Origin of the sequence: Streptomyces sp. NBC_01216, from assembly GCF_035994945.1 — a bacterium.
Lineage (GTDB): Bacteria > Actinomycetota > Actinomycetes > Streptomycetales > Streptomycetaceae > Streptomyces.
Window position 1 is genome coordinate 4,850,934 of sequence record NZ_CP108677.1, and the last position, 115,343, is coordinate 4,966,276.

Genomic DNA, 115,343 nt, shown 5'->3' on the forward strand with positions numbered 1-115,343 from the left:
ACCAAGGTGAAGAGCCAGACGCTGATCCTGGCCGGCACCAGCACCTCCACCGTCGCGGCCAAGGCGTCCGCGACGTGGGCCACGAAGGGCCCGATCCCGGCCGTCTCGGCCGAGAAGAACTGCGCCAAGGGCGGCGTGGACATCACGGCCTCCAACGAGGGCGACGAGGACTTCGTCTTCGAGCTCAAGGGCGAGAAGTACACGATCCCCGCCGGCCAGTCGAAGACCGTGACGATCCCGGTCGCCGAGGACGAGGCGTACGACTTCACGATCACCGGCCCGAACGGCTTCGAGAAGAACTTCAAGGGCGTCCTGGACTGCGAGACGGCCACCCCGGGCCCGCTCCCGTCCGAGACCCCCGAGACGCCCGAGCCCTCGGACTCCCCCTCCCCGGCCACGGCCGGCGGCAACACCACCGGCGGCGACCTCGCCGAGACCGGTAGCTCCAGCGCCACCCCGATGATCGCCGGCATCGCCGTCGTCCTCGTGGTGCTCGGTGGCGGCGCGGTGTTCTTCCTCCGCCGGAAGAAGGCCGTGGGTCAGTAAGGCCCCGCGGAACGGCAGTCGACACGGGCTCGTCCCGTGTCACCGACGGCCCCGGTGCGCGACACGCACCGGGGCCGTCGCCGTACCCGGGCGCACGGCACCGTCCCCCTGAGGACGACGGGTCAGGTCACCCCGCTCAGCGTCGCGTAGACGACGGTGTTGGCCTGATAGCCGGTCTTCTTGGACCAGCTGCCGCCACAGGTGATCAGACGCAGCTCCGGCCGGTCGGAACCGCCGTAGACCTTCTTGTCGGGGAAGCGGTCCTTCGCGTAGACCTCCACGGCGTCCACGGTGAACCGGGCCGTGCGCCCGTCTTTGCGGACGACCGAGATCTGAGCCCCCTGGGTCAGGGCGCCGAGCTGGTAGAACACGGCCGGACCGTTCGGGGTGTCCACGTGTCCTGCGATGACGGCCGTGCCCACCGCGCCGGGTGAGGTTCCGTCGGCGTACCAGCCGGCCAGGTCGGGCTTCGTCGCGGGCGGCGGTACCAGCGTCCCCGTCGCGTCGAGCTCCAGACCCGTCAGCGGCGCGTCGATCGCGGCGGCGGGGATCACGATCCGCACCGGGTCCGACGGCGGCAGCGCGGCAGGCGGGCGACGCGTCGCGGCGGGCGGCGGAGCGAGCGGCAGAGCGGGCCGCGCGGCGGGCCCGCCGGCCAGGGCCGAGGCGGGCTGCGGGGGCGCGGGATCGCGCAGCGCGTTCGCCATCAGCAGCGCTCCGAGGAGCGCGGTCCAGGCGAGCGTCTTGAAGGTGGGGACACGGCGCACCGGGGCGCGGCCGGTGTTCGTCCCCCGGTCTCGTTCCATCGTGAGGACGCCTTTGCTCGGTGGCGGACACGGAGCCCGCCGGGCTTCGGCCCCGCCGTCCCTTGTGAGGAACACCGGGGCCGGCCGGCGGACGGACGGTCAGGCCGGGGTCCCGGAGGCCGCGGAACGGCGGCGCGCCCGGACCACCCCGCCGGCGACGGCCCCGGCGAGCAGCAGTCCGCCCACGGCGAGCTGGGTGCGCTGGGCGGCGGCACCGCCGAAACCGGCGTCGACGGCGCCACTCGGGCGATCCGAGATCCGGTACGTGGCCGTCAGCTGGACGCGCGGCGGGCACTTGACCGTCACGGTGTCGGTCCCGGACGGCGCGTCGCCCGGCAGCCGGAACTCGCCCACCAGCACGCCCTTGCGGTCGCCGGCGAAGAGGTGGAACTTCCCGCCCGCCTCCGACTCGCCCTTCCCGTAGGTCTCCTTGCCGCAGGCGGTGGTGGTGACGGTGACGGTGCTTCCCGGGGACGTCTTGCCCGGACTGACGCGGACGTCCCCGCCCCCCTCACCGGCGGCCATGGCGGCCGGTGAGGACAACGCGAGAGCGCCCACGATCAGGGCGGCCTGCAGACCTGTGTGACGTGCGTGTGCGAGACGCATGCTTCTCTCCTTCGGGGGAGCCTTCTCGGCCGGCCGGTGTGCGCGGCGCCTGTGCTGTGCTCCGTGCACGAGGCAATAACCGGCCCCCGCTCGCCGCAACGCGAGAGACGCCCGCCCGGGTCACCCGCACGGGTCCAAGATCGTCACCCCGCTGCCCGTTGCCGCAGGTAGCCGTGGCGCCGCCGCCGCGGCGACCGCCCGCCGACGGCGCGTACGAACGGGCTAGTGGCCGCGTCAGCCGATCGTGCGCCCGTCGAGGGGGTGCCGGAGCGCAGCGGTGAGGAGGAGCGCCGCCGGCACGCGGTTCGCGGGGGCACCGGGCCGCCCGGGGCCGTGCGAGAGGCCCGGGGTGACCGGTGGCGACCGAAAGCGACGGGCCGGCTACCAGGAGGCCCTGGGAAGCCCCAGGTCAGCGGGGCCCTCACCCACTGGTTCGCTCCCAGGGGTGGCGGTCAGGCAAGATGGGGTGTATCTGCCCACTCACTCTTTGCCGGACGGTTTCTCTTGGCTGAGTACATCTACACGATGCGCAAGGCGCGCAAGGCGCACGGCGACAAGGTCATCCTCGATGACGTGACGCTGAGCTTCCTGCCCGGTGCGAAGATCGGTGTGGTCGGCCCTAACGGTGCCGGTAAGTCCACCGTCCTCAAGATCATGGCCGGCCTGGAGCAGCCGTCCAACGGTGACGCGTTCCTGTCGCCCGGCTACACCGTCGGCATGCTCCTCCAGGAGCCCCCGCTCGACGAGTCCAAGACCGTGCTGGAGAACGTCCAGGACGGTGCCGCCGAGGTCATGGGGAAGCTGAAGCGCTTCAACGAGGTCGCCGAGCTCATGGCGACCGACTACTCCGACGCGCTGATGGAGGAGATGGGCAAGCTCCAGGAGGACCTGGACCACGCCAACGCCTGGGACCTCGACGCCCAGCTGGAGCAGGCCATGGACGCGCTGGGCTGCCCGCCCGGCGACTGGGCGGTCACCAACCTCTCCGGTGGTGAGAAGCGCCGCGTGGCTCTCTGCAAGCTGCTCCTGGAGGCTCCCGACCTGCTGCTCCTCGACGAGCCCACCAACCACCTGGACGCCGAGTCCGTGCAGTGGCTGGAGCAGCACCTGGCCAAGTACCCCGGCACCGTCGTCGCCGTCACCCACGACCGGTACTTCCTCGACAACGTCGCCGAGTGGATCCTGGAGCTCGACCGCGGTCGCGCCCACCCCTACGAGGGCAACTACTCCACCTACCTCGACACCAAGGCGACCCGCCTCAAGGTCGAGGGCCAGAAGGACGCCAAGCGTGCCAAGCGTCTGAAGGAGGAGCTGGAGTGGGTCCGCTCCAACGCCAAGGGCCGTCAGGCCAAGTCCAAGGCCCGTCTCGCGCGTTACGAGGAGATGGCGGCCGAGGCCGACAAGATGCGGAAGCTGGACTTCGAGGAGATCCAGATCCCGCCGGGCCCGCGTCTGGGCTCCATCGTCGTCGAGGTCGAGAACCTCTCGAAGGCATTCGGCGAGAAGGTCCTCATCGACGACCTGTCGTTCACGTTGCCGCGTAACGGCATCGTCGGAGTCATCGGCCCGAACGGCGCCGGCAAGACCACGCTGTTCAAGATGATCCAGGGCCTCGAGACCCCCGACAACGGTTCGATCAAGGTCGGCGACACGGTCAAGATCTCGTACGTCGACCAGAGCCGCGCCAACATCGACCCCAAGAAGACGCTGTGGGCCGTCGTCTCCGACGAGCTGGACTACATCAACGTCGGCCACGTCGAGATGCCCTCGCGCGCCTACGTCTCCGCGTTCGGCTTCAAGGGCCCGGACCAGCAGAAGCCGGCCGGCGTCCTGTCCGGCGGTGAGCGCAACCGCCTGAACCTCGCGCTCACCCTCAAGCAGGGCGGCAACCTGCTGCTCCTCGACGAGCCGACCAACGACCTCGACGTCGAGACCCTCTCCTCCCTCGAGAACGCGCTCCTCGAGTTCCCGGGCGCGGCCGTGGTCGTCTCCCACGACCGCTGGTTCCTGGACCGGGTCGCCACGCACATCCTGGCGTACGAGGGTGACTCGAAGTGGTTCTGGTTCGAGGGCAACTTCGAGTCCTACGAGAAGAACAAGATCGAGCGCCTCGGCCCGGACGCGGCGCGTCCGCACCGTGCCACGTACAAGAAGCTGACCCGAGGCTGAGGTCAGTGACCAGGCACATCTACAACTGTCCCCTCCGCTGGTCGGACATGGACGCCTTCGGGCACGTCAACAACGTCGTCTTCCTCCGGTACCTGGAGGAGGCGCGGATCGACTTCATGTTCCGGCTGGCACCCGGGGACGGCTCGCCGTCCTTCTCGGGCGGGTCCGTCGTGGCCCGTCACGAGATCGACTACATACGGCCCCTGGTGCACCGGCACGAACCGGTCACCATCGAGTCGTGGGTGACGAAGATGGGAGCGGCGTCGCTGACGATCGCGTACGAGATCAAGGACCCCGAGACGGTGTACGTCCGGGCGTCGACGATCGTCGTGCCCTTCGACCTCGCCACCCAGCGACCGCGCCGGATCTCCGCCGAGGAGCGCTCCTTCCTGGAGGAGTACATGGACGACGGGATGAGCTCCGCCGCATGATCGCACCGCTGCACTTCGCCGACGCCAGGGAGGCGGCGGACCTCGCCGCCTTCCTGGGCCGGTTGCTGCGCTACGACCGGGCCGCCGCCGTACGGCTCCAGGCGGGCGGCGGCGCACTGGCCGTGTTCGGCCGGCCGCCGTCGTTCGAGGTGCTGGCCATCCGGACCGCGCGTCTGGAGGACGAGGCCGACCTGGACGTCACCGTGTCGGCGGGCGAACTCCTCGAAGGCATCGAGGAGTCGGCCGGCAAGGCCGTCGTCCCGGACGCCGTCACCGGACCTCCGTGGGCCGGTGTCCTGCCGCCACGCGGCGGCTGGCGGCCGGTCTCCGGACTGCCCGGCGGCGCGGAGCTCCGCGCCGCGGTGACCGCGGCCGTCGCGGAGTTCCGGACACGGGACGAGGAACTGCCGCCGGAGCACCGGACCCGCGCCGAGCGGGACCGCATCGGCCGCGAGATCTGGTCCCGTACGGTGGCGGGCACCGGCCTGCCGCTGCGGGGCGTGCACGCCGCGCAGTCGCTCGGCTTCCTGCCGCCCGCCCCCGAGGTGCCGGTGGCACTGCTCGCCGCGGGCCCCTGGCTGCGGCTGCGGACGCCGTACGGGTCCATCGCGATCCGTGCGGCCGTACCCGCCCTCTCGGTCACCCCGACCGCGCGCCCGGGACACTGACCGGCACCTGCGATCGGACCAGAGCCCTCAAGGCCAGGCACATCTGACCAGCACCCAGGAACCCGGGACCATGCGCAGCGCCTCCGTGTACTCCGCCGGCAGCTGAAGCCGCCCCGCCCGGTCGAGCATCGCGTACTCCCGCGCCACCAGCGACTCCCGGCCCGCCGCGTCGACCCCCGTACGGCGCAACACCTCGGACGAGGTGCGGCCGTCCCGGATGGCGACCGTGCGGCGGACCTCAGAGGCGACCGCCTGGTCGTGGGTGACGATCACGATCGTCGTGCCCGGCTCCTCGTTGGCCCGCCGGAACGCGGCGAAGACCTGCTCGCCCGTCGACGAGTCCAGCTCTCCGGTCGGTTCGTCCGCGAGGAGCACGGACGGCGCGTTGGCCAGCGCGACCGCGATCGCGACCCGCTGCTGCTGGCCGCCGGTCCCCGGCCCGTCCGGCCCGGGGATCAGTCGGCGGTGTTCACCATCGACGCCGCCGCGTACGTGAGGTACTTCCACAGCTGGCGCTCGTGCTCGGGCGCGAGGCCCAGTCCGTCCACGGCGTCGCGCATGTGACGCAGCCAGGCGTCGTGCGCCGCCCGGTCGACGGTGAACGGGGCGTGGCGCATTCGCAGCCTCGGGTGCCCGCGGTGGTCGCTGTAGGTGCGGGGCCCGCCCCAGTACTGGATCAGGAAGAGCACCAGGCGCTCCTCCGCGGGGCCGAGGTCCTCCTCGGGATACATCGGGCGCAGCAGGGGGTCCTCCGCGACTCCCTGGTAGAAACGGCGGACGAGGCGCCGGAAAGTCTCCTCGCCACCCACCTGCTCGTAGAAGGTCTGCTCCTGAAGCGTGCCGCGCGGAATCTCGTTCACCGTTCCATCGTCTCAGATGCCCGGTGCCGGGTCCGGCGGTCCTGGGATCACCGGCAGCGGGCCTCCTCCCGGCGCCGTCCGCGCGGGCCCGCCGGGTCCGGCGCTCCCGTCGCCCCGTCGCACGGCACTCGCCCCGCGGCCCGGCGCGCAGGACAGTGGAGTCATGGCCGCACAGGTGGATGTGTTCGCCTCATCGGGCGAGCGGGCGCGAGAGGCCCTCGTCCGGGAGCTGGAGTCGTCCGGAGCGCTGCGCGACCCCGCCTGGCGCGATGCGTTCGGTGCGGTGCCGCGCCATCTGTTCGTGCCGTACTACTACGTGCCGGGGGTTCGCGGCTACGAGCGCGTCTGGTCCGGTGACCCCGACCCCGGGCGGCGCGACCGCTGGCTGCGCGGGGCCTACCAGGACAGACCGCTGGCCACCCGGGTACGGGACGGGGAGCTGGTCTCCTCCGCCAGCCAGCCCTCCCTGATGTCCCGGATGCTGGAGGCGCTGGAGACTCGGGACGGGCACGACGTCCTGGAGATCGGCGCGGGCACCGGCTACAACGCGGCCCTCCTCGCCCACCGGCTGGGGGACGAGCGCGTGACCACCCTCGATCTCGACGACGAGATCACCGAGTCCGCCCGGGCCCATCTCGCCGCCGCCGGTCACCGGCCCACGGTGCTCACCCGCGACGGAGCCCGGGGCTGTGCCGAGCGCGCTCCCTTCGATCGGATCGTCGCCACCTGCGCGCTGCCGTCGGTGCCCTGCGGCTGGCTCGGCCAGTGCCGCCCCGGCGCTCTCGTCCTGGCACCGCTGTCCACCGGGCTGATCCTGCTCCGGGTCCGGGACGCCGAGCACGCGGAGGGGCGGTTCCTCGCCACCTCGGCGTACTTCGTCGGGCTGCGGGGCGGCGGCGCCCGCACGGTCAGGTCACGGGCGACCGGGGTTCCCCGGCAGATCTTCGATGACGGCGGTTTCCGCTTCCTGCGCACGCTGGCCGCGGAGAGCCTGGACACGCGTGAAGCACTCTCGCTCTGGCAGCGCGAGCGGCGGCCGGAGCGGGAGCGCTTCGGGGTGACCGTCCGGGAGGGCCGGCAGTGGGCCTGGCTGGACGACCCGGAGGGGCCCTACGCCTGGCCGCTGCCGGACCTCTGAACGAGGTCCCGGGGCATCCCGGCAACGCCGTCAGCGTGCGTGCCAGGGCGTGACCGACCGGCCAGAGGCCGCCGGACAGGCTCTCAGCCGCGGCGGATCGTGATCGTGGTCCAGGCACCGACGTGTACCCGGTCCCCGTCCTGGAGCGGGACGGGGACGTAGGGCTGGATCGGTTCCTCGGCGCCGTTGAGCGTGGTGCCGTTGGTCGAGTTCTGGTCCACCACCGCCCACGAGCCGTCCGGCTGTCGCACCAGCACGGCGTGCTGGTGCGAGACGCCCGGGTCCTCCGGGGGTATCGACAGGTCGATGTCGGGGGACTCGCCGGTGGAGTGCCGACGGCGCCCGATACTGACCTGGTGGCCCTGCAGCGTCAGCTGCTTCTCCGGGGAGTACGCGGGCAGGTTCAGGCCCGAAGCCTCCGGACCGCTGCGCTGCATCATCGCCATGAAGTAGTCGCGGTCCGGACCGATGTACGCCGACCAGACCGCGGGCGGGCGGGGCTGCTGGTACTGCTGCTGGGGCGCGTGCTGCTGAGGCATCGGGGCGGGCGCGGCCGGGGCCTGGGACCGGGAGGGCGGCGGCAGCATCCAGTCGTCGCCACCGCCACCGGAGGTCTGGTGCTGTGGCGGCGCGGACTGCTGCCGCGGGGGCGGGGCCGACGGGTTCTGGAAGAACGACGGCGGCGGACCCTGCCGGAACTCCTGCGGCGGCTGTCCGCCCTGCGGCGTGTGCTGCTGCTCCGGCGGGCGCTGGGGCGGCGCCTGCTGGTGCGTGGGGTCGGCCGAGAGAGGCTCCGCCGGACGGTTCACCTGGGAGGGACGGGAACCGTGGTACTCGTACGGGTCCGGCGGACGTGGCGGCGACTGGAAACCGGGCGGCAGGTTCAGACCGGGCGGCGGGCTCTGCTGCTGCGAGGGGGGAGCGACCGGCGTGTAGGAGGTCGCCGTGTTCGTGAGGAAGTTCCAGCGGCACTCCTCGCAGAACGGCGCCATGTGCTCGCGCGGGGTGCGGCACTGCGGGCAGAGTTCGGCCTGGGCGGTCGCGTTCGGGTCGTCTCCGGGGCCGAATCCGGAGGGGGCCTGCGGGGGCGCCCCGGGACCGCCCGGACCGGGGTAGCCGTACGCGGGGGGAGGCGGCGGTACGGCACCCGCCGGCGCACCCGCCCCGGCCATGCGGTGGCCGCAGACCTCGCACCAGTCGTCGGAGACCGACTGGTGTCCGTTCGGGCAGGTCGGCATGTCGGTGCTTCCCCCTCTCCTCGTCCGGCCCCCTGGCCGGGCTACTTCTTCACGCGAACCGTCTTGGTGGACCGGGTCTCGAGAGTCATCTCGTCCGCCTCCGCGACCTTCGCCTTCAACCGCACAGTACCGGTCGCCGCGTCGACGACGTCCACCACCTTCGAAAGGAGTTTCGCGGTGTCCGTGTTGCCCGAGGCCGCTGCCAGCTGGACCGCGCGGCCCAGTCTGGCGGTCGCCGCGTGGTGGTCGCCGGACTTGCGGGCGTCCAGACCCTGCCGGATGGCCTGGGCCAGTTCGGCCTGGCCGGTGTAGTGCGCGACCTGCGGACTGATGGACGTGGACATGGCCATGTCGTCCGTCCACACCGCCCGCACCAGGCCCTGCGCGAGCGACCGAGGGGCGCCGCCCGACGGGTCCGGAACGATCAGCGAGACCCGGGCGGCGAGCATCTCCTGCCCGATCGCCGCCTGCGGAACACGGACGCGGACGTGGTAGTCGCGGGACTCGTCGCCCCACGAGCCGGTCGGGTAGTCGCCCGCCCGGGGCCCCGCCTCGGTGCGCCGGCCCGTCAGCTCCTCCACCGCAGGCGCCACCTGCTTCACGAACTGGATCTCCACGCCGACCGGGGTCCACAGGCGCAGCGCGACGTCCGCGACCTCCTTTCCCATGGCGTTCCCCGTCATCGAGGTGAAGTCCTCGGCCAGGGCGCCGGGGTCGGCGACGATGTCGGCGGTGCCCAGCAGCGCGGAGGCGATGCCGGTCACCTCCTCGACCCTCCAGTCCGTGCCCACACCGCGCGCGTCGCAGGTGAAACGGCCGGCGCAGGCGTCGAGCGCGGCCCGCAGATCCTCCGGTGCCTCGTGTTCGTTGCGGCCGTCGGTCAGCAGGATGCCGTGCCGGATCGGCGCGTCCGCGGAGGCCAGCAGCCGGTCCGCGAGCCGCAGCCAGGTGCCGATCGCCGTCCCGCCGCCGGCGTTCAGCCGCCGCAGCGCTTCCTTGGCCTGGGCCCGGGTCCGCGCGTCGGCGACGGCCAGGCGGCCGTTGCCCGGGTAGACCTCGGTGGCCACGTGGGTACCGGCGACCACGGAGAAGGAGGTGCCGTCGCGCAGGGAGTCGACTGCGGCGGCGGTCGCGTCCCGGGCTCCCCGCATCTTCGCCGGCGGGTAGTCCATCGAGCCGGAACAGTCGACCATGATCACCACGGCGAGAGCGCTCCCGCCGTCCCCCGTCGCGCCACCGCTCGTCCCGCCCCCGGTCGCGGTGACCGTGACGATCGCGCTGACCTCGCGCCCGCCCTCGGGCAGGAACTCGTTCTGGTACACCTCCACCGAGAACGGGGGGACGTTCGACTTGGAGAAGTTCGCCATCGGGTTCGGGCTCCTCGGCAACAGCGTGGCGGCGGCGCGCCGCGGCGACGGGTCACGGAACGGCGGGGGACAAGGAAGGGGTCGGACTACGGCGTACGACGGCGGGGCGAGGGTGGCTTTCAGGCCGATCCTGCCCCTTCGGGCGCGAGGGTGAACGGCAGCAGCGCCACTGTTACGTTGTCGTGGCCCCCACCGTCCAGGGCGTGCCCCACCAGCACCTGCGCGCCGTGCAGCAGCCGTCCTCCGGCGTCCGCCGGCACCACGCGGGCCATGTCCTCCGCGGCCTCCGCGTAGTTCCACAGCCCGTCGGTGCACACCACGACCACCCCGGACCGGTCCGGTTTGAACGCGGCGGTGTGCGGCTCCAGTTCGTAGGCGTCGGCGCCCAGCCAGCCGGTGATGGCGTGGGCGCGCTCGTCCGCGTACGCCTGTGCCTCGTTCATCAGGCCCGCGGAGACCATCTGGGCCGCCCACGAGTCGTCCTGGGTGAGCCGGGCCGGAGGGGCGGTGCGGTCGTCGGGAACCCAGTAGGCACGGCTGTCGCCGATCCAGCCGACGATCAGCAGCCCGTCGGCGACGACCGCACCGACGATCGTGCAGGCCGGGGCGTTCTGATGGCGGTGCGGATCGTGCTCCATGGCTCCCTGGGCCGGCTCCCCGGCCAGGGCGTCGACCGCCGCCGCCGCCGCGACGATCGCCTCGTGCATGGCCTGCTGCGGGTGGATGCCCCGGGACAGGGCGGCCAGCAGCGAACGGCCCGCCGCGTCCGCGGCGGCGGCGGACGCCTCGTCGGGACGGGTCGCCGAGGAGACCCCGTCACAGACGATCGCGAGCGAGGCCGGGGAGCCGTCGGCCAGCTCGGTGGAGGCGACGGCGAACGCGTCCTCGTTGCGGTGGTGGCGCAGTCCCCGGTCGCTGACGGCGGCCACCGTGGTCAGCTCCTGCTCCATGTGGTCCCGCTCGCGGGGCTGTGCGTGCCCGCAGTTCTCGCAGTAGCCGTCGGCGTCCACCCGTCCGGCCCGGCAGGCGACGCAGACCTTCGTCCCGGCAGGCGACGCCGGATCGGCGGCGCGCGGGTCGGCGGCGCGCGGGTCGGCGGCGCGCGGGCCGGGGGCGCGCGGGTCGGGGGCGGCGAGCGTGAAGTCCCCGTCCTCCGAGGCAACCGGCGCCGGGGGAGCGGACGCCTGGGCCGGGACGCCCGCGTGCGCCGCGCCGGCACCGCTGCCCGCAGCCGTCGCCGTCAGATCGCGGCCCCCGGAGTCCGTGCCCGGAAGGTCGCCCGGGTGCTGGGTCGCGGTGGACAGGGCCCCCGGATCGCGGGGCGGCGCCTCCGGCCAGTCGACGGGAGTGCCGATCGCGAGCGTCGGACGGTCCGGCTCCGCCGGGACGGCCGACAGGTCGTGACCGCACGCCCCGCAGAACCGGTCACCCGAATCCAGCGGTTCCGCGCAGCCGGGGCAGGCGGAGTGATCGTGCTGCGGCATCTGGGACATACTCACACCCACGTCCGGGGGCGGAGACGGTTGGCCCGCTCCACCAGTTCGATCCTCTCCTCGCCCCGCTGGGCGAGCCGGGCGAGCACCCGGTACGAGCGTTCGAGGCCGAAGCGCAGTCCGCGCTCGTCCAGTTCACTGCCGAGCAGCCGGGCATCGTCCGGCCCCGCACCGGGACTCCCGGAGAGTACCCAGTCGAGCGCCGTGCCGAGGACCTCCGCCGACAAACGCTCCCGGCGGACCGCGTCCAGGCCGAAGCCCCGGAGCGCGGCGACCTGGGCCGCGGCAGCCGTGAGGTCCCGGCCGAGCGGGTCGTTCGCCGGGCGCCGCCGCAGCCTGGCCCGCACCGCCGCGACCCGCGCCGCGGTGTAGTGGATGGACGCCTCCGGCACGGACTCCAGGGTCAGGACGGCCCCGGTGCGGTCGCCGGCGGCCAGCCGCACCCGGGCGAGCCCGAACGCGGCGCTGACGTACCCCGGATCGGTCGCCCACACCAGGTGGTAGTACTCGGCGGCGTTGTCCTGCTGGGCCAGCACCTCGGCGCAGATGCCCAGCGCCAGCTTGGGCGCGGGCTCTCCGGGGAAGGCGTCGTAGACCGCGTCGAAGGAGACCGCGGCGTTCTCGTGGTCGCCGTTCACCAGCGACGCCACACCGCGGTACCAGACCACCCGCCAGTCGTCCGGATGCCGTTCCTCCAGGGCGGCCAGCGCGCGGCCGGCCGAGCCGAGGTCGCCCATCTCCAGACGTGCCCGCAGCTCGCGCAGCCCCAGTTCGAGGGAGGGCGCGGGCGCCGACCGCAGGGCGCTGATCAGTTCGGCGGGCGCCGAGGCCATCAGGCCGGCGAGGAAGACGGCGTTGGGGTCGCCCGGATCGACGTGCGGCACGGGCAGAGCCAGCGCGGCGGCCCGCACGTCCACCGGGGTGAGGAACGGGCCGCCCGGACCCGCCGCGGCCGGGTGGCGCCCACGGCCGCGGCGCGTCTCCCGCGCGCCCAGCACCGAGACGTCCTCCGTCAGCTCCGCGAACAACTCCGTGTCCGTCACACGCGGTTCCGGTCCGAACAGCGTCGAGAGCGCCGGGCGAGGCCGCCCCGACTGCAGGGCGACGACCTCCCGCAGCACGCCCGTCAGCTGCTCCGCCATCTCCTGCGCCGAGGCGAAACGGCGCAACGGATCGGGGTCCGTGGCCCGCACCAGGAAGCGGTAGAAGGACTCGTACGTCCGGAAGACCTCGATGTGGTCCGGGTCCGGCAGGGAGTCCGCGAAGACGTTCGTGTAGCCCTGGAAGTCGAAGGCCAGCACGGCGAGCGTGCGTGCCACCGTGTACAGGTCGCTGGCCACCGACGGGCCGAGCTCGGCCACCTCCGGCGCCTGGTAGCCGACGGTGCCGTAGATGGCCGACTCGTCGTCGTCCATCCGCCGCACGGCGCCCATGTCGATCAGCTTGAGCTGGTCCTCGGTCTGGATCGCGTTGTCGACCTTGAAGTCGCAGTACAGCAGGTTCCGGCTGTGCAGATGACCGAGCGCTTCCAGGGCCTCGATCCCGAACGCGCACGCCTGTTCCACCGGCAGCGGATCACGCCGGCCGTCGGGCGTCCGCCGGTCGTTGGCTATCTCCTTGAGCGACTTGCCACCGACGTACTCCATGACGATGTAGCCGTCCAGGGAACCCGTGCGCTGGTCGAGGTGCTCGACGAAGTTGTAGATGCGGACGATGTTGGAGTGCTCGATCTCCGCGAGGAAGCGGCGCTCGGAGATCGCCGCCGCCATCGCGTCCTGGTCGCCGGTGTCCAGCAGGCCCTTGAGGACGACCCAGCGGTCGGAGACCGCCCGGTCGACGGCGAGGTAGACCCAGCCGAGACCGCCGTGCGCGAGACATCCCGCGACCTCGTACTGACCGTGCACGACGTCCCCGCCGCGCAGCTTCGGCACGAAGGAGTACGGATGCCCGCACGTGGTGCAGAACCCCTCGGTCCGCCCCGGGCGGTCGCCGCGCGCGCGGCCCACCGGGCCGCCGCAGTCGGAACGCGAGCAGAATCGCTTCCGCTCGGGAACCTCGGGGTTCTCCATCACGGCGGCCCGCGGATCGGGGCGCGGCACCTCCGGGATCGTCACCAGCCCGGCGCCCAGCCGGTTGCGCCCGGACTGGCCGGTCGAGGAGCCCGAGCTGCGTACCGAGACCGAGCGCCCGGTACCGCCGCCCGACAGGGAACGCGAGAGCCGGCCGGAGACCGACCGGCGCGACGTCGACGAGCGCGAGGACCGGGACGAGCCGCGCGAGGAGGACCGGGACGACCCGGACCCCGAAGAACCCCCGCCGGCCGAGGCCGGACCGGTCGGCGTCGACCTGAGCAAGCCGCCGGGCGCGACCACCGGGGCCAGACCGCAGGTGTCGCAGTACAGCTCGCCGCCGCCCATGTCCTCGTACGAACCCTCGCACGACGGACGCTGACAGGTACCCACCACCGACGCTTCCGCTCCTCCGCTCACCACTGACTTCCCCTGCCCTCTCCAGGCCCGGACAGAACCTCCGCCGCTGCCCGCTGATAGCGCAGCACCGCCTGCTCGGCGACCCGCAGGTCGCACGGCGCGCTCCACAGCATCCGGCGCGCCGCGTCGTACCGCTCGATCAGCAGCGGGTCCTCCGCCGCGCCGAGCCGCGCCACCTTCGCCTTGTACGCGTCCAGCCGGCCGCGCAGCTCGGCGCGGACCGCGAGCGGCGCCGTGACCGCCGTCAAGGACGCCCGTGCCCGCTGCAGTTCGTCCTCGGCCTCCTGCTCCAGCGACTCCAGGAGCGGCGAGAGCCGGTGCCACCGGGCGTGCCTGCGGTACTCGGCGGCCGTCACGAGCCGCTCCTGGAGGGCCGTCGGCGGACCGCTGACGGCGGGCACCTCGGAGGCCGCGATCTTGGCGAGGACCTCGCCGCGGGCCGCCCTCGCCTCGGCGAGAGTCCGGTCCGCGCGCGAGAGCACGTCGCGCAGCCGCAGCAGCCGCTCCTCGGAGTCCTGCCGGACCGCCAGCACCGCCTCGATCTCCCGCCGGATGTCCTCCAGGGCACGGGCCGCGCGGTCGTAACGGGTGGTGTCGGGACGCCCGCCACCGGGTGCCGAACTGCCCGCGGCGGGCTGCCAGAAGGCCAGCGGATCGGTGACGACCTCGGAGCGCAGCGCACCCAGCTCGGCGGTGATCTCCTCCAGCTCGTCGCCGGCCGGATGCTCCCCCGGCCGCACCCCGACGGAGTGCGCGAGGGAACGGGTCCGGCCGAGCTCCGCGGCGAGCAGGTCTATCCGGGCGGGCAGCGCCGACCAGACGGCGTCCGCGGTCACGACGACGTCGAGCGCCGCGGCGTACAGCTCGTTCATCCTGCCCACCAGCCGCTCCAGCGTGAAGCGTTCGGCGAGCCGGGGCGGCCCGCCGGCCGGCGCGGCGCACCGCTGGGCCCCACCGGACACCAGGACGCTCTCGCCACGCAGCCGCTCGGTCAGCTCGACCAGGTCCTCACGGCTGGACCAGCGGCGGCGCGCCCGCAGCTCACGCGCCGAGAAGAGCGCCGCGGTATAGGCGTCGAAACAGGTCCACAGCAGGGTGATCGATGCCTCGGTCGCCTGCCAGCGCTCCCGGGTGGTCCCCGTCAGCTCGGCGCCCTCGAGCAGCCTGCGGCCCGCGTGGTCCTGGAGGGCGAGCAGCGAATCCTCGACCGCCTTGTGCTCCGCGCCGAGGCGCGCCAGCGCACGGTCCACCTCGTCCCGGTCCATTGCCGGACCGGGGGGTCCCGTGACGCCCATCGATCACCTCTCGTTCTGCTTGTACATGGGTGCGGGCGGCCCGGATATCCCGGGCAGGTCCGCCTTCAGCCACTTCTCGTACGCCGCCTGCCAGGGGCCCTGCCGGTACCGGACCAGAACCTGGTTGACCCGGCGCACCAGGTCGTCGTTGCCGAGCCGGGCCGCCACGCCGTAGAACTCGGTGGTGAACGGCTCGCCCTTGAGCTCGATCGCCGGGTCCTGCGCGGCCTGTCCGGCCGCCAGCGCGTTGTCCGTGACGACCGCGTCGACCTCGCCGAGCTGGAGGCGGACCAGACAGTCCAGCTGGTTGGGCACGGTGAGGAGGTCCCGGTCTTCCTTGGTGCCGTCGCCCTCGTCCTTGAAGACGGCCCCGAAGGAGTTCCGCTCCAGCGCCTCGTACGCCGTCGAGCCCTCCGCCGTACAGACCCGTTTGCCCTTCAGGGACGGGCCGTAGCCCAGGATCGTCGCATCCTGCTTCGGCGCCAGCACCTGCTGCCCGGCCTGGAAGTAGGCCGTGGAGAAGGCGACCTGCTCAAGCCGCTTGCAGTTGATCGTCATCGTGCGCACCACGAGGTCGACCTTGCCGCTCTCCAGGGCCGCGATCCGCTGGTTGGTCGGAATCGCGCGGAAGACGATGCTGTCCTCGCTGCCGAGAATGTCCTTCGCGATCGCCCTGGCGAGGTCGATGTCGAACCCTTCGAGCGTGCGCTTGCCGGGGTTCCGGTACCCCCACCGGTAGCTGGACTGGTCGACGCCCACCACGAGCTTGCCGCGCTTCTTGATCGCGGCGATCGAGGGGCCGTCGGCCGAGGACGGCGTCAGCGATGCCTCCGGGTTCTCGCAGGTGTCCGCCCGCACCGGTACACCCGTCGCGACACCGAGGCCGCCCGGCGCCGGCGCGGCCGATGCGCCGTGACCGCGATGGGCCAGCGGCAGCAGGGTCAGCGCCGCGGTCAGACCGCAGGCCACGGCCATCGCCGCGACCCCTCCCCAGCCACGCGGCCGGGCCAGCGGCCGCCGGGCGGGCCCGACTGGGTCACCCTTCCCCGCGTCGTCGACGCCGTAGCGCATCCCGCCCCCTCTCACCGGTACTCCGACAGCCTGCGGTTGATCCCCACGACGATGCCCGCCGCACCGAGCACCGCGAGCCCGGCCGCCCCCAGCGGGAGCGCGGTCAGCGCGTCCCGGCCACCTTCGGCGGCGCGGCCGAACTCGGCCTGCTCGTGGTCCAGGGCCCGCTTCAACGCCGCGTCGATCTGGTCGAAGGACTGCCCGGTGGACTCCTTCGGGCCGATGATCCGGCTCAGCGCGCCCTCGTAGTCTCCCGCGTCGTCCATGGCGCGCGCTGCCTGATGACGCTGCCGCCACTCACCCGCGCGGGAAGCGGCCTCGGACAGCGGTCCGCGGCCCTCCTCGTCGTCGGCCAGCTCCCCGGCCCTGTCGAGCGCGCCGGTCAGCGCAGCCATGCCGGCGGTGTAGTCCGTCTCGTACTTGTCGTTCAGGCCGTCGTCGGTGAGGACCGAACCCCGTGCGACCAGCGTGAGGTTCTCGTTGGCGCGGGCCTTCAGCGAGCTGATCCGGGCCGTGTTGAGTACCTGGAGAGAGCTCTGCCCGTGCTCCTGGGCCTCGGTCAGCCCCGACCGCGCGAGGGTGTGCGCGGTGGCGAGCCAGAGCAGCACGACGACCGAGGCGGCCGTGGCCGCGAGCAGTCCCTGGTTGAACACCCGGTTCGTCAGGCGCTGATCGCGCCGCTGCGCCCACACCAGGGCGGCCACTGCGACGAGCCCCAGCACCAGGGAGGCGTAGGGCAGGTCGCGGGCGTCCGCGTCGTCCCGGTGGAGCCGGGCCGTCTCCGCGTCGTACAGCCGCTGCGCGGCGGGCAGCAGCTGGGTGGTCATCTGCTGGTTCGCGTACCGGAGGTACGCCCCTCCGAGCGGAAGGCCCTGCCGGTTGGCGGCCCGCGCGCGCTCGACGAGTCCGGTGTAGCGGGGGAGCCCCTCGTTGAGCGTGGCGATCTCGCGGCCCGACTCCGAGGAACCGTCGGTGCTCGCGGCGGCCTCGACCAGCAGCCGTGAGGCCGTGGATATGTCCCGCGCGTACCGCTCACGGATGTCGGCCGGCTCCTGCGGGCCGGACAGGAAGGCGCCGGCGGCGGCGGTGTCGGCGTCCGCGAGCGAGCGGTAGATGTCGGCCGCGTCGGCGCTCAGCGGCTGGCTGCGGCTCACCACGTCGTCGGCGGCGTCGGCGCGGTCCGCGACCTCGAAGCCGGTGACGGTCCCGAACGCGACCACCACCAGGGCCAGTACGGCCCCCAGGATCCGCAGCCGCCCCGGCTCGGTGGTGGCGGCCCGGCGCAGGCGGCTCCGCGCCTCGGCCCAGGCACCCGGTCCGGGGGCCGGCACCGAGGCGATGGGCACGTTCGGCGGTGGTGTCACTTGACCTCCCCCTCGGTCGCTGACGTCGGCCCTCGCCCTCCGCTGTCCGGAGCACGACCATCCGGCCAGCAGTATGGCCGCAGAGGCCGTTTCGCACACCGGAATTGGCGCGATCTTGTACCTATCGTGCCCCATGCCCCGCCGGCCCCCGCAGCCGATCCCCCTCTTCCACCACGCGACGGCGCCGGGTGCGGTTCCCCCGCTGGGGGCGGCCCCCCGGGGGCGGCCCCAGCGGGGGCCGGGGACACCCGTGTCACACGCGTTCCGGCGGCGCCCGACGGGACCCGCCCGGTCGAAGGCCGCCCGACTGGCTCTCAGGCGTAGTGCGCCCGCAGTCGGGCCGCCGCCCCGGGGCCGTCCCCGCACGTGTCGAGCGCCAGCAGCCCGGCGCCCAGGACCGGTGGCGAGGTCACGACCCTGATGACGGCCTTCGGCGCCTTCGCCACCAGCAGGTCGGCGATCCGGGTGTCGAGTTCGGGGTGCCGGGCGGCCAGCACGCCGCCGCCCAGGATCACCGGTGCCTCCTCGTCGAGCAGCCCGAGCCGGCCGAGCGCGACCGAGGCCAGCGCGACGACCTCGTCGGCCTGCCGGTGCACCAGTGCGCGTGCGACCGCGTCGCCCGCCGCACTCGTACGGAACAGCACGGGTGTCAGCTCGTGACGCCGCGTGGCCGGGACACGGTTCCGGTGCAGCGCCTCGATCAGCGCCTCCATGGTGTCCAGACCGAAGTGCGCGGGCAGCGCGCGGGCGAGTTCGGTCGGTGCGCCGCGCCCGTCCTCCGCGCGGGCCGCGCACCACAGGGCCTCCTCCGCGAGCCCGCCCCCGCCGCCCCAGTCACCGGAGATCTTCCCGATCGCGGGGAAGCGGGCCGTCCGCCCGTCGGGCAGCATGCCCACACAGTTGATGCCGGCCCCGCAGACCACGGCGACGCCCCGGGGCTCGTCGAGCCCCGCCCGCAGCAGGGCGAAGGTGTCGTTGCGCACGGTCACCGAGCGACTCCACCGGCGGGCTTCCAGGGCGGCCGTCAACTCCCTTTCCTCGACGGCGAGATCGACGTTCGCCAGACAGGCGGAGACGTGCGAGAACGCGGGCGGCGTGCCGTCGTCGGCGCCGGCCGCGGCCCAGGCGCGGTCCACGATGTCCGCCAGGCCCTCCAGTGCCGCGCCGACGCCGACGACCGGAGGCTGGAAACCACCGCCGCGCGCCGTACCGAGGACGCTCCCGTCGCGTCCGAGGACCGCGACATCGGTCTTGCTGTTGCCGGCGTCGATCGCCAGCAGGCTTCCGTTCAGGCCCACGCGAGGTGCTCCCGGTTGTGGGCGATCAGCCGGTCGGTGAGCCCGTCGGCGAGCGTGTACTGGCCGACCAGCGGGTGCGCGAGCAGTGCCTTGAACACCCGGTCGCGGCCCCCGCGCAGCGCGGCCTCCAGTGCCAGGTCCTCGTAGGCGGTGACGTGCGAGATCAGCCCCGCGTACAGCGGGTCGACCGCGGCCACCGGCAGCGGGGCGGCCCCCCGCGCGCCGATCGCGGCCTGCACCTCGACGACGGCGTCGTCCGGCAGGAAGGGCAGGGTGCCGTTGTTGTACGTGTTGACCACCTGGTACGGCGAGCCCGCGCCCGGCCGGCCGCCCAGCAGACCCGCGGCCAGGTCAACGGCGGCCTCCGAGTAGAACGCGCCGCCCCGCTTGCCGAGCAGCGCCGGCTTCTCGTCGAGTGTCGGGTCCCCGTACATCGCCAGGAGTTCCCGCTCCATCGCGGCGACCTCGGCGGCCCGCGAGGGCTTGCTGCCGAGCTCCCGGACGACCTCGTCGTGGGCGTAGAAGTAGCGCAGGTAGTAGGAGGGGACCACACCGAGGCGGTCCATCGGCGCGGACGGCAGGCGCAGGTCGTCGGCGAGCGCGGCACCGTGCTCGGCGAGCAGTCGCGGAAGCACGTTCTCACCCTGGGGACCGCCCAGCCGGACGGCGATCTCCCAGGTCAGATGGTTGAGGCCGACATGGTCGAGGTGGACGTCGGACGGGTCCACGCCCAGGAACCGGGCGAACTTCCGCTGGAAGCCGATGGCGACGTTGCAGAGGCCGACGGCCTTGTGACCCGCCTGCAGGAGGGCGCGCGTGACGATGCCGACGGGATTGGTGAAGTCGATGATCCAGGCGTCCGGGTTGCCGCGCCGGACCCGTTCGGCGATGTCCAGGACCACCGGGACGGTCCGCAGCGCCTTGGCGAGCCCGCCGGCGCCGGTCGTCTCCTGCCCGACGCAGCCGCATTCCAGCGGCCAGGTCTCGTCCTGGTCGCGGGCCGCCTGCCCGCCGACCCGCAGCTGGAGCAGGACGGCGTCGGCGCCCTCGACGCCGCTGTCGAGATCACCGGTGGTGACGATCCTCCCGTCGTGGCCCTGTCTGGCGAAGATCCGCCGGGCCAGCCCGCCGACCAGTTCGAGACGGTCGGCGGCCGGGTCCACGAGGACGAGTTCGGTGATCGGCAGGGTGTCGCGCATGCGCGCGAAACCGTCGATCAGTTCGGGGGTGTAGGTGGAGCCGCCGCCCACGACAGCGAGTTTCATTCGACTAACCCTTCACTCCGGTCAGTGTGACTCCCTCGACGAACGCCTTCTGCGCGAAGAAGAACACGAGGATCACAGGGGCCATGACCAGGACGGTCGCGGCCATGGTCAGATTCCAGTCGGTGTGACGCGCGCCCTTGAAGGACTCCAGGCCGTAGCTCAGCGTCCACGCGGCCGGGTTCTCCGAGGCGTAGATCTGCGGCCCGAAGTAGTCGTTCCACGCGGCGAAGAACTGGAAGAGCGCGATCGCCGCGATGCCCGGCTTCGCCATCGGCAGGACCACCCTGATCAGGGTGCGGAACTCGCCGCAGCCGTCGACCTTGGCCGCGTCGAGGTACTCGTTCGGGATCGTCAGCAGGAACTGGCGCAGCAGGAAGATCGAGAACGCGTCGCCGAAAGCCATCGGGATGATCAGCGGCCAGAGCGTGCCGGACAGGTCCAGCTGCTTGGCCCAGAAGAGGTACATCGGGATGACGACGACCTGCGGCGGCAGCATCATCATCGAGATGACCAGCATCGTCGCCAGATCGCGCCCACGGAAGCGGAACTTGGCGAGGGCGTACGCCACCGGGATTGAGGACACCACGGTCAGCACGGTGCCCAGGCCCGCGTACAGCAGGGTGTTGCGCCACCAGGTCAGGAAGCCCGGCGTCTCGAGGACCCGGAGGTAGTTGCCCCACTCCCAGGTGTCGGGGGTGAGGTCCCGGGTGAGGGCCTGCTGGTCGTTCATGAGCGAGGTCAGCAGGACGAACACGAACGGCAGCACGAAGAAGAGTGCGGCGGCGATGTCGAGGGCGTGCACGGCGATCCAGTGCAGCAGGGCCCTGCGGCGCGCGGCACGGCCGGCGGCGGACGGGGGCGGGGCCGCGGCCGGCGCGGCCCGTCGGTCGAGGAGCTGGGTCATGACGATCAGTCACCTGCCTGGATCAGGCCGCCACGCCGGCGCATCAGCAGTCCGGTGAAGACCATGGCCAGGGCGAAGAGGATGAGGGCGACGGCGCAGGCGGCGCCGTAGTCGAAGCGCTGGAAACCGAGGTTGTAGACGAGCTGGGGCAGCGTCAGCGTGGACTTGTCCGGATAGCCGGGCTCGAAGGACTGGCCGGAGCCGCCGATGATGCCGGAGGCGACCTTTCCGGCGACCAGGGGCTGGGTGTAGTACTGCATCGCCTGGATCACCCCCGTGACGACGGCGAACATCACGATCGGCGAGATATTCGGCAAGGTGACGAAGCGGAACCGCTGCCAGGCGGAGGCTCCGTCGAGTTCCGCGGCCTCGTACTGTTCGCGGGGGACGTCGAGCAGCGCGGCCATGAAGATCACCATCAGGTCGCCGACGCCCCACACCGCGAGCATGGTCAGGGCAGGTTTGGACCAGGTGGCGTCGTTGAACCAGCCGGGTGCCGGCAGTCCGAGACCGCCGAGGATCGAGTCGACCGGTCCGGTGCCGGGGTTGAGCAGGAAGACGAAGGCGAGCGTGGCCGCCACCGGAGGCGCGAGGTAGGGCAGGTAGAAGAGGGTCCGGAAGACCCCCGCGCCCGTCTTGATCTTCGTGATCAGCAGGCCGACGCCGAGGCCGAAGCCGACACGGCAGCCGACCATGACCACGACCAGCCAGAGCGTGTTGAACAGGGACGGCCAGAAGAGGGGGTAGTCCCGGAAGACGTAGATCCAGTTGTCCAGGCCGCTGAAGGACGGGGGCGTGAAGCCGTCGTAGTGGGTGAAGGAGAAGGCGAGGGCCGAGACCAGGGGGTAGGCGAAGAAGACGCCGAACCCGATCAGCCAGGGCGACATGAAGGCCGCCGTGCGAAGCGCCGACCGGCGGCGCTTCGCACGGAGCGTGTGCGTGGTCATCGGCGGCTACTTCGCCTTGGCGATGTCGGTGTCGATCTGCCGGGCGGTCTTCTCCAGCCCGGCCTGGAGGTCGCCGATGGCACCCTTCTCGTACTGGTAGCCGAAGTCCTGGAGCGTGTTGAGGTAGGCCGAGCCGTTGACCGCGCCCGCCGGGGTGTTGGACCGCGGGTGCCGGGCGATGTCGAGGAAGGTCCGGAACCGGGGGTCGAACTTCAGGTCGGGGGACTTCAGCGCCGCGAAGGTGGAGGGCACGTTGCGGATGCCGTTGGCGAAGGCCACCACCGCCTCGGTGTCCGTGGTCATGAACTCGACCAGTTTCCAGGCGGCGTTCTGCTTCCTGCTCTGCGGGGCGATCCCCACGACCGTGCCGGAGAGGAAGCCCTTGCCGTAGTCCGCCGCCTGGTCGTCGGCGACGGGCATCGGGGCCACGCCGATCTCGAAGTCCACCTTGGCGTCGGCGGCCATGCCCAGCCGCCACTCGCCGTCGATCTGCATCGCGACCTGGCCGGTGTGGAAGGGGTGCTTGGCGCCCCACTCGTCACCGAAGGTGCCGCGGAACCTCTCCAGCTTCCGGTAGCCGCCCAGCGCGTCGACCAGCTTCCTCTGCGCGGTGAACATCGCCGCCACCGAGGGGTCCCTGGCGATGTTCGACTTGCCGTCCGCGTCGAAGTAGGCGGGACCCCAGGCGCCGAGGTAGTGCTCGGTGGTGGTCTCGTAGCCGTGGAAGTTCGGCATGAAGCCGAGCTGTTCGTAGCCGTCGCCCTTGGTCTTCGTGAGCTTCTTCGCCGTCTCGGCCAGTTCCGACATGGTCTTCGGGGGCGAGGTGATTCCGGCGGCCGCGAAGGCGTCCTTGTTGTAGTAGAGGCCGTAGGCGTCGGTGAGCAGCGGGAGCGCGCAGCGCCTTCCTTCGAACCGGGTGTAGTCGAGGAGCACCTTCGGGAAGGTCTTCTCGAGGTCGACGCCGGACTTCGCGAGGAAGGGCTCCAGGTCGGCGAAGGCACCGGAGGAGCAGAACTTGCCGATGTTGGAGGTGGTGAAGGAGGAGACGACGTCCGGACCCTTCGAACCTCCGGTGCGAAGGGCCTGGTTGAGCTTGTCGTCGTTGATGTTGCCGACGACGTCCACCGTGATGTTGGGGTGGGCCTTCTCGAAGCGGGCGACGTTGTCCTCGATGGCCTTGACCTCGGCGGGCGCCGACCAGCCGTGCCAGAAGGTGATCGTGGTCCGGGCGTTCGCGTCGTCCTTCGCGCCCCCGGACGGCGCGCCGGTACAGGCGGAGGCGAGCAGGGCGAGGGAAGCGGTGGCGGCGAGCGCCGTCGCGGCGGTGCGCGGGCGTGCGGGCATGGCGGAGTCTCCCTGGTGCGGTTGGGGTGCAGGGGAAGGGGATGACGCGTGCTGGTCCGGGCCGTGCGGGATGCCGGCCGGGGGAGAGGGCGGGGTCCGGGTCAGCGGGAGGTGTCGAAGACCTCGTCGCGGGTGGTGGCGAGGGCGCTTTCGAGAGCCCCGCGCAGCACGGGGTCGTGGTGCACGGTGCCGAGGACGAGCCGCGGCCGGGACGCGGCGAGTTCGGCCAGCTGGCACTGGACGCGTTCGCGCAGCGGCTCGCCGCCGGCGAGGTTCGGCTCGCCCGCCAGGACGAGGAGCCCGGGGTCGAGCACCGCGATGACGGAGGCGAGTCCGGTCGCCAGGCGTTCGGCGTACCGGTCGAGCAGGGCCGCGTAGCGCGGGTCGTCGCCGTGGTGGGCGGCGGCGTGCGCGAGCAGGCCGGAGGCGACCGGCACAGGGGGCGCTTCGACGGTCTCGATGCCGAGCGTCCGGGCGATCCGGGGGACGGACCGGACGCCGGCGAGTTCCTGGTAGCCGCCGGAGTTGGCCTTGGTGACCCGCCGAACGAGCGGGGTGCCGGGTACGGGCAGGAATCCGACCTCGCCGGCGCCGCCGGTGAAGCCGCGGTGCAGCCGTCCGCCGAGCACGAGGGCGGCGCCGAGGCCCTCCTCGTTCCACAGCAGCACGAAGTTCTCGTGACCGCGGGCGGCGCCGAGCCGCTGTTCGGCGAGGGCGACGAGGTTGACGTCGTTCTCGTACTCGAACGGCATCGGCAGGGCGACGGCCAGCTCCTCCAGGAGGGTGGGGGAGTGCCAGCCGGGCAGGTGGGAGGCGTAGCGCAGCCGCCCGGTGGCCGGGTCGAAGGCGCCGGGGGTGCCGATGACGAGCCGGTGTACCTCGGCCGGGGTGATCCCGGCGTCCTTCGTCGCGCCGTCGAGGGCGGTGGCGACCTGCCGTACGACTCCGCCGGAGGCGCGCCCGGGGGTGTCCAGCTCGTACGCGCCGACCACCGTGCCGGTGATGTCGGCGACGGCGGCGCGGATGCGGCTCGGGGTGACGTCGATGCCGGCGGCGTAGGCGGCGCGGGACTCGATCGCGTACAGCTGCGCGCTCGGTCCCGGCCGTCCCGCGGTGGTACCGCCGGCGACGACGAGTCCGGCCGCCTCCAGGCGGGCGAGCAGCTGGGAGGCGGTCGGCTTGGAGAGCCCGGTGAGCTTGCCGATCCGGGTACGGGACAGGGGGCCGTGCTCCAGCAGCAGGTCGAGCGCGGCGCGGTCGTTCATGGCGCGCAGCACGCGCGGTGTGCCGGGGGTCCCCGGGGTCGTGCCGGCCATGACGGATGCACCTGCCCTTCGGCTCTGGACGGGGTCATTCTGCTGCCACGCGGCCCGCTTCCCCCATTGCATTGTTAGGAAAGTTTCCTATCGATGGGAGGACGGTAAGGCGAGCGTCACCGGGTCGTCAATACCCCGGGCGCGGCACGGCCCCCGCGTGCTGCCCGGAGGCCACCGCGCGCTCGTCCTCCGGCCGCGTCACCGCGGTACGACGAAAGGGCGCCCCGCCGGTCACCGGCGGGGCGCCCTTCGGGCATGCGGAGGGACTACTTGCCCAGGTCGGGCTTTGGGAGAGGGGTCGCCGCCACCGACTGCGGGGAGATGGCCGAGCCGAAGGCGGAGGGCGCCGCCATGCCCGCCGTCGGGTCCGCCCCGGACTCCTCCGCCGAGGCCGGGGTGCCGCCCACGATCCGGATGCCGGCCGCGTCCAGGGCGTGTTTGATCCGCCGGCGCAGCTCTCGTTCGACACCCAGGGACTTGCCCGGCATGGTCTTCGCCGAGACGCGGATCGTCATCGAGTCGAGCAGCACCTCGTCCAGTCCCAGGACCTCCACCGGGCCCCACAGCCGCTCGTTCCAGGGCTCCTCCTTCGCCATGCCCTCGGCGGCGCCGGTGATCACCTCGCGGACCTCGTCCAGGTCCTCGGTCGGGCGGACCGTCACGTCGAGCGCGGCCGTCGCCCAGCCCTGGCTGAGGTTGCCGATCCGCTTGATCTCGCCGTTGCGGACGTACCAGATCGCACCGTTGTCCCCACGCAGCTTCGTCACCCGCAGACCCACCTCGACGACCTCGCCGGAGGCCACGCCCGCGTCGACCGAGTCCCCCACGCCGTACTGGTCCTCCAGGATCATGAAGACACCGGAGAGGAAGTCCGTGACGAGGTTCCGGGCGCCGAAGCCGATCGCCACGCCCGCGACACCCGCCGAGGCGAGCAGCGGCGCGAGATCGATCTTGAAGGCCCCCAGGATCATCAGCCCGGCCGTGCCGAGGATGACGAAGGACGCGACCGAGCGCAGCACCGAGCCGATCGCCTCGGAGCGCTGCCGCCGCCGCTCGGCGTTGACCAGCAGACCGCCGAGCGCGGTCCCCTCCACCGCCTGGGCGGAGCGGTTCATCCGCGCTATCAGCTTGGTCAGCGCGCGTCGGATGGCCATTCTCAGCAGCAGCGCCACGACCAGGATGAGGATGATGCGCAACCCGGTGTTCAGCCAGGTCGACCAGTTCTCCTCCACCCAGCCGGCGGCGCTCGTCGCACGCTCCGCGGCCTCGTCCAGCGTGGCGGGGACGGTCTGGGGATCGTCGGCGGCCGGCAAGGCTGACCAGGGCACGGGGAAACCTCCAGGCATGACGTACGCAGAACGACCACACTAACGGGGCACCGGACGTGATCCCGGCGCCTTGTCACAAGGAAGGACGGTCCGCGTGCGGGGATGTATCCGGTCCTTCCGGTGATGTGTCCGAGAACACCCCAAGGCCGTTACCGCCACGTGGTGGCGCTCCGACCAGGCATGAGGGGAGACTGAGAGCGGATCGTCCCGGCGCGAGCCACGCGCCGCCGGCGTCATAGGAGGCATCACGTGCCGCATGTCCTGGTCCTCAACGCGTCGTACGAGCCGCTCGGCGTCGTACCGCTCCGCCGCGCGCTCGTCCTCGTCCTGGAGAACAAGGCCCTGTGCCTCGAGGAATCCGGCGCCTTCCTGCACAGCGAGACCCGCGTCATCCCCGCGCCGAGCGTGGTCCGGCTGAAGCGGTTCGTGCGGGTCCCCTACCGGGGGCCCGTTCCCCTTACCCGCAGAGCCCTCTTCGCCCGCGACGGCGGGCGCTGCATGTACTGCGGTGGCGTCGCAACCAGCGTCGACCACGTCGTTCCGCGCAGCCGCGGGGGCACGCACGCCTGGGACAACGTCGTGGCGGCCTGCCGTCGCTGCAACCACGTCAAGGCCGACCGGCATCTGCGGGAGCTGGGCTGGCGGCTGCGCCACCAGCCGGCCCCGCCGTCCGGCCTCGCCTGGCGGATCATCGGCACCGGTCACCGGGACCCGCGCTGGCTGCCCTACCTGCAGCCGTACGGCGCGGACGACGTGATGGCCCGGATCGACGCCGTCCCGCACGCCTCCACGGGGGCCGTGAAGACGGCGACCTGACGGCCCTTCGCCTCGCGCGGGGCGAAGGTCGCGCAGCCGGACGGACCGACGGGCGGTCGGGTTCCCCACCGTCGGTCCGCGTCCCCGGCCGGACCCCGGGGCCCCGCGCACGTCCCCCGGCACTCCCCTGGGCCGGCTCACTCCCGGGGCTGCTCGGGCTGCTCGGGTTGTTCGGGCTGCTCGGGCTCTGCGGGCGGGGTCGGCTGTTCGGCGGACGCGGGCCGCTCCGGGTCCGCGGGTTCCTCCGGGGGCGCCACCGCGTAGGTCTCCACCGTCCAGAGCGAGTAGCCGTAAGGCGTCGCCCGCGTATCGCCCTGTATCCGCAGGAAGCGGGTGTCCGCCGCGTCCATCCGGACCGACTCCCGGCCGCCCCGGCCGTCGGTGACCGTGGCCGCCGTGCGCCAGGTGCGGCCGTCGGCGGACACCTGGATGCGGTACCGGGAGGCGTACGCGTCCTGCCAGTGCAGCACCACCTGCCCTATCCGGGCCGGCTCGGGAAGCTCCAGCTGCCACCAGGCGCCGTCCTCCACGGGGGAGGACCAACGGGTCGCCGGGTCACCGTCCGTCGCCGAGGAGGCCGGGAAGTCCGGTGTCTCGTCGCCCGAGGAGGAAGCGGTCGCCGTCCGCGCCAGATCGGGGCCCGCCGTACGCGGGAAGGCCCGGACCGTCAGCACCCGCTCCTCGCCGGCGAACGACACCGGCACCCGGTAGGAGCCGGCCGGCACGTCCGGCGCCACCGTGATCTCCATCGGCACTGTCGTCCGGGTCCCGCGCGGCACCCGGACCTCCTTCGGGAGCCGGACCCGGATACCCTTCGGAGCCCGCGCCGTCAACGCGTCGCGCACCTCGCCCGCCCGCCTCGCGACCAGCTGGACGTCCACCCGCTGCGCCGCCCCGCCGATCTCGGCGTCCGTCTCGGCACGGCCCAGCTCCAGCTCCGCGCGCGGCTCGTCCGCGAACCACGGCACCAGGGAGCGGACCTCGGGAGCGGAGCCGCCGCTCCACACGATCCGCACGGCCTCCGCGCGCAGCCCCTTCCCGTCGGTCTGCGTCCAGCCGGAGACCGACAGCGGGCCGAGCGGTCGCCAGCCCTCGCCCGCCACGTAGACCTCCACGCGGGCGCCCTCGCCCGTACCGGGCTCGGTCATCACGGTCAGCGTCTCCAGGGGCCGTGAGCGGTCGAGCCGCAGCACGTACGCGTCCTGTTCCCGGTCCGCCCGCCGCCCGGTCCTCCGTTCGCGGTCCGCGCCGGTCCAGGCGGCAGACTCCGTCACCGCGCGGGTCAGGAACGGGTCGAGGACGCCCTTTCCGACCGTCACCCGGTCGTCCTGCCGCAGCGACTCACGCAGCGGCTCCAGGCGCAGCGACGCCTGCCAGGCCGCCGAGCCGTCGCCACGAGCCTGGGCCAGGAGCATGTCGACCGCGGTCTCGCCCGCGCTGCCGTACCGCGACATCCGGTTCAGCCAGGGCCGCACCTCGTCGTCCAGGGCGCCGTCCGCGGTCGCCGCGAGCCGCCGCGGTGCCTCCCGCATCACCGTGAACGCCGCCCGAAGCTCCCGCGCCGCGTTCTCCCGCGCGGCCGGCGTCCCGTTCGTCCGGCTGCTCCAGAACGCGGCCATCAGCGGCTTGAGGTAGGCCGACTCGCCGGTCGGGTCGAGCAGCGAGGAGGCGTCGTTGCCGGCCAGCGCCCACAGCGCCTCGCGGGCCGCGGTGTCCGGTCCGGCCAGGTCGTCGACGGCCGCCCGCCAGGACTCCTGCGGCCGGTAGCCCTTCGGGTTCCAGGCGTAGTCGGCCGCGGTGAACAGCGGGATGCGGGAGACGGTCGCCTGCTCCATCGCGTTGGCGAGGAAGGCCGCCGAACCGGCGGCCACGGCCGGCTCCCGGCCCTGCTGGGGGCCGAGGAAGAGCCGGTCCTGCGCGTAGTCGTTCACCGGATAGTTGTCCATGGTGACGAGCGGCCGCCCGAACGTCTGCCGCGCCCCGGCCAGTTCCCGCCCGGTGATGGTCCGGGGCACGACGCCGACACCCGTCCAGGCCACCCGTACCCGGTCGTCGAGCGCGGCGGCGAGCGCGGTGCGGTAGTCCGTCCGGCCGTCCTGGTAGTACTCCGTCGGCATCAGGTCCGGCGGCTCCGCGCCCGGGTGGCGCTCCGCCAGGTGCCGGGCCACCGCGTTGACCACACGGGCGTGGGCCGCGGCGGCCGCCGCGGGGCCCCGGCCGAAGACGTCCGCGTCCTTCGAGCAGTGCCACTCGCTGTAGCTGACGTCCTGGAACTGGAGCTGGAAGGAACGCACGCCGAGCGCCCACATGGCGTCGATCTTCCGGGTGAGCGCCCGGACGTCGTCGTCGGAGGCCAGGCACATGGACTGCGCGGGCGCCACCGCCCAGGCGAGCGTGACGTGGTTGGCGCGGGCCCGCTCGGCGAGCGCGCGGAACGCGGCGCGCTGCTCGGCCGGGTAGGGCTCCCTCCACAGGGTCTGCCGGTACGGGTCGTCGCCGGGGGCGTAGAGGAAGCGGTTCTGCTTGGTGCGGCCCATGAAGTCGAGCTGGGCGAGGCGCTGTTCCTGGCTCCAGGGGCGGCCGTAGAAGCCCTCGGTCAGGCCGCGGACGGCGCTGCCAGGCCAGTCGCGCACCACGACGCCGCGGATCTCCCGCTGCGGGCCCACCAGCTGGCGCAGTGTCTGCACGGCGTGGAAGAGGCCGTCCTCGCCGACCCCGTCCAGCACGACCGTGTCCCGGCTCTGGACCCGGCCGGTCGCGAGACGGTAGCCGCCGTGCGGGAGATCACCCCGCTCGGGCACCCGCAGGGCGCGCAGAGCCTCGGACGCGGCGGCGTCCCCCCGGCCGGCCCGCCCGCCCGCGCGGACGACGGTGCCCGCGCCCGGCAGGGACGTGTGGACGGTCCGCACGCCCGCCGCACGCAGTACCTCGCGCAGCGCGGCCAGGGCGTGCGGGTCGGCGTCGGCGTCGGCGAGCAGGGTGACCTGGTCGCCGAGCGGTACCGAGGCGCCCGTCGTCCTCAGGGACTGCGGGCGCGGCCACACTCCGGTGTCCGCCGACGACCGCGCGTCGGTCTGCTCGTCCGTGGCGCTGGCCGGGGGGGCCGGTGCGGCCTGTGCGACACCGGGCACGGCGCCGCCGAGGAGACCGCCGATGACCGCGGCGGCCACGGCCGTCGCGGTCCGCTTCCTGCGCCCCAGGTACACGAAGGACTCCTTTGGTCACGAGTTGGTGACGACCCCACCACCCGGTCGGCCGAGGTGTCAATGCGCGTGGTCGATGTGTCGGCTTTGCCGGGCACTCTTTCGGCGAGGTGGCGGTCTCGCGCGAAGTTCTGCCGGTAAAACGGGGGGCGGTGGGTAGGCGTGCCCTTGCTGTCCCACTTGTCGAGACGAAACCGGGAGACCCCCGTGACCACGACCATGCGCCCGACCATCCACCATCGGGTACCGAAACAGGGCCCGCTGATCTGCGAGCCGGCCTTCTTCGACGCCGCCCCGCTGACCAGCGAACCGCCCTTCGCCGACGCCGCTCCGCTCACCAGCGAACCGCCCCTCGCCGACGCCGCCCCCCTCACCAGCGAGCCGCCTCTGACCGACGCGGCGCCGCTCACCAGCGAACCCACCGCCCACGGCACCGCCGGCGGGATGGAGTCCCCCGGCATGTGACCTGTCCGGGCCGCCGCTGTTCCCGACTCTCGGAGTGTGAAGTGACCCTGGCCCGCCTCGCCGCCCTCCATGGCGTCGCCACCGCGTACGCACCCTCCGAGGGCGTCACCGTCCAGGTGCCCGATGCCACGGTCGTCGCCGTGCTCGCCGCCCTGGACGTGGACGCCGGGACTCCGGAGGCCCTCGACGCGGCGCTCGAAGCGGCGCACCGCGCCGAGCGGGACCGCCTGCTGCCGCCCACGCTCGTGCGGTGGCAGGACGGCCCCCAGGGGCCGCCCGAGGGGCTGCCGCCCGGTACGCGGCTGCGCGTGACGACCGAGGCGGGCGACGTCGTGGAGGAGGCCGAGGCCGCCGACTGGGCGCGACTGCCGCTCGGAGTGCACCGGATCGAGGCGACCGCCCCCGGGGGCCGTTCCGGGACGGGCACCCTGATCGTCGCCCCCGCGTGCGTGCCCCGGCCGGAACACCGCGCCTTCGGGCTGCTCGTCCAGCTCTACTCCGTCCTGTCCGCGCGCTCCTGGGGCATGGGGGACCTCGGCGACCTGCGGGAGCTCGCCGTCTGGGCCGGACGCGTGCACGGCGCCGGGTTCGTCCAGGTCAACCCGCTGCACGCGGCCGTGCCCGGCGCGCCCACCGACCCCTCCCCGTACCGCCCCTCCTCCCGCCGCTTCCCCGACCCGGTCCATCTGCGGATCGAGGACGTCCCCGGGTACGCCCATGTGGGGCCCGAGCACCGCGAGGCGCTGGACACGGTCCTCGCCGACGCCGCCGAGCTGCGCGAACGGGTGCTGCGCAAGGGAGCGCTGATCGACCGGGACGCGGTGTGGGAGCTCAAACGGCGCGCCCTGGAACTCGTACGGACCGTGGAACCCGGGCCCGGCGCGCGGGCCGCCTACCGCGACTTCCTCGCGGAGCGGGGCCTCGCGCTGGAGGACCACGCGACCTACTGCGCCCTCGCGGAGCGCCACGGCCACCACTGGCGCGGCTGGCCCGCCGAGCTGCGTGACCCGCGTGCGGCCGCCCCGATCGTCGCCGCCGACGCCGAGCTGGCCGACCGGGTCGACTTCCACCGCTGGCTGGCCTGGCTGACGGACCGGCAGCTCGCCGCCGCCGGCGCGGACGCCCGAGAGGCAGGCATGTCCGTGGGGGTGGTCCACGACCTGGCCGTCGGTGTCCACCCGGACGGTTCGGACGCCTGGGCCCAGCAGGGCACCTTCGCGTCCGGCATGTCGGTGGGCGCCCCGCCCGACGCCTTCAACTCCCGCGGCCAGGACTGGGGCCTGCCGCCCTGGCGCCCCGACGTGCTCGCGGCCTCCGGCTACCTGCCTTACCGCGGCCTGCTCCGGGAACTGCTGCGCCACGCCGGCGCCCTGCGCATCGACCACGTCATGGGCCTGTTCCGGCTCTGGTGGGTACCCGAGGGCCGCGGGCCCACCGAGGGAACGTATGTCCGCTACGACGCAGAGGCCATGCTCGCCGTCCTGGTCCTGGAGGCGCACCGGGCGGGCGCCGTCGTCATCGGCGAGGACCTCGGCACCGTCGAGCCGGGGGTGCGCGAGGCGCTGTCCCGGCGCGGTGTGCTGGGCACCTCCGTGCTCTGGTTCGAACGCGACTGGTCGGGCACCGGGCTTCCGCTGACGCCCGAGGTGTGGCGCGCGGACTGCGTGGCCACCGCCACCACCCACGACCTCCCCTCCACGGCGGCCCGCCTCTCCGGCGACCACGTCACGCTGCGGCAGCGGCTGGGGCTGCTGACCGGCGATCCGGCCCGGGAGCGGGCCAGGGACGCCGCCGAGACCGGCGAGTGGCTGGGCGCCTTCGAGCGGCTGGGGCTGCTCCCGGAGGGGCCGGGGGACGAGGAGGCCGAGATCAGGGCCGTCCACCGCTTCCTGCTGCGCACCCCGGCGCGCATGGTGGGGCTGTGGCTGCCGGACACGGTCGGGGACCGCCGGCCGCAGAACCTGCCCGGCACCTGGGACGAGTACCCCAACTGGCGGCTGCCGGTCGCCGGCCCGGAAGGGCAGCCGCTGACGCTGGAGGCGCTGACGGCCTCGCCCCGGGCGTACCGACTGCTGTCCCTCCTCGGCGCGGGCGCGGCGCGTACGGCACCCCCGGGCGCGCGGCCGGTTTAGGTGTTCGCTACGTTTGCACCGTGGACAAGAAGAACGCCCTGCGCGCCGGTGCTGTCGCGGCCGGTACGACGCTGATGATGCTGCTCATGTCGTCCCCGGCGCTCGCGCTCACCCGCGACGACGGTGACGACCCGGCCCCCAAGCTGAGTGTCGTCGAGACCCTCGGCCTGTTCGTCGCCACCCCGATCGTCCTGTTCCTGGTGATCGCCGGTCTGGTGATGGTGCTCGACAAGTCCGACAGGACCAAGAGGGTCTGAGAGCCTGCCGGGTGGCCTCTGGCCGGGCGGTCACGCCCTGGCACGCGCGCTGCCGGTGTCGCCGGGATGCCCGGTAGCTCCGCTACAGCGGCGTCCCGGCGCCCGGGAATCGCCCGCACCAGACCGCGCCCGCCTGCGGCCTCGGCCCGCATCGCTCCGAGGGCGCCGCACGGTACGTGAGTACCGTGCGGCGCCCTCGCGTGCGTTCCCGGGTGTGGTCCGTGGCCGGGGGCGTGTCGGGACCTTCGGCCGCCAGGCTCTCAGGCCGTCGTGGCGAGGAGCTTGCGCAGCAGCCCGGCCAGTTGCTCCCGCTCCCGCGGGTCGAGCGCGGACTCCAGCGCCTCCCGTTGCCGGGCGAGGCCGGCCGTCACGGCCTGGTCCACCAGCCCGCGCCCGCGCTCGCTGAGCGTCACGCGTAGACCGCGCCGGTCGTGCGGATCGGGGCTTCGGCTGAGCAGCCCGGCCTTCTCCAGTTTGTCCAGCCGGCCCGTCATCCCGCCGGTGGTGATCATCAGCGTCGCCGTCAGCTCACGCGGCGACAGCGTGTACGGCTCACCCGAACGGCGCAGGGTCGCCAGGACGTCGAACTCCCCGAGTGACATCCCGTAGGGCGCGTACGCCTTGTCCACCCGGCCGCGCATGGCGGCGGCGAGCCGGTAGATCCGCCCGAAGACGGCCATCGGCACGGTGTCCAGATCGGGGCGGACCACAGCCCACTGGTCGGTGATGGCGTCGACGGCGTCGCGCTCGGGGCCGGAGCCCACGTTGTTCGTCTCCATGTGCGCAGTCTCCGTTCCTCGCAGGCTCGATGACAAGTAAGTCACTTGACGGTAAGTAGCTTATGACTAAGCTACTTACCGTCAAGTCATTCGGTCCACCGTCCGAACCGGGGAATCCGTCATGTCCCGCAAGGCCGCCGTCGTCGCCCTCACCGCGCTCGCCCCCGTCTCCTGGGGGTCGACCTACTACGTCACCACCGAGTTCCTGCCACCCGACCGGCCGCTGTTCACCGGCCTGACGCGCGCCCTGCCCGCCGGTCTGCTCCTCCTCGCGTACACCCGGAGGCTTCCCCGGGGTGCCTGGTGGGGGAAGGCGGCGATCCTCGGCGTCCTCAACATCGGCGCCTTCTTCCCGCTGCTCTTCCTCGCCGCCTACCGGCTGCCCGGCGGTCTCGCCGCCGTCGTCGGCTCGGTCGGCCCGCTCCTCGTGGTCGGACTCGCCGCGCTGTTCCTGGGGGACCGGCCGACCACGCGGTCGCTGCTCACCGCGATCGCCGCCGCCCTCGGTGTCAGCCTGGTCGTCCTGAGGGCGAGCGCCGCGCCCGACCCGCTGGGGGTGGCCGCCGGACTCCTCGCCGCCCTGTCGATGTCCGCCGGAACGGTCCTCACCAAGCGCTGGGGCCGCCCCGAGGGCGCGGGAGCGGCGGCCCTGACGGGCTGGCAGCTCACCGCGGGCGGCCTGGTCCTGCTGCCGGTCGCCCTCGTGCTCGAAGGTGCGCCGCCCGCCCTGGACACCGACGGCCTGCTCGGCTACGCCTACCTCGCCCTGGGCAACACCGCGGTCTCCTATCTCCTCTGGTTCCGCGGTGTCGAGCTGCTGAGCGCCTCCTCGGTCACCCTGCTCGGCCCGCTGTCGCCGATCACCGCGGCGGTCATCGGCTGGGTGGCGCTCGGTCAGTCGCTCGGCCCGGTCCAGCTGGCCGGCATGGCGGTCGCCTTCGGAGCCACGCTCGCCGGGCAGTGGACCCCGCGGGCCTCGCGGGCGCCACGTGCCGAGGCGAGCAGAACGTTCAGATCCGATGAACACAACGCCCGGAACATTTCGCCGGACCGGAAGACTGCGTCGAGGTGACCGCGGTCCCAGCCCGGCCGGGTAGGTTGCGCCCCATGACCGAGTGGGACATCAAGAAGCTCCGCATCCTCCGCACCCTCCGCGACCGCGGCACCGTCACCGCGACCGCGGAGGCGCTGCTCATGACCCCCTCGGCCGTCTCCCAGCAGCTCACCAACCTGGCCGGACAGCTCGGGGTGCGCCTGCTGGAGGCCCAGGGCCGCGGGGTCCGCCTCACCGACGCCGCCCACCTGGTGCTCCGCCACGCGGAGGCGGTCTTCGCCCAGCTGGAACGCGCCGACGCCGAGCTCGACGGCTACCTGCGCGGCGAGGCGGGGCAGGTACGGCTGGCGGCCTTCTCGACCGGCGTCCCCGCGCTCGTCGTGCCCGCGGTGCGACAGCTCCGCGACGCGCACCCCGGCCTCGACGTGCGGGTCCGCGAGGCCGAGGCAGCGGAGGCGTACGAGCTGCTCACCTCCGGCGCCGTCGACCTGGCCCTCTCGCTCGCCGCCCACGCGCCGCCCGTCCGCGACCCCAAGTTCAGCCGTGTACCGCTGCTCGCCGACCCACTCGACCTCGCGCTGCCCCGGGCGCACCCGCTCGCCGACGCGCCCGGTCTGCGGCTCGCCGACCTCTCCGCCGAACCCTGGATCTTCGGCGGCTCGGGGCCCTGGTCCGAGATCACCACCGCCGCCTGCGAAGCCGCCGGATTCGTGCCCGAGCAGGCCCACAGCGCCTCCGGCTGGACCACCATCCTCGCCATGGTCGAGGCCGGCATGGGCATCGCGCTCGTCCCCCGGATGGCCACCGCCGAGCCGCGCGGCGGTGTCGTCATGCGGGTCCTCTCCGCCGACCGGCCGCGCCGCCACGTCGTCGCCGCCGTCCGCCGCGGGGCGGAGGAGGGTCCGGCGGTCGCCCGGGTCCTCGCCGCGCTCCGGCAGGCCGCCGCCGCCCGTGAGGCGGCCCGGTAGCGCCACTCGCCCGGAAATCTTTCAGTTCCACTGAAAAATACCGTCGAAAACTTTCGATGGACCTGGTCTTCGCCGGGCAGGCAGAGTCAGGGCATGACCTTCGAGACGAGCCCGGAACAGGACCCGCACGCCAACGACGCCGCCCCCTACGGCGGAGGCGACCCGTACGCCGACTACCGCAGCGGCGACTTCCCCTTCACCGAGCTCGTCGACCTCGCCGACCGCCGGCTCGGCGCCGGGGTCGTCGCCGCCAACGACGAGTTCTTCGCCGAGCGCGAGAACCTCCTGGTCCGCGAGCGCGCCGTCTTCGACCCGGAGCGCTTCGGCCACAAGGGCAAGATCATGGACGGCTGGGAGACCCGCCGCCGCCGCGGCGCCGACGCCGGGAACGTCTTCCCCGCTCCCGAGGACCACGACTGGGCGGTCGTCCGCCTCGGCGCCCCCGGCGTCATCCGCGGCATCGTCGTCGACACCGCCCACTTCCGCGGCAACTACCCGCAGCGGGTCAGCGTCCAGGCCACCGCCGTCGAAGGGACCCCGAGCCCCGAGCGGCTGCTCGCCGCCGACGTCATATGGGAGGAACTCGTCCCGCCCACCCCCGTGCGCGGGCACGCCGCCAACGGCTTCACGATCACCTCCGAGCGGCGCTGGAGCCACGTCCGCCTCTGCCAGCACCCCGACGGCGGCGTCGCCCGCCTCCGCGTCCACGGCGAGGTCGTGCCCGACCCCGCGTGGCTGGAGCTGCTCGGCACCCTCGATCTGATCTCCGTCCTCAACGGAGGCGTGTGCGAGGACGCCTCCGACAGGTTCTACTCCTCGCCGACGCAGATCATCCTGCCGGGCACCTCCCGCAAGATGGACGACGGCTGGGAGAACCGCCGCCGCCGGGTCCGCGGCACCCACGACTGGGTCCGCTTCCGGCTCGCCGCCCAGGGCGCCGTACGCGCCGTGGAGATCGACACCGCCTACCTCAAGGGCAACTCGGCGGGCTGGACAGCCCTCCAGGGCCGCAACGGCGAGACCGGCGAGTGGTTCGAGATCATCCCCCGCACCCGCCTCCAGCCCGACACCCCGCACCGCTTCCCGCTCGCCGCGCGGGCCGTCGTCACCCACGTCCGTCTCGACGCCTTCCCCGACGGCGGCGTCGCCCGGATGCGCCTGCACGGCACGCTCACCGAGCAGGGCGCCGACACGCTGCGCCGCCGCTGTCAGGAGCTCGGCGACTGACAGCCTCCCGGGGGTGACCTCCGACCCGGCCGGAGGTCACCCCCGGGAGGTTCCGACCGGTTTCCGCCCGGCGGAGCGGCCGCGCACCGACGCCCGCCCGCCGGGCGGACCTCACCACGGACGAAGGGGTACCTCCACGGGGGAGGTACCCCTTCGTCCTCCACTCGGTCACTCGGAGGATCAGGCCGCCGCGGCGTCCGCCGCCTGGGCCTTCAGCGCCCGCTCCACGCCCGCGCGCGACTCCGTCACCAGACGCCGCAGCGCCGGAGCGGGGTCGTTCGCCGCGATCCAGGCGTCCGTCGCGTCCAGGGTCTCCCGCGACACCTGGAGCGTCGGATAGAGACCGACCACGATCTGCTGGATCATCTCGTGGCTGCGGGTCTCCGCGACGCCCTTGATCGAGGCGAAGTACTTCGCCGTGAAGGGGGCGAGCAGCTCGCGCTGGTCGGTCTGGACGAAGCCGCCGATCACCGCCTCCTGCACGGCGTTCGCCAGCTTGTCGGACTCCACGACCGACGCCCACGCCTCGGCCTTGGCCGCCTCGGTGGGACGCGCCGCCCGCGCGGTGGCCGCGTGGCGCTCGCCCGCCGCCGTCCGGTCGCGCTCCAGCTCGGCCGCGATCTCCGTCTCTTCGTAGACGCCCGTCGCCGCGAGCCGCTGCACGAACGCCCAGCGCAGCTCGGTGTCCACCGCCAGACCCTCGATCGACTCACGCCCCTCCAGCAGCGCGACCAGCAGGTCCAGCTGCTGGGGCGTGCGGGCGGTCGCCGCGAAGGCGCGCGCCCACGCCAGCTGGTGGTCGCCGGCCGGCTCGGCCGTGCGCAGGTGCGCCAGCGTCGCGTCCGTCCAGCGCGTCAGGCCCGCCTCGCGCCAGTCCGGCGCCGCGTACAGCTCCAGCGCCGCCTTCACCTGGCCCTGCAGCGACTGCACCACGCCGATGTCGGACTCCTTGGCGATGCCGGAGAGCACCAGTTCCAGGTACTCCCGGGTCGCCAGCTCGCCGTCACGCGTCATGTCCCAGGCCGAGGCCCAGCACAGCGCGCGCGGCAGCGACTCCGCGAAGTCGCCCAGGTGCGCCGTGACGTTCTTCAGCGACACCTCGTCGAGCCGTACCTTCGCGTACGACAGGTCGTCGTCGTTGAGCAGCACGACCGCCGGGCGGGCCTTGCCCTCCAGCTGCGGCACCGCCGTCAGCTCGGCGGCCCGCACGTCCAGCTCGACCCGGTCGCCGCGGACCAGCTTCCCGGCCGCGTCGAGGTCGTAGAAGCCGATCGCGATCCGGTGGGGACGCAGGATCGACTCGCCCTTGGCCCCGGACGGCAGCGCCGGCGCCTCCTGTCGGACGGCGAAGGAGGTGATGATCCCGTTCTCGTCCGTCTCGATCTCCGGCCGGAGGATGTTGATGCCGGCCGTCTCCAGCCACGCCTTCGACCAGGTCTTCAGGTCGCGGCCGGAGGTCTCCTCCAGAGCGCCCAGCAGATCGGCCAGACGCGTGTTCCCGAAGGCGTGCGCCTTGAAGTACGCCTGCACGCCCTGGAAGAACTCGTCCTGTCCGACGTACGCCACCAGCTGCTTGAGGACCGAGGCCCCCTTGGCGTAGGTGATGCCGTCGAAGTTGACCTGCACGTCCTCCAGGTCGTTGATCTCCGCCATGATCGGGTGCGTGGACGGCAGCTGGTCCTGGCGGTAGGCCCACGTCTTCTCCGCGTTGGCGAAGGTGGTCCAGGCGTTCGGCCAGCGGGTGCCCGGCACGGATGCCTGGCAGGCGACGGAGGTGAAGGTGGCGAACGACTCGTTCAGCCAGAGGTCGTTCCACCACTCCATGGTCACGAGGTCGCCGAACCACATGTGGGCGAGCTCGTGCAGGATCGTCTCCGCCCGGCGCTCGTACGCCGCGTCCGTCACCTTGGAGCGGAAGACGTACTGGTCGCGGATCGTGACCGCGCCCGCGTTCTCCATCGCGCCCGCGTTGAACTCCGGTACGAAGAGCTGGTCGTACTTGGCGAAGGGGTAGTCGTACGCGAACTTCTCCTGGAACCAGTCGAAGCCCTGACGGGTCACGTCGAAGATGTGGTCCGCGTCGAGGAACTCGGCCAGCGAGGGACGGCAGTAGATGCCGAGCGGAACGCGCTGCCCGTCCTTCTCGTAGGAGGAGTGCACCGCGTGGTACGGGCCGACGATCAGCGCGGTGATGTACGTCGAGATGCGCGGGGTCGGCTCGAACACCCACAGGTCGTCCTCGGGCTCCGGCGTCGGCGAGTTGGAGATCACCGACCAGCCGCTCGGCGCCTTCACGGTGAACCGGAAGGTCGCCTTGAGGTCCGGCTGCTCGAAGGCGGCGAAGACACGGCGCGCGTCCGGGACCTCGAACTGGGTGTACAGATAGGCCTGGCCGTCGACCGGGTCGACGAAGCGGTGCAGGCCCTCACCGGTGTTGGTGTACGCGCAGTCCGCGACGACCCGGAGCTCGTTCGGGCCCTGCCGGAGATGGGCCAGCGTGATCCGGGAGTCACGGAAGACGGCGGCCACGTCGAGCGCGCGGCCGTTGAGCACCACCTCGTGCACGGCGGGGGCGACGAGGTCGATGAAGGTCTCCGCACCGGCCTCGGCGGAATCGAAGCGGACGGTGGTGACGGACCGGTAGGTCCCGCCCTCCTGCGCACCGGTGAGGTCGAGTTCGACCTCGTACGCGTCCACGGCCAGCAGCTTCGCCCGCTGCTGTGCCTCTTCACGGGTCAGGTTTGTGCCAGGCACCCGGTCTACTCCTCGGTTTCGTGACGTTTGGGTCATCCTTCCACGGCCCGCGTCGGCGACGCACGACACGTTTCCCCGCCCCGAAGCGGCGGCACCGGACCCGTGTGGACAGACCGCCCCCACCGGTCCCGCCGCACGTCGGCTCACCGTCCGAATCCCGCCGGTGGAATACGCCCCGCTGCGTGAGGCTGGGCCCATGACTCCCACCCACACCGTCCGGGCCATCGAGCCCACCGCCCTCGACGAACTGCGCGCCACCGACGACGCGGGTCGCCCCTGCAGGGCCTTCGCCGACCCCGAGGGCGGAGCCCTCCTGCGCTGCTGCCTGCGTCACTCACGTCCCGGCGAGCGCATCGCCCTCGTGTCATACGCCCCGCTGCGCCGCTGGGCGGCACGGACCGGCGCCGAGCCGGGCGCGTACGACGAGCAGGGACCCGTCTTCGTCCACGCCGAGCGGTGCGCGGGGCCCGGAGCGCCGGGCACCTATCCCTTCGCCCGTCCCGGCGCGCTGCGCACCCTGCGCCGCTACGCCGCCGACGGCACGATCGCCGGTGGCCGCCTCCTGGAGATCCCGGAGGCGGCCACCGAAGCCTTCGACGAGGCGCTGACGGAAGCCTTCGCCGACCCGCGGGTGGCCCTGGTGCACGTCAGGGCCGTCGAGTACGGCTGCTTCCACTACGAGGTCAGGCGCCCTTGAGCTCGCGCGCCACCAGCTCCGCGATCTGCACCGCGTTCAGCGCGGCGCCCTTGCGGAGGTTGTCGTTGGAGAGGAACAGCGCCAGACCGTGCTCGACGGTCTCGTCGGCCCGGATGCGGCCCACGTACGAGGCGTCCTTGCCGGCCGCCTGGAGCGGGGTGGGGATCTCGGACAGCTCGACGCCCTCCGCGTCCTTCAGCAGCTCGTAGGCGCGCTCGACGCTGATCGGCCGCTCGAAGCGGGCGTTGACCTGGAGGGAGTGGCCGGAGAAGACCGGGACACGGACACAGGTGCCGGAGACCTTCAGGCCGGGGATCTCCAGGATCTTCCGGGACTCGTGGCGGAGCTTCTGCTCCTCGTCCGTCTCGAAGGTGCCGTCGTCCACGATCGAACCGGCCAGCGGTACGACGTTGAAGGCGATCGGACGCTGGTAGACGCCGGGCTCGGGGAACTCCACGGCCTCGCCGTCGAAGGCGAGCCGGTCGGCGTTCTCGGCCACGGCGCACGCCTGGGTGCGCAGCTCGGCCACGCCGGCCACACCGGAGCCGGAGACGGCCTGGTAGGTGGTGGCGACGAGGGCGGTCAGGCCGGCCTCCTGGTGCAGCGGCTTGAGGACCGGCATCGCGGCCATCGTGGTGCAGTTCGGATTGGCGATGATGCCCTTGGGACGGTCCTTGACCGCGTGCGGGTTGACCTCGGAGACGACCAGCGGCACCTCGGGGTGGCGGCGCCACGCGGAGGAGTTGTCGATCACGACGGCGCCCTGGGCGGCGACCTTCTCGGCGAGCGCCTTGGAGGTGGCGCCACCGGCGGAGAAGAGCACGATGTCCAGGCCCGTGTAGTCGGCGGTCGAGGCGTCCTCGACCGTGACCCCGTCGACGACCGTGCCGGCGGAGCGGGCGGAGGCGAAGAGCCGCAGCTCGTCCAGCGGGAAGTTCCGCTCGGCCAGGATGCTGCGCATGACCGTGCCGACCTGACCGGTGGCTCCTACGATTCCGACCTTCACGGGGACTCCTCCGAATATGTGTGCAGGGTGGTGCCGCGTCCATCATGCGTGCGCTCCGGGGCGCCTTGTCCAATCCGTAGTCCAAGGGGCGGGATGACGCCGGGGCCTCTCGCGAGGCTCCGGCCGGCCCCCGGAAGGCCCGGTACAGCGAAGGGGCGGACACCGTCTCCGGTGCCCGCCCCGGGGCATGTCATGCCAAGGTGTGACCCTCGTTACGGCGTGTCCCTACTCCGTGACCTTGCCGATCACGACGCTGCCGGTGCCCGCGGCGGTTCCGCGCGCGTTCAGCAGCTGGACCTCGCCGAAGAACCGCCGGCCCTCCGGAGCCATGCCGGAGACCAGGACCTCGGCGCCGACCTGAGTGGTCGCGCCGTTCGCCAGCTTCACCCGCTTCGTCTCGTCGACCTGCACGGTGCCGAGCGCGGAGGAGTAGTAGACGTCCTTGTAGTCGTAGGTCGTGCCACCCTCCGCCTGGACCGAGTAGCCGTCGATGACGATGGTGTAGGTGCCCGCGGCCGGCTTGACCAGGGAGACGGACTCCTCCGAGTCGCCGTCGGCCGACTGGCCGACCTGCTTGTCGCCCAGGTAGACGGTCAGGTCGAGGTCGGCGGCCTTGTCGGAGGTGTTGCCGATGGCCACGTCGAGCCGCTCGACACCCTCGCCGATGGTGACGGTCTTCGTCTGCTGCTCGTGGTGCCCGATGGTCGGGGTCTCCACCCGGGCGGAGCCCAGCGGGCCGCCCTTCAGCGTGCCGTCGATCGCGGCGAAGGAGTTGGTGATCTTCCATTCGACGGCGGCCGGGGTGCCTACCTTGGCCTCGTCGACGGTCTGCACCGCCGGGTCGAAGACGGCGCCGAGCGCCGACACGTCCAGCCGGTAGGGGTTGTTCAGGTCGGGCGAGGTACGGCGGGCCTCGACCTCGATCTCCCAGACGCCCGGCGTCGGGTTCGCGTACGACCGCAGGTCCGGACGGCAGGTGTTGGCCGGGTTGTAGTGCGGGTAGCAGACGTTGGACGCGGTCGACTCGAACGGCACACCGTAGGGGTGGATCGCGATGAACCGGGTCTGGCTCTTCGCCTTCAGGCCGCCGAGGGCGACCTCGAGGGTCTTCGCGCCCTTCGGGACGGTGATGAAGTACGACTTCACGTCGTTGCGCTGTACGGAGCCGGTGGCGGTGAACGTGTAGCCGGGGGCGGTCAGATCGCCGGCGACGACGACGGTCGCCATGATCTGCTTGTCGACGCCCTCGGTGAAGAAGTCGTCGGCCTCCAGGATGACGCTGTGCACACCGGCGGTCTTCGCGCGGGCCTGCAGCTTGACGGTGACCGGCTTGTTCAGCGGCATGGCGATCCAGTCGCCGCCGACGATCCGGAAGGTGCCGTCGTTGTGCTTCAGGTTCAGCCGGTGCCAGAGCGTCCGGTTCGGACCGCTGGTGCGCGTGACGGTGACCTCGTAGACCTTCTTCTGGCGGACCTTGAGGCCGCCCTCACGGTCGTACACACCGGTGCCGGTGTGCGGGGCCGGGAAGATCACGGTGTCGACCGGGGCCTCGACCTTGTAGTCGTGCGCGGTCGCGCCGAAGCGGATCGAATCCCAGGCGTCCACGATGTCCACGAGGCCGGCACCCTGCTCGTGCGCCGCGACACCGGAGATCCGCTTGGCGGTCGAGGTGAGCGCGGTGCGCAGGGTGAGCGGGGAGAGGTCCATGTGCCGCTGCTTGGCCGCGGAGATCAGCAGCGCGCCGGCGCCGGCGACCTGCGGCGAGGACATCGAGGTGCCGTTGAACATGGCGTAGCCGGCGGGCAGCTCGTAGCCGGCCTCGGGCACGGGGGAACCGGCCTGCCAGGTCGGGACGGTGCTGATGGCCGAGCCGGGGCCGGTCACGGTCGGGGTGAAGCCGCCGTCCTCACGCGGGCCGCGCGAGGAGAAGGGGAACATGGCGTACTTCTTCTTGACGTCCGAACCGTAGTTGGCGGCCCAGGTCGCCTTGGAGACGCCGGCGCCGACCGAGATCACCTTGTCGGCGAGACCGGGGTCGCCGATGGTGTTGGTGCCGGGGCCGGAGTTGCCGGCGGAGATGACCAGCTGGACGCCGTACTCGTCGATCAGCCGGGTGTAGAGGCGGGCGCGGACGTTGTCGCCGTCGTTGAGCGCGGGCAGACCGCCGATCGACATGTTGACGATGTCGACGCCGCGGTTGACGACCAGGTCCACCATGCCCTCGGTCAGGGCGGTGTTGGTGCAGCCGCCGGACCAGGTGCAGGCGCGGGCGGAGACGATCTTGGCGCCGGGAGCGGCGCCGTCCATCCGGCCGCCGAACATGCCGTTGGCGGCGGTGATGCCGGCGACGTGGGTGCCGTGGGCGGACTCGACGACGCCGATGTTGACGAAGTCGGCCTTCTTGCCGACCCAGCTGCCGCCGTAGGGGTCCATCGGGACGTCCTTGCGGATCTCCACGACGAACGGGGTCTTCTCCGCGACGTCGGTGGACGGGTCGTCCGTGCCGAAGTAGCCGACCTGGTGGCCGTCCTTGTACGGCTTCATCGGCGCGTTGTTCGTGAAGTCGCCGTCCTGGTCGGTGTCGACGCGGACGGTGCCGGCGGCCGGGTCGTACAGCATGCCGAAGACGTCGGTGGTGTCGCCGTCCCGGTTGATGTCGCCCTCGGGGTCGCCGCCCTGGGTGGCCGCCTCGGAGAAGCGGTTGAAGCGGTAGGTGCCCTCGGGCGCCTTCCAGCTCTGTCCGGAGGCGCTGAAGACGGGGCCGGTGACCTCGGTCACCTGGGCGCGCCAGGTGCCGTCGCCCTCGGTGATCGGGTCGGTGGCGGTGACCCAGTCGACGATCTTGCGCTCGCCGGTGGTGGTCTTCTGCAGGGCAGGGTGGGCGAGGTCGACACCGGAGTCGAGGATGCCGATGGTCACGCCGCGGCCGTCGGCCCGGGGGTGGTCCTGGACGAACTCGACCGCACCGGTCTCGAAGGACGGGTTGTACGGGTTCTTCGCCGGCGTCTTCCTGTCGGGGCCCGTGTAGGTCCGCTTTCCGCGGTGGCCGCCGGCGGCGCTCGGGGTGCCGGCGTCCGGGGTCGGGTCGTCCAGCACGATCTCCGCCTGGAGGTCGATCGACTGGACCGCGGACAGCTTGGTGGCGGCCTTGATGGCGGCACCGGCCTTGGCGGTGGGCAGGGTGGCGCGGACGTAGCCGAGCTTGTCGTCCTGCTTGCCGATCGAGGCGCCGTGGACCGCGTCGAGCTGGCCGGCCACCTGCTCGGTGGCGCCGGGCGCGGTGGCCACGAGGATCGTGACGTTCCGCGCGCCGGTGGCCTCGGCCTCGGACAGGCGCTGGGCGTCGGTGGCGCCGAGCTTGTCGGCGGCGTCGGCGGACTTGACCGGGGGAGTGGTCGCCGGCTCTTCGGCGGCCAGGACCGGAGCAGCGCCGGCCGCGATGAGCGCGGTCACGAGTCCGGCGGCGGCGGCGATGCGTGCCGCGCGTCTGTGCCCGGGGTTCGAGTGCCCGGCTATGGAGCTCTGCGATGCGGGGGTGGTCATTTACATCCCTGTTTTGGTGAAAGAGAGAGTCCGGAATTCGGCACCGGATGACCGCTCACACTTTCGCAAGTGACAGGGGTTTGTGGAGAGTTGCCGGGTGGCGGGATGACGGGATGGCGGACATCCGCCACTGTCCGGCATACGCCATAGGGAACGAACAGCGTCCAAAAGGGCGTTTGGGTCGGGGTGGGCGAGGGTGGGGCGAGGGTGGGGCGAGGGCGGAGTGGGGGTGCGGCGAGGGTGGGGCGAGGGTGCGGCGAGGGTCGTGCTTCCGGCTTCGCGCGCCGGACGGCTTCATGACGGCGCGGGATCGGGTGCCGGGGCGGGGAGGGGTGTCGGCGCGGATGCCGGGGAGGAGCCGCTCGGCAGGTGCTCAGGCGTCCTTGGCGCGGGCGTGATGCCGCGAGGCCTTGGCCCGGTTCCCGCAGACCGCCATCGAGCACCAGCGGCGGGTCCCGTTCCGTGAGGTGTCGAAGAAGTGCAGGATGCACGCGTCATGGGCGCAGGCCCTGATGCGGTCCGGGGCCGTGCGCAGCAGGTCGAGGTAGTTGCGGGCGGCGGTCCAGCCGGGGCCGCGGGTGGGGTCGCGGAACTCCACCTCCTCGCCCGGTCCCTCGGTGGTCAGTGTGGCGCGGATGCGGCCGTGCCCGAGGACGGCGTCGACCCGCGCCGTGGCGGCCGGGTCTCCCGGGCGGTCCACCAGTGCCGCGAGGGCGTCGCGGGCCGCGAGGGTGTGGCGCAGGGTGGCCGGGTCGGCGGTGAAGCGTTCGTGGAGTCCGTTGGCGCGCAGCCACACGGTCAGTCCCGCCTCGTCCGTGAGCAGGTCCTGGCGTACGCCGTCCCGCATCCACCGGGTGTTGAGCAGATCGAGGGCCACCGGCTCGCCCGTGAGGGGGCGTGGGTCGGAAACGGTCATCGTCGACGGCCTTCCTCGGTGAGTAACCCCTCAAGGGTACGTGACCGGTTGCGCTTACGCCTGGCTAACCCTTAAAGTCAATTTAAGAGGTTAGCCCTCCGGGGGCTCGCCGTCGTACAGAGGGGAACCGCCATGCCGGCGATCGGCACGCTGCACACGGGGCACACCGGCCTCAACGTCACGGACCTTCAGCGTTCCCTCGGCTTCTACCGGGACGTCCTCGGCTTCGAACCCCTTGGTGAGGGCGCGGAGGAGGGCGGCCGGTTCGCGCTCCTGGGGCAGGACGGGCAGCTCGTCCTCACGCTCTGGCAACAGGCCGACGGCGCCTACGACTCCGGGCGCTCCGGCCTCCATCACCTGGCCTTCCGGGCCGAGTCGATCGAGCGCGTCGAGGCGGCCGAGACGGCGCTCAGGGCGCTGGACGTCTCCTTCGCCTACGAGGGAGTGGTCGCCCACGGCGAAGGCTCCGCCTCAGGCGGCATCTTCTTCCACGACCCGGACGGCATCCGCCTGGAGATCTTCGCCCCCACGGGCGCCGAGGGCGCGCCGGCGCCGTCCGGCACCGCACCGACCTGCGGTTTCTTCTGAGCGGCCCCGCAAGCGCGACCGCCCGCACCCGTGGCCCCGCGGGCGGGATGCCCCCGGCATCCCGCCCGGCCGCCGAACGAGAGGACGTCCCATGGACTCCGTGCACGCCTTCCACTCCGGCTCCCTCGCGGTGCAGCGACGCCTCGGCGTCCGCGACCTCGCCGCCCACGTCGGCCGCTCCATCGGTCCCGGCATCCGCCCCGTCGCCGCGGCCTTCCTGGAGGCCCAGCCGATGCTGGTGCTCGGGGCGGCGGACGCCGACGGCAGGGTGTGGAGCGCCCTGCTGGCCGGCCGGCCCGGATTCGTCCGGGCGACCGGCCAGCACACGATCTCGGTCGCCGGCGGGGTCCCGGACCACGATCCCCTCGCCGGAGCGGTCACCCCGGCCGGCACCGCCGTCGGCACGCTCGCCCTCGACCCGCGCACCCGCCGCCGGATGCGCCTCAACGGCACGGCCCGGCCCAGCCCGCGCGGCTTCACGGTCGAGGCGGAGCAGGTCTTCTCCAACTGCCCCAAATACCTGAGGAAACGGGAGCCGTACCCACCCGACCCCGACGCCCTTCCCGGGGCCGTGCGGCGCGGCACGGCACTCGATCCCGGGCAGCGGCGCTTCGTCCACGCCGCCGACACCTTCTTCATCGCGACCAGCGCCCCCGACGGCATGGACGCGAGCCACCGCGGCGGCGATCCGGGCTTCGTCCGGGTCGACACCCCGACCGAGCTGAGCTGGCGGGACTACCCGGGCAACGCGATGTTCCTGACTCTCGGCAACCTGGAGTCGGACGGCCGGGCCGGCCTGCTCTTCCCGGACTGGCGAACGGGCACGACGCTCCAGCTGACGGGCGACGCCACCACCGACTACGGCCAGACGGAACGGACCACCCGCTTCTGTGTCCGAGAGGTCGTCGAGATCCCCCGCGCCGTCCCGCTGCGCTGGTCGGATCCCGTGCACCCGCCGGCCGGCCCCCGGCCCGCCTGACCCGGCGCACCGCCCGCCACGCGGCGGGCGACCCCCACCTCACCCGGCCCCGCGAAGGAGACCGAGAGCCCCGTGACGACCGCCCCCGCTCCCGCACGGCCACCCGCGCGCCCGCGCCTCCGGTCCGTCGCGCTGTCCACCGCCGTCAGTGTCGCCGCGCTGCTCGTGCTCGTCGCCGTCGGCGGCGTACTCGACCAGCCGCTGCTCATCCCTCCACTGGCCGCCAGTATGGCCCTGCTCGCCGGGGCCCCCGAACTGCCGCTGTCACAGCCCAGGTCGGTCGTCGGCGGCCAACTCCTCTCGGCGCTCACCGGCTTCGCCGTCCTCGCCGTCGCGGGGCCGGGGCTCTGGGGCGCGGCTGTCGCCGGCGGGCTCGCGCTCGGTGTCATGTCGGCGGCCCGCACCCCGCACTCGCCGGCCGCCGCCACGGCCGTGATCGTCGCCCTCCAGGCACCGCCCCTCCCGGCCTTCCTCGCGCTGCTCCTGCTCGCCTCCGTCCTCCTCGTGGCCCTCGGGCTCGCCGGCGCCCGAGCGGCGGGCCGCCCCTACCCGGCCTACTGGTTCTGATCCCGCCCCGGGAAGCAGGAGTCGAGGGCGGCGGCCCGCCAGGGGGAATCCGGCTCGCACCCTCACGGAGAAGGGTGCCCCGGAGATCCTTCAGCGGGGCAGCACGACGACATAGGCGGCGGGCTCCCGGTCCCCCGCGGCCATCAGGGCCGTACGGACCATGGTGGCCTGCTGTTCCCGGGCCTCCCGCAGCCCCCGTGGGGTGAGGTGGACGACGGTGATGCCGACGCGCTCCAACTGCTCGCGCTTGCGGGCGTGCTCGGACCACAGGGCGTCGTCGTCCTGTCGCCTGGCCCGGGTGTCCAGTTCCACCGCCACCGCCTGGTCCGGCCAGTACGCGTCCACCTCACCCAGGTGCGGGCCGCCCGGCAGCCGCAGGTCCACGTTCCACACCGGGTCGGGCAGCCCGTGCTCCCGCACCATCGCGTACAGCCGGTCCTCGGCGACCGCTCGTCCCTCGGCCAGCAGCGCGTCCACGGCCTCCACGACGTGCGGCCGGGTCAGCAGTCGCGCCCGGTTCAGTTCCCGTACCACCGGGCCCGGTTCGCAGTGCCCGCCGCGGACGGCCTCGATGAGCAGCCGGCGCACCGTCCCGGCGTCGCTCAGTCCGGACACCGCGTCCGCGAGCGCCCACGCCACCGGTGCGACCGGAACACCGGCGATCTCCGTCGCCTCGGGCATCTCCGGGGACCGGACCACCCGGACCCAGCCGGCCGACCGCAGCCGCCGGGTGCGGGGCACCAGCACCTCGATCCGTTCGAGTCCGGCGGGCGGAGGGACGTGGGCGAAACCGTGCAGGGCGAGGGCCGCCTGCCCGGTGACCACGGCGTCCGGCCCCTGGGCCGGCACCGCGCCGGAGTGCCGCGCGTACAGGAGCGCCGCCTCCAGCCGGTCCTCGCCCGTGGGGTGCCCGGGGTGCAGCAGGAAGACCCCGGGGAGCAGCTGCTGCCAGCCCCCGCCCGGCCGGCCGTACGCGGCGATATCGGCTCCGGTCATACCGAGCGCCCTCAGTTGCGCCGCGCAGAGCACCCGGCGGGCGTCGACCGCCGGGAAGGGGAAGGAACGGGGGGAGGTGGGGGTGTCGTGGTTCATGCTGGGGGTCTTCCGCCGCCCCCGGCCGCGCTAACCGCTGTGACGATCCCGTCGACATTTCGGGACGAGCTCGTCCTCAAGCGGGCGCGTCCTGGGCCGAAGGCCCCTCACGCCTCACGCGGACGGCCCCGGGCCCGCCCACGCGTTCCGGGGGCCGTCCGCCGGCGGGCCGCCGCTACCGCGCGCGGCCGTCGCACGCCTGGGCGCGCAGGGCGCGGGCCAGGTCGTCGCGCGCCTCCAGGACCAGCCGGCGCAGCGCCGGCGCGGCCGACTCGTGCCCCGTCAGCCAGGCGTCCGCCGCCGCGAGCGTCTCCTCGCTGTCCTGAAGACCCGGGAAGAGACCGCGGACCACGTCCATGCCGATCTGGATCGAGCGCTCCTCCCACAGTCGTTCGATCGCCGCGAAGTACTTCGGCGCGTACGGCGCGATCAGCTCGCGCTGCGAGGACTGGACGAAGCCCGAGATCGTCGCCTCCACCAGGGCGTTCGAGAGCATGTCCGACTCGACGACCTGCGCCCATGCCTGCGCCTTGACCGCGGCGGAGGGGCGGGCCGCCAGGCAGCGCACCTGGTGGCGCTTGCCGGTCGCCGTGTCGTCCCGCGACAGCTCCTCGTCGATCCGGGTCTCATCGGCGCGGCCGTGCGCCGCCAGCGGCGCCAAGAGGGCCCAGCGCAGCTCCTGGTCGACGTCGAGCCCGTCGATCTTCGCCGTGCCGTCGAGCAGACCTTCCAGGAGTCGGAAGTCCGCGTCGGTGGTGGCGGTGGCGGCGAGGAAGCGAGCCCAGGTGAGCTGGTGCTCGCTGCCCGGTTCGGCCAGCCGCAGCTCGCGCAGCCCGCCCTCGGCCAGCAGCCGGCCGCCCTCCGGGCGCCAGTCGGCCGCGGCGTAGTGCGTGACGGCGGACTGCGCCCAGGCGTGCACCATCTGGAGGACGCCGATGTCCGTCTCGCGGCCCGCGAAGTCCAGGACGGTCGCGACGAAGTCCCGGGCGGGCATCAGCCCGTCGCGGGTCAGGTTCCACAACGCCGACCAGCACAGGGCGCGCGCCAGCGGGTCCGTCATGTCGCCGAGGTGGGCGCGCAGCGTGGCCAGCGACCCCTCGTCGAAGCGGATCTTGCAGTAGGTCAGGTCGTCGTCGTTGACCAGGACGAGCGCGGGCCGTTCCTCGCCCACGAGCCCGGTCACCGCCGTGCGCACGCCGGTGATGTCGGCCTCGGCCCGCGCGTACCGCACCAGCTCGCCCTCGGTCGACAGCCGGTACAGGCCGACCGCGGCCCGGTGTGGGCGGAGCTCCTCGCCGTCCTGGACGACGGCCAGTTCGGTGATCCTGCCGTCCGCGTCGTACGTCACCTCGGGCGTCAGCGCGTTGACCCCGGAGGTCTGGAGCCAGGAACGGGACCACGCCTTCATGTCGCGGCCGGAGGTCTCCTCCAGGACGGACAGCAGGTCGGCCAGGCGCGTGTTCCCGTAGGCGTGGCGCTTGAAGTAGCGGCGCGCGCCCTCCAGGAACGCGTCCCGGCCCGCGTACGCCACCAGTTGCTTGAGGACCGAGGCGCCCTTGGCGTAGGTGATGCCGTCGAAGTTCAGCTTGGCGTCCTCCAGGTCACGGATGTCGGCCGTGATCGGATGGGTGGACGGCAGCTGGTCGGCCCGGTAGGCCCACGCCTTGCGGTTGTTGGCGAAGGTCACCCAGCTGTTGGTGAAGCGGGTCGCCTCGGCCAGCGAGAACGAGCCCATGAAGTCCGCGAAGGACTCCTTCAGCCACAGGTCGTCCCACCACACCATGGTGACCAGGTCGCCGAACCACATGTGCGCCATCTCGTGCAGGATGACGTTCGCCCGGCGCTCGTACGCCGCCTGGGTGACCTTGCCCCGGTAGATGTACTCCTCGCGGAAGGTCACCATGCCCGGGTTCTCCATCGCGCCGAGGTTGTACTCGGGGACGAATGCCTGATCGTACTTCCCGAAGGGGTACGGGTAGTCGAAGTTGTCGTGGAAGAAGTCGAAACCCTGCTTGGTGACCAGGAAGACGTCGTCCGCGTCGAAGTGCCGGGCGAGGCCCTTGCGGCACATCGCGCCGAGCGGGATCTCCAGCTCGGTCCCGTCCGCCAGCGTCCGCCGGTAGGTGTCGGTGACGTGGTGGTAGGGCCCGGCGACGACACAGGTGATGTACGTGGAGATCGGCTCCGTCTCCGCGAACCGCCACACCGTGCCGTGCCCGCGCGTGTCGTCCGCGTCCTCCCGTACCCGCTCGCCGACGCCGTTGCTCCACACCGTCCAGCCCTCGGGGGCGGTCACCTCGAACCGGTAGGGCGCCTTGAGGTCCGGCTGCTCGAAGTTCGCGTACACCCGGCGGGCGTCGGCGGGCTCGTACTGCGTGTAGAGGTAGACCTCGCCGTCCTCGGGGTCGACGAAGCGGTGCATGCCCTCGCCGGTCCGGCTGTAGGCGCACCGCGCGTCCACCACCAGGACGTTCTCGTCGGCCAGGCCGTCCAGCGCGATCCGCGCGCCGTCGAAGACGAGGGACGGGTCGAGCGCGCGGCCGTTCAGCTCCACCGCGTCCACGGCCGGCGCGATCAGGTCCACGAAGGTGGCCGCGCCCGTGCCTGTACGACGGAAGCGGATCGTCGTCACCGAGCGGAAGGTCCGCACCTCGTCCGCGCACTCGCCGACGGCCGAGCGCAGGTCGAGGGACACCTCGTACGCGTCGACGGTCAGCAGCTCGGCCCGCTCGCGGGCCTCGTCGCGGGACAGATTCTCTCCGGGCACGGGCACTCCTTCGTGGCACGTTCGAAACAGCACCGATCCTCCCATGTGCGGCTGTCGCCCGGCGCACGGGGAATGTCCTCGGCGGCGCGTGGCGTTGCCTCACCGGCGCACGTGTCCGTCAGATAGCCGTCCACGAGGAGTGACATGTCCGAGAGCAGGACCACCGCCGACTTCTGGTTCGACCCGCTGTGCCCCTGGGCCTGGATGACCTCCCGCTGGATGCTGGAGGTGGAGAAGGTGCGTCCGGTGGACGTCCGCTGGAAGGTCATGAGCCTGGCGGTGCTCAACGAGAACCGGCTGGACGAGGTCCCACCGGAGTACCGCGAGATGCTGGAGACCCAGGCGTGGGGGCCGGTGCGCGTGGTGACGGCGGCCCAGCGGCTGCACGGCGACGAGGTCGTCGGCAAGCTGTACACCGCACTCGGCACCCGCTTCCACAACGACGGCGAGGGCCCGACCCGTGAGGCCATCGTCGGCGCGCTCGCCGACGCGGGCCTGCCGGCCGAGCTGGCCGACTACGCCGACCAGGACGTCTACGACGCCGAGTTGCGCGCCTCCCACAAGGAGGGGATCGACAAGGTCGGCCAGGATGTCGGCACGCCGGTCATCTCCGTGCCCGGCTCGGACGGCGACGAGGTCGCCTTCTTCGGCCCGGTGGTCACCCCGACGCCGCGCGGCGAGGCCGCGGCCCGGCTGTGGGACGGCACGCTGCTCGTGGCGGCGACGCCCGGCTTCTACGAGATCAAGCGCACCCGCACGGCGGCACCCAGCTTCGAGTAGCCCGCCTGCCGCCGGGCCGGATGCCCGCGCCGGGGCCCGCAGCCCGCGCCCGGCCCTCGTCGAAACGGCCGGGCGGTCCGCACCCGCGCAGCGAAGAACCCCCGTGATTCACGTCATCACGGGGGTTCTCCGTCATTCCGTCCGCCACGCGAAGGCTGAGAAGACGATCACGAGCAGGACGACTGGGGGCCGATCAGAAGGAGATCAGCGGGACGGAGGCCCTGGCCGCCTGGTAGCGCTTGTTCACGTCCTGCCAGTCGACGACCTGCCACATGGCCTCGATGAAGTCCACCTTCTGGTTCTTGTACTGAAGGTAGAACGCGTGCTCCCAGGCGTCGAAGACCAGGATGGGCACCGATCCCTGGCCGACGTTGCCCTGGTGGTCGTAGACCTGTTCGACGATCAGCCGGCCGCTGACCGGCTCGTAGGCGAGGACGCCCCAGCCGGACCCCTGCGTGGTGGCCGAGGCCTTGGTCAGCTGGGACTTGAACTTCGTGAACGAGCCGAAGGACTCGGCGAGCGCGTCGGCGAGCTCGCCGACCCCGTCGGCGGCCAGCGGCTCGCCGCCGCCGCCGTCCTTCGGGCTGTTCATGTTGTTCCAGTAGATGCTGTGCAGGATGTGTCCGGACAGGTGGAACGCGAGGTTCTTCTCCAGGCCGTTGACGGCACCCCACGCGTCCTTCTCGCGTGCCTCTTCCAGCTGCTCCAGGGTGTCGTTCGCACCCTTGACGTAGGCGGCGTGGTGCTTGTCGTGGTGCAGCTCGATGATCTGCGGATTGATCACCGGCTCCAGCGCCGCGTAGTCGTAGGGCAGTTCCGGAAGTGTGTAGATCGCCATGTGCCGAGCCTCTCGCCGCTTCTGCTTATTGCAATCTATATGCAAGTGCAGGCTAGCAGCAGTAAGGGTGCCCGGCCGGTCGGCCCTCCGGCCGGGCACCGACGTCCCCCGGATACGGCACGAACCCCCGGACCGAAGGCGGTCCGGGGGTTCGTGCCGGCGGGGGGCGGCGGATTCAGGAAGCGCGGCCCACGGCCTTCTGGCGCACCAGACCGACGGCCGCGAGCAGCAGCGTCAGCCCGCCCGTCCAGTACAACTGCACGCGGGTGCCCTCCTCGCGGGCCATCAGGAAGAAGATGACCGCCATGCCGGCCAGCGCCAACCACGTCAGCACCGGGTACGCCCACATCCGCACCACCAGTTTCTCCGGTGCCTCGCGCTCGGTCCGGCGGCGCAGCACCAGCTGTGAGACGGCGATGAAGAACCAGACGACGAGGATGATCGCGCCGATGGTGTTCAGCAGCCAGAGGAAGATGTCGTCCGGCCGCCAGTAGCTGAGCAGCACGCAGCCGAAACCGAAGACCGAGGAGACGAGCACGGCGGGACGCGGCACTCCGCCGTACTTCCGGCCCAGCGACTTCGGGCCCTGGCCGCGGTCGACCAGCGAGCAGGCCATCCGGGAGGCGCCGTAGACGTTGGCGTTCATCGCCGAGAGCAGCGCGACCAGCACCACCGCGTTCATGATCTGACCGGCCGCCGGGATGCCCAGGTGATCCAGGGTGGCGACGTACGGGCCCCGCTCGACGACCGCCTCGTCGCCCCACGGTACGAGGGTGACGATGACCGCCATCGAGCCGATGTAGAAGACGGCGATGCGCCACATCGCCGTCCTGACCGCCTTGGCGACACCGCGCACGGGGTGCTCGGACTCGGCCGCCGCGATGGTCACCGTCTCCAGCCCGCCGTACGCGAACACGGACGCGAGCAGACCCACGATCAGGCCCTCGGAGCCGTTCGGGAAGAACCCGCCGTCACCGGTCAGGTTCGTGGTGCCCGGCGCGTCCGAGCCCGGCAGTACGCCCACGATGGCCAGGACGCCGATTCCGAGGAAGAGGACGATCGCCCCGACCTTCAGGGTGGCGAACCAGAACTCGAACTCGCCGAAGTTCTTCACCGCCGCCAGGTTCGTCGCGCAGAACACCAGCATGAACAGGGCCACCCAAGCCCACTCCGGCGTGCCGGGCAGCCAGCCGGTCATGATCTTCGCGGCGCCGATGCCCTCCAGGCCGACCGCCACGCACAGCAGGAACCAGAAGGACCAGCCCGCCGTGAAACCGGCCCACGGGCCGATGGCCCGCTCGGCGTGGACGGAGAAGGAGCCGGACGCCGGGTTCGCCGCGGACATCTCGCCCAGCATGCGCATCACGAGCATGACGAGGAGGCCCGAGATCGCGTAGGCGACCACGATCGAGGGGCCGGCCGCCGCGATGCCGGCACCGGAGCCGACGAAGAGACCGGCACCGATCACACCGCCGAGGGCGATCATCGAGAGATGGCGCTGCTTGAGTCCGTGTGTGAGCCCGCTCGGTGAGGTCGCGCCGTCGTCCTTGCGGTCGGCGGGCGCGGGCGCGGGCGCGGTGGTCCGTGACATGGGCCGCCCTGTTCGTTGACTGAGGGTAGGAACCGCCACAGTCTGGGTGGCCACACCGCTCACAAGGAACGAATGTCCGCTATACGGTCACTATCTTCACGGAATGTGAACGGACGTGACCCCGTCGTGTCCCGTGCCCCGCGCCTGCGCCAAGGGAGGGGCTTCGGAGAAGGGGTGTCGGTCCGGAGCCGTCATGCGACGGGATGTGGCCGGCGAGTCGGCGAGCCGGTCGCGGGAATCCAGGGTTCGGGCACGCGTTTATGGAGACCCCACAGTCTCCCCATCGGGAACGCCTCAGAGCAAAACGGACCTCTCGCCAAGGACTGCCCGTGACGAGCGTCACGCGACACGCGGGCGAGCCGCCCCGTCTTGTCCGTTCCCGACGAAGAGCCCGCCCCTCGCTTGTGGACCGCTGACGGTGATCGGACGCTCACTCCTCGACTACGGTCGATCCGTCCGGCCCTTCCCCCGGCCTTCGCACGGGGGCCCAAGCCCGCGGAGTACCGATGACCACCGCTGTCGCCCCCGTCCGTCCCCTCCACGCGGGGACGGTCCTCGCCGACCTGCTGCCCTCGCCCCGGGTCTTCGCACGCGAGGCCGCCTCCAGCCGGGCGCGCGACATCGCCCTCGTCGTCGGCGGCGCCGCCCTCACCGGCATCGCCGCGCAGATCGCCGTCCCCGTCCCCGGCTCCCCGGTACCCGTCTCCGGCCAGACCTTCGCCGCCCTCCTCGTCGGCTCCGCGCTCGGCGCCCGCCGCGGTCTCCTCTCCCTCGCCCTGTACGCGGTCGCCGGCGTGGCCGGCATGCCCTGGTTCGCGCAGGGCGCCTCGGGCTGGTCGATGCCCTCCTTCGGCTACATCCTCGGCATGCTGCTCGCCGCCGGTCTGGCCGGCGCCCTCGCCCGCCGTGGCGCCGACCGTTCGGTGCCGCGCACGGCCGCCACGATGGTGCTCGGCTCCCTGGTCATCTACGCGGTGGGCGTCCCCTACCTGGCCCTCGCCACCGGCATGTCCCTGTCCCAGGCGGTCGCGGCCGGCCTGACCCCGTTCCTGATCGGCGACGCGCTCAAGGCCGCACTGGCCATGGGGCTGCTGCCCGCCGCCTGGAAGCTCGCCGGCCACCGGGCCTGAGAGGCCCGGTCGGAGACCACCCGACAGGCTCTCAGGGTCTCCGGAGAGGCCGGGGGACCCGGTGGACCGGCACCGGAAGGGGTGAAGGTGCCGACCCCGGCGGCGGCCGGCCACCGCCGCGCGTGCCACACTCGGAACCATGCGCGTGTACCTCGGCTCCGACCATGCCGGCTTCGAACTCAAGAACCACCTCGTCGAGTGGCTGAAGGCCCATGGCCACGAGCCCGTCGACTGCGGACCCCACATCTACGACGCCCTGGACGACTACCCGCCGTTCTGCCTGCGGGCCGCGGAGAAGACGGCCGCGGACACGGAAAGCCTCGGCATCGTCATCGGCGGCTCCGGCAACGGCGAGCAGATCGCCGCGAACAAGGTGAAGGGGGTGCGCGCGGCCCTCGCCTGGAGCGAGCAGACCGCCGCCCTCGGCCGCGAACACAACAACGCCAACGTCGTCTCCATCGGCGGCCGGATGCACACCCGGGAAGAGGCGACGAAGTTCGTCGAGATCTTCCTCGCCACGCCGTACTCGGGCGACGAGCGCCACAGCCGCCGCATCGACATGCTCACGGCCTACGAGACGACCGGCGAACTCCCCCCGATCCCGGCCCACCACCCGCAGAACGAGGCCTGATCCCTCCATGCCCGAAGGGCACACGATCCACCGGCTGGCCGCCGACTACCGGGAACGGTTCGGCGGCCGGCCCGTGCGCGTCACCAGCCCCCAGGGCAAGTTCGCCGACTCGGCGGCGCTGCTCGACGGCGCCGTGCTCATGGACACCGAGGCCCACGGCAAGCACCTCTTCCTGGGGTTCCCCGGCCGCGAGTGGGTACACATCCACCTCGGCCTGTTCGGCAAGGTCGCCTTCGGCGCCGCCCCCGCGCCGCCGCCCACCGACACCGTCAGGCTCCGTCTGGCCCACGCCGACGCCTACGCCGACCTGCGCGGCCCGACGGCCTGCGCGCTGATCACGGACGGCGAGAAGACGGCGATACACGACCGCCTCGGCCCCGACCCGCTCCGCCCGGACGCCGATCCGGCCAGGGCCTGGCGGCGCCTCTCCGCCTCACGCACCACGATCGCCGCCCTGCTCATGGACCAGAAGATCGTCGCGGGCGTCGGGAACGTCTACCGCGCCGAGGTGCTGTTCCGCCACGGCATCGACCCCTACCGCGCGGGCCGCGACCTCACGGCCGGGCAGTGGGACGCCGTCTGGACCGACCTCGCAGCCCTGATGCGCGAGGGGGTCCGCCTCAACCGCATCGACACCGTCCGCCCCGAACACGCCCCCGAGGCGACGGGCCGCCCGCCGCGCGTCGACGACCACGGCGGCGAGGTCTACGTCTACCGCCGCGCCCGGCAGCCCTGCCACGTGTGCGGCGCCGTGATCCGCACCGCCGACCTCGCCGGCCGCAACCTCTTCTGGTGCCCCGGCTGCCAGCCCGCCTGACCGGTCCCGGGCCGGCCCCGCCGGCGGGCGAAGGGCGACCCGCACCGCGGCACCAGGACGTGTCGCGGGAGTCCCTCCCGGCCCGTGACGCCTGGTACGCGCGCTCGCCGCGTTGCCGGAGTCATCCGAGTGCGCCCGGTACGAGGATGATCCTCCGCCTTGCGATCACACGCACCAGACGCGGCGGGCCCCGCCCTCCGGGCGGACGGAGCTACTTCCCCACACGCCCTAGAAGCCGTGCGGCAGCCACGGAGCCACCGGCGTCCCGAAGGCCACCGACGCCTCCACCAGCGCCCCGTCCCGAAGCTCCCGTACCCGGCCCGCCGCCGCCAGCGACACCAGCGAGGTCCCGCCCAGATACGCCGCGCCCAACTCCCTTGCCGAGAGGGAGAGATCGGCCCGGTCGCCGGTCGGGACGCACACCGCCCCCTTCCCGTCCCCGGTCAGCCGCCAACGCCCCTCGTTCCACGGGCAGAACGCGTCCGTCACCTCCCACACCACGTCCACCGGAGTCAGGTACGTCCGCGCCTCCAGCGCCGCGCCCACGTCCACCAGACGCACGTGCAGCGCGTCGCGCTGCGAAGGCGCGCAACGCCGGATGTCGCTCACCAGATGCTGCCAGGCGTCGTCCACCGGGCGGCTGTGGATCCGCACCTTCGACGTCAGGTCGACGGAACACAGGAAACGCCACAACGCCGCCTCCGCCGCCGGGTCCAGCGCCTCCAGGTCCCGCACCAGCACCGAGCCGTCGGCTCCCGTCGGCGACCACTCCGGCTTGATCGCGTACAGCGTGTACCCGACCACCTCGCCGTCCCGTTCCGCCAGCACGCACTGGAGCGGCGAGGCCCCGTTCCGCTCGCCCGACGGGTCGAGCCGCGGCACCCTGTCCCACCCCGGCTGCCGCACGAGCATCCCCGGCCGACGCGTGACCCGGCGCGCGTACACCGCCTCGCACCGCGCCGTCGCCTCCACCGGATCGACCTGGCGCAACGTCACCTCGTCCGTGCCCGCCGGGACCGCCAGCCCTACCCGGTGCGTGTCGATCGTCGCCCGGGTCGTGCAGGTGCCGACCCCGTAGCCGAAGCGCCCGTAGATCGCCGGCTCCGACGCCGTCAGCACCGCCAGCGGTTCCCCCCAGGCCCGGACGTCGTCCAGCTGGCGCCGCATCATCGAGGTGAGGACACCACGCCGTCGGTGCGTCCCGGCCACACTGACCATCGTGACGCCCGCCGTCGGCACCACCGCCCCGCCCGGCACGGACATCCGGAAACGGAACGCCCCCGCCGTACCGACGCACCGCTCATCGTCCCAGACCCCGAGGAAACGCTCGTACTCGGTCAGCTCCCGCCACAGTGCGCGCTCCTGCGCCGACTCCGGCACACCGCCGAACGCCAGCTCCAGCGTCGCGTACCAGTCGTCCCACTCGGCCGGCTCGAGTACCCGCAGGTCAGTAGTCATATGCCATCGATATCAGCGCCTCCGTGCCTGGGGCGACCCGATTTCACGCGCAATGTCTCAGGGGTCCCCCTGCACGCGGTCCGTTCGGGTGGATAGGGTCCAGCCCAATGGGACGTCGTACGGGAGTCGATTCGTACGGGGCCCGGCTGCGCAAGAGCGCACACCGGGCCCGCATCGCGCTGCGCAAATCCGGGGTCGACTACTTCCGGGGTGACGGCTCCGACTGGGTGGCGCTGGCCGGTCTGCTGCTCACCGTCCCGGCGATCACCTGGGGCACCCTCGCCAACCCCGTGTGGTGCGCCCCCGCCGCGCTCGTCCTGCCGATCGTGGCCGGCGGACTGCTGCTGCGTCCCGCGAGCCTCCTCGGCCTGTACGCGGCCTCCGCCGGCGCGCTGATCGTCGAGTCGCTCGTGCTCGGCCCCTACCTGGAGGGTCCCGCCCGGGTCACCCCGGGCACGGTCCTGGTCGTCGCCGCCTGCGGACTCTTCGGGCTGCTCATCGCCCAGTTCCGGGCACGCGTCGGCGTGCCCTGGCGCCGCGGCGGCACCATGCTCTTCGACCTGCGCGAACGCATCCGGGTCCAGAGCGCCCTACCCCGCCTCCCGCAGGGCTGGCACCGGGAGATGGCCCTACGCCCGGCGGGTGGCCAGTCCTTCTCCGGGGACTTCGTCGTCGCGGCCCGCACCCACGGCGGCCGGACCCTGGAGGTCCTGCTCACCGACGTCTCCGGCAAGGGCATGGACGCCGGCTCGCGCGCCCTCCTGCTGTCGGGCGCCTTCGGCGGACTGCTGGGCTCACTGCCCCCGCACGGCTTCCTGCCCGCCGCCAACGGCTACCTCCTGCGCCAGGACTGGGACGAGGGCTTCGCCACCTCCATCCACCTCGTCCTCGATCTGGAGTCCGGCGACTACGAGCTGCTGTCGGCCGGGCACCTGCCCGCGCTCCAACTCCACGCCGGCAGCGGACGCTGGGAGGAGAAGGCCGCCGAAGGCCCGCTCCTCGGCGTCTACGACGGCGCCGAGTTCCACCCGGTCAAGGGCTCGCTGCGGCCCGGAGACGTCCTGATGCTCTTCACCGACGGACTCGTCGAATCGGCGGACCGTGACATCGCGGAGGGCATCGACCGGCTCACCGGCGAGGCCGACCGCTACGTCGCCTCCGGCTTCGAGGGCGCCGCCTGGCACCTCATCGAAGCCTGCGCCAAGGACGTCAACGACGACCGCGCCCTGCTGCTCATCAGCCGCCAGGGCTGACCGGCCGGGCTCCCGCCGCCGACGCGGCGCCCCGCGCCGCCGTACAGTCGGCGCATGCCGCACCTCAGCCTCGCCGAGATCGAGCGCCTCGCCCGTGACGCCCACCAGGGTCAGACCGACAAGGCGGGGCGCCCGTACACCGAACACCTCCAGGCCGTCGCGGAGGGGGTACGGGCACGGGGCGGCGGCGAGGAGCAGATCGCGGCGGCCTGGCTGCACGACTCCGTCGAGGACGACGCGCTCTCCGCCGAGTGGCTGGAGGCAGCCGCCCTGCCGCGCGCGGTCAAGGACATGGTCCTCGCCCTGAGCAGGCGCGCGGGCGAGGGGCCGGAGGCGTACACGGGGCGGATCCTGGCCACGCCCGGGGCCCTGCTGGTGAAGGAGGCCGATCTCGCCCACAACACCGATCCGGCCCGGCTCGGCGCACTGGACGAGCCCACCCGGGACCGGCTGACGGCCAAGTACGCCCGGGTACGCGCCCTGCTCGGTCTCCCGTCCGCCTGACGGCACACGGCCCGCGCCCGCTCCGAGCCCCCACGCGCCCGGCGCCGCGACGCTCGTGTCCCGCGTCGGCCGGGCCGGCGGTGCTCAGCCCTCGCGCCGGAACGCCCAGGCCATCCGGGGTTCGGTCACACAGCGCAGCGCGCGTCGGACCGGCGGCGTGCACAGCAGGGTCACCGCCGCGGCGGCCAGCAGCGTCACCAGGATCTCGCCGCCGGGGGACCCGAGCCACGGGTACTTCTCCGCGAGATGCGCGTAGGCGAAGCCCTTCACCACGAAGCCGTGCAGCAGGTAGCCGCACAGGGTGCCCCCGCCGAGCACGGTGTACCAGGTCCGGCGGCGGGGCACCCAGGCCAGGAAGGCCGCCGTCAGCGCCAGCGCGCAGCCGAACAGGAGCAGCGTCATCACCGGCCCGGTCCACCCGGGTGCGCCGATCTCCTGCGCGCTGTCCGCCCGGTAGAACCATCCGTGGCGGATGTCCGGCGCCACCCGATAGGCGACGACGAACGCCGCAAGCGCCACCACCGGCGCGAGCGCCCGTACCGCGCGTCTGCGCACCAGCTCGAAGTGATGGGGCCGCAGCACCAGACCCAGGACGAAGAACGGCAGGAACTGCAGCACCCGCTGGAGGTCGAGGTCGCCACCGATCCCCGGCGTGAGGGAGGCGAGCGCCGCCACCGTGAGCGCCACCGGCACCGGATGGCGCAGCGTGAGCCAGAGCGGGGCCGACAGCCGCCAGACGAAGAGGGCGAGCAGGAACCAGGTCAGGTAGAAGGGGTCGGTCAGGCTGAGCGGCTGGTCCGGTTCGCCGCCCGCCCAGCGCAGATACAGCGAGTAGGCCGTCTCGAAGACGAGGTACGGCACCAGCACCCCGGTGATCAGTCGTCTGAGCTGGTCGGGCCGGCCGGTGAAGCTCCGTGAGAAGTATCCGGAGACCAGGATGAAGGCCGGCATGTGGAAGGTGTAGACGACCAGGTAGAGCGCCTGCGTGGTGCGGCTGCCGCCCATCAGCGGCTCCCAGGCGTGACCGACGGCCACGAGCACGATCGCCGCGTACTTCACGTTGTCGAAGTACGCGTCGCGCCGGCCGGCCGGAGGCGTGGGGGTGTCGGCCGGTCCGGGCACCGGCTCCTGGCGGGATCCGAGCCGTTCGGACAGGGGTGGGGGGGAGGACATCTGCCGCACACTAGCCGCGCCAAATCGCAGACGTAAAGCTCTGGAACGCCCGTACGCGTCCTGTCTGTGAATGCGGTGAGAACCCCGTGAATGATCGTTTAGAACGCGCCGAAGTGGATCTTCCGTTTACTTCGCCCTCGCGGTGGCCGGACATCGGAATTTGCTGTGGAGAAGAGGTGAGGGAAGCGGAGTGGCGGGTCCCGGATTCCCCGGTTGGCTCGATCCCGGCCTCGACGATTCGTCACCCGGCATCGATGGGAAGGAAGTTGGTGGCACGATGGGGGCAGCGGGGGTGTTCTGTGACGTGCGCTCCCGGGCGGCAAGGTGGGACCGACCGAGGGTGTGATCAGTTGTGGCCATTTCGCTATCCGTGGTGCTGCTGTTGGCGGTCATCCTGGTGGTGCTGATCCGCGGGGGGAGCCTCAAGGCCGGCCCGGCCGTCGTCGCGGTGCTCTTCGGCTTCTTCCTCGCCTCCACGGGCATGGCCGACGACATCCAGCGCTTCCTCGACTCGATAACGGAGACCGTCGGCTCCATCAAGTTCTGACCGCGGCTCCGCCCCGGGCCCGGGGCGGAGTGAAGCGACCGCGCCGTAGCCGCCCGGCGCGCGCCCCGGCCCGTGGATCTCCGGCCCGGAGACACCCGGGGTCGAGGGGCGCCTCTCCGTACCCCGAATCCGGCCCCGAGGTCCCCGTGCGTCCCCGGCCGCCTCGGGAAACGCCTCGGGGCCAGACGGGAGAAGGTGTCTCCTGCCTGGCCCCGGGCCAGAAGAGCGGGCGACGGGAATCGAACCCGCGTAGCTAGTTTGGAAGACTAGGGCTCTACCATTGAGCTACGCCCGCGAAGATCGCACCGCAGGTCACGAGGCCCGCGGCACGGACAGCATCGTAGCGGGTCCCGGGCGGTCCCCGCACACCCCCGGAAACGGGGCGTCGCGCTGTCTCCGTCCATGTACCCTACGTGTCGCACCGACGGGGTGTGGCGCAGCTTGGTAGCGCGTCCGCTTTGGGAGCGGAAGGCCGTGGGTTCAAATCCCGCCACCCCGACCATCACGTCCGACCAGCGTCACCGGACACCTGGGTGGGCGACCGCTGACAGGGCCGGGCTCCCGCAGGCAAGATCGCGTTGTGGGCGCCATGCCGCTTGCGGCTACTATGCAAGCTGCGTGCCCGTGTGTCTCTCTGACCGGGCCGATCGGCCGGAACCGCTCACCAGCGGCATCGGCAGAATCCAAGAATCAGCCACCAAGGAGACCGAACCGTGAAGAGCGCCGTGGAGACCCTGAACCCGACTCGGGTTCGGCTCACTGTCGAGGTGCCCTTCGAGGAGCTCAAGGACAGCCTCGACGCGGCGTACAAGAAGATCAACCAGCAGGTCACGGTCAAGGGCTTCCGCAAGGGCAAGATCCCGGCTCGTGTGATCGACCAGCGGTTCGGCCGTGGTGCGGTGCTGGAGGAGGCCGTCAACGACGCCCTCCCGAAGTTCTACACCGAGGCCGTCAACGAGGCCGAGGTCAACCCGCTGGGTCAGCCTGAGGTCGACATCAAGGAGCTGAAGGACGGCGAGCTGCTGGCCTTCACCGCCGAGGTCGACATCCGTCCGGCGATCGAGATCCCGGACTTCTCCGGCATCGAGGTCACCGTCGACGCCGTCGAGGTCACCGACGAGGACGTCGAGAAGTCCGTGGAGCAGCTGCGCGAGCGCTTCGCCTCCACCAACCCGGTCGAGCGTGCCGCGGCCGAGGGCGACGTCGTCACCCTCGACCTGGAGGCCAAGGTCGACGGGGAGGTCCTCCCCGACGGTGTCGCCGAGGGCGTCTCCTACACCATCGGTTCCGGCGAGCTCCTCGACGGCATCGACGAAGCCGTGACCGGCCTGGAGGCCGGCGGCGAGGCCACCTTCACCTCGCAGCTGAAGGGCGGCTCCGCCGAGGGCAAGGACGCCGAGGTCACCGTCAAGCTGAGCGCCGTCGCGGCCCGTGAGCTTCCCGAACTGGACGACGAGTTCGCGCAGATGGCGTCGGAGTTCGACACCCTCGACGAGCTCAAGGCCGACAGCCGCAAGCGCCTCGAGAACATGAAGCAGTTCGACCAGGCCACCCAGGCCCAGGAGCGCGTCCTCGACGAGCTCCTCAAGCTGGTCGAGGTCCCGATGCCCGAGAAGCTCCTCGAGGACGAGATCAACACCCGCAAGCACAACCTGGAGCACCACCAGCTCGGCCAGATGGGCCTGAACCTCGAGAAGTACCTGGAGCTCCAGGGCAAGACCGAGGACGAGTTCCTGGCGGAGACCAAGGAGCAGGCCGAGAAGGGCATCAAGACGCAGTTCATCCTCGATGAGCTCGTCAACCGGGAGAAGCTGAACGTCAGCCAGGAGGAGCTCACCGAGCACCTCATGCGCCGCGCCGCCTCCTCCGGCATGAGCCCCGACCAGTTCGCCCAGGCCGTCGTCGAGGGTGGCCAGGTGCCGATGCTCGTCGGCGAGGTCGCCCGCGGCAAGGCCCTCGCGGTCGTCGTCGAGGCCGCCAAGGTCGTCGACACCAATGGTGAGGCCGTCGACCTCGAGGACGACGAGGCCGAGACCGAGGCCGCCGCCGAGACGGTCGAGGCCGTCACCGGCGGGACCGAGGCCGCCGAGGAGGAGAACGAGGGCTGATCCTCGCTCCGAAACCGGTCCACGGGCCCGGGTGCACTGCGGTGCGCCCGGGCCCGTGGGCGTCTGCGCGGGACCCCAACTACCTTGCGCTCCCAGCGAACAGTTCGGGAAGCGGGATGGCGTTGTCCTACCTGCGCGTTAGGGTCCATGAATACGAGGGCAGGGTCGTACCCCGTCCCCGGTACGAGAGACGCTGAGACGGCCGGAGCCGTCAGAGACGAGCAGGTGGATACGTGACGAATCTGATGCCTTACGCCGCGGGTGAGCCGTCCATCGGTGGCGGCCTCGGCGACCATGTCTACAACCGGCTGCTCGGCGAGCGCATCGTCTTCCTCGGCCAGCAGGTCGACGACGAGATCGCCAACAAGATCACCGCGCAGATGCTCCTCCTGGCAGCAGACCCGGAGAAGGACATCTTCCTGTACATCAACAGCCCCGGTGGCTCGGTGACGGCCGGCATGGCCATCTACGACACCATGCAGTACATCCCGAACGACGTCGTCACGATCGGTATGGGCATGGCGGCCTCGATGGGCCAGTTCCTGCTCACCGGCGGTACGGCCGGCAAGCGCTTCGCGCTGCCGAACACCGACATCCTGATGCACCAGGGCTCCGCCGGCATCGGTGGTACGGCCTCGGACATCAAGATCCAGGCCGAGTACCTCCTTCGCACGAAGAAGCGCATGGCCGAGATCACCGCGCTGCACTCCGGCCAGACCGTCGAGGCGATCATCCGTGACGGTGACCGAGACCGCTGGTTCACCGCGGAGGAGGCCAAGGCGTACGGCCTCATCGACGAGATCATCTCCGCCGCTTCGGGCGTTCCGGGCGGCGGCGGCACGGGCGCCTGAGCCCGGCAGTCCGCTGAAGAGCCCCAGCCCACCGAACGCCACCAGGATGGTGAACACCCCAATGACCCCCAACTTCTCCGCGAGCGGCCTTTACACCGGCGCCCCGGTGGACAACCGGTACGTCGTCCCGCGCTTCGTCGAGCGCACCTCGCAGGGCATCCGCGAGTACGACCCGTACGCGAAGCTCTTCGAAGAGCGCGTGATCTTCCTCGGCGTGCAGATCGACGACGCCTCCGCCAACGACGTCATGGCACAGCTCCTCTGCCTGGAGTCGATGGACCCGGACCGCGACATCTCGATCTACATCAACAGCCCCGGCGGCTCCTTCACCGCGCTGACGGCCATCTACGACACCATGCAGTTCGTGAAGCCGGACATCCAGACGGTCTGCATGGGTCAGGCGGCCTCCGCCGCGGCCGTGCTGCTCGCCGCCGGCACCCCCGGCAAGAGGATGGCCCTGCCGAACGCCCGTGTGCTGATCCACCAGCCCTCCGGCGGCACCGGCCGTGAGCAGCTCTCCGACCTGGAGATCGCGGCCAACGAGATCCTGCGCATGCGCACCCAGCTGGAGGAGATGCTGGCCAAGCACTCCTCGACGCCGATCGAGAAGATCCGCGACGACATCGAGCGCGACAAGATCCTGACCGCCGAGGAAGCCCTCGCGTACGGTCTTGTCGACCAGATCGTCTCGACCCGCAAGAGCACGGCCGCCTCGGCAGCCTGACCCTCGGATCCCCCCTGGCACGCGCACGCGGAACACTCCCGTTCATGTGAACCGTGCCAAGGGGGGCCCGAACGGGGGGCCCGGCAAGGTACCGTCGAATATGAGGCACCAGGAGTGCTGAACCAAGCACTCCCAGGCGAAGGGGAAGCACCTCGTGGCACGCATCGGTGATGGCGGCGACCTGCTCAAGTGCTCGTTCTGCGGAAAGAGCCAGAAGCAGGTGAAGAAGCTCATCGCGGGACCCGGTGTGTACATCTGCGATGAGTGCATCGACCTCTGCAACGAGATCATCGAGGAGGAGCTCGCGGAGACGAGCGAGGTGCGCTGGGAGGAACTCCCCAAGCCCCGCGAGATCTACGAGTTCCTCGAGGGGTACGTCGTCGGGCAGGAGCCCGCGAAGAAGGCCCTCTCGGTCGCGGTGTACAACCACTACAAGCGCGTGCAGGCCGGTGAGAACGGCGGCGCGCAGGGCCGCGACGACGCCATCGAGCTGGCGAAGTCCAACATCCTCCTGCTGGGCCCCACCGGCTCCGGCAAGACGTTGCTCGCGCAGACCCTGGCCCGGATGCTCAACGTCCCCTTCGCCATCGCCGACGCGACGGCGCTCACGGAGGCCGGCTACGTCGGCGAGGACGTCGAGAACATTCTGCTCAAGCTGATCCAGGCGGCCGACTACGACGTCAAGAAGGCCGAGACCGGGATCATCTACATCGACGAGATCGACAAGGTCGCCCGGAAGAGCGAGAACCCGTCGATCACCCGCGACGTCAGCGGTGAGGGCGTGCAGCAGGCCCTTCTCAAGATCCTGGAGGGCACCACGGCCTCCGTCCCGCCGCAGGGCGGCCGGAAGCACCCGCACCAGGAGTTCATCCAGATCGACACGACGAACGTGCTCTTCATCGTGGGCGGCGCCTTCGCCGGCCTGGAGAAGATCATCGAGTCGCGCGCCGGTGCCAAGGGCATCGGTTTCGGGGCGACGATCCGCTCGAAGCGCGAGATCGAGGCGAGTGACCAGTTCCAGGAGGTCATGCCGGAGGACCTGGTGAAGTTCGGGATGATCCCGGAGTTCATCGGCCGCCTGCCCGTGCTGACCTCCGTCCACAACCTGGACCGAGAGGCACTGCTCCAGATTCTGGTCGAGCCCCGCAACGCCCTGGTCAAGCAGTACCAGCGACTCTTCGAACTGGACGGCGTGGAGCTGGACTTCGACCGTCCGGCGCTCGAGGCCATCGCCGATCAGGCGATCCTGCGCGGCACGGGCGCACGTGGCCTGCGGGCCATCATGGAAGAGGTCCTGATGTCGGTGATGTACGAGGTGCCGTCCCGTAAGGACGTGGCCCGTGTGGTCATCACGGCGGACGTGGTGCACAACAACGTCAACCCGACGCTGGTGCCGCGGATCGTGAAGAACGACGGCCGTCACGAGAAGAGCGCCTGAGCGCCTGTCGGGTGGCCTTCGGCCGACAGGCTCTCAGGCCCACGTCGAACGTCAAGCCGAGGGCTGTCGTCGTGCGCCCGCCGGAGATGACGGGACAGCCTTGAGTGTCGTGTCCGCAGGTGGCGCCGGGTGTCGTGTGGGCCGGGAGGGATGTCCGGACACGCCGTGGTCCCGGGGCGGGTCACCGTGCCCGACGCGGCACCAGCCTGTACGGCAGTTCACGTCTCGACGCCCCGCCGGTGATCCGGCGGGGCGTCGGCGTGCCGGTCCCGGGTGGTCAGACCTTGACCCGGACCTCCTTGCGGAGCTTGGCGGTGAGTGACGCCGCCTCTTCCGGGGAGCCGGCCTTGCCCGCGGCGATGGAGGCCATGTCCATCGGCGTCACGAAGCCGACCGTGCTGTGGTCCGCCCATACGCAGACCGTCATGGTGAACGCCGGAGTGGCCTGGGCCGCGTCGGGCTTGGTCTTGGCCTGCTGGCACTTGAGGATCGCGCCGTCGAGTTCGGCCGGCGTGTACTCCTGCGGGCTGCCGATCAGTTCGGGCTCGTCGGCCTTGCCCTTGTCCTTGTCCGCTTCCCTCCTGATGGCGGCGAAGACCCCGTCGACCACTTTCTCCGGGTCGTCGATCTCGCCGTAGAGGCCGCTGAACGAGACCATCTTGGTGCCGAGCGGGTTGGACGCGTCCTTCACCTGATAGAAGGCACTGACGTCCTTGGCGTTCTCGACACCGTTCTGCTGCGCTTCCTTGAGGGACTCCTTGTTGCTCGAACCCCCCGTGCCAGGCGCCTTCTTGTACGTGCCGAGCACGGTCTCCGGGGTGACCAGCTTGTGCGGACCGTCGTCGGCGACCGAGGAACCGCCGCCACCGGTGGTGAAGTACCACGCGCCGCCGGCGACCAGCGCGAGTGCCAGCACCGCACCGCCGACGATCAGGCCCGTCTTCTTCTTCGGGGCCGCAGGCGGGGGCGGCGGGTAGCCGCCCGGCGCCTGGCCGTACGGCTGTTGCCCGCCGTATGGGGGCTGCTGGGGCGGCTGTCCGTAGGGTCCGGACTGCTGCTGGGGCGGCTGCCCGTACGGGCCGGGCTGCTGTGGGTAGCCGTACGGCTGCTGCGGCGGCACCCCCGGGGGAGCCTGCTGCGGATACCCGTAGCCGGGCTGGGGCGGACCGTACGGGCCGGGCTGCTGGGGCGGACCGTATGGGCCGGGCTGCTGGGGCTGGCCGCCGTACGGGCCGGGCTGCTGGTGACTCATGGACGGTTCCCCTCACAGGATGTCTTCGACTGGCGAACATCCTGTCGGAACCGTGGACCCGCCGGGGCGGGGGGCCTCACACCGTTACGGAACAATCGCGTTTCAGGACCACCCGGTGACACCCCTAAACTGGGCCCGTGACCGAGAACACTCAGCAGCAGCCAGCAGCCAACCCCGAACTGCCGACCCAGTACGCGCCGGCCGAAGTAGAGGGGAAGCTGTACGAGCGCTGGGTAGAGCGTGGTTACTTCGAGGCGGACGCGCACAGCGACAAGCCGCCCTACACCATCGTCATCCCGCCGCCCAACGTCACCGGCTCCCTCCACCTGGGCCACGCCTTCGAGCACACGCTGATCGACGCGCTGACCCGCCGCAAGCGGATGCAGGGGTACGAGACGCTGTGGCAGCCGGGCATGGACCACGCGGGCATCGCCACGCAGAACGTCGTCGAGCGGGAGCTCGCCAAGGAGGGGAAGTCGCGCCACGATCTGGGGCGCGAGGCGTTCGTCGAACGCGTCTGGCGGTGGAAGGGCGAGTCCGGCGGGCAGATCTCCGGGCAGATGAAGCGGCTGGGCGACGGCGTCGCCTGGTCGCGTGAGCGCTTCACCATGGACGAGGGCCTGTCCCGTTCCGTCCAGACCATCTTCAAGAAGCTCTACGACGACGAACTGATCTACCGCGCCGAGCGCATCATCAACTGGTGTCCGCGCTGCCTCACGGCCATCTCCGACATCGAGGTCGAGTACCAGGACGACGACGGAGAACTCGTCTCCATCCGGTACGGCTCCGGGGACAGTGAGATCGTCGTCGCCACCACGCGCGCCGAGACGATGCTCGGTGACACGGCCGTCGCCGTCCACCCGGACGACGAGCGGTACCGGCACCTGGTCGGCACCGAGATCGAGCTGCCGCTCACCGGCCGCCGGATTCCGGTCGTCGCCGACGAGCACGTCGACCCCGAGTTCGGCACCGGCGCCGTCAAGGTGACGCCCGCTCACGACCCGAACGACTTCGAGATCGGCCGGCGCCACGACCTGCCGAACCTCGCCGTCATGGACGAGCGCGCCGTCATCACCGCGCACGGCCCCTTCCAGGGCCTGGACCGCCTGGAGGCCCGTTCCGCCATCGTCGCCGCACTGCGCGCCGAGGGCCGTGTCGTCGCCGAGAAGCGTCCGTACTCCCACTCCGTCGGCCACTGCTCGCGCTGCAAGACCACCATCGAGCCGCGCTTGTCGATGCAGTGGTGGGTCAAGGTCGGGCCGCTCGCCCAGGCCGCCGGCGACGCGGTCCGCGACGGCCGGGTCAAGATCCACCCGCAGGAGATGGAGAAGCGGTACTTCGACTGGGTCGACAACCTGCACGACTGGTGCATCTCGCGCCAGCTGTGGTGGGGCCACCGCATCCCGGTCTGGTACGGACCGAACGGCGAGGTCGTCTGTGTCGGCCCGGACGACGAGGCCCCCACGGGCGAGGGCTGGCACCAGGACACGGACGTCCTCGACACGTGGTTCTCGTCCGGTCTGTGGCCGTTCTCCACCCTCGGATGGCCCGAGCGGACCCCGGACCTGGCGAAGTTCTACCCCAACTCCGTGCTGGTCACGGGCTACGACATCCTCTTCTTCTGGGTCGCCCGGATGATGATGTTCGGCCTGTACGCCATGGACGGCACCCCGCCGTTCCACACCATCGCCCTGCACGGCATGGTCCGCGACCAGTTCGGCAAGAAGATGTCGAAGTCCTTCGGCAACGCGGTCAACCCCCTGGACTGGATGGACACGTACGGCTCCGACGCCGTCAGGTTCACCCTCGCCCGTGGTGCCAACCCGGGAGTCGACGTCCCGATCGGCGAGGACTGGGTCCAGGCGTCCCGGAACTTCGCCAACAAGATCTGGAACGCCACCCGGTTCGCGCTGATGAACGGCGCGACCGTGGAGGGGCCGCTGCCGGACCCGTCGCGGATGTCGGCGACGGACCGCTGGATCCTCTCCCGTCTCAACAAGACGGTCGCCGAGGTCGACGCGTTCTACGACGACTACCAGTTCTCGAAGCTGTCCGACTCCCTCTACCACTTCGCCTGGGACGAGGTCTTCGACTGGTACGTCGAGCTGTCGAAGACCACGTTCTTCGCCGGCGGGGAGCAGGCCCGGGTCTCCGGCCGCGTCCTCGGCGAGGTGCTGGACGTGATGCTGCGACTGCTGCACCCGCTGGTTCCGTTCGTCACCGAGACGCTCTGGACCACGCTCACGGGCGAGGAGTCCGTCGTCGTCGCCGACTGGCCGAAGGACTCCGGCTTCCGCGACGACGCGGCCGAGGCCGAGATCGAGCTCGTCCAGCGCGTCGTCACCGAGGTCCGCCGGTTCCGCTCGGACCAGGGGCTGCAGCCCGGCCAGAAGGTCCCGGCCCGTCTGGAGTTCGCCGGCACGGCGCTCGTCCCGCACGAGGCCGCCGTCCGGCAGCTGCTGCGTCTCCAGCCGGAGGGCGAGGGCTTCGCCGCCACCGCCTCCCTGCCGGTCGCCGGGGCGACCGTCGCGCTCGACCTGTCGGGGGCCATCGACGTCGTCGCGGAGCGCAAGCGACTCGCCAAGGACCTCGCGGCGGCCGAGAAGGAGAAGGCGCAGGCCAACGGCAAGCTCGGCAACGAGGCATTCCTGGCCAAGGCGCCGGATCAGGTGGTCGAGAAGATCCGCACGCGTCTGGCCAAGGCGGACGAGGACATCGCCCGGATCCAGGCGCAGCTGGACGGGCTGCCGCAGGTCTGAGGACCGGCACCCGGTGACCGGGCCGACCGGCCGGCGCGGGCCCGGAACCGACGGGTTCCTGGCCCGCGCCGCCGTCCGGGCGCGGGACGTTCCCCGGCCACGGCCACGGCCGGCGCACCTCCGGACGCGGCCTTGGCCGCCGGGGCGGCCCGGCCGGTTCCGCCGACGGTGGACCGGAGGTCCCCGGATGGGGTGGGTCCGCGTTCCCGTCGGTCCCCCTCCGTAGACTGGGCGCGTGAGTGAGCCCCGCGACCAGTTCGACGAGTCCGACCCTTTCGACCGCATCGTCGACGCCGAGACCGACCGTGACCCCGACCTGGCGGTGATCGAGGCCGGCAGCCGTACGCTGCGCGCGCGGTCCGGTCCGCCCCAGGGCGACCCCGTGCCCGCGCGGCCCGCCGATCCGGAGGTGGACAAGGCGCTGCGGGAGGTGGAGACCGAGCTGGCGACGCGATGGGGCGAGACCAAGCTGGAGCCGTCGGTCCGCCGGATCGCCGCGCTGATGGACGTCCTGGGTGAGCCGCAGCGCGCGTACCCCTCGATCCACATCACCGGCACCAACGGCAAGACATCCACGGCACGGATGGTCGAGGCCCTGCTCGGTGCGTTCGAGCTGCGGACCGGGCGGTACACCTCGCCGCACGTGCAGACGATCACCGAGCGGATCAGCCTGGACGGCGCCCCGATCCCCGCCGAGCGGTTCGTGGAGACGTACCAGGACATCAAGCCGTACGTGGAGATGGTCGACGCCCGTGAGGAGTTCCGGCTCTCCTTCTTCGAGGTCGTCACCGGTATGGCCTACGCGGCCTTCGCCGACGCCCCGGTGGACGTGGCGGTCGTCGAGGTGGGCATGGGTGGCACCTGGGACGCCACGAACGTCATCGACGCGCCGGTCGCCGTCGTGACCCCCATCGACCTGGACCACACCGACCGGCTCGGCCACACACCCGGCGAGATCGCGGGGGAGAAGTCCGGGATCATCAAGCAGGGCGCGACCGTGATCCTGGCCCAGCAGCCGGTGGACGCGGCACAGGTCATGCTGAAGAAGGCCGTCGAGGCGGACGCGACGGTGGCCCGCGAGGGCATGGAGTTCGGCGTCGTCCGGCGCGAGGTCGCGGTGGGCGGCCAGCTGCTGACCCTGCGTGGACTCGGCGGTGAGTACGACGAGGTCTTCCTGCCGCTGTACGGCCCGTACCAGGCGCACAACGCCGCGGTGGCGCTGGCGGCGGTCGAGGCGTTCTTCGGCATCGGCGCGGAGCAGGCCCGCGCCCTGGACGTCGAGACGGTCCGCCGGGCCTTCGCCTCGGTGTTCTCGCCGGGCCGGCTGGAGGTCGTGCGCAGCTCCCCGACGGTGATCCTGGACGCGGCGCACAACCCGGCGGGGGCGCGGGCGACGGCGGACGGCATCGCGGAGTCCTTCGGCTTCTCCCGTCTGATCGGGGTGGTGAGCACCAGCGCCGACAAGGACGCCCGGGGGCTGTTGGAGGCGTTCGAGCCGATCTTCGCCGAGGTCGTGGTCACGGCGAACTCCAGCCCGCGCGCCACCGACGTGGACGCGCTCGCGGCGATCGCCGTAGAGGTCTTCGGCGACGACCGGGTGGTCGTCGAGCCGCGTCTGGACGACGCGATCGAGGCGGCGATCACGCTCGCGGAGGAAGAGGACGAGTACGCCGGCGCGGGTGTGCTGGTGACCGGTTCGATCTTCACGGTCGGCGACGCCCGACTGCTGCTCGGAAGGGGCTGACCCGGATGCGTACGCTCTGTGCCTCGACCCTGATCGGCGAGGTCTTCGTGATCGGTTTCGCCGGTCTGGTCGCCATGAAGGACGACAGCCTGTCGATGACGGCGGTCTGGGCGGTCTGCGGTGCCGGGATGCTGCTTTCGGTCCTGCTCTGCGGCATGCTCACCCGGCCGGGCGGCCTCCAGCTCGGCTGGGCGCTGCAGGCCGCCCTGATCGCGAGCGGCTTCGTGGTGCCGGTGATGTTCTTCCTCGGCGCGGTCTTCGCGGTGTTGTGGTGGGCCTCGATCCACTACGGCCGCAAGATCGACGAGGCGAAGGCGCGGTGGGCCGCGCAGGCGGAGGCGGCGGAGGCCGCGGCCTCCGCTCCGTGATCGGTCTCCCGAGAGCTTGACGCTGCGTAATCGTGCGTCGAGTCCGCCCTGTAGCCTCTGAGGTCCCGCACACCGCCTGACGAAGGAGTCCCCACCGTGAGCCAGCGCAGTCTTGTCCTGCTCAAGCCCGACGCCGTCCGCCGTGGCCTGATCGGTGAGATCATCGGCCGCATCGAGCGGAAGGCCGGCTGGACCATCGCCGCTCTGGAGCTGCGCGAGCTCGGTCAGGACGCGCTGGAGCAGCACTACGGCGAGCACAAGGGCAAGCCCTTCTACGAGCCGCTGATGGGCTTCATGCAGTCCGGTCCGGTCGTGGCCCTGGTCGTCGAGGGCGAGCGCGTCATCGAGGGCCTGCGCACCCTCGCCGGACCGACCGACCCGATCGCCGCCGCCCCCGGCTCCATCCGCGGCGACTTCGGGACCATCGTCCGCGAGAACCTGATCCACGCCTCGGACTCCGAGGAGTCGGCCATGCGGGAGCTGAAGATCTTCTTCCCGGGGCTCGTCTGACCCGCTCGCTGAGCCGATGTCAGCCGAACACCGCAATGACCTGGGGCGACCGAAGGAATTTCGGTCGCCCCTGGGCATATGAACGGCACAACCGGGAACGCATCGCAGCGTCCTACCGTCACCTATACAGAGGTGGACCGCCGCGCGGTATCCGTGGGGGCCGCACTACGATGGAAATTCCAGCCGCAGTACCCTCACCACCACCTCGCCGACCTGAGAAGCCGTCAACGCTCCGCTAGGGAAGGCCCGACGCATCCTCATGGGAAACAAGGGGAACTCAATGTCGTTCATCGGCCGTGACATGGCTGTCGACCTCGGGACCGCCAACACGCTGGTGTACGTCAGGGGTCGAGGCATCGTTCTGAACGAGCCGTCCGTCGTCGCGATCAACACCAACACCGGTGGCATCCTGGCGGTCGGGGCCGAGGCGAAGAAGATGATCGGCCGGACGCCCGGCAACATCGTCGCCGTCCGGCCGCTGAAGGACGGCGTGATCGCCGACTTCGAGATCACCGAGCGGATGCTCCGCTACTTCATCCTCAAGATCCACAAGCGTCGCTACCTGGCCCGCCCGCGGGTCGTCGTGTGCGTGCCCTCCGGCATCACCGGAGTGGAGCGCCGCGCCGTGATCGAGGCGTCGACCCAGGCCGGCGCCCGCCAGGTGCACATCATCGAGGAGCCCATGGCCGCGGCCATCGGCTCGGGTCTGCCGGTCCACGAGGCGACCGGCAACATGGTCGTGGACATCGGCGGCGGCACCACCGAGGTCGCCGTGATCTCGCTGGGCGGAATCGTCACGGCACAGTCGATCCGCGTCGCCGGGGACGAGCTGGACAACGCGATCATCCAGCACATCAAGAAGGAGTACTCGCTCCTCCTCGGGGAACGCACCGCCGAGCAGATCAAGATCACCATCGGCTCGGCGTACGACCTCGACAAGGACGAGCACACCGAGATCCGCGGCCGTGACCTCGTCTCCGGGCTGCCGAAGACCGTGGTGATCTCCGCCGCCGAGGTCCGCAAGGCCATCGAGGAGCCGGTCAACGCCATCGTCGACGCGGTGAAGACGACCCTCGACAAGTGCCCGCCGGAGCTCTCCGGTGACGTGATGGACCGCGGCATCGTTCTCACGGGTGGCGGCGCACTGCTGCGCGGGCTCGACGAGCGGCTTCGCCGGGAGACCGGGATGCCCATCCACATCGCCGAGGACCCGCTGGACTCGGTGGCGCTCGGGTCGGGCAAGTGTGTGGAGGAGTTCGAGGCCCTCCAGCAGGTCCTGGACGCGCAACCCCGCCGATAACGGAGCGGTGACGATCCGCTGCACGGGTGGCAAGAACCCCCGCGCAGCGGATCGTTGATATAACGACACGAACCGCACGGAACAACCGAACCAAGAGGAAAGGCACGGCCGCCGCACGTGAGGGACACACGAGAGAGCCGGCTGCTCCTGGTGCTGCTGATCGCCATCGCGTTCGCGCTGATCACGGTGGACATCCGCGGCGGCGAGGAGTCACCGGTGGACGGTGCCCGGCAAGCCGCCGCCACGGTCTTCGGACCGGTCGAGAACGGTGTCGCGGCAGCCGTCGACCCGATCGGCAACGCGATAGGGGCGGTGCGGGACTCCGGGGAGCGGCACACCAGGATCGCGGCCCTGGAGCGTGAGAACGCCGCCCTCAAGGCCAAGCTCGGCAGCGACGACCGCAACCGCAACCGGATCCGCGAACTCGACGCCATGCTGAAGACGGCCGGCGCCGGACAGTACGGCATCAAGGGCGCCGAGGTCATCGCCATAGGGGCGGCCCAGGGATTCTCCTGGACCGTCACCATCGACGCCGGCGCCGACGACGGCATCCGGCGGGACATGACCGTCCTCAACGGTTCCGGTCTCGTCGGCCGCGTGACCACCGTCGGCCCGTCCACCGCCACGGTCCTGCTCGCCAACGACCCCGACTTCACCGTCGGCACCCGCATGGAGAAGACCGACGAACTCGGCTTCGCCACCGGCCAGGGGGACCGCCCGCTGCTCGTCCAGCTCCTCAACGGCAAGGCCAAGGTGAAGAACGGCGACCGGCTCGTCACCTTCGGCTCGCAGGCCGACAAGCCCTTCGTGCCCGGAGTCCCGGTCGGCGAGGTCGTCCGGGTCGACCCCGCCGGCGGTGGTCTCACCCGCAACGTCTACGTCCGCCCGTACGTCGGCTTCACCAAGCTCGACATCGTCGGCGTCGTGGTCCAGGCCCCGCGCACCGACCCCCGGGACATGGTCCTGCCCGCCAAGCCGAAGCCCGCGCCGACGGTCACCGTCACGGTCACCCCGTCCCCGGCGGACGGACAGCGGCAGGAGAACCAGCAGGACCTGCCCCAGTCCCAGGGCACCGCCCGCAACGAAGAGGAGGGAGTCACGCCGTGAAGTTCAACCGCATCCTGCTCTCCACCACCCTCGTCGTGGTCGCCCTGGTCGTCCAGGTCTCCGTCCTGGCCCGCCTCCAGCTCCCCGGCGCCGTCCCGGACCTCGTACTGCTGACCGTCCTCGGCCTCGCCCTGGTGTACGGGCCCGTAGGCGGCTGCCTGATCGGCTTCGGCGCGGGACTCCTCGCCGACCTCGCGCCGCCCGCCGACCACGCCGTCGGCCGCTACGCCCTCGTCCTCTGCGTCATCGGCTACCTCGCCGGACTCGCCCGCCCCGACAACGGCCGGCTGAAGTCCGCCACCGGCCCGATGGCCGTGGTCGTCGCCGCCGCGATCGGCTCCACCCTCCTCTACGCCGGTGTCGGCGCACTCGTCGGCGACACCGCCGCCCGCCACGTCGGCCTCGGGTCGCTGCTGTTCACCGCCGCCGTCTACGACCTCCTCCTCGCGCCCTTCGCCGTGCCGCTGATCATGGCGCTGGCCCGGCGCGCCGAGAACGACCCGCTCGCCGAGTCCGGCGGAGGCGGCACCGACGTGGCCACCGGCTGGCTCTCCTCCGGCACCGGCCTGCGGATCGGCAGCCAGCGCAGCGGCCTGCGCGTGAAGGCCGCCCGCGGCAGAGCCGCGCGCGCCGGACGCATCAAGGGAGTCAAGCGACTGTGACCGAGGGGGCACCCGCAGTATGAGCAACATTCCCGAGACCGGGCGGACCCCCAGGGTCCGGATCCGGCTCGTCGTCATCCAGGTTCTCGTCTTCTCCCTCCTGCTCACCCTCGGCGGGCGCCTCTGGTACCTCCAGATCCGCAACGGTCAGGAGTACACCGACGAGGCCAAGAACAACGGCGTCCAGCGCGTGGTCCAGCCCGCCGTGCGCGGCTCCATCCTCGACGCCCGGGGCGTCCCGCTCGCCGACAACGAGACCCGGCTCGTGGTCTCCGCGTCCCGCACCGAGCTCATGAAGATGAAGGACGACGGCAAGGGCGTCCTGACCCGCCTCGCCGAGGTCCTGGGCATGAAACCCCAGGACGTGATGGACAAGGTGCGGCTCTGCGACTCCCAGACCCCGCAACCCTGCTGGAACGGCTCGCCCTACCAGCCGATCCCGGTCACCGCCGAGGCCACCACCCAGCAGGCGCTCCAGATCCGCGAGCGCGCCGAGGACTTCCCCGGCATCACCGCCGAACCGACCGCCGTCCGCCGCTATCCGGCCCCCGGCAAGTCGCGGACCTCACAGGTCCTCGGCTACCTCTCGCCCGTGACCGACGCCGAGATCGAGAAGGCCAAGGACAGCGAGTCGCCCTTCCTCCGCTCCGACCAGGTCGGCCGCTCCGGACTGGAGCGCACCTACGACCGGGAACTGCGCGGAAACGCCGGCATCACCCGCTACGAGGTCGACAACCTCGGCCGGGTCATCGGGGAGGCCAAGAGCGACAAGGCCGTGCCCGGCTCCAACGTCGTCACCTCCATCGACGCCCGCGTCCAGGCGGTCGCCGAGTGGGAGCTGCACAACGCGATGGTCGAGGCCCGCAAGGTGCACGACCGCAACACCAACGAGAACTACAAGGCCGATTCCGGGGCCGTCGTCGTCATGGAGGCGAAGACCGGCCGGATCGTCGCCATGGCCTCGCTGCCCGACTATGACCCCAACGCCTGGGTCGGCGGCATCTCCGGCAAGGACTACGCGGCCCTGACCAGCAAGGAGTCCAACCTCCCGCTGCTCAACCGGGCCATCCAGGGCCAGGCGGCGCCCGGCTCGATCTTCAAGGTCGTCTCCTCGGCTGCCGCGGTCAGCGCCGGCTACGACTTCAACGGCCGCTACCCGTGCCCCTCCTCGTACTCCATCGGCAACCAGGTCTTCAAGAACTTCGAGTCCCAGGGCCACGGCTCCATCACCCTCGGACAGGCCCTCGAGGTCTCCTGCGACACCGTCTACTACGCCCTGTCCCACCAGCAGTGGCAGAAGGACGGCGGCATGAAGCCGAAGAAGAACGCGAAGGACTGGTTCTACACGACCGCCCACCAGTTCGGCCTCGGTGCCGAGACCGGCATCGACCTTCCCAACGAGGTCACCGGACGCATCCCCGACCGGAAGTGGAAGCAGAGCTTCTGGGCGGCCAACAAGGACTACTGGTGCAAGATCGGCAAGCGCGGCGGCACCTATGTCGAGCAGCTCAGCTACGAGAACTGCCTCGAAGGCAACCTGATGCGCGCCGGTGACTCCGTCAACTACTCCATCGGCCAGGGCGACACCCTCGTCACCCCGATCCAGATGGCCACCATCTACGCCGCCATCTCCAACGGCGGCACACTGTGGAACCCGAGCGTCGGCAAGGCCGTCATCAGCCCCGACGGCAAGAAGGTCACCGAGATCAAGCCCACCTCCCATGGCAAGCTCCCCATGAGCGCCGAGACCCAGGGTCTGATAGACGAGGCCCTCGCGGGAGTCGCGACCCGCGGCACCGCCGCCTGGCGATTCGGCGGCTGGCCGCAGGACAAGATCCCGATGCACGCCAAGACGGGTACCGCGGAGGTCTACGGCAAGCAGACGACCTCCTGGTTCGCCACGTACACCAAGGACTACGCGATCGTCATGACGATCTCCCAGGGTGGTACGGGCTCCGGCGCCTCCGGCCCCGCCGTGCGCAACATCTACGACGCGCTCTACGGACTCGACGACTCGGGCCGGCAGGACCTCAAGCGCGCACTGCTGCCGCAGCCGCAGAAGGGCCTGCCCAAGATCGAGTCCGACGGCTCCATCGACGCCCCCAAGATCAAGCCGTACGACCCCGAAGCGCAGCAGGCCGACCCGCTCGAGCAGGGCGGCGACGCACCGGCCGACCCGGCCACCGACGCCGCCCGGCGGGACGACCAGGAACTCGCGGGCCCGCCCGCCGCCTGGCGGAGGGACTGAACCGATGACCGCGCCCCACGGCTTCTCCGTCTCCCGCTACGCGCCCGAGCGCGGCGCCCTCGCGAAGCTCACCGCCCGTGGCTCGGTGCTGCGCCGGCTCGACTGGCCGATGCTGCTCGCCGCGCTCGCCCTCTCCTTCATGGGCGCACTGCTCGTCTGGTCCGCCACCCGCGGCCGAACCGAACTCAACAACGGCGACCCGTACTACTTCCTGTTCCGCCACGTCCTGAACACGGGCATCGGCCTCGCTCTGATGATCGGCACCGTCTGGCTCGGACACCGCACCCTGCGCGGCGCGGTGCCGGTCCTCTACGGCCTCTCGATCGTGCTGATCCTCGCCGTCCTCACCCCGCTCGGCGCCACCATCAACGGTGCCCACGCCTGGATCGTCATCGGCGGCGGCTTCTCGCTCCAGCCCAGCGAGTTCGTGAAGATCACGATCATCCTGATCATGGCGATGCTGCTGGCGGCCAAGGTCGACGCCGGCGACCAGCTGTACCCCGACCACCGCACCGTCGCCAAGGCCCTCTGCCTGGCCGCGCTGCCCATGGCCATCGTCATGCTGATGCCCGACCTCGGCTCGGTCATGGTGATGGCGGTCATCGTGCTCGGCGTGCTCCTCGCCTCCGGCGCCTCCCACCGCTGGGTCCTCGGCCTGATCGGCGCGGGCGTCCTCGGCGCCGTCCTCGTCACCACGCTCGGCATGCTCGACGAGTACCAGATCAACCGCTTCGCCGCCTTCGCCAACCCCGACCTCGACCCGGCCGGCGTCGGCTACAACACCAACCAGGCCCGCATCGCCATCGGCTCCGGCGGGCTGACCGGCTCCGGCCTCTTCCAGGGCTCGCAGACCACCGGCCGCTTCGTCCCCGAACAGCAGACCGACTTCGTCTTCACCGTGGCCGGCGAGGAACTCGGCTTCCTCGGCGCCGGACTGATCCTGGCCCTGCTCGGGGTCGTCCTCTGGCGGGCCTGCCGCATCGCCCGCGAGACCACCGAGCTGTACGGCACCGTCGTCGCCGCCGGCATCATCGCCTGGTTCGCCTTCCAGTCCTTCGAGAACATCGGCATGACCCTCGGCATCATGCCCGTCGCCGGCCTCCCTCTGCCGTTCGTCTCCTACGGCGGGTCCTCGATGTTCGCGGTGTGGGTGGCGATCGGACTGCTCCAGTCCATCAGGGTGCAGCGGCCGATAGCCGCGTAGGGCCTCTGCCGTTCCGTGCGCCGCGCGCCTACATTCGATGCATGGCGGAGACGAAGCGCGAGATCGAGCGGAAGTACGAAGCCACACCCGGCACGAGACTCCCGGACCTCACCCGAGCCCCGGGAGTCTCCGCCGTCCTGGAGCGGGGCGTCACCGAACTCGACGCCGTCTACTACGACACCGCCGGGCTGCGCCTGGCCGCCGACTCCCTCACCTTGCGCCGCCGCACCGGCGGCGGCGACGCGGGCTGGCACCTGAAGTTCCCCGTCGCCTCCGGCATCCGCGACGAGATCAGGGCCCCGCTGGCCGACACCCTGCCGCGCCCGCTCGCCGGGCTCCTGCGCTCCCGCGTCCGCGACGAGCGGGTCGTGCCCGTCGTCCGCCTCCGCTCCTCCCGCGACGTCCGCCACCTCCTGGACGCCTCCGGCACCCTCCTCGCCGAAGTCTCCGTCGACGTCGTCCACGCCGAACGCCTGGGCGGCGGAGGTGCCGGCGGGACCGGCTGGACCGAGATCGAGGTCGAACTCGCCGACGACGCCGACCCCGCCGTCCTCGACGCCGTCGAGAAACGCCTCAGGAAGGCCGGGGTCCACCCCTCCGCCTCGCCGTCGAAGCTCGCCCGGGCCCTGGAGGAGACCGGCGGCGGTCCCGCCACCCCCGGACGGACCCCGCCCACGGTCCCCGGCGAGCACACCGCCGGCGGCCTCGTTCTCGCCTACCTGCGCGACCAGTACGAGGCGATCGTCGCCCTCGACCCCGCCGTGCGCCGCGACATCCCCGACGCCGTCCACCGCATGCGGGTGGCCACCCGGCGGCTCCGCAGCGCCTTCAAGACCTACCGCAAGGTCCTCGATCGGACCGCCACCGACCCCCTCGGCGAAGAACTCACCTGGCTCGCCGGAGAACTCGGCGTCGCCCGCGACCAGGAAGTGCTCGCCGACCGGCTCCGCGCCGGCGTCGACGACCTGCCCCGCACCCTCGTCCTCGGCCCTGTGCGGGGCCGGCTGCGGATCTGGACCAGGACCCGCGCCGGCGCGGCACGGCGCCGGGTCCTCACCACCCTCGACTCCCCCCGTTACCTCGACCTCCTCGCCGCGCTCGACGACCTCCTCGCCGACCCCCCGCTGCGCCGGGCCGCCCACCGCGACGCGGGGCCCGTGCTCACCGCCGCGGTCCTCAGGGACCACGCCCGCCTCGCCGCCCGCGCCGAGCACGCCCTCGGACTGACGCCCGGCCACGAACTGGACCTCGCCCTGCACGAGACCCGCAAGGCCGCCAAACGCTGCCGCTACGCCGCCGAGGCCGCCACCCCCGCCCTCGGCAAGCCCGCCCGCAAGCTCGCCGAGAAGGTGAAGGCCGTCCAGTCCGTCCTCGGGGAGCACCAGGACGGGGTCGTCGCCCGCGACGCCCTGCGCCACCTGGCGGTCCAGGCCCACGCGGCGGGGGAGTCCGCCTTCACCTGGGGCCTCCTTCACGGACGCGAGGAAGCCGGCTGCGCGGCCCGCGAGCGGGAGTTCCCCCGGATCTGGGCCAAGGCATCCCACCCGGGACTCGGGGCGCCGGAGACCCGCTGAGCAACGGGTACGCTTGAGAGTCGCCCCCCGCCAGCTCACGAAGGTTCGAGATGTCTGCTGCCGAGTCTGTCTTCCCGCAGCTCGAAGCCCTGCTCCCGCACGTGCAGAAGCCGATCCAGTACGTCGGTGGAGAGCTGAACTCCACGGTCAAGCCGTGGGAGTCCGCCGACGTCCGCTGGGCACTCATGTACCCGGACGCGTACGAGGTGGGTCTGCCCAACCAGGGCGTCATGATCCTCTACGAGGTACTCAACGAGCGCGAGGGCGTCCTGGCCGAGCGGACGTACAGCGTCTGGCCGGACCTCGAAGAGCTGATGCGCGAGCACCGGGTGCCGCAGTTCACCGTGGACAGCCACCGCCCCGTCGGCGCCTTCGACGTCTTCGGCCTGAGCTTCTCCACCGAACTCGGCTACACCAACATGCTCACGGCCCTGGACCTGGCGGGCATCCCGCTGGAGTCCAGGGACCGCACCGTCGACCACCCGATCGTGCTGGCCGGCGGCCACGCCGCCTTCAACCCCGAGCCCATCGCCGACTTCATCGACGCGGCGATCATCGGTGACGGCGAGCAGGCCGTGCTCGACATGACCGAGATCATCCGCGCCTGGAAGGCCGAGGGCCGTCCGGGCGGGCGCGAGGAGGTCCTGCTCCGCCTCGCCAAGACCGGCTCGGTCTACATCCCCGGCTTCTACGACGTCGAGTACCTGCCCGACGGACGGATCGCCCGCGTCGTCCCCAACCGCTCCGGCGTGCCGTGGCGCGTGTCCAAGCACACCGTCATGGATCTCGACGAGTGGCCCTACCCCAAGCAGCCGCTCGTCCCGCTCGCCGAGACGGTCCACGAGCGGATGTCCGTCGAGATCTTCCGCGGCTGCACCCGAGGGTGCCGTTTCTGCCAGGCCGGCATGATCACGCGTCCCGTGCGGGAGCGAAGCATCACCGGCATCGGCGAGATGGTCGAGAAGGGTCTCAAGGCCACCGGCTTCGAGGAGGTCGGCCTGCTCTCGCTGTCGAGCGCCGACCACACCGAGATCGGTGACATCGCGAAGGGACTGGCGGACCGGTACGAAGAGGACAAGATCGGCCTGTCCCTCCCGTCCACCCGCGTCGACGCGTTCAACGTCGATCTCGCCAACGAGCTCACCAGGAACGGCCGCCGCTCCGGCCTCACCTTCGCCCCCGAGGGCGGCTCCGAGCGCATGCGCAAGGTCATCAACAAGATGGTCTCGGAGGAGGACCTCATCCGGACCGTCTCCACCGCCTACGGCAACGGCTGGCGCCAGGTGAAGCTGTACTTCATGTGCGGCCTTCCGACGGAGACCGACGAGGACGTCCTCCAGATCGGGGACATGGCGGTCAAGGTCATCGCCGAGGGCCGCAAGGTCTCCGGGCAGAACGACATCCGCTGCACCGTCTCCATCGGCGGCTTCGTGCCCAAGCCGCACACGCCGTTCCAGTGGGCGCCGCAGCTCTCCGCGGAGGAGACCGACGCGCGCCTGGGCAAGCTCCGCGACAAGATCCGCGGCGACAAGAAGTACGGTCGCTCGATCGGCTTCCGCTACCACGACGGCAAGCCCGGCATCGTCGAGGGCCTGCTGTCCCGCGGGGACCGCCGGATCGGCGCCGTCATCCGCGCGGTGTACGAGGACGGCGGACGCTTCGACGGCTGGCGCGAGCACTTCTCGTACGACCGCTGGATGGCCTGCGCCGAGAAGACCCTGCCCGAGCGGGGCGTCGACGTCGACTGGTACACGACGCGCGAGCGCACCTACGAGGAGGTCCTGCCCTGGGACCACCTGGACTCCGGCCTGGACAAGGACTGGCTCTGGGAGGACTGGCAGGACGCTCTGGACGAGACCGAGGTCGAGGACTGCCGCTGGACGCCGTGCTTCGACTGCGGCGTCTGCCCCCAGTTCGATACATGGCCGCAAACGGGACCGACGGGTAAGAAACTGCTCCCGCTGGAGGTCAAGAAGTAGCCGTGACCAGCGGCGATGCCGTCCGGAGGGTGACTGAGACGCTCGCCGGCGGGTCGCCGGGTACGTCTCCCGGGCCGTCCGGCGCTTCCTCGGCCGAGTGGCCTGGGTGCTGCGCGGGCGTCCAGCCGTCCGGTTCTGACGCGGCGTGTGCGTGCCGGGCGGCCACTGGGCCGCGACCACCGGATCCGGCTACCCGCCCGGAACGCGGCCGTCGTGGCCGGTCAGGCCGCCCGTGACACGCTCGCCCTCGCGCGTTCGACCGTGCGCCAGGCCCGCCGGGACGCCTGGCGCACCCTGATCGGAGGAGCCCGCGCCACCGAGCCTGTGGAACCGGCGATGGCCTCTGCGCGTACTCTGGGTAGTGCAACGAACGCCTCCGGCGCGGCGCCCGCACCCGAGATCTCCCCGCGAAAGCGGGGGTGAGCCGGTCGGGACCCCCAGGGGCCACCCGCTTTCGAGGGCGGCGCGCCACCGCGCCCGCTCCGCACCGAGGAGAAGAACCACTGGGCAAGCGACAGCCCGAAGGCCCGCCGCCCGCACCGGCGGTGCAGCGCATCAGACTGCGCTACACCAAGCGCGGCCGCCTCCGGTTCACCAGCCACCGTGACTTCCAGCGTGCGTTCGAGCGCGCGCTGCGCCGCGCCGAGGTGCCCATGGCGTACTCGGCCGGATTCACCCCGCACCCCAAGGTGTCGTACGCCAACGCCGCCCCCACGGGTACGGGCTCCGAGGCCGAGTACCTGGAGATCGCCCTCACCGAGAAGCGGGACCCGCTCACTCTGCGGACGCTGCTCGACGAGTCGCTCCCCGACGGCCTCGACATCACCGACGCGGTCGAGGCCCGGACCTCCGGACTCGCCGACCGGCTCACCGCCTCCGTGTGGGAGTTGCGTCTCGACGGCGTCACCGTCGAGGACGCGGAGAAGGCCGTGGCGGCCTTCCTCGCGGCCGGGACCGTGGAGGTCCAGCGCAAGACGAAGAACGGCATCCGCACCTTCGACGCCCGCCCCGCGGTCGCCGATCTCGCCGCCGGCCGTCCACAGGCGCGTTCCGAGGCTGATAGGCCACTGGACAATGCTTGTGCGATACTGCGGCTGGTTGTTCGGCACGTGACACCTGCCGTGCGACCCGACGACGTCCTGTCCGGTCTCCGAGCTGTGGCCGACCTGGCGCCGCCGGTCCCCGCAGCGGTGACCAGGCTGGCGCAGGGGCTCTTCGACGAGGAGTCCGGCACGGTGACCGACCCGCTCGCGCCCGACCGCGAGGCAGTCACGGCCGCTCCACCCACGGCCGCCGCGACCTCCTCAGCGACGGCGCCGGGTACCGGTACCGCGTAGGGAGCGGTCGTCGTAGCGCAGCCCTGGTACTCGGGAGCCACCTGGGTCGGGCAGCGCACGGACACAGGAGACTTTCGCCAGGCCGTACGCATCAGGCGTACGGAACCGGCGAGCCAGACATCAGCTCCCGTGCGGCGCCCGCGCCCCGGACGGCGGCATCGCGCACTGTGCGCGGTCGTGCCGCCGGACCGGAAACAGGCGCGGCGCCCGGGAGCGTGACGGGAGAACCGCCCGCATGCTCGAGCCGAACGAAGAGAACAACAACGCACCCGGTGACAAGCTGCCGCCGCGCCGCAGGCGCCGCGCCGCTTCCCGGCCCGCCGGACCCCCGGTCGCCGCGGACACCACCGCCGAGGTCGTGATGGACACACCGGCCGCCGAGGCTCCGGACGTCGAGGCCGCTCCGGTGGAGGAGGCCGCTCCGGCGCCGCGTACGCGTCGTCGTGCGACCCGTAAGGCGACGTCTCCGGAGCCGGTCCTCGAGGCCGAGGCCGTGGTGGAGACGCCCGCCGCCGTGGAGGTCGTGCCCGAGCCGGAGGCCGAGGCGCCCGCCGTCGAGGAGGCCGCTCCGGCGCCCCGTGCCCGTCGTCGGGCCACCCGCAAGGCCACCGCCCCCGAGCCGGCCGCCGCTCAGGCGGAGAACGCCGAGGCTCCGGACGTCGAGGCCGCTCCGGTGGAGGAGGCCGCTCCGGCGCCGCGTACGCGTCGTCGTGCGACCCGTAAGGCGACGTCTCCGGAGCCGGTCGCCGAGGCCGAGGCCGTGGTGGAGACGCCCGCCGCCGTGGAGGTCGTGCCCGAGCCGGAGGCCGAGGCGCCCGCCGTCGAGGAGGCCGCTCCGGCGCCCCGTGCCCGTCGTCGGGCCACCCGCAAGGCCACCGCCCCCGAGCCGGCCGGGGAGAGCCTGCCGCGGGAGACCGTCGCGCAGATCACCACCACCGAGGCCGAGCCCGCGGTCGCCGCCGCGGAGAAGGCCGCCGGACGTGGCCGCTCGCGCCGCCGCGCCACCTCGCCGCAGTTCACCTCGGAGCCGGTCGTCGCGCCCAAGGCCGAGGACACCCCGCGCGGGCGCCGCGCCGGGCGCCCCGCCGTCGCCGTGTTCCAGGCGCCGGTCTTCACCGAGCCGATGTTCCAGACCCCGGAGACCGCCGCCGCGGCCGCCGCCGCGCAGGCCGCGGAGCCGGAGGAGGAGCCCGACGAGACCCCGGAGACCGCCGAGGTCGCGGAGGCCGCGGAGGTCGCGGAGGCCGCGCCCGCCGAGGAGCGCCCCGAGCCGTCCGGCCGTCGTCGTCGCCGCCGTCGCGGCGAGCCCGTCGAGCCCGCCGTCGAGCCCGTCCCGGCCACGGTCGCCGAGGAGCCCGAGGTCGAGTCGGAGGAGCCCGAGGCGGAGGCCGAGGACACCGACGAGTACGAGGACCGTCCGTCCCGCCGTCGCCGCCGGGGCGGCCGTCGCCGTCGTCGTGGCGAGCTCACCGACGCCGAGGAGACCGAGGACGGCGAGGACGCCGGCGCCGAGGACACCTCCGAGGAGACCGAGGACGAGTCCGACGAGGAAGGCGAGGAGCAGGACGACCACGAGGGCGGTACCCCGTCCGCCGCGGGCACCAGCAGCTCCCGTCGTCGCCGTCGTCGCCGTCGTCGCAGCGGTGACACCGCCGACACCGAGGCCGCCGAGGAGGAGGGCGTGCGCACGGTCGTCAAGGTCCGTGAGCCCCGCCCGGCCCGCGACAAGGCGGAGGCCGGCACCGGCCCGGACGAGGTGCAGTCCATCAAGGGCTCCACCCGCCTGGAGGCGAAGAAGCAGCGCCGCCGCGAGGGGCGCGAGCAGGGCCGCCGCCGCGTGCCGATCATCACCGAGGCCGAGTTCCTGGCCCGTCGTGAGGCCGTCGAGCGCGTCATGGTGGTCCGCCAGAACGGCGAGCGCACCCAGATCGGTGTCCTCGAGGACAACGTGCTCGTCGAGCACTACGTCAACAAGGAGCAGGCCACCTCGTACGTCGGCAACGTCTACCTGGGCAAGGTCCAGAACGTGCTGCCGTCCATGGAGGCCGCCTTCGTCGACATCGGCAAGGGCCGCAACGCCGTCCTCTACGCCGGCGAGGTCAACTTCGAGGCGCTCGGCATGGCCAACGGGCCGCGCCGCATCGAGACCGCACTCAAGTCCGGCCAGTCGGTGCTCGTCCAGGTGACGAAGGACCCGATCGGCCACAAGGGCGCGCGTCTGACCAGCCAGGTATCCCTGCCGGGCCGCTACCTCGTGTACGTCCCCGAGGGCTCGATGACCGGCATCAGCCGCAAGCTCCCGGACACCGAGCGAGCCCGCCTGAAGACCATCCTCAAGAAGATCGTCCCCGAGGACGCGGGCGTCATCGTGCGCACCGCCGCCGAAGGCGCGAGCGAGGACGAGCTGCGCCGCGACGTCGAACGGCTCCAGGCGCAGTGGGAGGACATCCGGAAGAAGTCGAAGATGTCCATCACCTCCTCGCCGAGCCTGCTCTACGGCGAGCCGGACATGACCGTCCGGGTCGTGCGGGACATCTTCAACGAGGACTTCTCCAAGGTCATCGTCAGCGGTGACGACGCCTGGGAGACCATCCACGGCTACGTCAACCACGTGGCGCCCGACCTGGCCGACCGCCTCCAGCGGTGGACCAGCGAGGTCGACGTCTTCGCGACCTACCGGATCGACGAGCAGCTGATGAAGGCGCTGGACCGCAAGGTCTGGCTTCCCAGCGGCGGCTCGCTGGTGATCGACAAGACCGAGGCGATGATCGTCGTCGACGTCAACACCGGCAAGTTCACCGGCCAGGGCGGCAACCTCGAGGAGACCGTGACGAGGAACAACCTCGAAGCGGCCGAGGAGATCGTCCGGCAGCTGCGCCTGCGGGACCTCGGCGGCATCGTCGTCATCGACTTCATCGACATGGTCCTGGAGTCCAACCGCGACCTGGTCCTGCGCCGTCTGCTGGAGTGCCTGGGTCGAGACCGGACGAAGCACCAGGTGGCAGAGGTCACCTCGCTGGGCCTGGTCCAGATGACCCGCAAGCGGGTCGGCCAGGGGCTTCTGGAGTCGTTCTCGGAGACCTGCGTCCACTGCAACGGCCGCGGCGTGATCGTGCACATGGAGCAGCCGGTCACCCAGGGCGGCGGCGGCAGCGGCAAGCGCTCGAAGAAGCGTGGCCGAGGCGGATCCGAGCACCACGAGCACGAGCACGTGGAGGTGGTCGAGACCGAGGCCGAGGTCGCCGCGGAGATCGCGGAGCCGATCGCCGTGGAGGAGCCCATCGCCGCGGACGAGGAGCTGTACGGCAGCGCCGCCGAGGCCGAGGCCGCCGCCACCCGTGGCCGTGGCCGTCGCCGGGCCACCCGCAAGGCGACCGCGCCCGCCGGTGCTCCGGTGGCCGCGCCGGAGCCGGTGGTCGAGTCCGAGCCGGTGGTCGAGCCCGAGCCGGTCGTGGAGGCCGCGCCCGAGCCGGAGGCCGTGGTGGAGGCGCCCGCCGTCGAGGAGGCCGCCCCGGCTCCCCGCGCCCGTCGCCGGGCCACCCGCAAGGCGACCGCGCCCGCCGGTGCTCCGGTGGCCGCGCCGGAGCCGGTGGTCGAGCCCGAGTCGGTCGTGGAGGCCGCGCCCGAGCCGGAGGCCGTGGTGGAGGCGCCCGCCGTCGAGGAGGCACCCCCGGCCGCCCCGCCGCGGGCCCGCCGCCGGGCCACCCGCAAGGCGACCGCGCCCGCCGGTTCGCCGAGCGGTGCCGAGGAGGCCGCCGTCGTGGTCGTCGACAACCCGGCCGCCGTACCGGCCGCCGCCGAGGACCCGGTGGTCGCACCGGAGTCGGAGGCCGAGGCTCCCGCCCCGGCCAAGAAGACGGCCCGCAAGACGGCCAAGAAGGCCACCGCCAAGAAGGCGGCCACCAAGAAGACGGTGGCCGCGAAGAAGACGGCCGCCAAGAAGACCACCGCGAAGAAGGCCGCCACGAAGAAGACGGCGGCCCCGGCACAGGACTGACGCGGTACCGGTACAGTCCGTGTGGGCCGTCCTCACCAGGGGACGGCCCACACGCCTTTGAACGCGATTGGGAACCAGGAACCAGCTCGATGAACAACACTCCCCCCGGGCCCGCTCGGCCCTTCGCCGTCCGCAAGGCCGTCATCCCGGCCGCCGGACTGGGCACGAGGTTCTTGCCGGCGACGAAGGCGACTCCCAAGGAGATGCTGCCCGTCGTCGACAAGCCCGCGATCCAGTACGTGGTCGAGGAGGCCGTGTCGGCGGGCCTGCCGGACGTGCTGATGGTCACCGGACGCAACAAGCGTCCGCTCGAGGACCATTTCGACCGGAACTACGAGCTGGAGTCGGCGCTCACCCGCAAGGGTGACGAGGAGCGGCTGGCGAAGGTACAGGAGTCCAGCGAGCTGGCGACGATGCACTACGTCCGGCAGGGCGACCCGCGCGGCCTCGGCCACGCGGTGCTGTGCGCCGCACCGCACGTGGGGAACGAGCCCTTCGCCGTCCTCCTCGGCGACGACCTCATCGACCCCCGTGACCCGCTGCTGGCCCGGATGCTGGAGGTCCTCGGACAGCGCGGCGGCAGTGTCATCGCGCTGATGGAGGTCGACCCGGCGCAGATCCACCTGTACGGGTGCGCCGCCGTTGCGCCGACCGACGACGCCGACGTCGTCCGGATCACCGGTCTGGTCGAGAAGCCGGAGCCGGCCGAGGCGCCGAGCAACTACGCGGTGATCGGCCGCTACGTCCTCGACCCGGCCGTCTTCGGCATCCTCCAGGAGACCGAGCCGGGCCGCGGCGGTGAGATCCAGCTCACGGACGCGCTCCAGAAGATGGCGCAGGACGAGGATCTGGGCGGCCCGGTGTACGGGGTGGTGTTCAAGGGCCGCCGCTACGACACCGGCGACCGCGGCGACTACCTGCGGGCGATCGTGCGGCTCGCGTGCGAGCGCGAGGACCTGGGCCCCGGGTTCCGGGCCTGGCTGCGCGGTTTCGTCGCCGAGACCGGCGACGCCTGACCTTCAGCCGAATTTGACCCCCTGCGGCACCGGCCCGTAACCTTGACCGTCGGCGTGTCGTATGACCCGCCACTACCCCTGAGCACCCTCCTCCCGGTCTGACGGGAGAGGCCGCTCGTCCACTTCCGGATCACCGCGGGCTCCGGCCCGTGTGAGCGGCTGGCATCAGGGGTCCGTTCCCGAGTGAGAGAGAGATCCGCGTGTACGCCATCGTGCGCAGCGGTGGTCGCCAGCACAAGGTTGCTGTCGGCGACATCGTTGAGGTTGACAAGATTTCCACTGCCAAGGTTGGCGACACGGTCGAGCTCTCGACCCTGCTCGTTGTCGACGGCGACGCCGTGACCAGCGACCCGTGGGTGCTGGCCGGTATCAAGGTCACGGCCGAGGTCGTGGACCACCACAAGGGCGCGAAGATCGACATCCTTCGCTACAAGAACAAGACCGGCTACCGCCGTCGCCAGGGCCACCGCCAGCAGTACACGGCGATCAAGGTCACCGGCATCCCCACGGCTGCGAAGTAAGGGACTGAGGAGAGATGGCACACAAGAAGGGCGCATCGTCCACTCGGAACGGTCGCGACTCCAACGCTCAGCGGCTCGGCGTGAAGCGCTTCGGCGGTCAGGTCGTCAACGCCGGTGAGATCCTGATCCGCCAGCGTGGCACCCACTTCCACCCGGGTGCGGGCGTCGGCCGTGGCGGCGACGACACGCTGTTCGCCCTGCAGGCCGGTTCGGTGCAGTTCGGCACCCACCGTGGCCGCAAGGTCGTGAACATCGTTCCGGTCGCCTGATCGGATCTCTGCGGAGGCGGACCTCACTTCCCCTTGGGGAAGCGGGTCCGCCTTTCGCGTGTTACTAGATAGACATTCCACATATTCCCCCGGTCGCCGGCCGGGGGACCCCCACCTGGAGGCACAGAACATGACCACCTTCGTGGACCGCGTCGAGCTGCACGTCGCCGCGGGTAACGGAGGCCACGGCTGCGCCTCCGTCCATCGCGAGAAGTTCAAGCCGCTCGGCGGCCCGGACGGCGGCACCGGCGGCCGGGGCGGTGATGTGATCCTGGTCGTCGACCAGTCCGTCACGACACTCCTCGAGTACCACCACTCACCCCACCGCAAGGCGACCAACGGTCAGCCCGGTGCCGGCGACAACCGCTCCGGCAAGGACGGACAGGACCTCGTCCTCACCGTCCCCGACGGCACCGTCGTCCTCGACAAGCGGGGCAACGTGCTCGCCGACCTGGTCGGCGAGGGCACGACCTTCGTCGCGGGCCAGGGTGGCCGCGGCGGCCTCGGTAACGCCGCGCTGGCCTCCGCCCGCCGCAAGGCCCCCGGATTCGCCCTGCTCGGCGAGCCCGGCGAGGCGCGGGACATCGTCCTGGAGCTCAAGACCGTCGCCGACGTGGCTCTGGTCGGCTACCCGAGCGCCGGCAAGTCCTCGCTGATCTCGGTACTGAGCGCCGCCAAGCCGAAGATCGCCGACTACCCGTTCACGACCCTGGTCCCGAACCTGGGCGTCGTCACGGCGGGTTCGACCGTGTACACCATCGCCGACGTCCCCGGCCTGATCCCGGGCGCGAGCCAGGGCCGGGGCCTGGGCCTGGAGTTCCTGCGCCACGTGGAGCGCTGCACGGTCCTCGTGCACGTCCTGGACACGGCGACGCTGGAGTCCGACCGCGACCCGGTCTCCGACCTCGACGTGATCGAGGAGGAGCTGAAGCAGTACGGCGGTCTGGACGACCGCCCGCGGATCGTCGTCCTCAACAAGATCGACATCCCGGACGGGCAGGACCTCGCGGACATGATCCGCCCGGACCTCGAGGAGCGCGGGTACCAGGTCTACGAGGCGTCGGCGGTGGCCCGTACCGGTCTGAAGGAACTGTCCTTCGCGCTGGCCGACATCGTCTCCACGGCGCGCGCGGCCAAGCCGAAGGAGGAGGCGACCCGGATCGTCATCCGCCCGAAGGCCGTGGACGACGCCGGCTTCTCCGTCACGTACGAGGAGAGCGAGGACCTGTACCGCGTGCGGGGCGAGAAGCCCGAGCGCTGGGTGCGGCAGACGGACTTCAGCAACGACGAGGCCGTGGGCTACCTGGCCGACCGCCTCAACCGCCTGGGTGTCGAGGACGCGCTGATGAAGGCCGGTGCGCGTTCCGGTGACGGTGTCGCGATCGGAGCCGAGGACAACGCGGTCGTCTTCGACTGGGAGCCCACCATGATGGCCGGCGCCGAGATGCTCGGGCGCCGCGGTGAGGACCACCGTCTGGAAGCCCCGCGGCCCGCCGCCCAGCGCCGCCGGGACCGCGATGCCGAGCGGGACGAGGTACAGCGCGAGTACGACGACTTCAAGCCGTTCTGAGACGGCCCCGGGAAGACCGGGGCAGGTCCCGGACGACGCGCCGGATTCCGCGAGGGGTCCGGCGCGTCGTCCGTTCCCGAGCCGGGTCCGGCGGGCCGCTCCGGACCCCGGGAACACGGGTCGGGGAACACGAGGAGGGCCCGTCCCCACCGCTTCCGCGGTGGGGACGGGCCCTCCTGCTGCCGTGCGTGGGTCAGTACACCGGCTCGGGCTCGGGCTCCGGTTCCCGGTCGGTCTTCTTCTCCGTCGTCGCCGGGGTCCGGTGGCTCGGGCCGCCGAACCGGGGCTTCGCCTTGATCAGGGGAAGGACCAGGACGCCGATGAAGATCGGGCCGATCATGTAGCGCCACAGCGGCGCCGGGTTGGCCGCCAGGACGGTCAACTGGAGGCCCAGTGTGACCGCCAGCAGCGCCGGCACGCCCGCCAGCCTCGTACGGCGGCGGAACAGCAGCACGATGGCATAGGTGGCGTAGCACCAGATCGCGCCGCGGAAGAGCAGCCACTGCAGCTGGGGCACCTTGCTCGCGCGCCACGAGAAGTCGGCGAGGGAGTGCAGCGAGTCGTTCAGCGGGCGGATCTTGAGGATCGGCCGGTACTCGCTGTTCTTGATGTCGTCGTTCCACTTGAGGTAGCTGAAGAGCGTCTTCGACGTGTGCGGGTCGCTGAGCAGCGTGTGCGCTCTGAGGTCCTCCGGCCCGGGGAAGACCGCCCAGGCGATGTGCGCACGGCACACCCGGGCGCCGATGACGACGTCCGGGGTGCGGTTCAGCACCCGTCGCCACAGCGCCATCAGTTCGTCGTTGCGCTCGGCCGCCATCGAGCGGTTCATCGGCGGCGACTCCATCGCCCAGTCGGCGTTGTAGCAGTTGCCGGCCCGGCCTCGCCAGTGGGACAGCGGCGCGATGTCCGCCATCAGCGACTTGTCCTCCTTGGTGAAGTAGCCGGGGTGCTCCTTGTACGCCACCGCGATGTCCGCGTAGAAGAAGGCGTAGACCGCGTCCTTCGGGGGCGTGGTCACACCCACCGCCGGGTAGAACACCGTGGTGAGGAACAGGAAGAGGGACACCGGCACCGCCGTCGCCGCCAGCAGCCACCGCCGCATCCGGGGCAGCGACAGCAGCAGGATCGGCGCCGCCACGACGGCGACCAGGATGCCGTTGTTGCGGAACACCGACAGGGCCAGGAAGCCGAGGAAGAGCAGGCCCATGTCGCGGTAGAAGACCCGGTCCCGTTCGGCTTGCCGGCCCCGCGCGCGGCGAGCGGCGAGCCGTCCCACCGCTGCGAAGGCCAGGATGCCGCCGATGACGAACGGCACGTCCTTCCACACGAAGATCACGAAGACGGCCGTCGGCGGCGCCACCGTCAGGGCCACCGCCGCGACCGCCGCCCAGCGCTGCCGGACGCCCCATTCCCGCAGGGTGCCCGCCGTGTAGGCGAGCACCGCCGACATGGCGATCGTCTGAGCCAGGGTCAGGACCGCCAGATCGCCCGTGGTGTTCAGCGACAGCCACACCAGGGCGTCGTAGACCACCGAATGGTTCGACTCCCAGTTCCCCGTGGTGACGTGCCAGACGTAGGTGATCGAGTCGTAGCTGAGGGCACCGGGGTAGAACGCCGCCCACCACAGCAGGAACATCACCTGGCTGGCGGCGTAGACCGCGACGGGCAGCCGCCTTCGCTCCGGGATCCGGTCCCATTGTCTGCTGAGGTACGGGACGCGCGGGAAATTCAACTCGGCTCCGCAGGCTGGTCGGTGGCGGACTAAAGGATCAGTCGAACACACTAGCCGGTTCAGACCGTCTCTCTGTCGCGCGCACGCTGCGGCGCGGCCGGTTCCTCATCCGGACGCGGTGCTACCGGGCGTTCGTCGACCGGAACCACGGGCGGGACGTCGTCCTGACCCAGGAACACCTTCCGTACGACCCGTTCCGCGGCCTGCCCGTCGTCGAACTCGCAGAACCGCTTGCGGAACTCGGCGCGGGCCTGGTCGGACTCCGTTCCCGTCCAGCGGCCGGAGGTGAAGGCATCGGTGAGCTCGGCCTCGGTGCGCAGCGTCAGACCGGGGGAGTCCACCGTGATGTCGAAGTAGCTGCCGCGGGTGGTGCGGTACACGTCCCAGTCGTTCGCGTAGATCACGATCGGCCGGTCGAGGTTCGCGTAGTCGAACATCACCGAGGAATAGTCCGTCAGCAGGCAGTCGGAGGCGAGGTACAGCTCCTCCACGGAGGGGTACGCGCTCACGTCGACGAGCCGGGCGCTGCCACTGGTGCCGCCCGCCAACAGGGTCTGCTGGGCGTAGAAGTAGTGCGCCCGGACCAGCACGGTCCACTCGTCGCCCAGGGCCTCCGCGAACCGGTCGAGGTCCAGCATCTGCTGGGGACCCTCGTGGTAGTCGCGGTGCGTCGGCGTGTACAGGACGGCCTTGGTGCCCTCGGCGAGACCGACCTTCCGGCGCGCCGCGGCCACGTCCTCGGCGGTGGCGTTCACCAGCATGTCGTTGCGCGGGTAGCCGTAGCCGAGCGGCTCGTAGTACGACGGGTACGCGCGGTCCCAGATGGCGGTGGAGAAGCTGTTGGACGTCAGGCTGTAGTCCCAGCGGTCCACGCGGTCCATCAGGCGCTGGAGGTTCATGCCGCGGCGGCCGACGGGGTACTCCGCCAGGTCGACGCCCATCCGCTTCAGCGGCGTGCCGTGGTGCGTCTGCAGGTGGACCTGGCCGGGACGCTTGACCACGTTGGAGGCGAAGTTGACGTTGTTGACGAAGTACTTGCCGCGGGCCATCGCCTTCCAGTACCCGAGCGAGCCCGGGTGGACCGTGAGGGTGCCCTTCGGCGGAACCGCGTCGGCGCCGTCCTTGACGACCCACACGGCGCGCATGCCGGGCGCGAGCTCCCGCATCTTCTCGTCGATGGCGGCGGGGTTGCAGGCGTAGCGGGCGCCCCAGTACGCCGAGAAGACCGCGACGTCCTTCTGGATGGGCAGCATCCGCTGGGCGCGGTAGTACGCCGACAGCACGCGCTTGCGGAGCTTCTTCTTGAAGCGCGTGGCCAGCGACTTCTTCTTGCGCAGCGCGTGGACGGTCTTGCGGGCCTTGGCCCGGTGCTTGCTCGGGACCAGTGTGCCCTTGGGCTTGATCTCCGCCTCGCCCTGCGGGCGGTGGGCACGGTCGGCGACCTGCCAGCGCTCGCGGAACTCGGCCCGGGAGTCGTCGGGCAGCCGGCCGGGGGAGGACTCGACGGCGCGGAAGTGGTTGACCATCCGTTCGTACATCGTCCCGCGCCACTCGCCGAACCGCGGGTTCTCGGCGAGGAACGCGAAGACCAGGTCGTACTGGTCGAAGACGTCGAAGTGCTTGCGGCTGGTGGAGTGCAGGATGCTGCCCTGACGCCGCTGGCGGTAGTAGACGCAGACCCGGTCGATCACGGAGATCGACTCGGCCGCGATCAGCACCGGGTAGGTCCAGGGGGTGTCCTCGTAGTAGCCCGTCGGGTACTGGAAGCCCCACTGCTCGATGAAGTCGCGGCGGTACGCCTTGTTCCACGCGACCTGGAGCAGCATCAGCAGCTCCGGCTGTTCCTTCAGCGAGAAGGCGCCGTGCTGAGCCGCCTTGGTCAGCACATGGGCCAGGCTGTTGGGCGTGACGCGACCGTCCCAGTGGGTACGGGAGTAGTCGAAGACGACCAGATCCGGACGGGAGGTCTCCTCGATGCGCTGGGCGATCGCGGCCAGCGCGCCGGGCAGCAGCGTGTCGTCACTGTCCAGGAAGAGCAGGTAGCTGCCCTTGGCGCGGGCCATGCCCGCGTTGCGCGCCCGGCCGAGACCGACGTTCTGCTCCAGGTGCATCGGGACGACGCGGGCATCGGCCTTCGCGTAGTCGTCGATGATCTCGCCGCACCCGTCCGGCGAACAGTCGTTGACCACGAGGAGTTCGTAGTCCTGGAACGACTGCTCCAGCACGGAGTCCAGACAGTCCCGCAGGAACGCCTCCACCTTGAAGGTGGGAACGATGATGCTGAACAGGGGCGATTCGGAAGCGGAGGATTGCGTCTGTGTCATCTCAATACCGTGGAATCTGACGTGGGAGACAGGGGCTTGGCTGTCTGATCAGCGCTGACTCGTGGACAGGGCATAGCCGAGAAGAGTGCGTATGGTTCCCGGCCGGCGCCGGCGTAGCGCTCCGGGGACCATGCTCAGCGCGTGCAGTCTCATGGACAGGTGGCGCCGGGCGGCGCGTGCCGCCTTGGGCCAGCCGTGGTGGTCGAGCTGGTCGGCGACGTCGAGGAAGAAGCGACGGGCCTCACCGAACCGGGCGCCGGACGCGGCCTCACCCGAGGAGAGGCTCGCGGAGTGTCTGCGGTACCGGAAGGCCGGTGTCGGGTCGACGACCAGCTTCTCGCCCCGTCGGACGATCTCGACGATCAGCGCCAGGTCCTGGATGACCGAGAGGTCCTCCCGGAAGCTGATCTCCTTGACGATGTCCGCGCGCCAGCAGATCGACGGGAAGTACAGCCAGTTGCCGCTGAGCAGGTTCGCTGCGAGCGGCTCGCCGGAGAGTACCCGCCGGCCGGTGCCCTTGGGCGCGTACAGCCGTCGCTTCACCTCGTCGATGAGGGTGGTCGACGGCGTGCCGTTCTCGTCGATGACCTGGACGCCCGGCTGGTAGATCGCCGCGTCGGGGACCGCCGCGACGGCCTCGCGGACCGTCGCCACGTAGTCCGGCAGCAGGATGTCGTCGCTGCCGAGCATGGTGAAGTGCGAGGACTCGACCAGGTCCACGCACTTGCGGAAGTTCTTGGTGATACCGAGGTTCCGCTCGTTGCGGAGGTAGCGCACGCGGCTGTCGCCGAGGGAGGCGAACCACTCGGGTACGCCCTCCTCCTTGCCGTCGTCGACGACGGTCAGCCGCCAGTCCTCGTCTGTCTGGTCGAGCACACTGCGCACGGCCGCCTGGAGGAGCCCGGTGTCGCCGTAGTGGGGAAGCATGATGTCGAGGGTGTCCACCGCCGTCACCTGCTCTTCCCGGCCGGGCCCAGCGCGGACCGCCGGCTCAGCGCGAGCAGCAGGATCATGCCGATGCGGCCGAGGTACAGGGTGGCCTTCCACGGGGACTGGCTGGGGGTGCCGGTCGCGCGGGGACGCATGGAGACCGGGACCTGTTCGATGCGGTAACCGGCCCGGACCACGGCGATGGTGCTCTCGACGGTGTCGCCGAGGTACTCCACGGGGTACCAGTGCGCGAACACGTCGATCAGGTCGCGGTTGCAGGCGCGGAAGCCGGAGGTCACGTCCGTCAGCTTCGAGCGGGCCATCCGGGAGAGCCAGAACGCGAGGACGAGCATCGCCCACTTGCGCGGGCCGCGGGTCTCGTAGGAGCCGGTGCCGGCGAAGCGGGCGCCGATGACGAGGTCCGAGTGGCTCAGGCGGTCCAGGAGTTCGGGCACGTTGCGCGGGTCGTGCTGGCCGTCGGCGTCGACCTGGATGGCCACGTCGTAGCCGCGGTCGTGCGCGAAGCGGTATCCGGCGCGCATGGCGCCGCCCACGCCGAGGTTGTACGGGAGGGTCATGACCGCCGCGCCCGCGGCGCGTGCCACGGCGGCGGTACCGTCCGCCGAGCCGTCGTCGACGACCAGGACGTCGACCCCCGGAAGCGTGGTCTGGACTTCCTTCACGACATCGGCCACACCGGCGGCCTCGTTCCACGCGGGCATGATGATCAGCACCCGCTTGCCGTCGATCACTTGCCGCCCCCCTGTTCGGTCACGCCGGCCGTCCGCGCGTCCGCCAGCTGCGCCCGGAGGTCCTGGACGTCCATGCGCAGCAGGGCCACCTCCTCCGCCAGTGTCCGGCTCTCCTCCTCTATGTGGCCCGCTTCCCAGCTCAGCTGGAGGCAGACGACGAAGAGGAACGCCACGCTCAGGAACAGGATGAGGCTGACACCCGAGGCGACGCCGACCGCACGGGCCACCGAGTCGAGCATGGAGGGGAAGAAGCCGAGCGGGATGATCACCAGGCCGGTGATCATCCAGAGGAACGCGTACTTCTCCTTGAGCTTCCTCCGGCGCAGCAGCTCGACGATGCACGCGACCAGAATGACTCCGGTTACCGAAGTCAGCATCCACAACTTCACGCTGCGCTCCGGTGTATCGGACGACTCATGGAAAGGGCCTGTCTACTCTTCCGGGGTGGGCGGCCGGAGGAATAGCCGCCTGATTGCAGTCCACTGTCCGCCGCGGTGGTTACGGAGAGTGAGGGAATGGTGATCATTCCTATGAGTGCACCGAACGGTAGCCTACACGAGAGCGAAGAACGAGAATCATGCTGGTGACCACGGAGAGCGCCCCCGCCGTATAGGCGATCTCGACCCTGCTCCGCAGCTCGAGCGGACTGAGAGTAATCGCGATCAGGACGACCGTTCCGATCGCCCACGCGACCAGCTGCTGCCGTGCGGCACCGCTCGTCAGCAAGGCCTGGCCCAGCACCATGGCCAGCAAGTACAGCGTCGTGCCCAGCGAGAGCCACACGAAGTCGACAGGACCGAGGACGTCCGGCGCGCCGAAGAGGGACGGCAGCAGCACCGGTCCCAGCACCACCGCGCCGAGGCCGCACGCGGCGCCCAGGCCGGCCGTGAACGCGGAGGCCCGCAACAGCAACCGACGGTAACCGCCCGTGTCCCCCTCGGCCGCCGCGGTCGAAAGACCGGCCAGCAGCGAGGCCTGGAAGGCGCCGAAGGCGAAGACGGGCACACGGGCCAGCACGAGGGCCGCCAGCAGGGCGGTCACCAGCTCGTTGTCGTTCGTGGAGATCAGCTTGGTGCTGATCACGGCGACGTTGACGAGGAGCTGGGCCAGCAGGGTCGAGCCGACCAGAAGACCGAGGTGCTCGATGAGCTCCCGCCACTCGGCCGTGGAACCCGCGTTCGACCCACGGATCACGGGCGGCAGCGTGACCAGCACCGACACCAGCGGCGCCACCGTCATCACCGCCGCGAAGAGCAGTGCGGAGTCGACCCCCGCCAGAGCCAGCGCCACGGACAGCACGATCCGCAGGACGCCGTCGACACCGAGCTGGAGCCCGTACGCCTCGAACCGGCCGAGCCCCGCCAGGACGCCACGGGTCACATGGGCGCAGGCCAGCGCCGCGAAGGCGCCACCCAGCGCGACGACCAGGCCCGTGTCCCCGTGGAAGAAGACGTCCGCGAGCTGACGGCCGAAGACCGCGAGCGGCAGCAGCACCACGGCCAGCAGGCCGACGGCGAGCGTGGCGCCTCGGCGCAGTACCGGCAGCGCCCCGTCGCCCGACACCGTGCGGCCCGCGACCACCCGCGTGATCTCCTGCTCGACCGGGAAGAACAGCCCCAGTCCGATGGAGGCCACGACCGTCCACAGGACCGAGAAGCTCGCCATGGTGTCCACGGGGAGCGAGTGGCCCGCCGCCGCCAGGTGCACGTAGTTCGCCACCCCGAGCACGGCGGTGCCCGCCCCGACGAAGGCGGTGCCTCGCGGCAGGGCGGTGGTGATGCGGTCGAGCAGACTCACCGGGCGGGCCGTCCGCCCTCGGTCATCACGCGCAGCGCCTCGGTGAGCTGGTCACGCCAGTGGGGCTGGACGGCGACGCCCGTTTCGGCCCACCGGTCGTGCGCCAGCACGCTGTACGAGGGGCGCCTGGCCGGCCGGACGAACTTCTCCGAGGTCGTCGGACGGACCCGCTCCGGGTCCAGCCCGGACAGCTCGAACGCGGCTCGCGCCAGGTCGAACCAGGTTCCCGTCCCGCTCGCGGTGCCGTGGTACACCCCCGCGGGGGCACCCCCGGCCACCGCCGCCTCGCCCAGGTCTCGCAGCTGGCGGGCGAGTGCACGCGTCCACGTCGGCTGGCCGCGCTGGTCGTCGACCACGTCGACGGTCTCGTGCCGTTCCGCCAGGCCCAGCATCGTGGAGACGAAGTTGCGGCCGTGCGCGCCGTAGAGCCACGCCGTGCGCACCACGTAGCCTCGGTCCGGAAGCAGCTCGGCGACGGCCACCTCGCCCGCCAGCTTGCCGCGGCCGTAGGAGTTGACCGGAGAGGTCGGGGCGTCGTGCGGATACGGCCGGTCGGCGTCCCCGGGGAACACGTAGTCCGTGGAGACCTGCAGCAGGATCGTGCCCTCCTCGGCACAGGCCCGTGCGAGGACCCGTACCGCGTCCCCGTTGACCCGGGTCGCCGCGGCCTCGTCGGCCTCGGCGCCGTCGACGTCGGTCCAGGCGGCCGCGTTGACCACGACGTCCTGGCCGGCGACCGCGGCACGGACGGCCACCGGGTCGGTGATGTCCAGGTCTCCGCGGGTGTGCGCGGTGACGGTGCGCGTCCCGCCGTCCCGCAGGACCTCGTCCAGGTCGTGGCCGAGCATGCCGCCCGCACCGGTGATCAGCCAGCGGTTCATGCGGAGAGCGCCGCCTTCGTCTTGAGCGGCTCCCACCACGAGCGGTTGTCGCGGTACCAGTCGACGGTGGCCGCGAGACCCCGCTCGAAGCCGACGAGCGGGGTGTAGCCGAGCTCCTCCTGGATCTTGGCGATCGACAGGGAGTAGCGCAGGTCGTGACCCTTGCGGTCGGTCACATGCTCGACCATGTCCCAGCCGGCTCCACAGGCGTCGAGGAGCATGCCGGTCAGTTCCTTGTTCGTCACCTCGGTGCCGCCGCCGATGTGGTACACCTCACCGGCCCGGCCGCCGCGCAGCGCCATCTCGATGCCCCGGCAGTGGTCCGAGACGTGCAGCCAGTCGCGGACGTTCAGGCCCTCGCCGTAGAGCGGGACCTTCTTCCCGTCCAGCAGGTTCGTCACGAACAGCGGGATCATCTTCTCCGGGAAGTGGTACTGCCCGTAGTTGTTGGAGCAGCGCGTCACGACGACGTCCATGCCGTGCGTCCGGTGGTACGACAGTGCCAGCAGGTCGGAGCCCGCCTTGGACGCCGAGTACGGCGAGTTCGGGGCGAGCGGCCAGTCCTCGGTCCACGAGCCCTCGGCGATCGAGCCGTAGACCTCGTCGGTGGAGACGTGCACGAAGCGGCCCACGCCGTGGCGCCTGGCCGCGTCCAGCAGGACCTGCGTGCCCAGCACGTTCGTCGTCACGAAGGGCGACGCGTCCATGATCGAACGGTCCACGTGTGACTCGGCCGCGAAGTGCACCACGGCGTCCTGTCCGCGCATCACGTCGTCGACGACCGCCGCGTCCCGGATGTCACCGCGGACGAACGTGTAGCCCGGCTCGCCGGCCACCGGCGCGAGGTTCGCCTCGTTGCCCGAGTACGTCAGGTTGTCCAGGACCGTGACACGGGCGCCGTCGCCCGAGGGCAGTTCTCCGAGCAGGAGAGCGCGCACGAATTGAGAACCGATGAAGCCGGCGCCGCCGGTGACGAGAATCTTCATAAGGGACGCCATTCTATGGGCTCCCCACCGCCCCGGTCCGTCGGCCGGGCTCCGCGTGCTGTCGTAGGCTGCGGGACCATGCGCGGAATTCTGCTTGCCGGTGGTACCGGCTCCCGACTGTGGCCGATCACCCGAGCCGTGTCGAAGCAACTCATGCCGGTCTTCGACAAGCCGATGATCTACTACCCCCTGTCGACGCTCGTCATGGCGGGACTGCGGGACATCCTGGTCATCACCGGTCCGGACGAGCGCCCCCAGTTCGAGCGCCTGCTCGGTGACGGTTCGGACTTCGGCCTGAACATCGAGTTCGCCACGCAGGACCGCCCCGCCGGCATCGCCGAGGCATTCGTCATCGGCGAGGAGTTCATCGGCGACGAGCCCGTCGCGCTGATCCTGGGCGACAACATCTTCCACGGCGTCGGCCTCGGCCGGCAGCTGGCCACCTTCCAGCGCCCCGAAGGCGGGGTGGTCTTCGCCCACGCCGTGTCCGACCCCTCCGCCTACGGCGTCGTCGACTTCGACGAGCAGGGCCGCGCCCGCTCCATCGAGGAGAAGCCCGCCCGCCCCAGATCCCGCTACGCGGTGCCGGGCCTCTACTTCTACGACAGCCGCGTCGTCGAGATCGCCAAGGGGCTCGAACCGAGCGCCCGCGGCGAGCTGGAGATCACGGACGTCAACAAGTACTACCTCGAGCGCGGCGAACTCCAGGTCTCCGTCCTCGACCGCGGCACCGTCTGGCTGGACACCGGCACCTTCCAGTCCCTCGTCCAGGCGTCCGAGTACGTCCGGGTCGTCGAGGAGCGCCAGGGCATGAAGATCGGCTGCCTCGAGGAGGCCGCCTGGCGGGCCGGATTCATCGACGACGCGCAGTTGCGCGCACTCGCCGAGCCGCTCACCAAGAGCGGCTACGGCGACTATCTGCTGAACCTCCTCGCCTACGAGGCGTGACGGGCACCCACCCCGCCACACGCGGGGCGTCAGTACGCCGACGCCGCACCGATGTAAGGAATTCGCGATGAAGGTCAATCCCCTCGGTATCGAGGGCGCCTGGGAGTTCGTCCCGCAGCAGCACGGGGACGCCCGCGGCCTCTTCCTCGAGTGGTACAAGGCGGACCGGCTCGCCGAGGCCGTCGGCCACCCGCTCGGACTCAAGCAGGCCAACATGTCGGTGTCCGCGGCCGGTGTCCTGCGGGGCATCCACTTCGCCGACGTGCCGCCGGGACAGGCGAAGTACGTGACGTGCGTCCGCGGCGCCGTGCTCGACGTGATCGTCGACGTACGGGTCGGCTCGCCCACCTTCGGCCGGTGGGAGGCGGTGCGCCTCGACGACACCCAGCGCAACGCGGTCTATCTCTCCGAGGGCCTCGGGCACGGTTTCTGCGCCCTCACCGACGACGCCACGGTCGCCTACCTCTGCTCCGAGGGCTACGCCCCCGAGCGCGAGCGGACCGTCTATCCGCTGGACCCCGAGATCGGGATCGCGTGGCCGGTCACCGGGGAGCCCGAGCTCTCCGCGAAGGACGCGCAGGGACCGACGCTGGCCGAGGCCCGCGAGGCCGGGATCCTGCCCCGCTACGAGGACTGCCTGGCGTTCCGCGCCTCGCTCGGCACCACCGACGGCGGCTGATCCCGACCGCCCCCGCGGGCACCTCGCGAGGCCGTCCCCTCACGAGCGTCCCCGCGGGGCACCGGGACGGCCCGCTCGGCCGTCCCGCACCCGCTAGGCTGCCTGGATGACGTGGCTCATCACCGGCGGTGCCGGCTACATCGGTTCCCATGTCGTCAGGTCCATGGTCGAGGCGGATGAACGTGTCGTCGTCGTGGACGACCTCAGCTCCGGCGACACGGCCCGGGTGCCCGCGGGCGTCCCGCTGGAGAACGGCACGGTCCTCGACGGGGCCTTCCTCGACCGTGTCCTACGCGACCACGGCGTGCGGGGCATCGTCCACCTCGCCGGCAAGAAGGCCGTCGGCGAGTCCGTCGAACGCCCCCTCTTCTACTACCGCGAGAACGTGACCGGCCTGGAGGTCCTGCTGCGGGCCGCCGCCGACGCGGGCGTCCGCCGCTTCGTCTTCTCCTCCTCGGCCTCCGTCTACGGCACACCCGATGCCGAGATCGTCACCGAGGACACCCCCTGCGCCCCGCTGAGCCCCTACGGCGAGACCAAACTGGCCGGAGAGTGGCTGGTGCGCGCCGCGGGCCGCGCCCACGGGATCGCCACCGCCTGCCTGCGGTATTTCAACGTGGCCGGTACCGCCACCCCCGGACTCGCCGACACCGGCGTCTTCAACCTGCTGCCGATGATCTTCGAGCGGCTGGACGCCGGTCTGCCGCCGCGGATCTTCGGTGACGACTACCCGACGCCCGACGGCACCTGCGTCCGCGACTACGTCCACGTCGCCGACATCGCGGACGCCCACCTCGCGGTCGCCCGCAGGCTCGACACCTGCGCGGAGGCCGGTGAGACCCGCGACCTCACTCTCAACATCGGTCGGGGCGAGGGCGTTTCGGTGCGGGAGATCATCGACCTCGTGGCCGAGGTCACCGGCGTCGAGATCACCCCTGAGACCGTCGCCCGCCGCGCCGGCGACCCCGCCCGGGTGGTCGCCTCGCCCGAGCGGATCTCGGCCGAGCTCGGATGGAAGGCCCGCCACGACGTCCGCGACATGATCGTCTCGGCCTGGCGGGCGGGACACGGCGACCACGCCTGAGCTGAGTGAGAGCCTGTCGGGTGGCCTTCGGCCGACAGGCTCTGACGCGGCCCGAGCCGCCCGCGGCCACGTCCACCCAGCGGAATACGCGGGCGGTCGCCGCGCCCGCTCGCGTAGATTGCCTGGCAGCCGCGGCCGGGCGGGCGCGGCGCGAGGGGACATCCGAGTGAGGACGACGCAGGTGACAGTGGCAAGGCAGTACGTGACGGAAGCCCGACGGATCGTCGTCAAGGTCGGTTCCTCCTCACTGACCACCGCCTCGGGGGGCCTGGACGCCGACCGGGTCGACGCCCTCGTCGACGTCCTCGCCAAGGTGCGCAGCGGTGGCGAGAAGGAGATCGTGCTGGTCTCCTCCGGTGCCATCGCCGCGGGCCTCGCTCCGCTCGGCCTCGCGCGCCGCCCCAAGGGCCTCGCCCGGCAACAGGCCGCCGCCAGCGTGGGGCAGGGGCTGCTGGTCGCCCGCTACACCGCCTCCTTCGCCCGCTACGGCGTCCGCGTCGGCCAGGTGCTCCTCACCACCGACGACACCAGCCGGCGGGCCCACTACCGCAACGCCTTCCGGACCCTCGACCAGCTGCTCACCATGGGCGCCCTGCCGATCGTCAACGAGAACGACACCGTCGCCACCGACGAGATCCGCTTCGGCGACAACGACCGCCTCGCCGCCCTCGTCGCCCACCTCGTCCGCGCCGACCTGCTGGTGCTGCTCTCCGACGTCGACGGACTCTACGACGGCGATCCCGCCAAGCCCGGCACCTCGCGGATCGCCGAGGTCTCCGGCCCCGCCGACATCGCCCACGTCGAGATCGGCTCGGCAGGCAAGGCCGGCGTCGGAACCGGAGGCATGGTCACCAAGGTCGAGGCCGCGCGCATCGCCGCCGCCGCGGGCATCCCCGTCGTCCTCACCTCCGCCAGCCGCGCCGCCGACGCCCTCGCGGGACGCGACACCGGCACCTGCTTCCATCGCACCGGCCGACGCTCCGCCGACCGCCTCCTGTGGCTCGCCCACGCCTCCACCCCGCAGGGCTCCGTGACGCTCGACGCCGGAGCCGTACGGGCCGTCGTCGAAGGGAAGAAGTCGCTGCTGGCAGCCGGAATCGCCGCGGTGGAGGGGGAGTTCTCGGCGGGCGACCCGGTCGAGTTGCGCGACACCGTCGGCCGCGCCGTCGCCCGCGGGCTCGTCAACTTCGACGCCAGGGAGATCCCCCGGATGCTCGGCCGGTCCACTCCCGAACTCGCCAGAGAACTCGGTCCGGAGTACGAGCGGGAGGTCGTCCACCGCGACGACCTGGTCGTCCTGCCCTCCTGAGCGGGCGACGATCCACGGCCGGTGCCGGGGAATCGGTCTCCGATTCCGTGGTGAACCGGCGTGTAAACGGCCGAAAGACCGGCCATCCGGCAGAGAGCTTCACCAAAACCGCCCCATGCGCCGCCTCGGGCTGGTCAACTTTGTCTCGGGGACAAGACAGGGCGGGGTACAGCACCACACGCATCACAACAGGAGGCCGCCGGTGAGACGAGCGCGCCCAGGGGCACCGCCCCGCGGGGCTGCCGAACGCGCCCTGACCAGTGTCGAGACCGGACCGGACTTCGACGCGGGGCAGGAGACCGAGACACGTGAGGCACATGGCGACGAGCGGATGGTGTCCAAGCTCTGGCACATCACCCTCAGCGTCTCGGGGTCGGAGGCCCCGCTGAAGGAGGTCAGGCGCGGCCTGGAGCAACTGGCCCACGACCATCCCTTCCTGCTGACCAGTCGCTACGCCAACGACCACGCCGAGATCCGGTACTGGGAAGAGGCCCGTGACCTGCACGATGCCGCGGCCGTCGCGCTGCGGCTGTGGGGCGAGCACCGGCAGAGCGCCAAGCTGCCGCCGTGGGAGATCGTCGGCCTGGAGGTGATCGACCGCGAGACCTACCACCAGCGGATCGCCGAGGGATACGGCCCGCCGCCGGCCGCTCCGGTGGGCGTCCACCCCTACTGATCCCGCCATGCCCGCCACCGTGACCGGCCCCGCCCACGGGCGCCCGGTACGCGGGCACCACGCGGACACCCACGGACACCCACGGGTCCGGGGGAGGGACCCGGGACGGGGATGTCTCGGAGTACGGGATACGTGAGGGATGTCCGCGGGGGTGCCAGTACCCTGCGGACATGACCTCGCTCACGCCCCTCGACAACCTCTCTCCGGTCGCCCAGGCCGCCTACCGGGCCCGCGCCGCCGCCGCCGAAATCGCGCCACTTCCGCGCGCGGCCAAGGACGACGCGCTGCTGGCCGTCGCGGACGCGCTCGAGGTGCGTGCCGCCGAGATCATCGAGGCCAACGCCGAGGACGTCGCCCGCGCCCGCGAGGCAGGCACCAGCGAGTCCGTCATCGACCGGCTCACCCTCACCCCCGAGCGGGTCCGGGCCATCGCCGCCGACGTCCGTGACGTGGCGGCCCTGCCCGACCCGATCGGCGAGGTCGTCCGCGGCTCTACCCTGCCCAACGGCATCGACCTGCGCCAGGTCCGCGTCCCGCTCGGCGTCGTGGGCATCATCTACGAGGCCCGGCCCAACGTGACGGTCGACGCGGCGGCCCTCTGTCTGAAGTCCGGCAACGCCGTCCTGTTGCGCGGCTCGTCCTCCGCCTACTCCTCCAACACCGCCCTGGTGCGGGTGCTGCGCGACGCGATCGGCGGCGCCGGCCTGCCCGCCGCCGCCGTCCAGCTCGTCCCGGGCGAGTCCCGCGAGTCCGTGCGCGAGCTGATGCGCGCCCGCGGTCTGGTCGACGTCCTGATTCCGCGTGGCGGCGCCTCCCTCATCCGCACGGTCGTCGAGGAGTCCACGGTCCCCGTCATCGAGACCGGCACCGGCAACTGTCACGTCTACGTGGATGCCCAGACCGACCTCGACATGGCCGTCGACATCCTGATCAACTCCAAGGCCCAGCGGCCCAGCGTCTGCAACGCCGCCGAGACCCTCCTGGTCCACCAGGACATCGCCGGGGCGTTCCTGCCCAGGGCGCTCGACGCGCTCGCCCAGGCCGGCGTCACCGTCCACGCGGACGAGCGGGTCCTCGCCTACGCGGAGGGGTCCAAGGCCACCGTCGTCCCCGCGACCCCGGAGGACTGGGAGACCGAGTACCTCTCCTACGACATCGCCGCCGCCGTGGTCGAATCGCTCGACAAGGCCGTCGACCACATCCGGCTCTGGTCGTCCGGTCACACCGAGGCGATCGTCACCACCTCGCAGGCCGCGGCCCGCCGCTTCACCCAGCTGGTCGACTCCACGACCGTCGCCGTCAACGCGTCCACCCGTTTCACCGATGGCGGTCAGTTCGGTTTCGGCGCCGAGATCGGCATCTCGACACAGAAGCTGCACGCCCGGGGCCCGATGGGCCTGCCCGAGCTGACCTCGACGAAGTACATCGTGACCGGCGACGGTCACACCCGGTAACCTCGCCGTTCCTCCGTCCGGCGTCGCCCGTCCGGAGTCATCGGTGGCCCGGACGGGCAGGGAGACTTCGCACTCTCCCTGCCCGAACCCACCTTCCCGGTCTACTCTGGCAACGTGCCGGACGACGTGGGGGGCAAGCCGTTCCCGGACGGCTGGGAGCCCGACGACGACCGCGGGGGCGCGGACGAGGACTTCGCCACCGTGGTCTTCGACGAGGACTTCGTACGGGCGGCCGAGGTCCACGAGCCCACCGCGGTGGAGCGGCTGCTCGCCGCCGCGCAGGCCCGCGCCGAGGCCGATGCCGCCCGGGCCCGTGCCGCCGTGCGCTCCGCCGAGGACGAGTTCCACGAGGACGCCCACGATCCCGCCCACCCCTACGGTGATCGCTCCGGCGACGAGGACGACCTCTACGACGAGTCCGGCCCCTACGGCCGTCACGGCGGAGCCCTGCGCCCCTACCGCGGCTCCGCCCGCTGGCACCGTCCCGTCGCCTGGGTCCTCGCCCTCGTCATGGGTGTCGGCATGGTCGCCCTCGCCTTCTCCGCGGTCTACCGGGGCGCCTCGGCCAACCGCGAGGACCGCATCCCGGCCCCCGCCACCAGCGGTGTCGACGAGCCACGCGCCGTACCTCCCGCGGCAGGGACCCCCTCGGCCGGCGCCGCGCCCGCTCCGGCCGTCTCCCACACCCCCTGAGGCCACCCGCCGCTCCTCCCCCTTGCGGTGCGAGGTGCCCGCCCCGCGCCCGGCCTCTGGGGGAAACGGGGGGAACTTGTCGCACGGCTCGGCGTTTACCGGGGCCGCCGCGGACCTACTCTGAAGGTATGGCAGGGAGTGGCGACCCGCCTGAGAGGGACCCCGAGGGAGTCCCCGGCGGTGGTGAGGACGAGTACCGATCCGTCGTCTTCGACGAGTCGTTCGTCCGCGCTGCCCGGCTGCAGGAGTTCTCCGCCCAGGAACGCCTGGGCGAGCACGCCCAGGCGGTGCGCAGCCGCCGCACCCGCACCGGAGGCGGCTCCCGTCAGGCCGTCATGCTCGTCCTCCTGATCCTCTTCGCCTTCGGCACCGCGATCTACCTCGGGGTCCGCAATCCCTATCAGCCCCCCTCCGACACGCGCGCCGAAGTGCTGCGCACCACCCTGGTCCGGCTGGCTCCCCAGGGGCGGGTTCCCGGTGGTGAGCCCGACCAGCTGTTCGCGAAGAGCCCGGCCGCGGACTACCGCACCGGAGCGGCCGGCATCGACCTGCCTCCCGCCGGGCGCACCACGCACTTCTCGGAAGGCCAGGTGATGGCGGCACTGACGATCGCCAAGGACTACCTGGTGGCCTCGTCCCTGGAACCGGACGTGCTGACCGGGCAGACCGTCCGTCCGGCCCGGCTGCTGATCGACCTCGACCAGCAGGAGCAGTTCGACCGGAGCGTCGAGTCCCCGAAGGACGACGGACAGCACGCGATCGCCGCCTGGCTGGTCCGCTTCGACCCGGCCGAGGTCGCTCTCGCGGAGCCCGCCCCGCGGGTGCGGGGCACCCTCCACTTCGCCGAGGTCGACAACGGCACCCTGGACGTCACCGCCGACCACACCTTCACTTACGCGCTGCGCCCCGCCTCCCCGGGCGTCGGCCCCACGGCCCCGGCCTCGCTGTTCACCGTCCACCGTCAGACGCACTTCCGCTTCGACCGGGAGGATCTGAGGGCCCACCGCGCCGAGCTGCTGACCAGCGAGGTGCAGGCCGGACCTCAGGCGTGCGGTCCGGACACCTCCGGCTCGCTCAGGCCACTGCTGGCCGGGGAGCGGACCTCGAAGCCGGACGGCGAGGCGGTCACCGACCCCTACGCGTCGGGCCGGGAGGCCGTCTCGCCGCTCTGCGGAGTCCTGGCCCCGGGCGCTCAGCCCTCGCTCCCGCAGTGAGCGCCGGAGCCACCGGGGCTCAGCCCTTGCCGCCGTCCTCGCTCGCGCCGTCCTTCCCTTCGGTGTCGCCCCCGCCCCCGTCGCCGTTGCCTCCGCCGAACCTGTTGCGCAGCTTGCCGCCCAGATCGCCCGCGAGGTCACCCGCGCCGCCGGCTATGTCGCCGACCAGCTTCATCAACGGATCCTTGCTGGTGCGGACCGACTCCGCGTAGTGCCCGGCCGACTCGCGGAGGGAGCCGGTCACCGAGGTGTCCTTGTCCTCCGAGCGGCGCGGGTAGTGCCCGTCCATGATCCGCTGGTAGTCGCGGGATTCGGACCACTTCTTCAGCTCGGCGGCTCGGACGGTGGTGAAGGGATGCGTCCGCGGCAGCACGTTGAGGATCTTGAGCACGGAGTCGCGCAGATCGCCGCCCTTCTCGTACTCGTCCGCCTGAGCGAGGAACGCGTCCACGTTCATCTCGTGCAGGTGATTGCCGCCCGCTATCTTCATCAGGCCCCGCATCGACGCCTGGAGATCCTGCCCGGCCAGCAGCCCCGCCCGGTCGGCCGACAGCTCCGATTTGCGGAACCACTCCCGCAGCGCCGTCACGATCGCCATGATCGCGACGTTTCCCAGCGGAATCCAGGCGATCTTCACGGCGAGGCTCGTGAGGAACAGCAGGATCGTGCGGTACACCGCGTGACCGGAGAGGGCGTGGCCCACCTCGTGGCCGACGACCGCGCGCATCTCCTCCTCGTCGAGCAGTTCCACCAGGCCGGTGGTGACCACGATGATCGGCTCGTCCAGGCCGATGCACATGGCGTTCGGCTTCGGGTCCTGGGTGACGTACATCGGCGGGACCTTCTCCAGGTCCAGGATGTGACAGGCGTCCCTCAGCATGTCGTGGAGGTGCGCGAACTGGACGTCGCTCACCCGTACGGAGTCCGAGAGGAACAACAGCCGCAGACTGCGCTCGGGCAGTAGCCCGCTCAGCGCCTTGAAGACGGTGTCGAAGCCGCTCAGCCTGCGCAGCGCCACCAGCGCCGAGCGGTCCGCGGGGTGTTCGTAGGCCCGCGAGGAGATGCCGGGGAAGCGCCTGCGCTGCCTGCTCGGCATGTTCTCCTGATGGTTCTCGGTCATGGATGCCCCCTGTTCGTACGAGACCTGCTCGTCCCCCTGCCGCAACCCAGAGTAGGCGCTGGGCCTACCGTGTGCGGAGGGCTGTGGATAACTCCCGCGCTGTGGACGACCTAGGAGCACGGCCGCGGAGCACGGCCGACATGACGGCCGCAGCACTGCTCTCCGCCGCCGCCGGACAGCAGGGGGCGGGCGACACGCTCCGGATCGTCCTGCTCGTCTCGATCTTCGGCACGGTGCTGCTCGCCTGGTTCCTGCCGCGCGGATACCGCGACCACGAGGACGACGACGCCAACGACTGAGTCGGCGTGAGCGTGCCCGGACCGCCCGCATACGATGTGCGCGAAGTCTCCGCTCCCATCCCCGATCGATAGGTCCTGTCGAAGATGAGCCTCCACAGCACCGCCGCCAGCCTGGTCACTCTCGCCGAGGGCGCCGAGCACGGCGGCAGCCACGAAAGCCTCAGCCCCTACCTCACCGGTCTCGGCGCCTTCGGCGCCCTGCTCCTGCTGCTGTGGATCACCACCCGCTTCAACCGCGACCGCTGAGCCGTCGGCCCCTGGGCTCAGGGCGCCCGCCGCGGTGCCAGTAGGCTCTGCACGCATGGGAGAGCAGGAAGTGCCTACCGGCAGCCGCGGCAAGCGCCGACTCGGGGTGATGGGCGGGACGTTCGACCCGATCCACCATGGACACCTGGTGGCCGCCAGTGAGGTGGCCGCCCTGTTCCACCTCGACGAGGTGGTGTTCGTGCCGACCGGGCAGCCGTGGCAGAAGAGCCACAAGACCGTCTCCGCGGCCGAGGACCGCTACCTGATGACGGTCATCGCCACGGCGTCCAACCCGCAGTTCTCGGTCAGCCGGATCGACATCGACCGCGGCGGGCCGACCTACACCATCGACACGCTGCGGGATCTGCGCTCCCTCAACGGCGACTCGGACCTCTTCTTCATCACCGGAGCCGACGCGCTGTCCCAGATCCTCACCTGGCGGGACGCCGAGGAACTGTTCTCGCTCGCCCACTTCATCGGCGTCACCCGCCCAGGCCACGACCTGACCGACGACGGCCTTCCCAAGGGCGGCGTCTCCCTGGTCGAGGTGCCCGCCCTCGCGATCTCCTCCACCGACTGCCGGCACCGGGTCGCGCAGGGCGATCCGGTGTGGTACCTCGTGCCGGACGGTGTGGTGCGCTACATCGACAAGCGCCAGTTGTACCGCGGCGCGTGAGCGGAGAGGGGCACCGGTGAACGAGCAGCACAACCCGTACGACCCGTACTACCCGCAGCCGCAGATCGTCGGCTACGACGAGTACGGCCGACCGGTGTACCAGCAGGTCCCGCAGCAGTCGCAGCCCCCGGCACCGTCCCAGCCCCCGCAGCAGTACGACCCGTACGCGCAGCAGCAGGGCTACGGGTACGACGCCTACGGGCAGCCGGTCCGGCCTCCGCAGCAGTACGACCCGTACGCGCAGCAAGTTCCGCAGGGCTACGGCCACACCGGATACGACACCGGCCAGGTCTACGGCGACGCCCCGGGTCAGGGCGGTCCCGGCCAGGGTGCCTACACCGACGGCCAGGGCGGCTACGGCGGAGGCCCGGCGGGCTACGACCCGGGTCGCCCGCCGGCCCAGGACACAGGCGGGGTCCACGACAGCGGCGGCCAGTGGGCGGTGCGGGCCGAGGCCCCGCCGGCGCCCGCTCAGACCCCGCGCCAGGCCGCGCCCGCCCCCGCCGGTGTGCCGGGCCAGCGTCCGGCACCGGACGAGGACGGCGGACGGGCGTACCGGACCGAACAGTTCTCGTTCATCGAGGAGCCCGACGAGGACTCCGAGGACGTCATCGACTGGCTGAAGTTCACCGAGAGCCGCTCGGAGCGGCGCGAGGAGGCCCGGCGCCGGGGCCGCAACAGGTTCGTCGCCCTCGTGGTGGTCCTCGTCCTCGCCGTCGTCGGCGGTGCCGGCTATCTGTGGTCGGCGGGCAAACTCCCCGGCCTGTCCGGCGAGGAGCGGAAGCAGAACACAGCGACCGGTCCGCAGAAGCGCGACACGATCGTCGTCCACCTCCACGACCTCAAGAGCGGCGGCACCTCCACCGCGCTGCTCGTCGACAACACCACCACCGGGCAGGGCACCACCGTGCTGCTGCCCAACACGCTCGCGGTCGCCGACGACGAGGGCGCCACCACCACCCTCGCCAAGTCCGTCGAGGACGACGGTTCCAGCGGCACACGCGAGGCGATCGGCAATCTCCTCGGCGCCAGGATCACCGGAACCTGGCGGCTCGACACCCCGTACCTGGAGAACCTCGTCGAGCTCGTCAGCAACATCGACATCACCACCGACACGGAGGTGCCGGGCGCCGAGAAAGGCGAGGCACCGCTCGTCGCCAAGGGCGAGAACCAGACCCTCAACGGCCGCGCCGCCGTCGCCTACGCCACCTACCGCGGACCCGGCGAGGCCGACGCCAAGCAGCTCCAGCGCTTCGGCCAGGTCCTGTACGGCGTCCTGCGGAAGATGTCCGACGACCCGGAGGCCGCCACGGTCACCGTCCAGACCCTGACGCAGATTCTCGACCCCTCGCTCCCGGAGAAAGACCTCGGCGCCTCGCTGGCCAAGCTCGCCGAGCATGCCAAGGGCGGCGACTACAAGACGGCGCTGCTCCCGGTCTCCGAGGACGGCTCACTGGCCGACGGCGCGGGCGACAGCGTGGTCAAGGACATCCTCGGCGGAAAGGTCAGCGCACCCGAGCAGGGGGCGGTGCCCCGCGTCTCGCTGCGCGACGCCACCGGCAAGGAGGAGGCGGCCGACGCGGCCCGGATCGTGCTGATCAACGGAGGCTTCGCCTTCGTCGGCACCGCGAAGGGCGACACCGCGGCGACGTCGAAGGTCGTCTACGGCGACGACACCCAGAAGGCGACAGCCACCGAGGTCGCCAAGACCCTGGGCCTGCCGGACGGCTCGGTCGAGAAGGGCAAGGCCGCCGGTAACGCCGACGTCACCGTGGTCCTGGGCCAGGACTACAAGCTCCCGAAACCGCCCTCGTAGAGCCCGCCGGGGCGGCCCGGGTAATGGTTTGCGGTGCGGTCGGCGGTACGTGAGACCCTTGACGAGTCTCAGACCGCCGACGAAAGCCTGCTTGTGACCGCCACGGATCGCTCCATCGAGCTCGTCAACGCCGCCGCCCAGGCGGCGGCCGACCGGCTCGCGCACGACATCATCGCGTACGACGTCAGTGATGTGCTGTCGATCACCGACGCCTTCCTGCTCGCCTCCGCGCCCAACGACCGCCAGGTCAAGTCGATCGTCGACGAGATCGAGGAGCGGCTCAACAAGGAGCTCGGCGCCAAGCCGGTGCGCCGGGAGGGCGACCGCGACGCCCGCTGGATCCTCCTGGACTACGTCGACATCGTCGTCCACGTCCAGCACAGCGAGGAGCGCGTCTTCTACGCCCTGGAGCGGCTCTGGAAGGACTGCCCCGAGCTGCCGCTCCCCGAGGACGCCCTGAAGACCCGCGGCAAGGCCGAGGAACACGCCCGCCTCACGGGTGCCGAGGGAGCGGACGGTGAGCTGAGCTGAACGGCACCAAAGGCGGCACCGGCCGCCGCGTCGTCCTGTGGCGCCACGGTCAGACTTCCTGGAACCTGGAGCGCCGTTTCCAGGGCTCCACGGACATCGAACTGACCGAGACCGGGGTGTCCCAGGCCCGCCGGTCCGCCCGGCTGCTCGCCTCGCTCGGGCCGGACGCGATCATCGCCTCCG

97 protein-coding genes, 2 tRNA genes and 1 pseudogene (2 of these 100 cut by a window edge) are annotated in these 115,343 nt (G+C 71.7%); 59 read left to right on the forward strand and 41 right to left on the reverse strand.

The window, feature by feature from the left end; all coding sequences use genetic code 11:
• Positions 1-546, forward strand: the final stretch of a protein-coding gene (locus tag OG393_RS21620; RefSeq protein WP_327376324.1) for a Cys-Gln thioester bond-forming surface protein. 849 nt of this gene lie to the left of the window's left edge; 546 of the gene's 1,395 nt are visible here — the last part of the coding sequence; its start codon lies off the left edge, out of view; it ends in the stop codon at positions 544-546.
• 122 nt (positions 547-668) lie between these two features.
• Here OG393_RS21620 and OG393_RS21625 read toward each other — a convergent pair whose 3' ends face one another.
• Positions 669-1,352 (reverse strand): class F sortase, encoded by a 684-nt coding sequence (locus OG393_RS21625; RefSeq protein ID WP_327376325.1) that lies wholly within the window; start codon positions 1,350-1,352, stop codon positions 669-671.
• Positions 1,353-1,451: 99 nt separating this feature from the next.
• The gene (locus OG393_RS21630) at positions 1,452-1,958 is read right to left on the reverse strand and encodes a sortase (RefSeq protein WP_327376326.1); all 507 of its coding nucleotides are present in this window, start codon (positions 1,956-1,958) and stop codon (positions 1,452-1,454) included.
• Positions 1,959-2,462: 504 nt separating this feature from the next.
• On the opposite strand from OG393_RS21630, the gene ettA reads away from it, so the two are divergent.
• The 3 genes from ettA to OG393_RS21645 are packed head-to-tail and all read left to right on the forward strand — an operon-like array spanning position 2,463 to position 5,226.
• The gene (gene ettA, locus OG393_RS21635) at positions 2,463-4,127 is read left to right on the forward strand and encodes an energy-dependent translational throttle protein EttA (RefSeq protein WP_327376327.1); all 1,665 of its coding nucleotides are present in this window, start codon (positions 2,463-2,465) and stop codon (positions 4,125-4,127) included.
• A gap of 5 nt (positions 4,128-4,132) precedes the next feature.
• On the forward strand, positions 4,133-4,558 hold the full coding sequence (locus tag OG393_RS21640) for an acyl-CoA thioesterase (protein ID WP_327376328.1): 426 nt from the start codon (positions 4,133-4,135) through the stop codon (positions 4,556-4,558).
• Positions 4,555-5,226, forward strand: a complete 672-nt coding sequence (locus tag OG393_RS21645; protein WP_327376329.1) for a hypothetical protein — start codon at positions 4,555-4,557, stop codon at positions 5,224-5,226. Before OG393_RS21640 ends, OG393_RS21645 begins: the two co-directional genes overlap by 4 nt.
• A gap of 27 nt (positions 5,227-5,253) precedes the next feature.
• Here OG393_RS21645 and OG393_RS21650 read toward each other — a convergent pair.
• Together OG393_RS21650 and OG393_RS21655 are read right to left on the reverse strand one after the other, a co-directional pair.
• Positions 5,254-5,658 (reverse strand): annotated as a pseudogene (locus OG393_RS21650) (ATP-binding cassette domain-containing protein); the annotation flags it as partial.
• A gap of 23 nt (positions 5,659-5,681) precedes the next feature.
• The gene (locus tag OG393_RS21655; protein WP_327376330.1) at positions 5,682-6,086 is read right to left on the reverse strand and encodes a globin; all 405 of its coding nucleotides are present in this window, start codon (positions 6,084-6,086) and stop codon (positions 5,682-5,684) included.
• 163 nt (positions 6,087-6,249) lie between these two features.
• Here OG393_RS21655 and OG393_RS21660 point away from each other — a divergent pair, with 163 nt between their 5' ends.
• Positions 6,250-7,224, forward strand: coding sequence for a methyltransferase domain-containing protein (locus OG393_RS21660; RefSeq protein WP_327376331.1), 975 nt, complete (start codon positions 6,250-6,252; stop codon positions 7,222-7,224).
• 83 nt (positions 7,225-7,307) lie between these two features.
• Here OG393_RS21660 and OG393_RS21665 read toward each other — a convergent pair whose 3' ends face one another.
• The 14 genes from OG393_RS21665 to OG393_RS21730 all read right to left on the reverse strand — a co-directional run bounded on the left by OG393_RS21665 (position 7,308) and on the right by OG393_RS21730 (position 25,943).
• Positions 7,308-8,462: an FHA domain-containing protein gene (locus tag OG393_RS21665; protein ID WP_327376332.1), complete on the reverse strand. Its 1,155-nt coding sequence runs from the start codon at positions 8,460-8,462 to the stop codon at positions 7,308-7,310.
• A gap of 41 nt (positions 8,463-8,503) precedes the next feature.
• A complete protein-coding gene (locus OG393_RS21670; protein WP_327376333.1) occupies positions 8,504-9,829 on the reverse strand; it encodes a vWA domain-containing protein in 1,326 nt (441 codons plus the stop codon).
• A 119-nt stretch (positions 9,830-9,948) separates the two neighbouring features.
• On the reverse strand, positions 9,949-11,322 hold the full coding sequence (locus tag OG393_RS21675; protein ID WP_327376334.1) for a PP2C family serine/threonine-protein phosphatase: 1,374 nt from the start codon (positions 11,320-11,322) through the stop codon (positions 9,949-9,951).
• Positions 11,323-11,324: 2 nt separating this feature from the next.
• A complete protein-coding gene (locus OG393_RS21680) occupies positions 11,325-13,739 on the reverse strand; it encodes a serine/threonine-protein kinase (protein ID WP_327378505.1) in 2,415 nt (804 codons plus the stop codon).
• A gap of 68 nt (positions 13,740-13,807) precedes the next feature.
• Complete coding sequence (locus OG393_RS21685) at positions 13,808-15,106, reverse strand: hypothetical protein (RefSeq protein WP_327376335.1); 1,299 nt, start codon at positions 15,104-15,106, stop codon at positions 13,808-13,810.
• 3 nt (positions 15,107-15,109) lie between these two features.
• Entirely contained in the window at positions 15,110-16,177 is a 1,068-nt protein-coding gene (locus OG393_RS21690; RefSeq protein WP_442817342.1) for a glutamate ABC transporter substrate-binding protein, read from the reverse strand.
• An 11-nt stretch (positions 16,178-16,188) separates the two neighbouring features.
• The gene (locus OG393_RS21695) at positions 16,189-17,541 is read right to left on the reverse strand and encodes a hypothetical protein (RefSeq protein ID WP_442817343.1); all 1,353 of its coding nucleotides are present in this window, start codon (positions 17,539-17,541) and stop codon (positions 16,189-16,191) included.
• Positions 17,542-17,855: 314 nt separating this feature from the next.
• On the reverse strand, positions 17,856-18,839 hold the full coding sequence (locus OG393_RS21700; RefSeq protein WP_327376336.1) for an N-acetylglucosamine kinase: 984 nt from the start codon (positions 18,837-18,839) through the stop codon (positions 17,856-17,858).
• On the reverse strand, positions 18,830-20,104 hold the full coding sequence (locus OG393_RS21705; RefSeq protein ID WP_327376337.1) for a 6-phospho-beta-glucosidase: 1,275 nt from the start codon (positions 20,102-20,104) through the stop codon (positions 18,830-18,832). Before OG393_RS21705 ends, OG393_RS21700 begins: the two co-directional genes overlap by 10 nt.
• Before the next feature lie 4 nt (positions 20,105-20,108).
• Complete coding sequence (locus OG393_RS21710) at positions 20,109-21,008, reverse strand: carbohydrate ABC transporter permease (protein WP_327376338.1); 900 nt, start codon at positions 21,006-21,008, stop codon at positions 20,109-20,111.
• Between the two features lie 5 nt (positions 21,009-21,013).
• The gene (locus OG393_RS21715) at positions 21,014-21,955 is read right to left on the reverse strand and encodes a carbohydrate ABC transporter permease (RefSeq protein WP_327376340.1); all 942 of its coding nucleotides are present in this window, start codon (positions 21,953-21,955) and stop codon (positions 21,014-21,016) included.
• 6 nt (positions 21,956-21,961) lie between these two features.
• Positions 21,962-23,299: an ABC transporter substrate-binding protein gene (locus OG393_RS21720; RefSeq protein WP_327376341.1), complete on the reverse strand. Its 1,338-nt coding sequence runs from the start codon at positions 23,297-23,299 to the stop codon at positions 21,962-21,964.
• Between the two features lie 101 nt (positions 23,300-23,400).
• Positions 23,401-24,615 (reverse strand): ROK family transcriptional regulator, encoded by a 1,215-nt coding sequence (locus OG393_RS21725; protein ID WP_327376342.1) that lies wholly within the window; start codon positions 24,613-24,615, stop codon positions 23,401-23,403.
• Between the two features lie 266 nt (positions 24,616-24,881).
• Entirely contained in the window at positions 24,882-25,943 is a 1,062-nt protein-coding gene (locus OG393_RS21730; RefSeq protein WP_442817344.1) for a mechanosensitive ion channel family protein, read from the reverse strand.
• Positions 25,944-26,192: 249 nt separating this feature from the next.
• Between OG393_RS21730 and OG393_RS21735 the strand changes: the two genes are divergently transcribed.
• Positions 26,193-26,759: an HNH endonuclease gene (locus OG393_RS21735; RefSeq protein ID WP_327376344.1), complete on the forward strand. Its 567-nt coding sequence runs from the start codon at positions 26,193-26,195 to the stop codon at positions 26,757-26,759.
• Between the two features lie 137 nt (positions 26,760-26,896).
• On the opposite strand, the gene OG393_RS21740 is transcribed toward OG393_RS21735, so the two are convergent.
• Positions 26,897-29,965, reverse strand: a complete 3,069-nt coding sequence (locus tag OG393_RS21740) for a beta-N-acetylglucosaminidase domain-containing protein (RefSeq protein WP_327376345.1) — start codon at positions 29,963-29,965, stop codon at positions 26,897-26,899.
• Between the two features lie 216 nt (positions 29,966-30,181).
• Between OG393_RS21740 and OG393_RS21745 the strand changes: the two genes are divergently transcribed.
• From OG393_RS21745 to OG393_RS21755, 3 genes are read left to right on the forward strand one after another with little or no spacing between them, the layout of a single operon-like run.
• Positions 30,182-30,427, forward strand: a complete 246-nt coding sequence (locus tag OG393_RS21745; protein WP_442817429.1) for a hypothetical protein — start codon at positions 30,182-30,184, stop codon at positions 30,425-30,427.
• A gap of 41 nt (positions 30,428-30,468) precedes the next feature.
• On the forward strand, positions 30,469-32,559 hold the full coding sequence (gene malQ, locus OG393_RS21750; RefSeq protein WP_327376347.1) for a 4-alpha-glucanotransferase: 2,091 nt from the start codon (positions 30,469-30,471) through the stop codon (positions 32,557-32,559).
• Between the two features lie 20 nt (positions 32,560-32,579).
• Complete coding sequence (locus OG393_RS21755; protein ID WP_327376348.1) at positions 32,580-32,816, forward strand: hypothetical protein; 237 nt, start codon at positions 32,580-32,582, stop codon at positions 32,814-32,816.
• A gap of 260 nt (positions 32,817-33,076) precedes the next feature.
• Here OG393_RS21755 and OG393_RS21760 read toward each other — a convergent pair whose 3' ends face one another.
• The gene (locus tag OG393_RS21760; RefSeq protein WP_327376349.1) at positions 33,077-33,595 is read right to left on the reverse strand and encodes a MarR family winged helix-turn-helix transcriptional regulator; all 519 of its coding nucleotides are present in this window, start codon (positions 33,593-33,595) and stop codon (positions 33,077-33,079) included.
• Between the two features lie 121 nt (positions 33,596-33,716).
• Here OG393_RS21760 and OG393_RS21765 point away from each other — a divergent pair, with 121 nt between their 5' ends.
• The 3 genes from OG393_RS21765 (at position 33,717) to alc (ending at position 36,844) form a co-directional block, all read left to right on the forward strand.
• Positions 33,717-34,667 (forward strand): EamA family transporter, encoded by a 951-nt coding sequence (locus OG393_RS21765; protein ID WP_327376350.1) that lies wholly within the window; start codon positions 33,717-33,719, stop codon positions 34,665-34,667.
• Between the two features lie 35 nt (positions 34,668-34,702).
• Positions 34,703-35,617: a LysR substrate-binding domain-containing protein gene (locus OG393_RS21770; RefSeq protein ID WP_327376351.1), complete on the forward strand. Its 915-nt coding sequence runs from the start codon at positions 34,703-34,705 to the stop codon at positions 35,615-35,617.
• Between the two features lie 93 nt (positions 35,618-35,710).
• Positions 35,711-36,844 (forward strand): allantoicase, encoded by a 1,134-nt coding sequence (gene alc / locus OG393_RS21775; protein ID WP_327376352.1) that lies wholly within the window; start codon positions 35,711-35,713, stop codon positions 36,842-36,844.
• A 180-nt stretch (positions 36,845-37,024) separates the two neighbouring features.
• On the opposite strand, the gene pepN (OG393_RS21780) is transcribed toward alc, so the two are convergent.
• Positions 37,025-39,598: an aminopeptidase N gene (pepN, locus tag OG393_RS21780; RefSeq protein WP_327376353.1), complete on the reverse strand. Its 2,574-nt coding sequence runs from the start codon at positions 39,596-39,598 to the stop codon at positions 37,025-37,027.
• Positions 39,599-39,794: 196 nt separating this feature from the next.
• On the opposite strand from pepN (OG393_RS21780), the gene OG393_RS21785 reads away from it, so the two are divergent.
• Positions 39,795-40,295 (forward strand): DUF1203 domain-containing protein, encoded by a 501-nt coding sequence (locus OG393_RS21785; RefSeq protein ID WP_327376354.1) that lies wholly within the window; start codon positions 39,795-39,797, stop codon positions 40,293-40,295.
• On the opposite strand, the gene OG393_RS21790 is transcribed toward OG393_RS21785, so the two are convergent.
• From OG393_RS21790 to OG393_RS21800, 3 genes are all read right to left on the reverse strand, one after another.
• Positions 40,282-41,301 carry an aspartate-semialdehyde dehydrogenase gene (locus OG393_RS21790; protein WP_327376355.1) on the reverse strand — a complete coding sequence of 340 codons (1,020 nt, stop codon included), beginning with the start codon at positions 41,299-41,301 and terminating at the stop codon, positions 40,282-40,284. The two genes, OG393_RS21785 and OG393_RS21790, sit on opposite strands and share 14 nt — an antisense overlap.
• A gap of 225 nt (positions 41,302-41,526) precedes the next feature.
• Complete coding sequence (locus tag OG393_RS21795; RefSeq protein WP_327376356.1) at positions 41,527-44,844, reverse strand: S8 family serine peptidase; 3,318 nt, start codon at positions 44,842-44,844, stop codon at positions 41,527-41,529.
• A gap of 373 nt (positions 44,845-45,217) precedes the next feature.
• Positions 45,218-45,760, reverse strand: coding sequence for a CGNR zinc finger domain-containing protein (locus OG393_RS21800; RefSeq protein ID WP_327376357.1), 543 nt, complete (start codon positions 45,758-45,760; stop codon positions 45,218-45,220).
• Between the two features lie 132 nt (positions 45,761-45,892).
• Between OG393_RS21800 and OG393_RS21805 the strand changes: the two genes are divergently transcribed.
• The 3 genes from OG393_RS21805 (at position 45,893) to OG393_RS21815 (ending at position 47,894) form a co-directional block, all read left to right on the forward strand.
• Entirely contained in the window at positions 45,893-46,348 is a 456-nt protein-coding gene (locus OG393_RS21805; protein WP_327376358.1) for a VOC family protein, read from the forward strand.
• Between the two features lie 91 nt (positions 46,349-46,439).
• Complete coding sequence (locus OG393_RS21810) at positions 46,440-47,327, forward strand: pyridoxamine 5'-phosphate oxidase family protein (protein WP_327376359.1); 888 nt, start codon at positions 46,440-46,442, stop codon at positions 47,325-47,327.
• 72 nt (positions 47,328-47,399) lie between these two features.
• Complete coding sequence (locus tag OG393_RS21815) at positions 47,400-47,894, forward strand: HPP family protein (RefSeq protein ID WP_327376360.1); 495 nt, start codon at positions 47,400-47,402, stop codon at positions 47,892-47,894.
• Positions 47,895-47,984: 90 nt separating this feature from the next.
• Here the strand turns inward: OG393_RS21815 and OG393_RS21820 are convergent, their stop codons facing one another.
• Both OG393_RS21820 and pepN (OG393_RS21825) read right to left on the reverse strand, forming a co-directional pair.
• Positions 47,985-48,986, reverse strand: a complete 1,002-nt coding sequence (locus OG393_RS21820) for a hypothetical protein (RefSeq protein WP_327376361.1) — start codon at positions 48,984-48,986, stop codon at positions 47,985-47,987.
• Positions 48,987-49,161: 175 nt separating this feature from the next.
• Positions 49,162-51,753, reverse strand: coding sequence for an aminopeptidase N (gene pepN / locus OG393_RS21825; RefSeq protein ID WP_327376362.1), 2,592 nt, complete (start codon positions 51,751-51,753; stop codon positions 49,162-49,164).
• Between the two features lie 144 nt (positions 51,754-51,897).
• Between pepN (OG393_RS21825) and OG393_RS21830 the strand changes: the two genes are divergently transcribed.
• A complete protein-coding gene (locus OG393_RS21830) occupies positions 51,898-52,533 on the forward strand; it encodes a mycothiol-dependent nitroreductase Rv2466c family protein (protein ID WP_327376363.1) in 636 nt (211 codons plus the stop codon).
• Positions 52,534-52,726: 193 nt separating this feature from the next.
• Here the strand turns inward: OG393_RS21830 and OG393_RS21835 are convergent, their stop codons facing one another.
• Together OG393_RS21835 and OG393_RS21840 are read right to left on the reverse strand one after the other, a co-directional pair.
• On the reverse strand, positions 52,727-53,371 hold the full coding sequence (locus OG393_RS21835; RefSeq protein ID WP_327376364.1) for a superoxide dismutase: 645 nt from the start codon (positions 53,369-53,371) through the stop codon (positions 52,727-52,729).
• A gap of 175 nt (positions 53,372-53,546) precedes the next feature.
• A complete protein-coding gene (locus OG393_RS21840; RefSeq protein WP_327376365.1) occupies positions 53,547-54,962 on the reverse strand; it encodes an amino acid permease in 1,416 nt (471 codons plus the stop codon).
• A 506-nt stretch (positions 54,963-55,468) separates the two neighbouring features.
• On the opposite strand from OG393_RS21840, the gene OG393_RS21845 reads away from it, so the two are divergent.
• From OG393_RS21845 to OG393_RS21855, 3 genes are all read left to right on the forward strand, one after another.
• Positions 55,469-56,092: a biotin transporter BioY gene (locus OG393_RS21845; protein ID WP_327376366.1), complete on the forward strand. Its 624-nt coding sequence runs from the start codon at positions 55,469-55,471 to the stop codon at positions 56,090-56,092.
• A gap of 139 nt (positions 56,093-56,231) precedes the next feature.
• Positions 56,232-56,723 carry a ribose-5-phosphate isomerase gene (locus OG393_RS21850; RefSeq protein ID WP_327376367.1) on the forward strand — a complete coding sequence of 164 codons (492 nt, stop codon included), beginning with the start codon at positions 56,232-56,234 and terminating at the stop codon, positions 56,721-56,723.
• Between the two features lie 7 nt (positions 56,724-56,730).
• On the forward strand, positions 56,731-57,540 hold the full coding sequence (locus tag OG393_RS21855) for an Fpg/Nei family DNA glycosylase (protein WP_327376368.1): 810 nt from the start codon (positions 56,731-56,733) through the stop codon (positions 57,538-57,540).
• 228 nt (positions 57,541-57,768) lie between these two features.
• On the opposite strand, the gene OG393_RS21860 is transcribed toward OG393_RS21855, so the two are convergent.
• Positions 57,769-58,998 carry a GNAT family N-acetyltransferase gene (locus OG393_RS21860; RefSeq protein ID WP_327376369.1) on the reverse strand — a complete coding sequence of 410 codons (1,230 nt, stop codon included), beginning with the start codon at positions 58,996-58,998 and terminating at the stop codon, positions 57,769-57,771.
• Positions 58,999-59,105: 107 nt separating this feature from the next.
• On the opposite strand from OG393_RS21860, the gene OG393_RS21865 reads away from it, so the two are divergent.
• Complete coding sequence (locus tag OG393_RS21865) at positions 59,106-60,251, forward strand: PP2C family protein-serine/threonine phosphatase (RefSeq protein ID WP_327376370.1); 1,146 nt, start codon at positions 59,106-59,108, stop codon at positions 60,249-60,251.
• A gap of 54 nt (positions 60,252-60,305) precedes the next feature.
• Positions 60,306-60,755 (forward strand): HD domain-containing protein, encoded by a 450-nt coding sequence (locus tag OG393_RS21870; RefSeq protein ID WP_327376371.1) that lies wholly within the window; start codon positions 60,306-60,308, stop codon positions 60,753-60,755.
• A gap of 84 nt (positions 60,756-60,839) precedes the next feature.
• Here the strand turns inward: OG393_RS21870 and OG393_RS21875 are convergent, their stop codons facing one another.
• Positions 60,840-61,928 carry an acyltransferase family protein gene (locus OG393_RS21875; protein ID WP_327376372.1) on the reverse strand — a complete coding sequence of 363 codons (1,089 nt, stop codon included), beginning with the start codon at positions 61,926-61,928 and terminating at the stop codon, positions 60,840-60,842.
• A gap of 352 nt (positions 61,929-62,280) precedes the next feature.
• On the opposite strand from OG393_RS21875, the gene OG393_RS21880 reads away from it, so the two are divergent.
• Positions 62,281-62,475, forward strand: a complete 195-nt coding sequence (locus OG393_RS21880) for a hypothetical protein (protein WP_327376373.1) — start codon at positions 62,281-62,283, stop codon at positions 62,473-62,475.
• A 224-nt stretch (positions 62,476-62,699) separates the two neighbouring features.
• On the opposite strand, the gene OG393_RS21885 is transcribed toward OG393_RS21880, so the two are convergent.
• Positions 62,700-62,770: transfer RNA gene (locus OG393_RS21885), tRNA-Gly, on the reverse strand.
• A gap of 130 nt (positions 62,771-62,900) precedes the next feature.
• Between OG393_RS21885 and OG393_RS21890 the strand changes: the two genes are divergently transcribed.
• From OG393_RS21890 to clpX, 5 genes are all read left to right on the forward strand, one after another.
• Positions 62,901-62,977, forward strand: a tRNA-Pro gene (locus OG393_RS21890).
• A 211-nt stretch (positions 62,978-63,188) separates the two neighbouring features.
• A complete protein-coding gene (gene tig, locus OG393_RS21895; protein WP_327376374.1) occupies positions 63,189-64,583 on the forward strand; it encodes a trigger factor in 1,395 nt (464 codons plus the stop codon).
• Between the two features lie 233 nt (positions 64,584-64,816).
• A complete protein-coding gene (locus tag OG393_RS21900) occupies positions 64,817-65,434 on the forward strand; it encodes an ATP-dependent Clp protease proteolytic subunit (RefSeq protein WP_327376375.1) in 618 nt (205 codons plus the stop codon).
• Positions 65,435-65,480: 46 nt separating this feature from the next.
• On the forward strand, positions 65,481-66,158 hold the full coding sequence (locus OG393_RS21905) for an ATP-dependent Clp protease proteolytic subunit (RefSeq protein WP_327376376.1): 678 nt from the start codon (positions 65,481-65,483) through the stop codon (positions 66,156-66,158).
• 154 nt (positions 66,159-66,312) lie between these two features.
• On the forward strand, positions 66,313-67,596 hold the full coding sequence (gene clpX / locus OG393_RS21910; RefSeq protein WP_147978018.1) for an ATP-dependent Clp protease ATP-binding subunit ClpX: 1,284 nt from the start codon (positions 66,313-66,315) through the stop codon (positions 67,594-67,596).
• A gap of 277 nt (positions 67,597-67,873) precedes the next feature.
• Here clpX and OG393_RS21915 read toward each other — a convergent pair whose 3' ends face one another.
• Positions 67,874-68,848, reverse strand: coding sequence for a hypothetical protein (locus OG393_RS21915; RefSeq protein WP_327376377.1), 975 nt, complete (start codon positions 68,846-68,848; stop codon positions 67,874-67,876).
• A gap of 137 nt (positions 68,849-68,985) precedes the next feature.
• Between OG393_RS21915 and OG393_RS21920 the strand changes: the two genes are divergently transcribed.
• The 17 genes from OG393_RS21920 (at position 68,986) to obgE (ending at position 93,013) form a co-directional block, all read left to right on the forward strand.
• A complete protein-coding gene (locus OG393_RS21920) occupies positions 68,986-71,607 on the forward strand; it encodes a valine--tRNA ligase (RefSeq protein ID WP_327376378.1) in 2,622 nt (873 codons plus the stop codon).
• Between the two features lie 235 nt (positions 71,608-71,842).
• Positions 71,843-73,351: a bifunctional tetrahydrofolate synthase/dihydrofolate synthase gene (folC, locus tag OG393_RS21925; protein WP_327376379.1), complete on the forward strand. Its 1,509-nt coding sequence runs from the start codon at positions 71,843-71,845 to the stop codon at positions 73,349-73,351.
• Positions 73,352-73,356: 5 nt separating this feature from the next.
• Positions 73,357-73,719 carry a DUF4233 domain-containing protein gene (locus tag OG393_RS21930; protein ID WP_327376380.1) on the forward strand — a complete coding sequence of 121 codons (363 nt, stop codon included), beginning with the start codon at positions 73,357-73,359 and terminating at the stop codon, positions 73,717-73,719.
• A 96-nt stretch (positions 73,720-73,815) separates the two neighbouring features.
• Positions 73,816-74,229, forward strand: a complete 414-nt coding sequence (ndk, locus tag OG393_RS21935) for a nucleoside-diphosphate kinase (protein WP_327376381.1) — start codon at positions 73,816-73,818, stop codon at positions 74,227-74,229.
• Between the two features lie 280 nt (positions 74,230-74,509).
• Positions 74,510-75,529 carry a rod shape-determining protein gene (locus OG393_RS21940; protein ID WP_017239313.1) on the forward strand — a complete coding sequence of 340 codons (1,020 nt, stop codon included), beginning with the start codon at positions 74,510-74,512 and terminating at the stop codon, positions 75,527-75,529.
• Between the two features lie 117 nt (positions 75,530-75,646).
• Positions 75,647-76,636: a rod shape-determining protein MreC gene (mreC, locus tag OG393_RS21945; protein ID WP_327376382.1), complete on the forward strand. Its 990-nt coding sequence runs from the start codon at positions 75,647-75,649 to the stop codon at positions 76,634-76,636.
• Positions 76,633-77,298, forward strand: a complete 666-nt coding sequence (gene mreD / locus OG393_RS21950) for a rod shape-determining protein MreD (RefSeq protein WP_327376383.1) — start codon at positions 76,633-76,635, stop codon at positions 77,296-77,298. The genes mreC and mreD overlap by 4 nt, the downstream gene beginning before the upstream one ends.
• Before the next feature lie 19 nt (positions 77,299-77,317).
• A complete protein-coding gene (mrdA, locus tag OG393_RS21955; RefSeq protein WP_327376384.1) occupies positions 77,318-79,546 on the forward strand; it encodes a penicillin-binding protein 2 in 2,229 nt (742 codons plus the stop codon).
• A gap of 4 nt (positions 79,547-79,550) precedes the next feature.
• The gene (rodA, locus tag OG393_RS21960) at positions 79,551-80,750 is read left to right on the forward strand and encodes a rod shape-determining protein RodA (RefSeq protein ID WP_327376385.1); all 1,200 of its coding nucleotides are present in this window, start codon (positions 79,551-79,553) and stop codon (positions 80,748-80,750) included.
• Positions 80,751-80,791: 41 nt separating this feature from the next.
• Positions 80,792-82,324 (forward strand): CYTH and CHAD domain-containing protein, encoded by a 1,533-nt coding sequence (locus OG393_RS21965; RefSeq protein ID WP_327376386.1) that lies wholly within the window; start codon positions 80,792-80,794, stop codon positions 82,322-82,324.
• Between the two features lie 50 nt (positions 82,325-82,374).
• Positions 82,375-84,303, forward strand: a complete 1,929-nt coding sequence (locus OG393_RS21970) for a TIGR03960 family B12-binding radical SAM protein (protein WP_327376387.1) — start codon at positions 82,375-82,377, stop codon at positions 84,301-84,303.
• 545 nt (positions 84,304-84,848) lie between these two features.
• A complete protein-coding gene (locus OG393_RS21975) occupies positions 84,849-85,640 on the forward strand; it encodes a TIGR03936 family radical SAM-associated protein (RefSeq protein WP_327376388.1) in 792 nt (263 codons plus the stop codon).
• 235 nt (positions 85,641-85,875) lie between these two features.
• On the forward strand, positions 85,876-89,637 hold the full coding sequence (locus OG393_RS21980; RefSeq protein ID WP_327376389.1) for an Rne/Rng family ribonuclease: 3,762 nt from the start codon (positions 85,876-85,878) through the stop codon (positions 89,635-89,637).
• 89 nt (positions 89,638-89,726) lie between these two features.
• Positions 89,727-90,653, forward strand: coding sequence for a UTP--glucose-1-phosphate uridylyltransferase GalU (gene galU, locus OG393_RS21985; protein ID WP_327376390.1), 927 nt, complete (start codon positions 89,727-89,729; stop codon positions 90,651-90,653).
• A gap of 200 nt (positions 90,654-90,853) precedes the next feature.
• A complete protein-coding gene (rplU, locus tag OG393_RS21990; RefSeq protein WP_114036861.1) occupies positions 90,854-91,174 on the forward strand; it encodes a 50S ribosomal protein L21 in 321 nt (106 codons plus the stop codon).
• Positions 91,175-91,188: 14 nt separating this feature from the next.
• On the forward strand, positions 91,189-91,443 hold the full coding sequence (gene rpmA / locus OG393_RS21995; protein ID WP_073807354.1) for a 50S ribosomal protein L27: 255 nt from the start codon (positions 91,189-91,191) through the stop codon (positions 91,441-91,443).
• A 130-nt stretch (positions 91,444-91,573) separates the two neighbouring features.
• Positions 91,574-93,013, forward strand: a complete 1,440-nt coding sequence (gene obgE / locus OG393_RS22000; protein WP_327376391.1) for a GTPase ObgE — start codon at positions 91,574-91,576, stop codon at positions 93,011-93,013.
• A gap of 193 nt (positions 93,014-93,206) precedes the next feature.
• On the opposite strand, the gene OG393_RS22005 is transcribed toward obgE, so the two are convergent.
• The 8 genes from OG393_RS22005 to rfbB all read right to left on the reverse strand — a co-directional run bounded on the left by OG393_RS22005 (position 93,207) and on the right by rfbB (position 102,415).
• A complete protein-coding gene (locus OG393_RS22005) occupies positions 93,207-94,745 on the reverse strand; it encodes a DUF6020 family protein (RefSeq protein ID WP_327376392.1) in 1,539 nt (512 codons plus the stop codon).
• A gap of 59 nt (positions 94,746-94,804) precedes the next feature.
• The gene (locus tag OG393_RS22010; protein ID WP_327376393.1) at positions 94,805-97,069 is read right to left on the reverse strand and encodes a bifunctional glycosyltransferase/CDP-glycerol:glycerophosphate glycerophosphotransferase; all 2,265 of its coding nucleotides are present in this window, start codon (positions 97,067-97,069) and stop codon (positions 94,805-94,807) included.
• A gap of 48 nt (positions 97,070-97,117) precedes the next feature.
• A complete protein-coding gene (locus tag OG393_RS22015; RefSeq protein ID WP_327376394.1) occupies positions 97,118-98,014 on the reverse strand; it encodes a glycosyltransferase family 2 protein in 897 nt (298 codons plus the stop codon).
• Between the two features lie 5 nt (positions 98,015-98,019).
• On the reverse strand, positions 98,020-98,751 hold the full coding sequence (locus tag OG393_RS22020; protein WP_327376395.1) for a glycosyltransferase family 2 protein: 732 nt from the start codon (positions 98,749-98,751) through the stop codon (positions 98,020-98,022).
• Entirely contained in the window at positions 98,748-99,128 is a 381-nt protein-coding gene (locus OG393_RS22025) for a DUF2304 domain-containing protein (RefSeq protein WP_327376396.1), read from the reverse strand. Before OG393_RS22025 ends, OG393_RS22020 begins: the two co-directional genes overlap by 4 nt.
• Before the next feature lie 151 nt (positions 99,129-99,279).
• Positions 99,280-100,548, reverse strand: coding sequence for a lipopolysaccharide biosynthesis protein (locus OG393_RS22030; RefSeq protein WP_327376397.1), 1,269 nt, complete (start codon positions 100,546-100,548; stop codon positions 99,280-99,282).
• Positions 100,545-101,429: a dTDP-4-dehydrorhamnose reductase gene (gene rfbD, locus OG393_RS22035; protein ID WP_327376398.1), complete on the reverse strand. Its 885-nt coding sequence runs from the start codon at positions 101,427-101,429 to the stop codon at positions 100,545-100,547. The genes OG393_RS22030 and rfbD overlap by 4 nt, the downstream gene beginning before the upstream one ends.
• Positions 101,426-102,415 carry a dTDP-glucose 4,6-dehydratase gene (rfbB, locus tag OG393_RS22040; RefSeq protein ID WP_327376399.1) on the reverse strand — a complete coding sequence of 330 codons (990 nt, stop codon included), beginning with the start codon at positions 102,413-102,415 and terminating at the stop codon, positions 101,426-101,428. Before rfbB ends, rfbD begins: the two co-directional genes overlap by 4 nt.
• Positions 102,416-102,493: 78 nt before the next feature.
• Here rfbB and rfbA point away from each other — a divergent pair, with 78 nt between their 5' ends.
• The 8 genes from rfbA to OG393_RS22080 all read left to right on the forward strand — a co-directional run bounded on the left by rfbA (position 102,494) and on the right by OG393_RS22080 (position 110,472).
• Entirely contained in the window at positions 102,494-103,363 is an 870-nt protein-coding gene (gene rfbA / locus OG393_RS22045; protein ID WP_327376400.1) for a glucose-1-phosphate thymidylyltransferase RfbA, read from the forward strand.
• A 67-nt stretch (positions 103,364-103,430) separates the two neighbouring features.
• The gene (gene rfbC / locus OG393_RS22050; protein WP_327376402.1) at positions 103,431-104,042 is read left to right on the forward strand and encodes a dTDP-4-dehydrorhamnose 3,5-epimerase; all 612 of its coding nucleotides are present in this window, start codon (positions 103,431-103,433) and stop codon (positions 104,040-104,042) included.
• 106 nt (positions 104,043-104,148) lie between these two features.
• Positions 104,149-105,126: a UDP-glucose 4-epimerase GalE gene (galE, locus tag OG393_RS22055; protein WP_327376403.1), complete on the forward strand. Its 978-nt coding sequence runs from the start codon at positions 104,149-104,151 to the stop codon at positions 105,124-105,126.
• Positions 105,127-105,328: 202 nt separating this feature from the next.
• Positions 105,329-106,435 (forward strand): glutamate 5-kinase, encoded by a 1,107-nt coding sequence (gene proB / locus OG393_RS22060; RefSeq protein WP_327378508.1) that lies wholly within the window; start codon positions 105,329-105,331, stop codon positions 106,433-106,435.
• 202 nt (positions 106,436-106,637) lie between these two features.
• Entirely contained in the window at positions 106,638-107,111 is a 474-nt protein-coding gene (locus tag OG393_RS22065) for a hypothetical protein (RefSeq protein ID WP_327376404.1), read from the forward strand.
• A 170-nt stretch (positions 107,112-107,281) separates the two neighbouring features.
• Positions 107,282-108,565 (forward strand): glutamate-5-semialdehyde dehydrogenase, encoded by a 1,284-nt coding sequence (locus OG393_RS22070; RefSeq protein WP_327376405.1) that lies wholly within the window; start codon positions 107,282-107,284, stop codon positions 108,563-108,565.
• Positions 108,566-108,679: 114 nt separating this feature from the next.
• Complete coding sequence (locus OG393_RS22075) at positions 108,680-109,258, forward strand: SCO2584 family spore wall biosynthesis protein (protein WP_327376406.1); 579 nt, start codon at positions 108,680-108,682, stop codon at positions 109,256-109,258.
• Between the two features lie 128 nt (positions 109,259-109,386).
• Positions 109,387-110,472 (forward strand): SCO2583 family membrane protein, encoded by a 1,086-nt coding sequence (locus OG393_RS22080; protein WP_327376407.1) that lies wholly within the window; start codon positions 109,387-109,389, stop codon positions 110,470-110,472.
• Between the two features lie 19 nt (positions 110,473-110,491).
• Here the strand turns inward: OG393_RS22080 and OG393_RS22085 are convergent, their stop codons facing one another.
• Complete coding sequence (locus tag OG393_RS22085) at positions 110,492-111,592, reverse strand: M48 family metallopeptidase (RefSeq protein WP_327376408.1); 1,101 nt, start codon at positions 111,590-111,592, stop codon at positions 110,492-110,494.
• A 140-nt stretch (positions 111,593-111,732) separates the two neighbouring features.
• Here OG393_RS22085 and OG393_RS22090 point away from each other — a divergent pair, with 140 nt between their 5' ends.
• The 6 genes from OG393_RS22090 to OG393_RS22115 form a co-directional block, all read left to right on the forward strand.
• Positions 111,733-111,891: a hypothetical protein gene (locus OG393_RS22090; RefSeq protein ID WP_327376409.1), complete on the forward strand. Its 159-nt coding sequence runs from the start codon at positions 111,733-111,735 to the stop codon at positions 111,889-111,891.
• Positions 111,892-111,975: 84 nt separating this feature from the next.
• The gene (locus tag OG393_RS22095; RefSeq protein WP_327376410.1) at positions 111,976-112,137 is read left to right on the forward strand and encodes a hypothetical protein; all 162 of its coding nucleotides are present in this window, start codon (positions 111,976-111,978) and stop codon (positions 112,135-112,137) included.
• Between the two features lie 55 nt (positions 112,138-112,192).
• Positions 112,193-112,813, forward strand: a complete 621-nt coding sequence (gene nadD, locus OG393_RS22100; protein WP_327376411.1) for a nicotinate-nucleotide adenylyltransferase — start codon at positions 112,193-112,195, stop codon at positions 112,811-112,813.
• Between the two features lie 16 nt (positions 112,814-112,829).
• On the forward strand, positions 112,830-114,629 hold the full coding sequence (locus OG393_RS22105) for a LytR C-terminal domain-containing protein (protein WP_327376412.1): 1,800 nt from the start codon (positions 112,830-112,832) through the stop codon (positions 114,627-114,629).
• A 93-nt stretch (positions 114,630-114,722) separates the two neighbouring features.
• Positions 114,723-115,160: a ribosome silencing factor gene (gene rsfS, locus OG393_RS22110; RefSeq protein WP_327376413.1), complete on the forward strand. Its 438-nt coding sequence runs from the start codon at positions 114,723-114,725 to the stop codon at positions 115,158-115,160.
• Positions 115,157-115,343, forward strand: the 5' portion of a protein-coding gene (locus OG393_RS22115) for a histidine phosphatase family protein (protein ID WP_327378509.1). Its footprint extends 467 nt past the window's final position; the window shows 187 of its 654 coding nt (coding positions 1-187); the start codon lies at positions 115,157-115,159; its stop codon lies off the right edge, out of view. The genes rsfS and OG393_RS22115 overlap by 4 nt, the downstream gene beginning before the upstream one ends.

Excerpts from the sequence above, each read along its gene's own strand:
- OG393_RS21770 (WP_327376351.1), top strand. The coding sequence starts at position 34,703 with ATGACCGAGTGGGACATCAAGAAGCTCCGCATCCTCCGCACCCTCCGC.
- OG393_RS21685 (WP_327376335.1), bottom strand. The coding sequence starts at position 15,106 with ATGGGCGTCACGGGACCCCCCGGTCCGGCAATGGACCGGGACGAGGTG.
- obgE (WP_327376391.1), top strand. The coding sequence starts at position 91,574 with ATGACCACCTTCGTGGACCGCGTCGAGCTGCACGTCGCCGCGGGTAAC.
- galU (WP_327376390.1), top strand. The coding sequence starts at position 89,727 with ATGAACAACACTCCCCCCGGGCCCGCTCGGCCCTTCGCCGTCCGCAAG.
- OG393_RS22070 (WP_327376405.1), top strand. The coding sequence starts at position 107,282 with ATGACCTCGCTCACGCCCCTCGACAACCTCTCTCCGGTCGCCCAGGCC.
- OG393_RS22085 (WP_327376408.1), bottom strand. The coding sequence starts at position 111,592 with ATGACCGAGAACCATCAGGAGAACATGCCGAGCAGGCAGCGCAGGCGC.
- OG393_RS21665 (WP_327376332.1), bottom strand. The coding sequence starts at position 8,462 with ATGCCGACCTGCCCGAACGGACACCAGTCGGTCTCCGACGACTGGTGC.
- OG393_RS21850 (WP_327376367.1), top strand. The coding sequence starts at position 56,232 with ATGCGCGTGTACCTCGGCTCCGACCATGCCGGCTTCGAACTCAAGAAC.
- OG393_RS21725 (WP_327376342.1), bottom strand. The coding sequence starts at position 24,615 with ATGGCCGGCACGACCCCGGGGACCCCCGGCACACCGCGCGTGCTGCGC.
- OG393_RS21875 (WP_327376372.1), bottom strand. The coding sequence starts at position 61,928 with ATGTCCTCCCCCCCACCCCTGTCCGAACGGCTCGGATCCCGCCAGGAG.
- OG393_RS21905 (WP_327376376.1), top strand. The coding sequence starts at position 65,481 with ATGGTGAACACCCCAATGACCCCCAACTTCTCCGCGAGCGGCCTTTAC.
- OG393_RS21980 (WP_327376389.1), top strand. The coding sequence starts at position 85,876 with ATGCTCGAGCCGAACGAAGAGAACAACAACGCACCCGGTGACAAGCTG.
- OG393_RS21810 (WP_327376359.1), top strand. The coding sequence starts at position 46,440 with ATGGACTCCGTGCACGCCTTCCACTCCGGCTCCCTCGCGGTGCAGCGA.
- alc (WP_327376352.1), top strand. The coding sequence starts at position 35,711 with ATGACCTTCGAGACGAGCCCGGAACAGGACCCGCACGCCAACGACGCC.
- rfbC (WP_327376402.1), top strand. The coding sequence starts at position 103,431 with ATGAAGGTCAATCCCCTCGGTATCGAGGGCGCCTGGGAGTTCGTCCCG.
- nadD (WP_327376411.1), top strand. The coding sequence starts at position 112,193 with ATGGGAGAGCAGGAAGTGCCTACCGGCAGCCGCGGCAAGCGCCGACTC.
- OG393_RS21845 (WP_327376366.1), top strand. The coding sequence starts at position 55,469 with ATGACCACCGCTGTCGCCCCCGTCCGTCCCCTCCACGCGGGGACGGTC.
- OG393_RS21625 (WP_327376325.1), bottom strand. The coding sequence starts at position 1,352 with ATGGAACGAGACCGGGGGACGAACACCGGCCGCGCCCCGGTGCGCCGT.
- OG393_RS21670 (WP_327376333.1), bottom strand. The coding sequence starts at position 9,829 with ATGGCGAACTTCTCCAAGTCGAACGTCCCCCCGTTCTCGGTGGAGGTG.
- OG393_RS21690 (WP_442817342.1), bottom strand. The coding sequence starts at position 16,177 with ATGCGCTACGGCGTCGACGACGCGGGGAAGGGTGACCCAGTCGGGCCC.
- galE (WP_327376403.1), top strand. The coding sequence starts at position 104,149 with ATGACGTGGCTCATCACCGGCGGTGCCGGCTACATCGGTTCCCATGTC.
- OG393_RS21820 (WP_327376361.1), bottom strand. The coding sequence starts at position 48,986 with ATGAACCACGACACCCCCACCTCCCCCCGTTCCTTCCCCTTCCCGGCG.
- OG393_RS22080 (WP_327376407.1), top strand. The coding sequence starts at position 109,387 with ATGGCAGGGAGTGGCGACCCGCCTGAGAGGGACCCCGAGGGAGTCCCC.
- OG393_RS21680 (WP_327378505.1), bottom strand. The coding sequence starts at position 13,739 with ATGGGCGGCGGCGAGCTGTACTGCGACACCTGCGGTCTGGCCCCGGTG.
- OG393_RS22090 (WP_327376409.1), top strand. The coding sequence starts at position 111,733 with ATGACGGCCGCAGCACTGCTCTCCGCCGCCGCCGGACAGCAGGGGGCG.
- OG393_RS21765 (WP_327376350.1), top strand. The coding sequence starts at position 33,717 with ATGTCCCGCAAGGCCGCCGTCGTCGCCCTCACCGCGCTCGCCCCCGTC.
- OG393_RS21970 (WP_327376387.1), top strand. The coding sequence starts at position 82,375 with ATGTCTGCTGCCGAGTCTGTCTTCCCGCAGCTCGAAGCCCTGCTCCCG.
- OG393_RS21940 (WP_017239313.1), top strand. The coding sequence starts at position 74,510 with ATGTCGTTCATCGGCCGTGACATGGCTGTCGACCTCGGGACCGCCAAC.
- rfbB (WP_327376399.1), bottom strand. The coding sequence starts at position 102,415 with ATGAAGATTCTCGTCACCGGCGGCGCCGGCTTCATCGGTTCTCAATTC.
- OG393_RS21835 (WP_327376364.1), bottom strand. The coding sequence starts at position 53,371 with ATGGCGATCTACACACTTCCGGAACTGCCCTACGACTACGCGGCGCTG.
- OG393_RS21965 (WP_327376386.1), top strand. The coding sequence starts at position 80,792 with ATGGCGGAGACGAAGCGCGAGATCGAGCGGAAGTACGAAGCCACACCC.
- OG393_RS21710 (WP_327376338.1), bottom strand. The coding sequence starts at position 21,008 with ATGACCCAGCTCCTCGACCGACGGGCCGCGCCGGCCGCGGCCCCGCCC.
- OG393_RS22095 (WP_327376410.1), top strand. The coding sequence starts at position 111,976 with ATGAGCCTCCACAGCACCGCCGCCAGCCTGGTCACTCTCGCCGAGGGC.
- rfbD (WP_327376398.1), bottom strand. The coding sequence starts at position 101,429 with ATGAACCGCTGGCTGATCACCGGTGCGGGCGGCATGCTCGGCCACGAC.
- rfbA (WP_327376400.1), top strand. The coding sequence starts at position 102,494 with ATGCGCGGAATTCTGCTTGCCGGTGGTACCGGCTCCCGACTGTGGCCG.
- OG393_RS21630 (WP_327376326.1), bottom strand. The coding sequence starts at position 1,958 with ATGCGTCTCGCACACGCACGTCACACAGGTCTGCAGGCCGCCCTGATC.
- OG393_RS21705 (WP_327376337.1), bottom strand. The coding sequence starts at position 20,104 with ATGAAACTCGCTGTCGTGGGCGGCGGCTCCACCTACACCCCCGAACTG.
- OG393_RS21800 (WP_327376357.1), bottom strand. The coding sequence starts at position 45,760 with ATGACCGTTTCCGACCCACGCCCCCTCACGGGCGAGCCGGTGGCCCTC.
- OG393_RS21715 (WP_327376340.1), bottom strand. The coding sequence starts at position 21,955 with ATGACCACGCACACGCTCCGTGCGAAGCGCCGCCGGTCGGCGCTTCGC.
- OG393_RS21675 (WP_327376334.1), bottom strand. The coding sequence starts at position 11,322 with ATGTCCCAGATGCCGCAGCACGATCACTCCGCCTGCCCCGGCTGCGCG.
- rpmA (WP_073807354.1), top strand. The coding sequence starts at position 91,189 with ATGGCACACAAGAAGGGCGCATCGTCCACTCGGAACGGTCGCGACTCC.
- OG393_RS21785 (WP_327376354.1), top strand. The coding sequence starts at position 39,795 with ATGACTCCCACCCACACCGTCCGGGCCATCGAGCCCACCGCCCTCGAC.
- OG393_RS21745 (WP_442817429.1), top strand. The coding sequence starts at position 30,182 with ATGCGCCCGACCATCCACCATCGGGTACCGAAACAGGGCCCGCTGATC.
- OG393_RS21720 (WP_327376341.1), bottom strand. The coding sequence starts at position 23,299 with ATGCCCGCACGCCCGCGCACCGCCGCGACGGCGCTCGCCGCCACCGCT.
- OG393_RS22025 (WP_327376396.1), bottom strand. The coding sequence starts at position 99,128 with ATGCTGACTTCGGTAACCGGAGTCATTCTGGTCGCGTGCATCGTCGAG.
- OG393_RS21855 (WP_327376368.1), top strand. The coding sequence starts at position 56,731 with ATGCCCGAAGGGCACACGATCCACCGGCTGGCCGCCGACTACCGGGAA.
- OG393_RS21840 (WP_327376365.1), bottom strand. The coding sequence starts at position 54,962 with ATGTCACGGACCACCGCGCCCGCGCCCGCGCCCGCCGACCGCAAGGAC.
- OG393_RS21860 (WP_327376369.1), bottom strand. The coding sequence starts at position 58,998 with ATGACTACTGACCTGCGGGTACTCGAGCCGGCCGAGTGGGACGACTGG.
- OG393_RS21760 (WP_327376349.1), bottom strand. The coding sequence starts at position 33,595 with ATGGAGACGAACAACGTGGGCTCCGGCCCCGAGCGCGACGCCGTCGAC.
- OG393_RS21660 (WP_327376331.1), top strand. The coding sequence starts at position 6,250 with ATGGCCGCACAGGTGGATGTGTTCGCCTCATCGGGCGAGCGGGCGCGA.
- OG393_RS21830 (WP_327376363.1), top strand. The coding sequence starts at position 51,898 with ATGTCCGAGAGCAGGACCACCGCCGACTTCTGGTTCGACCCGCTGTGC.
- OG393_RS21795 (WP_327376356.1), bottom strand. The coding sequence starts at position 44,844 with ATGACCACCCCCGCATCGCAGAGCTCCATAGCCGGGCACTCGAACCCC.
- OG393_RS21915 (WP_327376377.1), bottom strand. The coding sequence starts at position 68,848 with ATGAGTCACCAGCAGCCCGGCCCGTACGGCGGCCAGCCCCAGCAGCCC.
- OG393_RS21645 (WP_327376329.1), top strand. The coding sequence starts at position 4,555 with ATGATCGCACCGCTGCACTTCGCCGACGCCAGGGAGGCGGCGGACCTC.
- OG393_RS21805 (WP_327376358.1), top strand. The coding sequence starts at position 45,893 with ATGCCGGCGATCGGCACGCTGCACACGGGGCACACCGGCCTCAACGTC.
- mrdA (WP_327376384.1), top strand. The coding sequence starts at position 77,318 with ATGAGCAACATTCCCGAGACCGGGCGGACCCCCAGGGTCCGGATCCGG.
- OG393_RS21865 (WP_327376370.1), top strand. The coding sequence starts at position 59,106 with ATGGGACGTCGTACGGGAGTCGATTCGTACGGGGCCCGGCTGCGCAAG.
- OG393_RS22010 (WP_327376393.1), bottom strand. The coding sequence starts at position 97,069 with ATGACACAGACGCAATCCTCCGCTTCCGAATCGCCCCTGTTCAGCATC.
- OG393_RS21930 (WP_327376380.1), top strand. The coding sequence starts at position 73,357 with ATGCGTACGCTCTGTGCCTCGACCCTGATCGGCGAGGTCTTCGTGATC.
- rodA (WP_327376385.1), top strand. The coding sequence starts at position 79,551 with ATGACCGCGCCCCACGGCTTCTCCGTCTCCCGCTACGCGCCCGAGCGC.
- OG393_RS21870 (WP_327376371.1), top strand. The coding sequence starts at position 60,306 with ATGCCGCACCTCAGCCTCGCCGAGATCGAGCGCCTCGCCCGTGACGCC.